Below are 115,343 nucleotides of genomic sequence, written 5' to 3'. Positions count from 1 at the left end.
CGGTAAGATTACGCCAAAAGGTGAATCTGACCCAACTCCTGAAGAGAAACTTCTTAGAGCAATCTTTGGTGACAAAGCCGGTGATGTAAAAGATGCTTCATTGAAAGCAGATTCTTCATTAAGAGGTGTTGTAATCAACAAAAAATTGTTCTCCAGAAACATTAAAGATAAAAAGAAAAGAACTGAAGAAAAACTTAAACTTGAAGAGATTGAAAACACTTACAAGGCTAAGTTTGATGAGTTAAGAAACACTTTAATTGAAAAATTAAATACACTGGTAGGTGGTAAAACTTCTCAGGGTGTGACCAACGATCTTGATGAAGAAATCATCGGTAAAGGGGTGAAGTTTACTCATAAATTATTGACTTCAGTTGAAGATTACGTTAACGTAAGCGGTGCAGACTGGACTGTAGATAACGATAAGAATGAATTGGTAAAACAATTAATTCACAACTATAAAATCAAGTTCAATGATATCCAAGGAGTTAAAAACCGTGAGAAATTCGCTATTTCTATCGGAGATGAACTTCCTGCAGGAATCATGAAATTGGCTAAAGTCTATATCGCTAAAAAACGTAAGTTGAATGTAGGGGATAAAATGGCAGGACGTCACGGTAACAAAGGTATCGTTTCAAGAATCGTTCGTGAAGAAGATATGCCATTCCTTGAAGACGGAACACCGGTAGATATCGTATTGAATCCACTTGGGGTACCTTCCCGTATGAACATCGGACAGATTTATGAAACAGTTCTTGGATGGGCTGGTCAGAAACTGGGAATGACGTTCGCTACACCAATCTTTGACGGTGCAAGTCTTGATCAGATCACTGAATATACAGAAAAAGCTGGTCTTCCTAAATTCGGTAACACTCACCTTTATGATGGTGGTACTGGAGAAAGATTTACTCAGCCGGCTACAGTAGGTATTATTTATATGCTGAAACTGGGACACATGGTTGATGATAAGATGCACGCACGTTCTATTGGTCCTTACTCATTGATTACTCAGCAGCCGTTAGGAGGTAAAGCTCAGTTCGGAGGTCAGAGATTCGGAGAGATGGAGGTTTGGGCTCTTGAAGCATTCGGAGCATCAAATATTCTGAGAGAGATTCTGACAGTGAAGTCGGATGACGTGATTGGTAGAGCAAAAACTTATGAAGCCATTGCAAAAGGTGAGTCCATGCCTGAACCAGGTATCCCGGAATCATTCAATGTATTACTTCACGAGTTACAAGGACTTGGACTTGATGTAAGACTTGAGGAATAATTTTAAATTTTGAATGTTGAATTTTGAATCAGTTCAGAATTTATAATCCAAAATTTATAATCCAAAATCTAAAATCTAAAAAATGTCAAATAAAAATAAATCAAGTAGATTTAATAAAATAACCATCGGTTTAGCTTCACCGGAATCGATTCTTCAGGAATCAAGAGGGGAAGTCTTAAAGCCGGAAACTATTAACTACAGAACGCACAAGCCTGAAAGAGATGGTTTGTTCTGTGAAAAAATCTTTGGTCCGGTAAAGGATTACGAATGTGCTTGTGGTAAATACAAGAGAATTCGTTACAAAGGAATTGTTTGTGACCGTTGTGGAGTAGAAGTTACTGAGAAAAAAGTAAGAAGAGAAAGAATCGGACACATCAACCTTGTAGTGCCTATCGCGCACATCTGGTATTTCCGTTCATTACCGAACAAAATCGGTTACCTTTTAGGAATTCCTTCTAAGAAATTAGACATGATCATCTACTACGAAAGATATGTAGTGATTCAGCAGGGTATTGCTAAAAAATTAGACGGTTCTGACTTCGATAATATGGAGTTCCTTACAGAAGAAGAGTACCTGGACATCATGGAAACTCTTCCTGTGGAAAACCAGTATCTTGATGATTCCGATCCAAACAAATTCATCGCCAGAATGGGTGCTGAAGCTGTTGAAGATCTGTTAAAAAGAATCAATCTTGATGCATTGTCTTTCGATTTAAGACACAAAGCTCACAACGAAGGTTCCAAGCAAAGAAGAACTGAAGCTCTTAAAAGATTGAACGTTGTAGAGGCATTAAGAGGTGCCAATACAAGAATGATCAACAGACCAGAGTGGATGATTATGCGTGTGCTTCCTGTAATACCACCAGAACTGAGACCGTTGGTTCCGTTGGATGGAGGACGTTTCGCAACTTCTGACTTAAATGACCTTTACAGAAGAGTTATTATCAGAAACAACCGTCTGAAAAGACTTTTGGAGATCAAAGCTCCGGAAGTAATCTTGAGAAACGAGAAGCGTATGCTTCAGGAATCAGTAGATTCATTATTCGATAATACAAGAAAATCTTCTGCTGTAAAATCTGAATCAAACAGACCACTGAAATCACTTTCTGATTCATTGAAAGGTAAGCAGGGTCGTTTCCGTCAGAACTTACTAGGGAAAAGGGTAGACTACTCTGCGCGTTCCGTAATTGTTGTAGGTCCAAACTTACAGCTTCACGAATGTGGTATTCCTAAAGATATGGCAGCAGAACTTTACAAACCGTTTATCATCAGAAAACTGATCGAAAGAGGAATTGTAAAAACTGTGAAATCTGCAAAGAGAATCATCGACAGAAAAGAGCCTGTAGTATATGATATCCTTGAAAACGTGATGAAAGGCCACCCTGTTCTACTGAACAGAGCACCTACGCTTCACAGACTGGGTATTCAGGCATTCCAGCCGAAGATGATCGAAGGTAAAGCTATTCAGCTTCACCCGTTGGTAACAACAGCATTCAACGCCGATTTCGATGGTGACCAGATGGCGGTACACTTACCGTTAGGCCCTGAGGCAATCCTTGAAGCTCAGTTATTGATGCTAGGTTCTCAGAACATCCTGAACCCTGCAAACGGTTCTCCTATTACCGTACCTTCTCAGGACATGGTTCTTGGTCTTTATTTCATGACCAAAGAATTAAGCTCTACAGAAGAGAAAAAAGTTTTAGGAGAAGGTTTGGCATTCTATTCTCCGGAAGAAGCGGAAATTGCTTATGCTGAAGGTAGAGTTTCATTAAACGCTAAGGTAAGATGTAGACTACCAGTTAAAGAAGATGGTCAAATTACAACAAAATTGATCGAAACTTCTGTAGGTAGAATCTTATTCAACCAGATCGTGCCTAAGCAGTCAGGATATATTAATGAACTTCTTACTAAGAAATCATTAAGAAATGTTATTGGTAAAGTACTTGCTGATACAGATTTCCCTACAACTGTGAAGTTCCTGGATGCAATGAAAGACTTAGGGTATTCAAATGCATTTAAAGGTGGTCTTTCATTCTCATTAGGTGACATCGTTGTTCCTGTTGAGAAGAAGAAAATGATTGCTACATCTATTGAAACTGTTGACGAAATTAGAGCCAACTATAACATGGGTCTGATTACCGATACAGAACGTTATAACCAGGTAATCGACGTTTGGACCAACACCAACGCCGGATTAACTGAAATGATCATGGGTAGAATGAAAACCGATCAAGGTGGATTCAACTCTGTATATATGATGCTTGATTCTGGTGCGAGGGGTTCCAAAGAACAGATCCGTCAGTTATCAGGGATGAGAGGTTTGATGGCAAAACCGCAGAAAGCTGGTTCTACCGGTGCGGAAATTATTGAAAACCCGATCCTGGCAAACTTTAAAGAAGGTCTTTCCATCCTTGAGTACTTTATCTCTACTCACGGTGCCCGTAAAGGTCTTGCAGATACCGCTCTTAAAACAGCCGATGCCGGTTACTTAACAAGAAGATTGGTAGACGTTGCTCAGGACGTTATCGTTACTGAGGACGACTGTGGTACTTTAAGAGGTACTGAAGTGACTGCACTTAAGAAAAATGACGAGATCGTTGAAAAGATCTCCGAAAGAATCTTAGGTAGAGTTTCTCTTCATAATATCTACGATCCTGAAACAGATGAGCTGATCACTGAGGCAGATCAGGTAATTAATGAAGCATTAGCGAAGAGAATTGAAGCTGCAGGTTTAGAATTTGTAGAGGTTCGTTCACCGCTTACTTGTGAAACTAAAAAAGGGATCTGTGCAAAATGTTACGGTAGAAACTTAGCAACAGGTAAGATGATCCATATGGGTGAAGCAGTAGGTGTTATTGCTGCTCAGTCAATTGGGGAGCCTGGTACTCAGCTTACGTTGAGAACCTTCCACCAAGGGGGTGTATCCACGAACGTTTCAGAAAACCCATCTATTGTTGCAAGAAGAGACGGTGTTGTAGAATTGGATGAAGTAAGAACAATTACTTCTGAAGATGAAAACGGTAATACTGCGGAAGTAGTAGTTTCCCGTACAACAGAATTCAGATTGGTTACCGATAACGAGCAGAGAACACCAATGATGATTGCTAACGTACCTTACGGTTCTCAGTTAGTAGTTAAATCCGGTGATAAAGTGAAGAAAGGTGATCTTATTGCTAAATGGGATCCGTATAACGCGGTAATTATTGCTGAAACAGCTGGTAAAGTAGAATACGAGGATATCATCCAGGGTATTTCATTCCAGCTTGAAATTGACGAACAGACAGGATTTGAAGAGAAAGTAATCTCTGAATCCAGAAATAAGAAAGCTGTACCTACCTTAAAAGTAGTAGATTCTAAAGGAGTTGAGCAGAAAGGTTACAACTTACCGGTAGGAGCCCACTTAATGGTAAACGATGGTGAAAAAATTAAGGCTGGTAAAGTCTTGATCAAGATCCCAAGAAAATCTGCAAAAGCAGGGGATATCACCGGAGGTCTTCCGAGAGTTACCGAATTATTCGAAGCAAGAAACCCTTCAAACCCGGCGGTTGTTACTGAAATCGATGGGGTAGTTTCTTACGGAAAAATCAAGAGAGGTAACCGTGAACTTATTGTTGAGGCTAAAACTGGCGAAAGAAAGATTTACCTTGTGAAACTTTCCAACCAGATCCTTGTTCAGGAGAATGACTTCGTAAGAGCTGGTTCGCCACTTTCTGACGGTTCAATTACTCCGGATGACATCTTAAGAATTAAAGGTCCAACTGCGGTTCAGGAATATTTAGTAAACGAAATTCAGGAAGTTTACCGTCTTCAGGGGGTAAAAATCGACGATAAGCACTTCGAAATCATCGTAAGACAGATGATGACAAAAGTATCTATCGTAGACGGAGGTGATACTCAGTTCCTAGAAGGTGCATTAGAACATAAGTTTGATTTCTTGGAAGAAAACAACAGAGTATTCGGTCTTAAAGTAGTAGTGGAAGCTGGTGATTCTAAAGAATTCAAGCCAGGACAGATGATTACTGCTAGAGAATTAAGAGATGAGAACTCCAAGTTGAAGCGTGAAGATCAGGCCTTGGTTGAAGTAAGAGAAGCGCTTCCTGCTACAGCAACACCTGTATTGCAAGGTATTACAAGAGCAGCTCTTCAGACCAAGTCATTCATGTCTGCAGCATCATTCCAGGAAACTACTAAAGTTCTGAACGAAGCAGCTGTTGCTGGTAAAGTAGACTTCTTAAGTGGTCTTAAAGAAAATGTAATTGTAGGACACAGAATCCCTGCAGGTACAGGTCTTAAAGAATACCAGAATGTAATTGTAGGTTCTAAAAAAGAATTTGAAGACCTTAACTAAAATTAATGATTTGAAATTTGAGGTTTGAATTTATTTTTATATTTTCACAATCTCAAATTTCAATTTCAAAAAAAATAATTTATAAAAATGGACAACAATCAAAATCCTCAAGATGGAAACATCAACATCGAATTAAACGAAATGGTAGCTGCTGGAGTATATGCTAACTTAGCATTGGTAAACCACTCTCCATCTGAATTCGTTGTAGATTTCATCCAATTAATGCCAGGTGTACAACAGGCTAAAGTAAGATCAAGAATTATTCTTGCTCCACTTCATGCTAAGAGAGTACTTTCTGCTCTTCAACAAAACATCACTAACTACGAGCAGCAATTTGGAGAAATCAAAGAAGTTGAGCCTTTCGTATTAGGAGGTAACAACGTACAAGCTTAAGATTTTTCTTACAATACATAAGAATGCCTCAAATTTATTTGAGGCATTTTTTATTCCCGTTATCTCTGGTTGGCAACGGAAGAAACATCGCCACGTTTTGAGCCCATTATCTCAATTGAATCATTGTTTTGTTTATCAATTAATGATTAAGTTTTTATCAGATAGCCAAATATTCTTTTTTTCTGATCATATCAATAAGCCAATTTTATATATTTGCTTTGAAAACAATATAAAAGATATGGTAAATAACCAATTTATCCTTAGCAAATTTGGATTTTTGGGCGATGATTTTTTAAATGAGCTGCATGCGAATGCGATTATTACTGAAATAAAATCAAAAACAGAAATTATCAGGGAAGGACAAAAAAATAAATATGTTCCATTCCTTATTAAGGGTTCTATAAAAGTCTTTACCCTCAATGATGGCAGAGAACTGATTTATTACTACATAAAACCCAATGACAGCTGTCTGATGACCTTTTCATCCATTTTTACAGATTATACCAGCAGGGTATATGCTGTTGCAGAAGAAGAATCTGAAGTTATCCTGATTCCTGTTTCTGTTATCCATGGTTGGCTGATCCGTTTTCCGGAGCTCAACAGGGTGTTTTATCATGAATATGACAGACGTTTTTCAGATGTTATGAATATGGTGAATGATGCCGTATTTCACAGACTGGATAAAAGAGTTTTGAATTATATCCGTCAGCAGATTTCAGCCACAGGGAACAGTCCTTTAAAGATTACACATCGTGAAATAGCCAGCAATTTGGGAACTTCCAGGGAAGTTGTGAGCAGGGTTTTAAAAAAGATTGAAAACGAAGGCGAGATTATTCAGACCAAAGAAGGGATTAAAATCCTTGTCAATGAAGATGTTAGACCTGTCTAATATATGAAGTTTTAATTATTTTATTTTTATCATTGATAAAAACAATTCTTATGGTGACTTTTATCACACACTTTTGAATCGATAACTCAATAAGTTTGTCATATCATAATTTAATTCAAATTGTATATGACAAAAACTCTCTTATTTTTGTCGGTTTTTGCATCAGGTCTTGTCTCAGCACAGGAAGACCTGCTAAAAGATATCGACACTCTCAAAACAACTACATCAACTTCACAGCCGGCTTTTAAAGCCCTGCAGATCGTCACAGGACAATCTACAAAACTCTCCGCTAAAAATGAGTGGTATATTATTGTGGCTCACCGTTTCGGAGACATCAGTACAGGATTTAAAAACTTTTTCGGTCTGGACGATGCTTCTACTAAACTAGGAGTTATTTACGGTATTACAGACGGTATTTCAGCCAGCCTTTCAAGGGAGACCAACATGAAAACATTCGAAGGCGCTGTAAAGTATAAGCTCGTAAAGCAGTCAGAAAATTTTCCGGCAGACATAGTAGGCTATAATGTAATGGCTTTAAACACGGATCTGGATAAAGACAATTATCCTCATCTCAGATTCAGTGACAGGCTTTCCTATCTTACACAGGCTTTGATCTCAAGAAGATTCAATGATCAGTTTTCTTTACAGCTGACGCCCTCATATATTCATAAAAATCTTTATGATCCTGCTATTGAAGATAAAAATCAGTTTCTGGCCGGATTAGGAGGCCGTTATAAAATTTCCAAAAGAATTTCTATTAACGCAGAATATTTTGTGAATTTCGATGATCACAGCTTCTATAAAAATCCTCTGTCACTGGGGATGGATATAGAGACCGGGGGACATGTTTTCCAGCTTTTATTTTCGAATTCCCAGATCAATTCAGATATAGGATATCTTTCCAACGCGGTAGGAAAGTGGGGAAAAGGACAGATTTTCTTTGGGTTTAACCTTTACAGAGTTTTTTAAGATGAAAAAGATACTATACCTATTATCATCAGCAGCACTGTTTATTGCCTGTGACAGCAGGACTTATGAGGAGATTTCGGATAATACCCCAATTACAGTGACTGTAAAATATAATTCCGACGTAAAATCAATCGTTGACAATAACTGTATCGGATGCCATGCTGCCGGAAGTTTTAAACCTCTTACAACCTATACAGACGTAAAAAACAATATTGATGGGATTCTCGACAGGATACAGAGACCCAACGGAGATCCGGGAAAAATGCCACAAGGCGGATCCTTATCTCAGGCACAGATTAACACCTTTATAAAATGGAAAGCCGACGGGCTTGCTGAAAATTAAATATTTGATATGAAAAAAGTAGCATTAATAAGCAGTATACTGTTTTTCGCAGGCTTTGCTTCAGCCCAGAAATACAGTTCGAAAACAGGCAGTGTAATCTTTGAAGCATCTGTTCCGCTGTTCGAAGATGTGTATGCTAAGGATGATAATAATGTGGTTATCCTGAATACGGACAATGGGGAAATGGCTTCCGTTTCGGTAGTGAAAAACTTTCACTTTAAAACCAAACTGATGGAAGAACATTTCAATGAAAGCTATGCAGAAACAGCAAAATATCCTAAGGCAACGTTCAAAGGAAAGATTATAAATTTTGATAAAACAAAACTTACCGCCTCGCCACAGAAATATACCGTTCAGGGAACCCTGAATTTTCATGGAGTAGACAAAGCGGTTTCCTCCACAGCTACCATTTACAGCAAAGACGGGAAGATCTATATGCGGGGAAGCTTTGTGGCAAAACCTGCTGATCACAAGGTGACTATCCCAAAAGTAGTAACCAAAAAGATTGCTGAAAGTGTCAATGTAGAATACAATTATGTAATGACAAAACAATGAAAAATATCATCTTCATTATAAGTGTTTTCCTGAGTTTTTCCACAATGTCTGCCCAGGAAAAAGTAAAATCAATATTTGATATTGCCAGAAGCGGAACGGTAGCTGAAGTGAAAGATCTTATGAAACAGGATCCGGATATTATCAACAAAACCAATGAAAGCGGCTTCTCACCTCTTATCCTTGCCTGCTACAGAGGCAATACCGAAGTGGCTAAATTTTTGATCGATAATGTAAAAGATATCAATTATAAAAGTCAGGAAGGAACTGCTTTGGCAGGCCTTTCTGTAAAATATAATAAAGATTTGGCAGCTTATCTTTTAAGTAAGCATGCCAATCCCGATATTGCAGATTCCACAGGATCTACTCCTCTCTTTTGGGCGGTAAAGTTCGGAAATAAAGAACTGATCGAGATGCTGCTTCAGCACAAAGCAGATAAATCTAAAAAAGATTCAATGGGAATGACGCCTTTTGAATATGCTCTGCAGACCAATAATAAAGAAATCATCAACCTCTTAAAAAATTAAAATGAAAAAAGTTTTACTAACATTCAGTTTAGCCTTTGCCAATCTGGCTTGGGCACAGTTTTCGACAGGAACGGTCAGTTTATCGACCGGTATGACCATTAAGCTTGATACTAATGCTACCACAGCTACAATGACGCTTACAGGCCCTGATACATCCTATTTGGGCGTAGGTTTTGGCGGCACCGGAATAAGCGGAGGAATGGGAACAGGAGTAGACGGATTTATTTATAATTCAAATTCTACAGCCAGTGCCAATCTGGATTATACCTTTGCAGGAGTAGGAGCAACACCTAATGCTGATCCTTCACAGGACTGGACAGTCACTTCCAATACAACTTCAGGCGGCACAAGAACCATTGTGGCAACGAGATCACTGGCCGGCGGAACAGGAGATACCGTATTTACCAATAGCACAGGCTCGATCAATATTTTCTTTGCCAAAGGGTCTAGCACAACGCTGGCGGGGAACTACCATGGTGGAGGAACTTCCAACAGAGGGTATGCTGTTTTAACAAGAGGAGTGTTGGGAACAAGTGAAACTGTTGCAGAAAGTAAAAAAACAGGTCTTTATCCAAACCCAGCAAAAGAAACCGTAACATTTAAAAATGCAGATAAAATAAAGTCTGTTGATATTTATGAATCTACAGGAAGAAAAGTAAGGTCTGTAAAGCCTGACGGAGAAACTCTAAATGTAAGAGATCTGAAGCCCGGTATTTATTATCTTGAAATCACTCTGAAGGATGGAAACCTGTCTTATGAGAAGCTGATTAAAGAATAATCATTTAAAATATAACTTATCCAAATGCCTCTGATATCCGGAGGCATTTTTTATTTATTAGCCTTAAAATTTGAATGCTATATTTTCAGAGTACTGAACGTTTTTATACCTTTGATGGGTTTGAAGATAAAATAAGCTATGGAGATCAGAAATTTAAATACTATTACGACAGATGAGCTTTTATCTGTTTTTAACAAGTCCTTTTCAGATTATATTGTTCCCTTTCACCTGTCACAGGAACAGCTTGAAATGAAAATTACAGCAGATAAAATAGATTTGAACCTGTCTGTAGGGGCATTTGAATCCGGAAAACTGACAGGATTTATCCTTAATGCGGAAAAAGAGGAGGACGGGAATCGCATAGCATATAATGGAGGCACTGGTGTCGTCCCGGAATTCAGAGGACAGGGGCTGGTAAGAAAAATGTATGATTATATTCTTCCGGTATTCAGCGAAAGGAAAACGGATATGTTAACCCTTGAAGTAATCGAAGGTAATAATCCCGCCATCAGAGCGTATGAAAATTTGGGTTTCAGAACGGTGCGGAAGCTGTTATGTTTTAACGGAATTATAAATCTTGAAGAAAAGGATACTAATATTTCAATAAAAGAGATTGAAAGCTTTCAATGGGAAAAGTTCCAGTCTTTCTGGGATATAGAGCCTTCATGGCAGAGCTCAATAACAGTACTTGAGAATATTCGTCAAAACTGTACGATTTTGGGAGCGTATAAAGATGGGCAGCTTAAAGGATATATCATTTACAATCCTGCGGTTAAAAAAATCTATCAGATTGCTGTTGATCAAAATTCCAGAAGGCAGGGCATTGGTACAAAACTTTTGAACGCTATCGGGAAAATGAACGGAGGGCAGGCTGCCTCTGTAAACAATATAGATGATACTTCGGAAAATACTTCTGCCTTTCTAAATGCAGCCGGACTTACAAATTGGGTATCTCAGTTTGAAATGAAGAAGAATATTTAAAATTTAATCTGTTTTAATATACTTTTAATCTTATAAACTTTTCCGGAAGCAGTAGAGACCGTAACTTTGCCGAAAATTTTGATAATGAAGCGAGGAGTACAAATTTTACTGCTGTTTTTTTCTTTGATCATCTCTGCCCAACAGGCCAATATAGATACAGCTCAGGTAATTGTTTCCGACCGGACGAACAGTACTGAAGCCCGGACAAAACCTTATGTGATCATGATCTCTGCCGATGGTTTCCGGTATGACTACGCTAAAAAATATAATGCTGAAAATCTTCTGAAGCTATCCGCTAACGGGGTTCAGTCTGAAGCAATGATCCCAAGCTATCCAAGCATTACGTTTCCCAATCACTGGAGCCTGATCACAGGACTTTACCCTTCCCATCACGGGCTGATCGATAATTTCTTCTATGATTACAAAAGAAAAGAGCCGTATGCGATGAACAATAGGAAGAATGCTGAAGACGGCAGCTGGTATGGAGGAACTCCGCTGTGGTCATTGGCTGAAAAACAGGGAATGGTTTCTGCATCTCTCATGTGGGTAGGCTCTGCAAGCAATGCAGGAGGAATGAGACCTTCCTATTATTATCCGTATCATGAAAAATTTAAGCCTTCCGAAAAAGTAGATAAGGTCGTGAACTGGCTGAAGCTTCCGGAAGAAAAAAGGCCACATTTCATATCCCTGTATTTTCCGGAAGTTGACGGAAGCGGCCATCATTACGGACCGGACAGACAGGAAACAGAAAATGCAGTTCATCTGATCGATAACGCAATTGGAGAGCTTGTTCAAAAAGTCAATAACCTTGGGCTGAAAAATGTCAACTTTATTTTTGTTTCCGATCATGGGATGATAAAAGTGGATGGTGGAGCTCCACTGGAAATTCCGGCTATGCTTCTTGATAAAAACAGATTCGATTTTTACAATTCCCAGACCCTGCTTAGAGTATACGTCAAAAATCCTGCTGAGGTTAAAGTCGTTTATAAAGAGCTGAAAGCCAACAGAACAGATGATTATGAAGTATATCTTGATAAAAAGCTGCCTAAATATCTGCACTTTTCAACCAAAGATGATAAATATGACAGAATCGGACAGATCCTTCTGATTCCCAATGTGCCAAAAATATTCTTAGAAAAGGGAAAGAAAACATCTGTAGGTAAGCATGGCTATAATCCAAAGACGGTTCCTGAAATGAAAGCTACATTCTATGCATGGGGTCCTGAATTTAAAAGTAATATGGTGATCCATGAGTTTGCCAATGTTAACGTTTATCCTTTGGTCACTGAAATCTTAGGATTAAAAAATGACCAGCCTGTTGATGGAAAACTTAAGGTTTTAAAACGAATCCTGAAGGAGAAAAAATAAGCTGAGCTTTAACTTGAAATTAATATTGAATAATGATTCAAGTCTGAAAGATTTGATTTAAATAACAATTTCGGCGCACCTCAGGTGCGCCGAAATTGTTTACATATTTTTTTAGTCTCAGAAAAAAATCAAGCTTAAAATTTATGAGCAAATTCACGGGCAAAGTCCTCAAGGCTTACTGAGCCATTAACCGGCGATCCCTGTTCAATAAAATCCTTCTGAACAACACCGGTTCTCATTCCTTTTCCCATTTCAACATAAAGTTCAGCCATTTCATGTGGTAGACCGGCCTGAACCATTCCTTCAAAAGATTGCTCATCTGTAAATTCAACCCATGGTAATTCCGGATTCCCAACAGCAGTTCCTAAAACTTTTGCAAAATCTGCAGGCGGACGCGAATCGCTTACAACATAACGGATATTTTTGCCCGCTGTATTTTTTACCAGTTCTTCAGCTGCCGCTTTAGCAATATCAGTGGGATGGACCAATGGAATATCTATATTTTCAGGATAATTTCCACCGATAATGCCTGCGTTTTTAATCAATGGAATATCATTGAAAAAGTTAATGTAAAAATAACCTGCCCTTAACAAAGTAACAGAAGTGCTTTCCAGCTCATTATACAGTTTTTCAATATGGTGAAGTCCTTTAATCGGGCCGTTTTCAACCGGAGAATCAGCTCCCACGCTGCTTAGCATGACCAGTCTTTTTACTCCTGTTTTGGCAATGGCTTCAGCATAATTTTTTCCTGCATTTCTTGTGTTTTCGACGATATTGGTTTCACCTATGATCGGTGGAGTCATTGCAAATACGGCATCAGCACCTTCAAATGCTTTAATTAAAAAATTCACATCAGTAATAGAACCGATGGCAGCTTTCGCCCCTAAAGATTCAATCTCATTTTTTTTGGTTTCACTGCTGCTGATTACAGTAATATCATGACCTTCAGCAATTAATTGCTGCGCTAACGGTTTCGCGGTGTTCCCTAAAGAACCTGTTACAATAATTTTCATATTAAATGTTGTTTATTTCTTTATACAAAGTTATATTTGTACTTACTTTTATACAAGTACTTACCCTAAAGTATGTATCATGACAGCAATTAAAGAAAGCTCTACCATTCAGCAGAACAGAAAAAATATCTTGGAACAGTGCCCTGTAATGTATGTTATGGAAAAAATAGGTGGCTTTTGGAAGCCTATTATTCTGTTCAACCTTTCAACAGGAGAGAAGAGATACAGCGAATTAAAAAGAGCCATTCCTGAGGTGACAGAAAAAATGCTGATCCAGCACCTTAAACAACTAGAAGCTGATGGGCTGGTTATCAGAACAGCAAAACCGGTAGTTCCTCCGCATGTTACCTACGAGCTCAGCAAAGCAGGCCTCAAACTGGCTCCTGTCATTGATGCAATGGCAGACTGGGCCTTTCAGGATATGAAAAAGACTTACTAAATGTCAATAAAAAAGACTCTTCAACGCGAAGAGTCTTTTTATTTTAATAGCCGGAAATTATGATAAAGATTTCATATCAATAACGAAACGGTATCTCACATCACTTTTCAGCATCCTTTCATAGGCTTCATTGATCTCCTGCATCTTGATGATCTCAATTTCAGAAACAATATTGTGCTCACCGCAGAAATCTAGCATTTCCTGAGTTTCAGCAATACCTCCGATTAAAGAAGCTGCTACAGATCTTCTTCCCATGATCATAGGAACCGTATTCAGGATAGGTTCCAAACCACCTAAGTATCCTACTAAAACAAGCGTTCCGCTTATATTCAGGGTAGCAACATAAGGATTCACATCATGTACATAAGGAACAGTATCAATAATCACATCGAATTTTCCTTTTACAGAATTCATATGATCATCATCTGTGGAAATAACCACATCATCTGCGCCCAGCTGCTTGGCATCATCTGTTTTTCCGGGAGTTCTTGAGAATAAAGTCACTTCTGCACCTAATCCTTTTGCCAGTTTAATTGCCATATGACCTAGTCCACCTAAACCAACAACTGCCACTTTAGAACCGGGACCCACGTTCCAGTGTCTCAATGGAGACCATGTGGTAATACCTGCACACAGCAACGGTGCTACAGCAGCCAGATCTAAGTTTTCAGGCACCCTTAAAACAAAACTTTCATCTACAACTACTTTTTCAGAATATCCTCCGAAAGTATGTCCTCCCAAATGTTTGTCTTTTCCGTTATAGGTTCCTGTAAATCCATTTAAGCAGTACTGCTCCAGATCCTTTTTACAGCTGTCGCAGGTTCCGCATGAATCTACCATACATCCTACCGCTGCAAGGTCTCCCACTTTAAATTTGGAAACTTCACTTCCCACATTGGTTATTCTTCCGACAATTTCATGTCCGGGAACTACAGGATACATAGATCCGCCCCAGTCGTTTCTCGCCGTATGGAGGTCAGAGTGACAGACTCCGCAGTATAGAATTTCAATTTCTATATCCTTAGGTGTCGTTTCTCTTCTTTCAATATTCATTTCTATCAGGTCTGCCGTAGTAGACTCAGCCCCATAGGCTTTTACTGTGATTGTGCTCATTGGTTTATTTAATTTAAGTTATTTTAAGTTCAGTTATAAATTATTGTATTCCTCATCACTTACAGGTTCCATCCATTCCACAATACCGTTCTGAGTATTGGGATTGATGGCCATATGTGTGAATTCACTGTCTGCAGACGCTCCATGCCAGTGGATAATACCGGGAAGGATATTCACGACATCTCCGGGATGTAAAACCTGTGCGGGTTTGCCTTTTTCCTGATAAAAACCTGTTCCTGAAGTTACAATTAAAATCTGGCCTCCACCGTGAGAATGCCAGTTATTTCTGCAGCCGGGTTCAAAAATAACATTTCCGATCTGGCAGTTCAGATCATCTTCGTTAGGCTTTAAAATATGAACCCAGGCAGTTCCTCCCGAAAAATAAGCTTCGGGGGCCTTTTCTCCTTTGGGAAAAATATGGGTATTGAATGTTTCCATAACGGTACAAAAGTCGATACTTTTAAGTAAACATAACTTATACAGATTACCGAAATACTTACCAATTTTACAGACACCCTAAAAAGGTCCGCAGGAAAGTGGTAATTTTGAATAAGCTTAAAAAAGATAGTTAATGGAAGATCAGGAAGTTGAAAATGTAAACAGTATTTCAGATTACAATAAAATGGTGAACAATGAAACACTGCATCCGCTGGTCAGCGTGGTAGATTTTGCAAAATCTGATCCTATATGCCAGTACAAAAGAACCTATACTTTTTACACCGTTTTTCTGAAAGATGTGATCTGTGGCGATATGCATTACGGAAAGCACAGCTATGACTATCAGGAAGGCACTCTGGTTTTTATTGCTCCGGGACAGGTAAGCGGGGTTACGAATGATGGAAAATCCATACAGCCGGGCGGATATGCACTGCTGTTTCATCCGGACCTTATCAAAGGGACCAATCTTGGCAAGAATATCAAAGAGTACAGCTTTTTTTCCTATGACGTGCATGAGGCATTACATCTTTCAGAAAAAGAAAGAGAAATTGTTCTGGAATGTTTTAAAAATATAAAACTTGAGCTCGAACAGTCCATCGACAAGCACAGCAAATCATTAATAGTTAACAATATCGAACTGTTCCTAAACTACTGTATGCGGTTCTACGACCGTCAGTTCATTACAAGAGACCATGTTAACCAGGGTGTTATCGGAAAGTTTGAAAATCTGGTGGATGATTATTTTAAATCAGATAATCCAAAAAATATTGGCTTCCCGATGGTCAATTATTTTGCAGAAAAGCTGAATCTGTCTGCGAATTATTTCGGTGACCTGATCAAAAAAGAATTGGGAGTTTCCGCTCAGGAATTTATTCATAATAAGCTGATTGATGTTGCCAAAGAACAGATCCTGAATCCGTCAAAATCAATCAGTGAGATTTCCTATGATCTTGGGTTTAAGTATCCACAGCATTTTACAAGATTATTCAAGACTAAAGTCGGTGTTTCCCCGAGCGAGTACAAAACATTAAACTGATGGCTTTGAAACACAAATAGCACCCATATCTTCACAAACTTCACATTTTTCCACTTCGGATTATTTGTGGAAATTCGTGTTAAACTTACTTATAGATTAGCAACATAAAAACCTTAGCATTTTAGCGTTAAAACCGGGTGAAAATTTTCTCATTTCAAAAAACTGAATTAATTTTAATAGGATAAAATTTTTCAAAGTTTTTAAAATGACAGTTGAGCAGACCACAACCCACATTTTTCAGACTTCTTTCGGGAAAGTTATTGCATTAAAAAACAACGGCGTCATCAGAGCCAGAAGCATCCGGTATGCCCGTTCTGAAAGATTTCAAAAACCTGTTGCGGAGCAGCCTTCACCCTCAGAAATTATTTTTCCGGATAAAACTCCCGTTTGCCCGCAGACCATTAGTCCGCTGGTAGAAAAAATGATTGGGCCTACTCATCTTGAAAGCTTTGATCCTGATGAATCCACACAGTATCTTTCGGTTTTCCGTCCTGACACTTTCACTGACCATGAGAAACTTCCTGTCATAGTGTGGATTCATGGTGGTTCCCATGAAATAGGATGCGGAGACCTTCCTACATCTGATCCTGGTGAATGGGTGCGGGAACAGCAGATTATTGTTGTTACCGTTTCCTACAGGCTCGGACTTTTCGGATTTCTGGGAGGTGATGAAAGACCACCCAATCTAGGGCTGCTCGATATCATAGAAGCATTAAAATGGATCAAAGCCTATATCGCAGAATTTGGAGGTGATTCTGAAAATATTACCCTTTTAGGTCAGTCTTCAGGCGGCGATGCTATTGCCCACCTGATGATTTCCGAAGGGGTTGAAGGCCTGTTTCAAAGAGTGATTATCCAGAGTGCCCCGTTGGGATTACGTCACAAAAGACAGAAAATGTCTGCCGAATTTCTCAAAAAAACTGAAGGGCTGAAAGACGAAACGGATGTTTTTAAAATGATGGATGAATATAAAAAATACATACCGTCCGTCATTAAATACGGCTTGAAAGCGGCTATGCCTTTCGGGATTCAGTATGGGTTTCCACCTGTATGCAAAGAAGAGGAATCTGTAGAGAAATGGAAAGTAAATGCACAGAAGTACGATGTTCTGATTGGCTTGAATAACGATGAGACAGCATTTTACCTTAAAACTTCTGATGCTTTGAATAAATATTTAGGGAAAGGGCTGGGGTTGAAGATCATGGATAAAACGGTTCAAAAAACCACCGAACTTATTTATGGAACTCCGGCAAAAATATTTGCTGAAAATTATGCAAAAGCGGGAGGGAACGTTTACTTGTTTAGAATTCATTCCAGATCAGAAGACAGCCCTATCGGCGCACCGCACTGTATTGATCTTCCTTTGATTTTTGGAAATGAGGCGGCCTGGAAATCCTCTGAAATGTTAAAAAATATTCCGTGGAAATACATTAATGAGGATGGCAGGAAACTCAGGGCGCTCTGGGCAGAATTTGCAGGAAGCGGGGATATTGCTGAGGATTCTGAACGTCCGGAGATCCTGAAAATTCAAAAAATAAGTTTTAAATAAATTCAGACAAAATTTTTGTAAAAAAGCAGAATGTAAGTATTTAGTTTACGGAATAGACAGCTTTAAGTATCTGTTTGGTGATATATGAGTGATAATAATGATATTTTGCGTATATTAGGATAACCAAACCAAAAAATCTATTAATTATGAAAACAACACTTTTTACTAACGTACGAAAACTTGACAGAAAAGAACTTAAGAATCTAAAAGGAGGAGATATCATCGGGAACAATGTCTGCTGTACCTCCAACGAGGATGGTTACTGCTGTGAATGGGCCATTAATATACAGAATTGCAGGTACATCCACTGCTAATTATTCTGTCAGAAAAAAAAATTAAGGCATACATAACTGTTGGTGATGTGTGCCTTTTTATAATATCTTCAGGATTACTCAGAGACCCATACGCTTACATTTCCTGCAGGGACCGGAAAGTTTCCCCATCCGTTTTCATCAATGGTTACTTTCTCCTTAAACCGTTTAAGCAGGTCATGAAACTTTTTCCCTGCATACTGTTTTCCCATTTCCATAGGTTTGCTGTAGGCATCTTTATTGCTGAGAACTACGGCACATCCCGAATGTTCATCATCACCTTCACGTGTCCAGCCCAGACAGTTGATGTCTTCAAAATAATCCCTTTGCGTTCCGTACGCATGTTCCTTTCTTGCCTTGAGAAGCTCTTCTATTCCATCCACTTTCGGCAGAAAAATCTCATGACTGTTACCGTCTCTGCCTTTGTCCACATAATGGGCACCATAGAGGTCAGGATAAAAAACGCATGGATATCCATTCTCGCGAAGCAGGATCAAGGCATAAGCTATCGGCTTGAACCATGATTGTACCGGTGCTTCAAGATCCTGAAGGGGCTGCGTGTCATGATTATCCACAAGACTTACGGAGCGCATAGGATCTGCCTCGGTAAGAGTTTGGTCAAAAATCCTCCGGAGATCATAGGAGCTGCCTTCATTAGATGCCGTATGGAAATTATTCTGCAGTGAGCTGTCAAAAAGGCTCATGCATCCTTCCGTGACCTCAATATATTTCTGTAGAAGATTGAGCTGTCCCGGGGCCCAGTATTCTCCGACTGCAAAAATATTTTTCCCGGAATTGGAGCGGAGCATGGTTAGCCATTCTTTATAAAAATCAAATGAAATATGTTTTAAGGCATCCAGTCTTACTCCGTCAAAATCGGTCATATTGAAATACCATTCGGCCCAGTTGTTGAGCTCTTCGCGTACAAAAGGATTCCGGTGCTCAATATCGTTGTACATCAGGTAGTCGTAATTCCCTTTCTCATCGTCAATCATCTCTTCCCAGTCGTTTCCGTACTCAGACTGTATTTTAAAGATATGCGAGTCCATACCTTCGGCATAATCTACACCGCTGAAGCAGGTAAAGTTCCATTCAAAATCAGAATACTTTTTCTTTCTTCCGGGAAACGTGAATTTGGTATATGATTCTATCTCAATGACTTCAGAAATAATCTTTTCCCTGTTGTTTTCGTCTACTTTTACTGCTTTAAACTTTTCCAGTTCATCTCCACCGGCTTTATGCCCCAGAACGATATCTACGATTACTTCAATATTTTGCTTTTTTAAGGCTTTAATAGCTTTGACGTAATCATTTCTGGTGCCATATTTGGTGGGAATGCTTCCTTTCTGGTCAAACTCTCCGAGGTCATACAGGTCATAAGCATCATATCCTACAGAGTGGCCTCCGTTTGTTCCTTTATAGGCAGGGGGGAACCATACTGAAGTAATTCCTAATTTTGCCAGATATGCGGCCTGCTTTTCTGCTTCTTTCCATAATTTTCCGTTCCCTTCCGAGTACCAGTGGAAAAATTGAATCATTGTCGGGTTCATAGGCTGTAATTTGGTCACTACAAGATAGTGAAAATTTTTTACCCGTTAATTCTCAAATTCTTCAAACGGAATTTTTAGTTGAATAGAAACCTGCTTTTTTTCTTCGGTGTTGAGGTGGGAGAGGGATAGCCCCAACAATCTTACAGGCTTATCAAAAGGCCTTAATTCCCAAAGCTTTTTCCCAGTGGTGAAATACTGTTCAGGCGACGTGAAATATTCTTCTTTTGTAAAGCTTCTTGTAAAAAGTGAGAAATCTTTATACTTGATTTTTAAAGTTAAAGCTCTTCCCAGGATATTATTCTTTTGCAGCCTCTGGTGAAGTTCCTGGCTCAGATGTTCCAGCTTTTCATTAATCGCCTGGTCGTCAAAAAGATCTTCAAAAAAAGTTCTCTCCACAGCAACACTTTTCTGGATTCTGTGTGGCTTTACCTCAGAATTATGAATACCGCGGACTACATTATAATAGTAACCGCCGGATTTTCCAAAAAGTCTGACCAGCTCTTCAAGCGTTTTTTTCTTTAAGTCTTTTCCTTTATAAATCCCTAAACTAAACATTTTGTTAGCCGTAACCTTTCCAACACCGTAAAATTTTTCGACCGGAAGCTCTTCAAGAAAACCTTCAATTCTATCCGGATGAATGGTCTTCTGTCCGTTCGGTTTATTGATGTCGGATGCTACTTTTGCGAGAAATTTGTTAACGGAAATGCCTGCAGAAGCGGTAAGTCCTGTCTGTTCAAATATTTTCTGACGGATCTCTCTGGCAATCTGATTGGCAGATTCTATTTCTTTTTTATTTTCAGTGACATCGAGGTAGGCTTCGTCCAGCGACAGAGGTTCTACAAGATCAGTATATTCATGGAAAATTTCGCGGATCTGTTTTGATATTTCTTTGTACCGGGTAAAGCGGGGCGTCACAAAAATAATATGAGGGCACTTTTCTTTGGCTGTTTTGCTGGGCATTGCAGAGCGTACACCATATTTTCTGGCTTCATAGCTCGCTGCTGCAACGACTCCGCGGTGTTCTCCTCCTACAGCAATAGGTTTCCCCTTAAGCGAAGGGTTGTCATGCTGTTCCACAGAAGCATAAAATGCATCCATATCAACATGAATAATCTTGCGGGTGGAAAAAGAAGAATCCATACCGCAAAGATATGGATTCCTTTATTTTGAATTAAATTGTTATTACGTTTTCATTCTCATCGTGACGAGTAATGGTTCAAAACCTCCTTTTTCATAAGCTTTTACAGCGGACTCGTTTTGAGAATAGACATCCAGTCTGATTTCGGACATTCCTTTGGATTTTGCCCAGCTGATCAGTTCGTTAAGAATCAGCTTATTCACTCCTTTTCCTCTGTGTTCGGGCTTTACATACATAAATCCCAGGTAAGCATATCGATCGAAATTGGAATAATTATTCCCAGGTTTTTTGACCAGCGCATAACCGGAAGCTATGATTTCGTTTTCCTCTTCAGTAACAAGTACCAAAGCTTCTTCAGATCTTATCAGGTGGAGCAGATCATAATAATGAATTTCTCCATCAATAAGAGTACTGTTAAATGGTCTTTCCGCGGAAACAATTCCCTGTTCAAATTCTAAAAGGACCGGCAGATCCTGTTCTGTAGCTTCTCTTGTGATCATTATTTTAAAAGACGGTTGATGGTTTCCTGTATTTCCGGATCTTCAGGGGAAATTGCATAATATTTCGCGATGGAAGACTTCTGGTCTACGATCATATATCTTGGAATCCAGTTCAGATCAATGTAATTGTTAAAATCATTTTTCCATCCTGAAGAAAACCAATAATTATCCTTGTCCTTCATGTGGAATCTGTCCAGGCTTTTATCAAAGCCCTCTTTTGATCTTTCCAGTGAAAGGAATACAAAATCTACGTTCGGATTATTTTTTTCAAGTTCTTCAGCTTTTGAAAGTGCCTTTAAGCAGTCTCTGCACCATCCGGCCCAGAAATCAATGACTAAAACTTTTCCTTTATGCTGATCAAGAATCTGCTGAATGGTCATGCTTTTTCCTTCTTCATCTTCCAGCTTCTGTACCAGAGCTTCTTTGGAGAAACTGGTTTTGAGTACTTTCGGCTGCTGCTGTGCATAACTCAGTCCGAAAACACTGATCATAATAATTAATGCGAACTTTTTCATTCTCTCAATTTCATTTATACAAATCTAAACAATGAAACGCAATTTGAGATTGATTTCTTATGAATTAGGAAAAGTTTAAGAAAATTAAGTAATCCTATAAATGCTCATTCAATTGTAGGTTTATTAGAACTGCTTTTCAAATTTTCATTAATTATTTTATATACATCGGTAGCGACTAAATCATGAAGTCTTTTTCTGTCGTCTTCATTTAATAATCGTTCGAGACTATTTTTATTGGGTGAAATTCGAAAAATCTTCGATTTAGTATATCTTTGAGGAAAATCAAATTCTAATTTTGAATTTGTTTTTTCATCAGAAACTCTAATTTCTTTTATTTCTTCTAATGTTTTATCGGTTATTTCAGGAAGTAGATTTTTTTCTTTAGCAAAATGCAAAAAACTATCTGCATTATAAATTAAAATTCTAATACCTGTAGAATTATAAAATTCCTTGATTAATTCTTCTCTAGGCCTTATGGTTTTACCTTTTTCTATTGTCCACCAATCTTCTTTTCTATCATCAGTAACAAAAATGATTGGTTTTTTTTCTCTTTTTGTATATTCTATTAACTCTTTCCAAATTATTAAGTCGCCATAAATATTTCTTTCACCCTTACTTTTCTTATCTTCCATATCCATATAACCCGGCGGAATTTTTTCAGCATATCTTTCCTTACCCTCGTCATAGATTTTCTTTAATTCTGGTTTTTGAAAATCTTTTCCAATACAGTTTTGAAATAAGTCAGTAATCGCATATAATAATGAATCATCGGATTCAAAGTCTGGATGTGTTTTCTGTTGTTTTTCTAATTCTTTGGATATTTTAGATAAGAATTCATTATTTAATTTTTCTAGTGAATTTAATTTTAATGCGGGATGTTTTTTGAATCTATCTAATTGCTTTTCTATGTTTTCTTGAAAGCATTTTTTATATGATTCTTCTAATTCTTTGTAAGCTGATTTTGTACCATTAATAACACCCAATCTATTTCTATGAAATTCAAAGGCTGCTTGATAAGGTATAAATAATCTATTCTTGATAGATCTTAAAGCATTAACAAAATCATTTCTAGTACTTTCAGAATAACGATATAAGTTTAAAATTGAATTTGCATCAAAACAAAAAACTCCTTCATTCCATGAGGAGTCAGTCTCTTCTTGAGTTGGATTATAAAAACCAATAAATTCTTTTTTCATATTAATAGTTTTTGATCATGCCTTTCACCACAGCGATCACATTCGGCATCGCTTTATTGGCCGCATTAAGGACTTCTTCGTGAGAAACGGCAAAGGCAATATCCGGTCCGCCAAGGTCTGTAATTACGGAGATACAGAAAACATTTATGCCCATATGTCTGGCAACAATTACCTCGGGAACAGTGCTCATTCCTACCATATCACCACCAATGGCCTTGATCATGCCATATTCGGCGGGTGTTTCAAAAGTTGGTCCCTGCAATGCTACGTACACTCCCTGATGGATTTTAATATTGTTTTCGGCAGCGGCCTTTTCAGCGGCTTCGATCATTTTTTTGTTATAGGGTTCGCTCATATCCACAAAACGCGGCCCGAACGATTCAATATTTCTACCACGAAGCGGATGTTCAGGCATCATATTGATATGGTCTTTTAAAATAACGATATCGGCAACACTGTAAGCCGGGTTTACACCGCCACAGGCATTGGAAAGAATGAGGTTTTTAATACCCAACAGGTGGAAAACACGTATTGGAAAAGTTACGGTTTCCATAGAATGACCTTCGTAATAATGAAAGCGGCCACTCATCATAAGAACTTTCTTGCCGTTCAGGATTCCGTAAATTAATTTTCCTCCGTGCCCGGCAACGGTAGTCTGTGGGAAATTAGGAATTTCAGTATATTCCAGAATATGGATCGCTTCCACTTCATCCTGCAGTTTTCCCAGTCCTGATCCCAGAACAATAGCAAAGTCTGGAATTTCTTTGATTGTACTTTTGATAAAATCGGCGGTCTGCTTAATTTTTTCTAACATAATCTAAGATGATTTGATTGAATTCTTCCTTTTTATCAATGATAACATTAATAGGCCAGTAGTAAACAATGTCTCTAAGATAGTCAAAAGTTTTCAGACGTACATAATCTTTCTCCGTAGTCAGGATCAGTTTATATTCCCCTAATTTTTTATATTCTGCGGTGATATTTTTGATGTCGTCATCCGTAAAATTATGATGGTCTCTGAATTTTAAATGCTTAACCCGCTGCGAAAATTTAGCCAGATGCTCCAGAAGCGGCTTGGGATTGGCAATTCCTGTGATCAGAAGGATATCGTAATAGTTCAGGTTGTTGTCCGGAAGCATTTTGTCTTTTCCGTACACATTTTCGTCATAACCGATGGATGAAAAGAATACTTTTTGGTTATAAGAAGGTCTTATCCTTGAAATATAATAACGTTTGGTTTCTTCGGTAAGTTCATCAGGACATTTGCTGACCATGATGACGTCTGCTCTTTTAGCTCCGTTTCTGGATTCTCTAAGGTCTCCGGCCGGAAGCAGATGATCTTTAAAATAAGGATCATTAAAATCAGTCATCAGAATATTGAATCCTGCTTTAATGGCTCTGTGCTGCATGGCATCGTCCAGAACAAGAACGTCAAGATCCATATCTTCAATTACTTTTTTGGCTCCGGGAACTCTTTCTTCTGAAACGGCAATGACGAAGCGGTTTTTGAAGCGCTCGAAAAGCTGCATGGCTTCATCGCCTACAATCTTATAGTTGCTTTCATAGTTCGTTACTTCATACCCTTTCGTCAGTCTTCCATAGCCGCGTGAAAGTACTCCTGTCCTGTAATGTTTGGACAGATACTGGGCAAGATACATCACCATAGGCGATTTTCCGCTTCCGCCCACAGAAAGGTTTCCGACATTAATTATCGGGGTCTTGAACTTAGTTGTCTTAAAAACTCCCAGATCATACATTGTGTTTCGGATACCCGTTACCAAATGATAACCGAGGGAAAAAGGATAAAGGTACCATCTTTTCATACGTCTGCAAAAATAGGAATTTTCATAAGGATTTTATATAATATTCTCAAAGACTTTCAACAAATATTTCGTTAAATTAAAGTATTTTTGTTGAGTTATTATACTACATTGAGATACTTTATTGAATTTTCTTACAACGGGAAAAACTATTTCGGTTATCAGATACAGCCGGATGCTATTACTGTACAGGAAGAACTGGAAAAAGCACTTTCCACGATATTAAGGGAAGAGGTCAAAACAACAGGTGCAGGAAGAACGGATACCGGCGTTCATGCTAAAAAAATATTTGCCCATTTTGATACGGAACAGTCTGTGGATGAAATGAACCTTCCTTACAAATTAAACAGTTTCTTACCTCCTGATATTTCGGTAAAGCGGATATTTAAGGTGAAGGACGACTTTCATGCCCGTTTTGATGCTACGTACAGAACCTATGAGTATTATATTTCTCTGGCGAAAAATCCTTTTACTCAGGAATCGGCATGGCAGCACTGGAAAAGACCACTGGATATTCACAAGATGAACGAAGCCTGTAAGATTTTATTTGAATATGAAGATTTTACAAGCTTTGCTAAATTAAAAACAGATAATAAAACCAATATCTGTAAGATGTATAAAGCAGAGTGGGAGCAGGATGGTACAGAACTTAAGTTTACGGTTTCAGCCAACCGTTTCCTGAGAAACATGGTTCGCGCTATCGTAGGGACGATGGTGGAGATCGGAAGCGGAAAAATAAAGCCGGAAGATCTGCGTACAGTGATTGAGGACAAAAACCGTAATGCTGCCGGAACTTCAGCTCCCGGTCACGGATTGTTTCTTGTGGATGTAGGATATGAATTTTAACCGGAAAATTGTAATTTAACTTTTCTGAAATCAGGATAACCCTGAAATTTTATATATAAAAACACAAATTATGTTATCAATTTTTATTCTTATCGGAGCTTACAGATATTATGCACAGCTTGCCGAAAAGTTCGGAAAAACAAAATGGCACTTTGGGCTTTTAGCGATCGGGGTGTATTTAGGAACGCAGCTGGTCTTTGGTTTTTCTTATGGAATTTATAAAGGACTTACAGATCCTGCTTCGGTAGGTGTGGATTATACAGGGTTTTCCCTTGTCAATATCATCAGCTGGATCATTTCAATTGCGGCCGTATATGGAGTTTACTATTTTCTTGAAAAGAAATTTGTGAAAGAGCATATGGCTAAGCCTTCTCTTGAAATTGAAAAGATTGGGGATAAAGATTTTTAATGAGCTCTTTGGTAACTGAGATTTTCGAAGACACGGGCTTACTATATTCATAATGTAAATAACCTTTATCTGGAATTTTCTATGACGATTTGATCAACTTCTAAAGGCTGTCAAATTTTAAAGTCTTATTTTTGCATAGAATTTTAAATTCTTTCTTCAACTCGTACAATGAAAAAACAAGATACCTGGGGGATTGTTAAGAGGCTGTTCTTTATAGGAATGAAATTCCGGTCCTGGTTCATCCTTACTTTAATTATTTCTGTCTTACTGTCCGTAGTTTCTACCTACAGGCCTTATCTTACCATGGAGGTGGTTGATAATGACATCACTAAACTGAAAGATAATGCTTTGATGATGAAGCATATCTATATCCTGGTAGCTTTGGTTTTTGCAGAGACTATTTTAAACTTTTTCTTAGTTTACTTTTCAAATTTTATTTCGCAGAATGTAATCCGTGATATCCGGGAAAGACTGTATGCGAAGCTGATCTATTTCAGAACATCATTTTTTGATAAAACTCCTATCGGGCAGCTTGTAACCCGTGCTGTAGGCGATGTAGAAACTATTGCTACAGTGTACACAGACGGTTTTCTTATGGTTTTCGGAGATATTCTCAGAATTGCATTTGTCCTGATCATGATGTTTAATACCAATGTGCATCTGAGCTATATCACATTGGCGATCCTGCCTTTAATGGTCATGATTACCAGATTTTTCCAGAAAAGACTGAAAAAAGCGTTCGGGGATGAAAGAACATGGACTGCCAATCAGAACTCTTTTGTTCAGGAGAGATTGGCAGGAATGTCTATTATTCAGGTTTTCAACAGACAGGAATCTGAGTTTAAAAAGTTTGATGATATTAATATTACGCTGAAAACAGCCCTTCTGAGAACCGTATTTATTTTTTCACTGTTCTTCCCTGTGGTAGAGCTTATTTCTTCTTTATTTATAGGATTTATCCTGTTTTATGGAGGTTATATCACAATCAGTGCCGGAGTTGTTATTGCATTTATACAGTATATTTCGATGCTGATCCGTCCGTTGAGACAGATTGCAGACCGTTTCAATAATATCCAGAGAGGTATTGTAGGAGCGGAAAGAGTATTGGGAGTTATGGATGAAGATTACGCCATGCCGAATACAGGAACTGTAAAAAAAGATCATTTTGCCGGTAAAATTGAATTCGAGAAGGTACATTTTGCTTACGATGACAAGCAGGAAGTGCTTAAAGGAATTGATTTTAAAGTAAATCCGGGAGAAACAGTAGCGATTGTAGGGGCAACCGGTGCAGGAAAATCGACCATTATCAGTCTTATCACAAGACTTTATGATATTAATTCCGGAAAGATTATAATTGATGATGTGGATGTAAAAGATTACGAGCTTTATAATCTGAGAAGTCACATTGGAGTCGTTCTTCAGGATGTATTTCTTTTCCACGGAAGTATTTTTGAAAATCTTGCCTTTGGAGACGAAAGCATTACTCTAGAACAAATAAAGGCCGGCGCAAAAGAAATTGAAGTTGATCAGTTTATCGAGCAGCTTCCGGGAGGATATGATTTTGTGGTTAGCGAAAGAGGTTCTTCTATTTCTTTAGGTCAGAGACAGCTACTGTCTTTCCTGAGAGCTTATTTATCAGATCCTAAAATCCTTATTCTGGATGAGGCCACTTCTTCTATAGACCACGAAAGCGAAAAACTGATCCAGAGAGCAACAGAAAAAATTACCAGAAACAGAACTTCTATTATCATTGCCCATAGGCTTTCTACTATCGAAAAGGCAGATAAAATTATTGTTATGGAGCACGGTAAAATTGTAGAAGAAGGAAAACATCTGGAACTTCTTGATAAGAACGGATATTACTCAACACTTTACAAAGCCCAGTTAAGACATGAAGTGGAACTGGAAGAAGAAAAACAGAAATCATAGATCAATATGATTTGATAAATTAGAAAAAAGAGAGCCTGGGCTCTCTTTTGTATTTTGAAATGTATTCCTTAAAATTTTAATTTCTTATTGATCACTTTTCCGTTTTCCCAAACTGCTGTTACAGTGATGATGGTATTCTTTTCATTAACAGGAAATCTGAATTCAGAGGATTTTATATCTGTTCTGCTGGTCAGAAGTCTTCCCGAGGCATCGTAGATATGGACACTGGAAATTTTAAGATCACTTTTTACCTGCACGAAACTCTCATCCCTGATAATTTGTGTAATGCTTGGTTTGTTTACACTTTCAGCAGCCAACAAATTCTGAGGTGCAATGATCACGGAATAATCTTCTACCTGTCCGTATTTCGGAGTGTAGCAGGCGGTAACGGCTGTTCCGTTGAATTCACCGATCACTCTCATTCTTAATGGCGTATTGGTAACAGCACTTGCAGGAGGAGTGACTGATGCGGTGGCAACAGAGCCGCTGCTGACTGAACTCTGATTAAGCACAAGTTCTGTGGTCTCATTAAACTGTCCGTCATTATTATAATCTATATAAGCCTTGATAATATGTGGGTTGCTGGTTCCCGGTGCAGCCGTAAGTACCGTTGCGGTATTGGATGGAATTGTAGTTTTTGAAATGCCGGAACAGTAATTTCCTGTAAAGTTTTCATAGAAATTATTGGACGCCTGTTTGTAATTAGCTGAGTAATTATTAATGTTCGCGAATTTCACAGAAGTAATTCCGATATTAAAGTTTCCGGGATTCGTCATAGAAGTCGGAGTACATGCTGTCGTTAAAACAGAACTGTTGTTAGGCGTAGTTGAAGAAGCTACCGAAGAATTGATCAGCGACTGTCTGTACTGCAGAAGCTGTGCCGTTGCCCTGGCAGACTGTCCCTGGGTAAATAAGTTCCTGAAGCAGAATGTGTAAGCCATTACATTTCTTTCACCGCCAGCATAGACCTGACTGGTACACGGATTAATCTGTCCTGTCTGACATGTATAAGGAACAGACGAATGATAAAGGCTTTTCATAGGTTCAGTATCACATACCAGGTCTCCCTGAAGAGTACAGTCTGTATTTGCAGGACATGCCCCGGTAGACTCACTGTAGCCTTCGTGCGTGTGACGAAGACCAAGCGCGTGTCCAAATTCATGAGCTAGAGTCTGGACATTCACTGCGGAAGCACTTGTAGACATGAAAGAATAATCATTGCTGCCTCCGGGATAATAGGCAAATCCGTTCAGAGTCCCTGCATTGGATGCAAGTTTTTTAACAACATAGATATTGTAATACTTGCTGGTGTCCCACATGCCCAGAGCGGTAATCTCGGAAGCGGTTACAGCATTCGTGGTATTATCATTGTTTACTCCTCCGCTCACATACTTTGGAAGATGAGAAGCATTGATCCTGTTGATCCCGTTGGTCAGATTACAGCTTGGATTCACCTTGGCAAAAACAAATTTCACAGGCAATACAGCACTGGTTCCCGACATTCCGCTGGTTGTACTCCCGGAAAATACTCCGTTCGTATAATTTACCCATGCTGTAATATCAGCATCAGATTTGTTATTGACTGTCCCAATGGCACTTCCGTCTCCTACCACATGAACAACAATAGGAATTTCGTAGACCTGATTCTTGTTTAATGTGCTGGATAATTTTCCGCTTTTGATCAGTTTGGATAATTCCAGGTTAAAAGCATCATCCTGAGCTTTCTGTTCCGGATGCCTTTCATAATGTTTTCGCATCAATTCATCAGTCCCGCACTCCTGGAATTCTAACTTCTGTGAATAAAAATTTGAACAGGCCAAGCCTGAAACAACGATTAATAGTAGTTTTTTCATAAATTATATTATTAGATTATGGTGTATTAAAAATAATAAAATAAATAACAAAAAAAGGAATTTTCTATTATATTGTTCTAAGAACTAATAAATTGTTTGTAAAAAATTATAAAAATGAAAGAATGTGTATGAATAAGTGATAAGTGAAAATCTTTCGTGCCTGTTTATAAGGTGTAAAAAAGAAAAATCAGTTTACTTAAGGATTCTTGAAAATTTACCTCTTAAATTTCTTAAAACTGCAGAAGACAAAATTCTGTACCGTACCAAAAGGAGTTGTATGATCTTCTGTCAGGCATTTTATTTTTTCAAAATCTGATTCAAACTTTGCCGGTAATGATTCATCATCGTATTGTTGAATATCCAGTCCGCTGCATTTTGCAGGGCCTTTTTTAGAAAAAGTTCCCAAAATCATAAATCCGGTTACACTTTTGCCTGCTATTTTAATATATTGGGAAACCTGTTCAGGAGTTGTTAAAAAATGGAAAGCAGCCCTGTCGTGCCAGATGTCATAAGTTTCCCGGGGCTCAAATGCTGTAATGTCTGAATTGATCCAGGTTACTTTATCAGCTTTACTCCCTAATCTGGTCCTTGCCCTTTCTAAAGCTTTTGATGAAATATCAAGAACACTAATGTTTCTGTATCCTTCATCCAAAAGAAAATCTACAAGATTACTGTCTCCACCTCCTATATCAATGATCCTGGCATCTTTCCCCAGGCCGAAAGAATGAATAAAATCAAGGGAGGTCTGTGGTTTTTCCTGCGTCCAGCTTACCTGGTCCGGGTTTTTGGTTTCATACACATTTTCCCAGTGTTTTTTGTTGGTGTCTTCCATTCTACAGATTGTTAACAGTGATAAAAATAGGTTTTTGATTAATCTTTCAACTGATCATTTATTTCTTCAAATTTATTAATTAATCCATTAAGTTTTGCCTGCTGTTTCTTTATGATTCTTGGTCTTAAATAAAACCAGTTGAAGGCAATCCACAAAAAAGTAAACAGGTAAGCAGAGATTCCATAGATCATTTTCATTTTCGATGCATATTCGTACATATACAGACTGATTCCTGCGAACAGCATGATGAAATATAGGTTCAGCATGGTGGTCTGTATAAATTTATGCTTGTTCTTCAGTGAATACAGGCTGTGCAGATATTCAGTATTCGTTTGAGTGTTATCAAGTTTATAAATAGGGCTGAGCAGTTTATTATAAGCAGACAGGAAAATAACCATAGCGAGAATTACCAGAACAATTCCGATTTTGGTAGTGATGAGCCGGGGCTCATAATAGTACCAGATGAACCCTATAAACAGACAGGTAATGATTAGTAAAATATTAGTAATCAATAACTTTCTTAGGTTTTCGTTTTTGAATTTCTTAAGCCTGCCAAGCAGCTCTTCTATACTGGGTTTCTCGGAAGTCTGCTGTTTCCAGAGGTCTTTAAAATCTATATTAGTAGCCATTTTCTTTGAATTTTTTCGTTAATTTTTCTTTTATCCTGTGAATCCTTACCCTGATGTTGGATTCTGAAAGTCCTACAATACCGGCAATTTCTGCTTGTCTTACTTCTTCCAGCTCCAGCGAAATAATGATCCTGTCCGTTTCAGGAAGCTCCGAAATAAACTGATAGAGCAGCTGGATCTGTGGCTCCATAGATTCCTGCTTTTTTTCTTCGAGATGAATGGGAAGTTCAGCTTTGGTAAATCTTTTCTCCCTTTCAATCTGTTTTAAGCAGTTATTGGATGCAATTCTAAAGATCCATGTCCCGATACTGGATTCATTCCTGAATTTTGGAAGCTGCTGCCAGACAATAATGAATGTTTCCTGGGCGAGATCCTGTGCCTGTTCAGCATTGTTTACATATCCCATGCATAAACGGAATATCTTCGGCCAGTACAGTTCGTATATATCTTCAAACACCATTATTGGGATGATAAAAAGTTATTCAACTGTTCAAAATACCATTCTTTATCATCATACATGATACAATGAAGCCTTTCGAAGCATATCTCATATCTGCTTTTTTCAAATTTTTATACTGATTTTCAATAGCCGGTTTAAAATTAACAAAACAGAACTCCGGAAGAATAAGGGAAGGACATTGAACCGTCTGTATTTTTTCCATGATTATAAAATTTTAAAGTGATATGCCTTTTAGAGACAGACTTCTTTAGAATGTTACAAGATGTTTTAAATTATTTGTGAACGTGAGGTCTTTTGCTATTCTAAATCTTTTGTTTTTTCAACACGTTAATTTTCAAATATAAGCATTCAATCAATCATCCACCTTCTTACTCAAAACCTTCAATTTAAACCATAACGTATTAAAAATCGGCCTCTCTGCATGAGTCTGACAGATTTCACAGCAGTTTTTCAGATGATGTAGCTGTAAAATATCATGTTACGGTTGCTTTATATCATTGCTCAAAAATTTTTGCTTATCAGCTGCTTTTCCCTGAATTAATAAGCCTTTCAAATAAATTGTCTGTGAAATCTTTGCCGTTTAAAATTATTTGACCAACCTGAAAAAATGTAAAATCTGTATAAAATCATTAATTTAAGTAAAAAAGTGACGGTTACCTGATGATTATATTGAAAAATTCACTATTTTTATTACAAATTTATAGCCTGCCCCGGATAATTGAAGGGTGTCAAGGAGAAAACTGATTTTTTAATTAAATCCCAAAAATATAAATGAGCAATATACAAGATGAATTTAAAGTCTTTAAAGACGAGCTGAAGAAACTGAATATCGACGTACAGAAAGTCGTGAAAGTGGGCAATGGGAGTATGGATTTCCATGAGGTTTTTTACAAATCACCGAGGTACCAGGAAGTGAAGAGTGTATATGTCCAGCGTCATAATCTGGATAGCATGGTGGAGAAATTTAAAAAGGCTTACCATTAACATATAGCCGGGCGCCGCAGAGAATCTGCGGCGCCCGTTTTTTTATGAATAATATTAATCCCTATCCAGTGTTGAGGTCTCCTTGGTGTCCTTCATTCCGGCATAAACGATCAGCGAGAATAATATACATCCGGTAATATACCAGTAGAAATATTCTTCCGTTCCAGCCTTTTTGAACCAAAGGGCAAGATATTCCGCCGTTCCTCCAAAAATAGCTACCGTAAGGGCATAAGGAAGTCCCACGCCCAGCGCTCTGATCTCAGAAGGGAAAAGTTCTGCTTTTACAACGGCATTAATTGAAGTGTAACCGCTCACAATGATCAGGGCGGCCATGATCAGGAAGAATGCAGTCCACATCGAAGTAGTCGTGCTTAAGGCTGTAAGTAGGGGAACTGTAAACAGTGTACCCAGAATTCCAAACCCTAAAAGAAGAGGTCTTCTTCCGATCCTGTCTGATAATGCTCCGAAAACAGGCTGGAGGCAGGCAAATATAAATAATGAAATAAAAGAAATCAGGGTAGACTGCTCTTTGGTAAGATGTACGGTATTTACCAAAAACTTCTGCATATAAGTGGTATATGTATAAAAAGCCAGGGTTCCGCCTAAGGTAAGCCCGATGACGGTAAGCAAAGCTTTGGGATGTTTGAGAAGCTCGGTAACTGTTCCTTTTTTCTTTTCACTCACTTCTTTTTTATTTTCAAATGCTTCAGTTTCATGAAGATTGGCTCTTAAATATAAAGCAATAACAGAAAGGAATGCTCCGATCACGAATGGAATTCTCCAGCCCCATTCTTCAAGCTGAGTCTCTGTTAAAAGAAGTTTCTGCAGAATCAACTGGATTCCTAATGCAATCAGCTGCCCGCCTATCAGCGTCACATACTGAAAACTTGAATAAAAACCCCTCCGGTTTTCTGAAGCCATTTCGCTGAGGTAAGTTGCAGAAACACCATATTCTCCGCCAACACTCAGCCCCTGCAGTAATCTTGCAAGCAGCAGCAGTGCAGGTGCCAGGATTCCGATCGTTTTATAGGTTGGGGTAAGCGCAATAAGAAGCGAGCCAAAAGACATCAGAAGGACAGAAAAGGTCATCGCTTTTTTTCTTCCGATTTTATCGGCAATACTTCCGAATATCCAGCCTCCGATCGGCCTCATTAAAAATCCTACGGCAAAGATTCCTGCCGTATTCATAAGCTGGGCATTAAGGTCTGAATCCGGAAAAAACGAATTGGAAAAATAAATGGCAAAAGCAGCATAGGCATACCAGTCATACCATTCAACAAGGTTTCCGATAGATCCGCCCACAATGGCTTTGATTCTCTGGGCAGTAGTTATAGGTGATGAATTCATAGATTTATTTGTAGATAATCGAGAAGTAAAGAAGGGCAAGATACAAATTTTGCGAAAAAATAAGCCGCTCTTTTAAGAGCGGCCTAATAACATTAAATATTATTTTTTAAAACCTGTATCCAATCGACAATCCGCTTCTGAAGCCTGCCCATGGTCCGTCCACTTTTACTTTTGCTCCATTGGCATTGGTTTCTACGGTATAATCTACAAAAGGGATATCAAGATTTTCAATTTCCTGCTTAAGCTGTGCCTGCATTTCCGGAGTCAGCACATAATTGCTGGTCATGTTGAAGTCACCTTTTCCGCTTCCATAATGAGCACCTGCGATCCAGAAATCAAGGACCAGGTTCTGGCTTCTGGTAAGGAAGAACTGTACGCCGACCATCAGACCGCCGCTGTTTCCGCTGGTGCTTCCCTGGCCTTTGAGCGGAATCTGGTAGGTATTTCCATCGACAGCATCGTAATCGTAATAGAAGTCAAAGCTATTGGACGAAACATCTGAATACCGGTAATAAGGTGCCAAGTAAAACCCTCTGCCATAGCCTTTCCCGATATAGAACCTGGGCTCGATGGTGAAGTTGGTTGCCTTTACTTCCAGATTTTGGAACCTTTTTTCGTCCTCTTCTTTCAAAAATGAATTGATGAAAGGTACTTTTCCCTGCGTCATTGTTCCGAAACCTATATTTAGAGAAAACCATTGGTTGATGGCTCTTTCATAAGACAGGTTGATATTTCTGAATGCATAGGCTGTAACATTGGTCTTAATAATGTTCATTTTCTCTGTGGGAACAGCCTGAATTTCCTGTGCATCTGCCTCTGAAAGCAGGAAACAGGGGATTAAGATGAGGAGCTTTTTCATGACTTTATATTTTGTGGTGTAAAAATATATCAGCAAAAAACGGGCAAAAAATCAATAATAATTGAATATGATTTTGTTTTTAATTTTGAATTAGTGATTTAATTGTTATTTGTTATGTTTTATTTCCGTGGATGATGAAGGCGTTATCAGTCTTGCAGCTTCATTGGTTATCTTTATTTCGGGTAAAAACCGGATTAGAATGTTTAAATAAAACCTCCGCCCGATGAAATCGGGCGGAGGTTCCGTGCGTTAAATATTTTTTTTAGTTGCTCATTATTTTGCGGTAGGCGTAAATATCCTCAATAGTTACTACGCTCATTCCTTTTTGAGATGCAAAATTCACGATTTCCGGAAGCCTCGCCATAGAGCCGTCCTCATTGGTCAGTTCGCAGAGTACGGCATCGTCACCAAGATTGGCCATTTTTACCAGATCTACGCTGCCTTCGGTATGTCCCCGTCTTTCGAAAACACCGCCTTTTTTAGCAATCAGGGGAAAAACATGTCCCGGACTTGCAATATGGCGGGCTTCCGCATTTTCTGCCACGGCAGTTCTGATCGTTGTTACACGGTCTCTTGCTGAAACTCCGGATTCAACACCTTCTTTGGCCTCAATAGAAATAGTGAATGCCGTCTGATTTTTAGAATTGTTGTTTTCCACCATCGGACGGAGGTTAAGATGCTTGCTTTTTTCTTCTGAAATGCACAGACAGACGATTCCGCTGCATTCGCGGATCAGAAGTGCCATGTCCTTTTCTGTAATGGTGGATGCGGGAAAGATGATATCGCCTTCGTTTTCACGGTTTTCATCATCTACTAAAAGAATTCCTTTTCCCTGTTGTAGTTTTAGAAGTGCATTTTCTACACGTTCTGTGGAGGTTGCTCCAAATTGTTCTAATAATTTTTCCATGTTATTTTACTTTTAAAAGTTAAAATAGTCTTCGGTACATGGAAATGAAATACGGCACAATAAGCCCGTAAGGAATCTTACTGACTGTTTCATTTTCTTCTCCCATCCAGACTTTAACTGTCGGTTTTGGAATTTCACCAAATCAGTCCCTTCAAAAGAAAGGAGTCGCGGACTGTAACCGCCGGTAGGGAATTTCACCCTGCCCCGAAGAAAACTTATACTAAGTTTTACTGTATGTTCTGATTTAAAATTTTATTTCATTGATTATATTTAACGCACAGATTGCAAATTTCGGGAAGTTTTTTGAATTGGAGAAGGGATTTTTGATTGTTTTTATCAAGGAGCATCTGTGGGGATACTGCCATATGCATTTCGAAGACCCCTTTTTAAGTTTTCATATTTTTTTAGAGAAGAAACCAATTTTTTTTCAACGAGATCATATCAAGAATTTGCTATTTCCATAAGTTTCTGTTGTGTCATCTGTTGAATAGATTACGTATCACATGAAACATCGTCCCAATCCTGATCCATATAAGTGATCAGCCAGTTTAAAGCATAATGTCTCTCATAGACGATACCGGGATCTACCGTGGTCATTTCAATATTGTTGATGCGGGCGTCAACACAGGCCCAGTCATAGCGGTAATATAAGTCTGCAGCATCAAGTATTTCGGATTTTGAACGGAGCTCATGAGGACCATTAATGAAATCATTAGGATCAATGTCTCCGCCAACCGGGTAATTTTCGGCCGGAATATCGTTCAGGTCACACAATTCATCCGGAAAGGGTAGGACATCTACTTTTTTTAATGCCCATGATAAAACCCAGATGCATTCGCATTTCCAGCTTTCCTGTGCTTTTTTCTGTTCCGTGGGATCAGTTAAAAAATCTTTTTCCGCCGGGGTGGCATAGTCCCAAAGATCACCGTCTTTCAGGTAACCGATTGCTTCTTCCGGATCAATAGCATCAAAAGCAGTAAGATTCGTAACAGCGAGAACAGTGAGTCTTCTGGCTATTTCTTCAGACGTTCTAAGTGTCGTTTCTTCATCTGTTTCTATATGTGGAAGGTTAAAATTAATTTTTATCCCCTGTTTTTTAAGGATTTCCTCGTTTTTTTCTTTTCTTGTCAACTCTTTTTCTTTAAATTAATATCACAAATCACTGCTCCCTCAATATCTTCTCCATCTTCTTCCCCTTCGCCAGCTCATCAATAAGTTTATCCAGATAACGGATATTTCTCATCAGTTCATCTTCAATATCTTCTACGCGGTATCCGCAGATGACTCCCTTGATCAGTGAAACATTGGGATTAATCTGTGGGGCCTGTTCAAAGAATGTTTTAAAATCTGTCCTGTTATCTAAAATATCCTGTAAACCTTTTTCGTCATATCCTGTGAGCCAGAATATAATTTCATGAACTTCGGATTTTGTACGTCCTTTCTTTTCTGCTTTTTGAATATAATGAGGATAAACACTGGCAAAAGCGGTAGTATAAATTCTGGTGTTCTGCATGGCTTTTTAATTAATTATTTCAACTTAGGAGTATTAACGCTCTCCATTGATTTCTTTAAGAATGTCATCAAGAATACGGTTAAATTCTTTTGGGTTTTCCAGCATCGGATAGTGGCCTACCCCGGATATTTCAGTGTAATTATAATCTTTCAGATACTTCCGGTTATTCTCTATATTGGTAGGGAAATTATCGGAATTGATAGCTCTTACCGGAACCTGAACCTGTGACGCCGCTTCCCTGAAATCTTTCTTATACAAAGGTCTGAGCAGATCGATGGCTTTTTCTGAAGTATTTTGAAGAAACTCATCCTGAAGACTGCGTTTCACACCGGATGGCGTTTTTTCCGCAAAAAGATATTGAGGAAGAATATTTTCAACGGCATTTTTAAAATCACTGCGGTAATGCACGAACAAAAACTCTTCAGCCTTTTCTTCTGTGATTACTTCGTCAAGATCTTTTACGGTGTCGATCAGGATAAGTGCTTTTACCTGAGGGATTTTTAAAGAAGCTTCAAGAACGTAGGCGCCCGACATAGAATGCCCTACAAGGATAATTTCAGAAGAATTTATCTGGTCTGCTACCGCTTTGATATCATCTGCATACAATGCGCTTGTCCATTCAGTTCTGGAAGTACCAGATTTTCCGTGTCCGGCAAGATCCATCTGTACGATATGATAACTGTCTTTGAAGTGCTCCTGCTGGCTGTTCCACCATTCTGCATTGCCGAGCCATCCGTGCACAAATAGGATGGAAGGACTTCCCTGTCCGCTTTCTTTATAATGAATATTCTGTCCGTCCGAAGACTGTGCATATTTTTCCATAATTAATATATTTTTCTGTGGTTTAATTTATTGGTTTTTGGGTTCATAGATAAGCTGTACGACTCCTGATCTGAAAACGTTTGTCGTGATCAGCTTCAGCTCCAGCCTTTCTTTCAGGTTTTCAAACAATGGTTTTCCGCTTCCCAAAGCAACGGGGTGAACAGAAATTCTGTATACATCAATAAGATCTAGGTTAATAAAGGTTTTAATAAGACTTGCTCCACCATACAGCCAGATATCTTTTCCATCCTGTTTCTTAATTTCAGCTGCTTTTTCAGCAATATCGGAACTGATAAAAACGGCCCCTGGATCTTTTCTGTCCTGTCCTGAAAAAACATATTTATTTTTAGAATGTATGGATCTCCAAAATTCCTTTTCTTCAGAATCAGCAGTTTCTTCGGGCTGATAGGTTCCCCAGGAATCATAACTTACCCTGCCGTAAAAGATAGTATCAATACTGTTTAGAAACCCATCAAAATTCATATCGTCATCCATGATGCACCAGTCTGTTTCGCCATTGGGACCTTCAATGAATCCATCTAAAGTGACAGCCAGGTCCAGGATTATTTTTCTCATATGATAGTAGAGATTGTCGTTGAATACTGTAAAAATACAGAAAAACGTTCTGAAGACCGAACGTTTTGCTTTATAAAATTTACTATTTCCATCCCGGAATCGTTCTTTCCTACCGGCAGTTCTGAATTCTTATGATTTTTTGTAAAATGTCACATTATCATTGAAGTACTATTTAAAACTTATCCTTTCCTCATGGTAACCTCTGATTTTACTGCTGCTTCCTGTTAACAGCTGCGGATGTACCGTTCCGTTTTTCTCTGCAGTGAACTCAAAGCTCATGATACTCAGTGTTTCACCGGGCTTTGAAAATGTTTCTTTTTTTACGGTATAATTTCCGGAAGGGCCAATCTTTATGGTGTCCGCGGGCTGTTCTGCAAACGTTTCTATATTGCTTTTTTCTTTGGTCTGAATTTTAACGCTTTTGGACAGATAGAGCACATTGACATCGTGAAGCCCGGACCATTGTATGGAATAGTCCTGATTCAGTGGTGCATTCTCTTTATAAATAATGTTTCTTGAGCTGCTTAATTTCAGGGAAGGAATACTGGACAGAAAAAACTTTTTTCCATTGGCCAGCTGGATCCTGAGTTCATAGCTGCCATTTTTCGGAGGTACATCTCCAGCACGGTAATCGTAGTTTTTACCGTAATACAGCTGCTGCATAATTTTGTATTCTGCTTTTTCCCCGTTGACAGTTATTTTTACAGAATCATTGCCAAATTCTTTTCCTTTTTTATCATACAGGATAACGGAAATGCTGTTGTCATTTTCATCTGTTAAACTCTGGTAGATTTCAATTTCAGCTTTTAAATCTGAAATATCTTCAATTTTAGATGCAGGAACTGGTTCTGAACAGGAATTGAACAGGAAACAGATACAGCACAGAAACATAGAAAGCTTTGTCTTTACATTGCTGTTGATTTTCATAATGTTTGTTTATCATTGCATCATTAATCCTTATCGGGGTTCATATACATTTTTATCTGATGAGTTCCTTGGAATAATTATACACCGATTTATTATACCTCGGCAAATGTGCGGATAGGGATTCCAGGACTAAAGACAATGCTTCTTTATCGTTATTGATGGAGGAAAGCGACAGAGCCAAAAATGCATTTACGGCATCATCCAGCTCATCGGAATAGTTTTCCTTTTCCTCTCTCAGTATTTCTATGCTTTCGTGGAATTTTCCATTATTCCGTAAAGTACTTGCCAGCTGAATTCTGGCTCTTCTTCTCCGTAACCCTGTAAGGCCCAGCTCTAGAGCAGATCTGTAGAGCGGTTCTGCGTTTTTTTCAAAGCCGGTAGAATCGCAGGCGCAGGCTCTTTCAAAATCTGCAATGGCACGGTGATCACCGGAGATCTCATCCGCATGCCGTTTTATTCTTTCAATAAAATCATCATTGGAAATTTTTCCCAGCTGGTTCCATACTGTTTTTAATTCTTCTTCCCAGAGTTCAAGATCTGTCATGTTTTATTGGGTATTTTATAATTTAACAATACGGATATCATGCTATTCCGCTATGCTTCAGATGTTGCTTCTGAGTTTTTGTAGACATTCCAGAAGTTGTAATCTGTCATTGGGGCATCTGTTATCCCGACATTCCGTCCCATGGTTACGATCTGTCCCCTGTGGTAAGTTCCATGAACAATCACATGCTGAATATATTCGTACTTGGAAAAGTCACACTGGAACCATTGAGATTCAATTTTTACGTTTTTTACCAGGTCTTCTTCCGATAAGGTTTCCACGTACTCCATTAATTTCTGAGAATTGTTTTTTATGCCGGAAAAAATCTCTTCTTTAGTCACGGCAGCAGAAATTGCAGCAAAATCGAAATCGTCATTTTCCGCAATATAAGCCCACCAGTACTGCTGGGTCTGCCAGATGTGATGTAAGGTTGATAAGATTGTCGGAAAGCTTGAAACAACCTCCTGGTTAAGCTGTTCATCAGACTTTGTAGAAAGCCAGTCGATGTATTTATTGACTACCCAATTGTTGTACTGAACACTGTGTGTGATTAATGTTTTTAAATTCATGATAATTAATATTTTAATGACTTTTGGTGGATATAAAAATAAGTAAAATATTAACTGGATTCTAAAATAGAAATCATTATTAAATTGATTTTTCAACAATTCAATATTTATTTTAATGTGAATTTGGAATAAAAATTAAATTAAACGCAAGGATAGACAAAGCCTTAAAAAATATTTAAGATAAACAAAGCCGTTTCACTTATTGGTAAGCAATACAAGGAAATGTATTGGTCTTACTTTGCTGTATAAAATGCCCTTGTTTTCCTTATTAACAGGTCAAAAAATCTACTTTGTTTGCCTTTTTGATAAAAATACAATTTATTTCATGTATTTTCTTATCCGAACTCAGTCTATTTTAATATAAAGGCTCTCCGTTTAAGTCTGTGGTAAGCACTTCACTCATATAATCAAAGAAAGGGCGCATGGCTAATAAGGTGAGAACTGCTTCTTTCTGAAAGCAGTCGGATAGAACTTCTTTATCCGTAAATTTCCGCATCACGACAAATTGTTTTTTCCTGATCAAATCAATGGCAGGATGGTTTTTATTAAACCCTCTCGGAGCTGTTTTTACAGCATCTCCTTTGATTTCTCCAAAGTATTGTATGAAAGTTTCATCAGAAGTGATCTTTTCAATTTCTGTGGTATTGAGTTCGAATTCTTTACGGATGCGGAGCAGATCTTTAGCCTCAGGTCCCCAGAAACCGCCACCCACGAAACTGTTATTGGGTTCCAGATGAATATAATATCCTCCTCTCAACAACGGTTTTGAACGGGAATATCCAACTCCAAAATTGGTTTTGTACGGAGTAGGATCCTTGGAAAAGCGGACGTCTCTGTAAATTCTGAAAATATGGATTCCTTTTAAACTGTCGTATTCCTGAAGCTCGGTATAGATCTGATTGAAAAAAACTTTGTTTTCTTTTACCACTGAATCATATTCAGATTTATGCTGAGCAAACCATTCACGGTTGTTGTTTTTTTCTAAGTGTTTTAGGAATTCAAAGGTTTTTTTCATGGTGTCTTTCATACAGTTTTGTTTTTTCCAGTCCGTGATTATTGATTCTAATAGTTGGAGAATTTAATTGCCAATCTGAGAGATGATTATACATTTCATTGGTTAACTTTTCGATTCCAGATGTAGACGTATTGAATTCGTAACTACTTTTGTCCGTAATTATTTCAATACCTGTTTCTCTTTTATGTTTTGAAATTGGAATATTAAATGAATATACTGAAATAATTTCATCCCATTTTATAAGTTCTATCGGTTTCTTCTGTTTATGGTAAAATCCTTTATTTGTATATTGGAAATCACCATCATATTTCTCTAGTTGATCGGCTTCTTTTTCAACGGCGTCATAATTTTCAGCCCTGGGAAAATATATTTTTGCCCCGAAAAACAAATAGCAACAAAACAGGTGAAAATAATAAGATAAGATATTCCTTCGCTGTCAAAAACAGGATAATTAAGAAAAATAAATACTAAAATGATACAGCTTATTACAATTATTTTTTTCAAATGCAGTTCAAGTATTATAATTGTTAATTCTCCTTCTCGACAATAAAGCCATGAGACCGCAGATAGTCATCAAGCTCAACATCAAACGGAATTACAAAATTATTGTCCAGATCAAACATGCCACTTTCGCCGTCTGAAGATTCTAAAAACCCCAGCATCTTAGACTGTGTCTGTTCTTTGGCATTCCTCCAGCAGTTCATTAAGAAATCAGTTTCCAGACCGAACTGGTTTTCCCAGTAATGAGCGTAATCCAAATGGTTATTTTCATCAAGGTAGGTAGAATAATCGATATTATTTTCATTCAGTATTTTTTTGCATAATTCCTGAACATCAATAGGAGAGTAGTCCTGAAATGAATGTTCTTTCAAATGGAGCTCTGCGACCTGGATGGTTTTGTCGGGAGAATAATATTCGTAATTAGGCAACACAAATAAGGAACTTAAAGGACTTGAAGCATTATAATACAGGCTGATCACCTCAATTTTTTTATCATCTTCCCTGAATGTATATTCAGAGCTTAGAACATCAACTAAGAAATTAGTAACTGCTTTTTCCCTGGGAAGCAGAAAAGTGTTTTTAAAGGCTTCGTCTATTTTTTGTTCTATTTTCTTCATGTCTTGTTCACTTTTTTTGTAGTTGTAAAAATAGAAAAAACCGTTCTGGAAAAATAGAAGGGTTTAATTGATATAAAGAAGGTCCAGTTTTTAATTACAAATTAGGATACATTCTGACATGAACATGCTTTTTTATTTGATTCTATTCAATTCTATTGCATTTTGCGTTCCCATAATTGCTTTCAAAACTTCATCTTGGTTCCTTTTGTTAAACCAACCTTTTTTAGCAAGTTCGCTTCTAATCTCTTTCTCTGATTTTTCTTTTACCACATGATAAAATGCGAAGTCAAGGACTTCAACCGGAACTCGTTCAATAATATAATTGGTGAGTACAGCAACTATTTTTAAATAAAGAAAAATACCGGTGAGCCCTAATTGTATGATCCAACTGATGATCCAGCCAATCCAACCTAAATTAATTTTATTTACTGTAAAACCTTGCGTAAATCTTATCTGTAAAAAATTCAAAAATCCAATTCTTTCCAAATTGTTTCCATTCAAAATGAGTTCATACTGAAAATATTGGTTTAATACATAAATCAATATAATCATTGCTCCCAGCAGATATTTCAATTTGCTAAAATCTGTATAGTTTGAAAGTTTAATTAAGTATTTCATCACAAAAGCAATAGCAGTTGCCACCAAAAACTCAAACAGCACAATAATGTACAATCCTTTTACAGAAAGGTATGCTAAGACAAAACCAAGAATTAATGAGAGACATAAGCTTCCAATAATGGGCAATGCGATATTGGGGGCTTTTGTTTGCATTGGCTTTGGCAAAGTTTCAGGAATGATATAATCATCCCAATTATTTTTCTTTTCCACTTCATTTTCAAGCTCTTTAAGTGCTTGGCCGTCAAAAGTTTTTAAAGTTTCCTGATAAGCATAAATGAAGAGCTTTACTCTTTTAGAATTTTTTCCTGCATCCCAGATTTCGTTACCCAAGGATTCACTTTTTACTAAAACAGTACCATTTTTATAACTGGCTGTAATAATTTCTGTCCAGCGTTCATTTATCCAGCCTGCTTCTTTACGCTTTGCTTCTATATTATGATCATCTTTGTAAATTATATCCCAGTCCAATTTTTCAAATGTTTTCTCTGCAATGGCAATGAATAATGTTTCATTGACAGATGTTTTGAAGTCTTCTTTATATTTGGGGGTAAAATTGATGCTGTGTTTTTTCTTGATTGTTGTTTCGAAATTTTTAAAACTGTTTTCCATTGCTAATTTTGAGGCCGGTTATTTGTGGATTTTTTGTTTGTAAATTTAAATAAAATAGTTGTTTTAATTTATTCATTAGCAAACTTAAGAAAGGTGTCGTTTTTGGTCCCTTTACCTCACGAATCCTTTCGTGTGTTTATACTATTTCCTTATGGAGACATATTTTAAACAAACAATCACCCTGCAAAATAGAGAGGTTTATATATTAAGTTACCTCATTCACTGATCATTATATGATTCCCTGCATTCAGCCCGTCTAGCGTAAAGTACTTGTTAGTGCCAGTTTTATTTAGCTTTTGGTGGGTATTCTATTCTAGCCTCTCCATTGTCAAACTCTTTTTCCAATAAGAATATCCATCCATTTCAAGTGAATCGTGCATGTATTAACATGAGAGAACAAATCAGAGAATTGATATTCATGTTTAAAAGCTTATAATTATCTTATAATTCTAACCTGTTGTAAGAGTCCTTTTTCATTTTTATAACTGAAAATATAAGTCCCCGTTCGTACTTTCGATAAATCTATATTTTTATTATAATAGGCAAAACCTGTGGTGATCTTTTTTCCATCTATTGAGAAAATGGTGTATTCGAATTGATTACTGTTATTTTTATTACTGATTACAAAACCGTCTCTGGCTGCGTTGGTATAGACCTTTGTTTTAGATACCTGATCTTCATCGGCAGTATTTGCAGAGACTCCGCTTTCGTTAATATCTGCCACTTGTATGCTTTTAATAGCTGAGCTGGTGAGAGATGTTGTACTTCCACCGATGATGTATAATTTATTGTTGTATACTTCCGCTGCAGCGTGTCTTCTGGGGATCATATTGGAGGATAACTGATGTACCTTATTGGTTGTGGTATCAAAATAAGCCAGAAAAGTTTGATTATTATAACCGCCTACAATAAAAATCTTATTACCGGATACCGCTAATGAATGCCCGGATATACCAGCAGGCATAGTATATTGTTTGATCCAAAGATTAGTATTGAGGTCGTAAACATTGATCAGGCGGGATGAAGTACCGTTAAAACCACCAATTACATAAAGTTTATCATTAACAATTTTACCCTTTGCTTCTCTGGCTGTGGGCATATCCGGTAACGGATTCCATGTATTTGAAGCAATATCATAATACTGGAATCTATTAGAAAATACGGTGGTTGCAGCTCCGTTTAATCCGCTGCCACCAAACACATATATTTTGCCATTATAGATGGCAGAACCTGCATTTCCGGTATAGGAATGATTAACAGCTCCCTTCGTTACCTTATGGGTGGCTAGGTCTACAATTTCAAGATGGCTGTTTCCCCAACCGTTAAAAATGTAAATTTTATTATTGTAAGTTTCGGAATTAGCAAATCTTTTGGGAAGTAGAGTAGAATTGAGAACACTCCAACTGTTATTGGTAATATTATATTTTTCAACATACTTCGCATCGCTTGCTTTTTCATGATACCCATTGCTCACATAGATATTATCATTCACGATTACGCTGGTTATGGCACCTCTGCCTGCAGACATGTTGGCAAGACTTTTAAAATGGAGTGTTTGTGCATGAGCTGATAATGAGCTCAACAATGAAAGGAATAATAATTTTGTTTTCAAGGGTGTAAAGATTTAGTGTTTGTTTTATTTCTGTTAAAAATTCGATATTTTTTTAATACCGAGTATCAATATAAAATTAAGCTTCAAGGATTAGGGTGAAGTCAATTCCGAGAACTTAAAAAGCACCCTTGATTGTTATTAAGTAATAAAGTCATATCCAATTTCTTTTACTCCTTTAAAATCCTGTTTTGCTTCCCTTTGGATTAGAATACCTTCTTCATTGAGTTCTTCCAGAATATATTTTAGTTTTAAAATCAGTGCTTTATTTTCAAGTAGGAAGTGATGCTCAGAAACAGGAAAACCACATTTTTTTAAAATAGAAGTAGGAGTTACTACAAATTTCTTTTTTGACATTTGTAATTTTAGAAATTCAAGTATTTTGATTTTGTCTAATTCTTCTAACTGTATCATTTTATTTGCAATTAAATTTGTTGCTCAATCGAAGGGATATTAGCAAGAAAGTACTTTTTAAAATTTCGTTTCAAAACCTTTTCGCAATGCTTTTAATTCAGGTTCTGTTAATTTCCTTTCATTAATCTCCTGCCAAAGTGATTGTGCTTTGTTGAGTTCTGTTATCCCTGTTTTTTTTACTGCAGCTCCCCACATTAATATGGCAAAGTCTTTTTGTTATACAGGATTCCATCAAAATTTATAAAGGCACCTTCATATTTTTCAACCGTATTTTTGAAGTCTAACTTTCCTCCTTTAGACTCTGTTTTAATATAGTTTTCAAGAGTGGAATTTTCATCATCATGAATGTCGATGAATTTTTCCTTTACAATATTTTTCACTTCTTCAATGACATCACTGTACTTTAAAAACTGAAAATCTTTGTTGTTGAATTTTAGAACGCCATCATTGATTATTGCCTTGTTTTTTTTGATGTCTGCTAATTCTTTTGCTCTGTTCTCTGTTATTTTCCCTTTTAATTTTGAAGGAATCTGAAAACTTTCATTTTTGTTGGGAATGACTACATTATAGAAAAAAGAATCATCTTCACTTTTAGGAATTAGCATCAACATTCCCTTGACATTTCCTTTATCAGCAATCATGAAGTAGTAAGAAGGTAATTTGCTCGAAAAATTCCAATAGTCATCTGAAGTTGGATTTTCATTGATAAAAACTGAGGATTGCTTATTATCAATATTATCTTTAATGGTGTAATAGCTTGAAATTATTTCAACATTCTCAAGAGTGAAATTTTCTATTTTTTTACTGTTAAATATTGGATTTCCATTTTTATCAAGCTGGGCGTACAGGTTTGAACCCGTTAGAAAGATAGAGAATATAAATATGAATAATTGTTTTTTCATCGGTAGTTGTATTATTTCATTTTAGCATACAAATTTAAGCATTGCGCAAAGATTAAATATATACAAATTGTATTAATCCTACATACTTTTATTGAAGTTACATAGCCTTTTGTAATCCTATTTTTCATTAATCACAACCGGCGGAAGTTGCGAACACCTATGTTTGTCATAAAACAACTTTTACTTTTGTTTAAAGCATCTGTGTTTCTCATAACATAAACTGTACGGAAGCCTTCTGCAGATTGAAGGAAACCACCGGAGGACTCCGGTAGGGACAACAATATTGGTTGTAATGTAATATGATCATAAGCTAAGGTTGATGATGCAATTCTTATTTCACGACTTATCAATAGTTATTGTCAGCTTGTTTTTCTTTTGTTCTATATTCACCATTTGTCCTTCTTTAAAACCCAGCTTATCAAGCCATTTTCCTTTGAGCCGAATTTCAGGGACAGTTATTATTCTGTAAGTATTTGTCTGATATCTCGTGTGAATTTTAAGTCTTCTTGAATTGATTATTGTCATATAATTATACGACAAATGTATAATGAAATTTTAAATTGTCAATCTTTTATATGACAATTTTGTCAACAAATTAGCTGACATTTGATTTATGACCAGAGAGAAGTTAAAGATAGAATTAGGTAAGCAAATTGTTATGCTTCGTCAGCAGAAAGGCTGGAGCCAATCTGATCTTGCCCGTGCCTGCAACAAAGACCGCCAGGCTATTGAAAAACTGGAAAATGGTAAAGTAAATCCCACCCTTTATACTTTGCTTGAAATAGCCGATGCTTTGGAAGTTTCTTTGCCGGAGCTGGTGGATTTGGTGTGATAGCTTTTGGTAAAAGAGTTGAAAAATTTAGAAAGAAGTTGGATTTAAGCTATCGGGAGCTAGCTCAGAAATGTGATGTGGACCATAGTAATATCAGCAAAATTGAAAAAGGAGAAGTTGATTTAAGAATTTCAACAATACAGGAGCTAGCTAAAGGCTTGGAAGTTCATCCGCAGGAATTGTTTGATTTTGAAATAGCAAAGAAATCGTAATTAGGGTCTAGATTTTTAGTTTATTAATATTTTCGAATTCAAAATAAAAGATAAGTTTTTATCTAAATTTTCCCTTGACCTTGAATAAGTAAGAAAATTGATTTCCCTCACTTTTTAATTCGGATTCCATTACTGAAATTTTATTTTCTTTGAATTTAAAAAATAAATCAGATAATTTTCCAAATTTTAATTTTGCTATATTTTCAAGTAATTCGGCTCCTGTTTGTATAGTTGTTTGAAAAATACTATTGCTGATTTTTAACTTATGGATTTTTATAGTTTGCTCATATTTATATTTTAAATATCTGTACTCTTCCTCAATCTCGCTTACACTTTTATTAGACTTTGAAATATTGCTAATCCAGTTCCTCAAACCCCAAATTGAATTATATGTTTCAGGATCATTTTTAAAGTCAAAAATTTGTTCTAATTCAATAAAATTGACATCTACAATAGGAAAGTCTTCTAAAATCAAATTATAAGTTTCAGTTTTTAAATTTGTTATATGCTCAATTTCATAAATTGAGGAATTACAAGGAATAGCTGTGAATTTTTTTTCATCATACGATGTTGAAAGAATTCTTGTTTTTAAATCATGACATAAATTGCAAAGTTCAAAATACTCAAGAAAATTTTGTTTTTTAACGGTATTGATTTTTGATTCGATTATAGGTGCAATTTTTTTATGGATAGTATTGTAAGAGTTTCCGTTTGTCAATACAGTATAATCATATATTATTTTACCTTCATTTACTAAATATTCTAGATTTTGATTTCTATTTTCAAGTTTTTCATTTTTTGTTTCATTATAATATTTTTCCCAGTTTCCGAAGTTCTCAATAACATAATTGCTCATTGTTAATAAACCATCATATATTATGAAATCATTTAATGGTATCAATCCTTTCTGATCAACTAATTCCCTGTGGTTCTTAATTGATTTGCTTTCTATAATCTCTTTCCATTCGCTTAAACCTACCAAAAATAATTTGTCAAAAAATAACAAATCTCGTTTTATATCATTAATGGTATTAACAGAGTTTATATTTCTAAGTCCTATGAGTTCGTTCATATTAATGTTGGTATTGTTGCTAATATCAAAATGTATAAATAGTTCAAATAAAAGTATCCCCCGTCGCTACCGCACGAAAGGATTCGTGCGGTAGCGACGGTGTAGTATTTTTAAGGACTTTCGTCTGTATCTTTTAACTCTACATCTAGATTTAAAGTATTATTTTCAATATTGTCGGTGGAATTATTTATATAAAACCATTCTAGTTCTTGTTCTTTGATTTCTGTTTTTTCTGTTATTAAGTTATTCAAATAAAAAATCATACAAGATGATAAAAAAAGAAACATTCCACGATATCCATTTAATATTTCTAAATGTTTGGCTTCTTCAATTCTTTTTGAAATTTCGAAGGAGTTTTCAAGTTCCTTAATTCTAGAAATAACAGATCCATTTTCAAAACTACATCCATAAATATCATGTGCAAATGAATTTCTGATTTTTCTAACAATATGGATGTCTCTAGAAAATTTTCCACTAATAAGACCTATTCTATAACAGATATCAATTTTTGCACTGAAGGTAGAAAGTGGGCTCGTTGCATTATCAAAAAGAGAATCATCAGAATTAGGTATCGGAACAAGGTGTGATTTAAGTAAGGTTTGTAAGGTTTCATCTAAAATAGAAGCTACCAATATTACGGCAGCTCTATCACTTTCATTTTTAAATTGATTTAACAAAAACTTAAAACTCCATTGTGTGTCTCGATCTGTTTGTTTCGATGAAATTTTTGTTTGGTCAGTATTTGATGAATTTTCTTTTTTTGTCATAGTTTTTAAATATTTTTTATATGATTCGTGAGGAAAATGCTCTTTTAATGTAAAATAATCCTTTATCTGTTATTTGAATATATTCTTTTCTAGTATTGTCATCTTTATTAACTTGTAATAATCCAAGAGCTATAAATCGATCAATAAAAAATGTATTATTTTCATTTTTATCAGCTTTATTTATCAAATGTAGATTGTTTACAAAATCTAGAATTGTTTTTTGAGGAGTATTTTCATATTCATCATAATAGTTTCTTGTTGTTATTTCACTATCTTCTAATTGGACATATAAGTTATTTATTTTTTTATCTTTCTCTTGTATTGTGCTTTCTAAATCATTTGTTAATTGTGCAAAATCATGGATTTTGTCTTCTAGGGTTTTTATATCTAAATCTTTAGTGAAAATCTGATCTTTATATAATTGTAGTTGCTTATTTAAATCTGCCATTTCCTTATAATTTGCTTTAAGATTTTCTAATTCGATCTCACTTTCAGCAACGCTTTTTTTTCCACTGATATCAATTAGCTTATTTTTATAGAGATTTTGATTACGTTCTTTATATGATTTAAAAATTAGGCTTTCAAATAGCCACATTAAATAGGGAAGCAAGACAATATAAATAACAGAAGTTACAAGAGGATAAATTAATAAATTGAAAATATCTGTGTAATTATTAGAAATGAACGCTATTCTTTGTTCAATTTTCTGACTTGATAAAAAGAAAACTGATAACGGTTTCCAATTATATGCAATAAATGAAATGATAAATGTTCCAATAAATGGATTTTTTAGTCTCTCTTCAGTTGTTTTAAATATCGATAAAAATATATCTTTCATTGAAATAAATCTAGTTTTGGAATGATGTGTCACTTACATCCAAATTTACACATTGCACAAGTATACAATTACGCTAATGTTCTTTTGGTTTTAATCATCAAATATCAAATATAAATATACTATTTCCTTACGGAAAACCATAATCCAAACAAAAAAACCGCCCTACAAAAAGTAGAACGGTTAGTATATTAAATTGCCTCGGTCGCTGACCGTTACATCATTCCCGGCATTCCGCCACCCATTGGCATAGCAGGTTCGTCTTTTTTCACTTCAGTGATCACACATTCAGTAGTAAGAAGCATTCCGGAAACAGAAGCTGCATTTTCAAGGGCAACTCTTGTTACTTTCGTAGGGTCAATGATTCCTGCTTCAAGCATGTTTACATACTCGTCAGTTTTAGCATTGTATCCGAAGTCTCCTGTACCTTCCGCTACTTTAGCAACGATTACAGAACCTTCAGCCTCGCTTTTGGTAATACTATGTTAGTAGATGTTTTTTTATTTATTAAGTTTGATTACTCCAGCATAAGTCGCAATCCAAATTGAACCATCTTTGTCTTTCGTTATTCTCTCGCAGTAAATACTTGGAACGTTTGAATTTTTATTTGTGTAAGTTTCCCATTTTTTTGAGTTTGTATCATAACTTAAAACACCAACTCCGCTTAATGTTATCCATAACAAATTGCTTTCTTCATCTAAATAAAAATCATTGATTGCATTTTCACTGAACATTTTTGGATTTGAATGATTTATTCTTGTCCATTTTTGTTGTAAATCTAATACATAAATTCCAGCTTCATTTGATTTATCGTTGTATAAGTCAAACCATAAATTTCCTTTTTTATCTTCATAGATTTTTGAAATGTACGCTTTTGATAAAGGCGAATTTTTCTCGTTTAACAATTTCGTTACACCGTTTTCGATAATTACGTTTCCTTCAAATGTTCCAATCCAAATTCTATCCTTCTTGTCTACATAAACACCAAGGGTTTTGTCAGTTGGTAGATTTGAATTTTGCTTGTTAATTACTGACCAATTCTTTCCGTCAAACTTTGCTACTCCATCCCAAGACGTAAACCATACATTATTTGAGTGGTCAACAAATATTTTTCTTGCCCAATTTATTGGAGAATTTATTGAGTCGTATTTTATCCAGTTTTTATTGTCATATTTATAAACATCCCAACCAGCAACAAACCATTTATTGTTATTTTTGTCAACCTCTAAATTTCGTATTGATTGTGTTTCATTTTTATTATAAGCAGGAGGAGAGATTAATGTGTTTTTTGAGCTGAAATGTTCCCATTTTTTATTATTTATTTTTACAATTCCATTATCTGTTCCAATCCAAATATTATTGTCCAAATCATTTGCGACAGCTCTTGTCATATCCCAAGGTAGCTCTGAGTTTTGTTGGGTGAATACAGTCCAACCTTTTGAAAGTTTTTCTTTATCTGTTCCTTTTATATCAGGACTTCCAACAGATTTTGCATTTGATTGATTTTTAAAGTCAAAGACTTTACGCTTTGCAGAAAAGTTGCTATTTTCAAATTGAAAAATTAGCGAAACAGAGCTATTTATTTTTTTATTTTCTGAAATTGCAGGTTCCCAATTTGACGTTGAGTTTATTGCATTCTGTAAACCTAATTTTTTTGAGGAGATATTAGTTTGATTTAATGAACTTAGCAGGCAAGGATTTCCATATTCGTCAATTAAAATTTGTACTTCAATATTTCCTTTTATTTTACTTAAACTTTTTTTATCAAATTTGTTCAACAATTCATTTATTATTGAGTTTTGAGGTTCAGCTCTAGTTTCTCCACAATCAAGACAAAAGGAAGTTAAACTACAATCTTTGTATTTCTCAGGATAAAGATTTTGAGAATAACTTAATGTTATACTAAATAGTATCAATAATAAAAGTATAATTCTTTTCATTGTTCGGTTCGGTTTTTTCTAAAATGTCTGCTAACATCCAAATTTACGCATTACGCTAATATATAATATATACAATTGCGAATAAAGTTTCAAGTAAGAAGTCCATTGGATTTTTTATAAAATAAAAACCGCCCTATAAAAATAGAGCGGTTAGTATATTACATTGCCGCGGTCACTGACCGTTACATCATTCCTGGCATTCCACCTCCCATTGGCATAGCTGGCTCGTCTTTTTTCACTTCAGTGATTACACATTCAGTGGTTAAAAGCATTCCGGAAACAGAAGCTGCATTTTCAAGGGCCACTCTTGTTACTTTCGTAGGGTCAATGATTCCTGCTTCAAGCATGTTCACATACTCGTCAGTTTTAGCATTGTATCCGAAATCTCCTGTACCTTCTGCTACTTTAGCAACGATTACAGAACCTTCACCACCTGCGTTGGCAACGATTTGTCTTAATGGCTCCTCGATTGCTCTTTTTACGATTTTGATTCCTGTAGTTTCATCAGAATTGATTCCTGTAAGGTTTTCCAAAGCTGAGATTGCTCTTACTAAAGCAACACCACCTCCGGCAACGATACCTTCTTCAACGGCTGCTCTTGTAGCGTGAAGTGCATCATCTACTCTGTCTTTTTTCTCCTTCATTTCCACCTCAGAAGCTGCACCTACGTAAAGTACAGCAACACCACCGGCTAATTTAGCCAGTCTCTCCTGAAGTTTCTCTCTGTCATAGTCAGAAGTAGTAGTTTCCATCTGAGCTTTGATCTGAGCTACTCTTCCTTTGATTTTAGCTTCGTCACCACCACCGTTTACGATCGTCGTGTTATCTTTATCGATTGTTACTTTCTCAGCTGTTCCAAGCATATCCAGAGAGATGTTTTCCATCGTGAAACCTTGCTCTTCAGAAATAACCTGTCCGCCAGTTAAGATGGCGATATCTTCCAACATTGCTTTTCTTCTGTCTCCGAATCCTGGAGCTTTTACAGCAGCAATTTTAAGAGAACCTCTTAATTTGTTTACCACTAAAGTAGCTAAAGCTTCACCTTCCACTTCTTCAGAGATAATCAATAGAGATTTTCCACCCTGTGCAATCGGCTCAAGAACCGGAAGCAATTCTTTCATAGAAGAGATTTTCTTCTCTACCAAAAGGATGTAAGGGTTTTCTACTTCAGCTACCATTTTTTCAGGGTTAGTCACGAAGTAAGGAGACTGGTATCCTCTGTCGAACTGCATACCTTCTACAACATCTACGGTTGTGTCGATACCTTTAGCTTCTTCTACAGTGATTACCCCTTCTTTACCTACTTTTCCGAAAGCCTCAGCGATCAGAGATCCGATAGTCTCGTCGTTGTTTGCAGAAACTGAAGCTACCTGCTTCACCATTTCTGTAGAATCTCCAACGGTTTTAGACTGAGATTTAAGGTTTTCAACTACTGCAGTTACTGCCTTGTCGATTCCTCTTTTCAGATCCATTGGGTTAGCACCTGCAGCTACGTTCTTAAGACCTTCTCTTACGATAGCCTGTGCCAATACAGTAGCGGTAGTAGTACCGTCTCCTGCGATATCATTGGTTTTGGAAGCCACTTCTTTTACCATCTGTGCTCCCATATTTTCTACTCTGTCTTCAAGTTCGATTTCTTTCGCTACAGAAACACCGTCCTTAGTTACGTGAGGAGCTCCGAAAGATTTTTCAATCACTACGTTTCTTCCTTTTGGTCCTAAAGTTACTTTTACTGCATTAGCCAATGCATCAACTCCCCTTTTTAAAGCGTCTCTTGATTCAATATCGAATTTTATTTCTTTTGCCATAATCTTTTTATTGTATTAATGTATTTTGTATAAGGTTTAATGAATAGTATATTCATGAGTCATTTTACATGAATACATTTTACTTTTTACAAATTAACCGATGATTCCTAATAAATCAGCTTCTCTTACGATTAAATAATCTTTTCCTTCCAGCTTTAATTCAGCTCCTGAGTATTTTCCATAAAGAACTTTGTCACCTACCTGAACAGTTGTAGGCTCATCTTTTTTTCCTGGACCTACTGCTACTACTGTACCTTCCTGTGGTTTTTCTTTTGCGGTGTCCGGAATAATAATACCTGAAGCTGTTTTAGTTTCTGCAGCGATCGGCTCGATCAAAACTCTGTCTGCTAATGGTTTAAAGTTTACTGACATAATATATTTATTTTTTAATTAATTCTCCATTATAATTCTCTAAATGTATGCCATGAGAGACCTGTGGATGAAATGGCAGAATTTTATTTCCCAGTGTGAAAATTTGGCAGAAAAATGGAAAAAAAGAAAGCCGGACAATTCCGGCTTTTGTATTTAACTCTAATAATTAGTGGATTAAGGACAGTGCTGTCCCGGTCCGATCCATAAAGTACATCTTCCCTGTTCGTCCCATTCGCAGCAAACAGCTCTTGCTGCACCTCCGATAATGGATTTCTGGGCGTCTCTGCTTAATGATTTAGCATTTTTCATAAATAATACAGTGTTGGTTCTACATTCCTGAACATTTAATGTCAATCAGGATTTTGACGATTGATGTGTTAAGTGTATATCAAAGATAAAAAAAATTATAATCAGATTATACACTGTTTGTAGATTTATTTATGGCTTTTGTATTTTGATTCTCAGTATTTTAACGCTTATTCGTAGAAGGGCCCTGGCAAAGTTTTTCTTAGGAATACTGAACATTCTCAGTTTCAGATTTATTTTGTGAATACGTTAGGTTAAATCCTAAAAATTAAAATAAAGAGTTACAATCATACTTTTCCTGCTTAGTTTTTCCTGAATCAGATTGATTTTTTCTACGAAAACAAATACAAAAAAAATAAAGGGAATAGTGTGTTGAATTTTAGTGTTCTAAGAAGTTGATGCAAATGTTTTGCTATATTTTCAGACAAAATTGATAAGGCTAGATGTTTTGTAATCTTATTGAACTGTTTTGAATTCCCCATCAATTTTCCATAATCTGTATTCAATAGTCCAATTTTTTGGAATGAAAAAAGGGGTAGAGAAATATCCATTGTATTCCATGAAAATATTTTGAACACTTAAAATCTTTTTTACCACTTTTTTGTTTTTATTACAATTACCTGGATTATTTACGCTGAAGATTTCTATGGGTTGGTTTTCTGCAACTGAATAATATTCATATCTATAATTAGGCAACCCATATCCGTGTTTTAAATTTTGTTTGTTAAAAGTAAAATCTTTGGGATCTTCACATTCTGAAACATTAACTTCTAATCCAAAACGAACTTCTACTTTATAATTTTTTTCATTTTCGGTTTTTGGAAGTTTTAAATCTATTCTTTTTGTGTTTGCAGTCAATTCAGGATATGTTGGCTTCTCTTGGGCATTCAATAGTATTGCGGAGGTAAGTAAAAATGTACTTAAAATTTTTTTCATGACCATTAATTATTTTGACCTCAAATTTATGGATTTAATAGATATCACTTTAGGTTATTATTTTTTTGAAGACTGGTCTATCTTCGAGATCACGGCCCCGGAAATGGCAATACTGATAAAGTTGGTCACAGATCTCGCTTCATTCATAAAACGGTCTACACTGTAAAGAAGGGCAAGATCCGTAAGAGGGATTTTTCCAAACCTGTTCAATGTAAAAATAAGAGCCAGGAATCCTGATCCCGGAACGCCCGATGCCGTTTTTGAAGTAATGGAAATAATAACGAAAAGCCACAGATAATCGGTAACGGTTAAAGAAATATTATAAAACTGAATAAGAAAACAGCAGGTCACAGAAATGTAAATACAGGCTCCGGAAAGATTGAAATTATACCCCAAAGGAATCACAAACCTCAAAATTTTTCTGCTGTAGCCTTCAGACTCCATTTTCTCAAAGATCAGCGGAAAGGCTGTTTTGGAACTGGATGTTGTAATGACCAGGATGATCTCTTCCTTTAAATCAAGCAAGAACTTCCAAAGCTGAATTTTGAACAGATAAGAAACAATTCCCAAAATTCCAAAGATAAAGACAATATCAGCCAGATATACCGTTGCCACAACTTTACTGAGCGGCAGAAGAGTATTGATGCCATATACTGCAATTCCATATGCGATATTACAGAAAATAATAACGGGGAGAATAAGATAGAGATACTTGATCACGGCATAAAAGATCTTAAGGCCATGATCCAATATATTCAGGAACTTTTCTCTGGCTCCGGAAAGATTCATAAAAATCCCGGCCAGGATGGAAACAATAAGAAAAATCCCGTGTCTGTTGAGATACAGAGTGCCGGATAGGCTGGTATCGTTGATCTCAAATGTTTTGGGAAGGGATCTACTGATTTTTACCGTATCAATTCCGGTATCGGCTCCGGGCTTTACCGCAAATCCGAAGATAAATCCTAAAATAATAGCCACCGAACTGATGATGAGAAAATAGAGAATGGTCTTCCAAACGATGCTGCTTGCATTTCTGATCCCGGAAAGCTGGCAAATTCCATACATGATCGCCATGAAAATAATCGGAAGGATCAGCATTTCCAGAACCATGAAAAAATACCGGCTTACAATTCCCAGCTGAATGCTTGCTTCAGGGGCATAATATCCTGTGAGCACTCCACCGATAATTGCGGCAAATACATATAAGGTAAGATTCTTTAAATACCTTCCTGTGAATGTTTTTTTTGTTTCAAAAAAGCTCATCTGAAAAAAATATGCGGTCCGTACATAACCTGGAATTTATTTATACTTCCGAAATATAATGATAATTAACCTGAATTCGGATAAGGATTAAATTAAACGTAATGATAAACAAAGCTTTTAAAAAGCATTCGGTTGATTTTAAGATAAACAAAGCCGTTTCACTTATTGGTACGCAATACACAGGGAATATAGGTATTACCTTGTTGAATGAAATGCCTTTGCTTACCTTATTATACATGCAAGTGTTTTCAAACATCTTCTTATTCCGAATTCAGGATAACTGACGAAACAGGATTTAGATAACTCCCAAAATCAGTCCTGCCAACAGCATCACAATGGAAGATCCCAAAGCCCATTTTAAGGTATATTTCAAATGGTCTGAAAATTCTACCCCTGCCAGTGAGACTAATAAATAGGTAGACGGAACCAGCGGGCTCAGCAGATGTGATCCCTGTCCGATAAGGCTTGCCCTTCCCAGTATTTCCGGTGAAATTCCCAGCTGATGTCCCGTAGCAACAATAATTGGTAAAATTCCAAAATAATAGGCATCATTGGATAAGAAGAAGGTAAATGGAATACTGAATACGGCGGTAACGATATTCATATATCCTCCCCAGCTTTTCGGGACTATTTCTATCATGCTGTTTCCCATCGCCTGCATAATGCCTGAGCCATTAAGGATCCCGGTAAAAATTCCGGCCCCGAAGATCATTCCGGCTACTGATAAAGCATTTCCTGCATGTTTGGAAATTATTTTCTGCTGATCTTTCAGTTTCGGGTAATTGATGATGGAAGCAATACAGAAAGCAATCATAAAAGCAATGCCCAAAGGAACAATATCCAGGATCATTACCACCAGAAGAGCGACCGTAAGAGCCAGGTTGATCAGGATCAGTTTCGGGCGTCTCAGCTTAAGATCTACTTCCCCAATGATATCATTTGAGTTATAATTGGTGAATTTCCCGTGCTTGGCAATTCTTATTTTTTCTCTTCTCCCTAAAATATAGGCCACGAATATTACCCACAGAATTCCTATCGCCATAATCGGGATCATAGGAACAAAAATTTCTGTGTGTCCCAGCTTAAGAGAACTCATTACTCTTGCTGTAGGGCCGCCCCAGGGAAGGATATTCATAATTTGTCCGGCAAGCATAATAATGCAGGTAAGGATCAGCGGGTTCATGCCCTGTCTTTTATAAAGAGGAAGCATGGCAGCTACGACAATTAAATACGTGGAAGAGCCGTCGCCGTCCAGGGATACCAAAGCGGTAAGAATAGCAGTTCCTATTGTTGTTTTGATGGGGTTGTCCCCAACTGCTTTTAAAATGATATTGACCAAAGGTTCAAAAAGTCCTGTATCGATCATCAGGCTGAAATATAGAATGGCAAAGATGAGCATAACACCGGTCAGGGCTATTTCTTTAACCCCATTTTTCATCATCTCTCCCAGTTCAGGGCCGAAACCAGCAAAGAGAGCTACGGTTACGGGGACGATGACCAATGCGGTAAGCGGAGTCATTTTCTTGTTCATGATCAGAACCATGAAGATGAGAATCATGACGAATCCAAGGAAGGTAAGCATAGATGATTTTATTTATAGTTATTTATTTTTGTTTTTCTTTCTCCAGTCGAAACTGTTTCTGTACCCGATAAAGCCGTAATTGCTTGTAGATCCGGTTTCCAGCTGGTTGATAAAAGCAACTTCAATGGCTGCGTTTTTTCCGACCTTCATTCCGAACCCGGCTGTTAAACGGTTACTGTCAAAGGGATCTTCTTTCACCACGTTCATCCTTAATTCATTTTTCAGAATGCCATACAGCTTTTCTTTTTCTCCGGCTCTGTTAAACGGAATTCTCAGGGATATAAGATAGCGGAGCCTCACGATGAACTCATCCGGATTGCTTATAAAGCGTTCTTCTACACGGAAACGGTGCGAAACTGAAGTTCTTCCGATACTGCCTCCCAGGGTCATCTGCTGGAAAGGTCTTTTTTCATACCGCTCTTTTTTTGATTGGTCGGGCTTATAGGAGTCCAGCACCAGAAACATGAACCCGGCGGCGGGTTTCACTTCGTTAGCTATTTCATAATCTACATAGGCGGAAACCAGAAAAAGTCTTGTATCATATGCCAGATCAAAGGAACGGTACTGCGAAAGAGCGGTGAGTGTACTTTTATCCGTCAGTCTTGCAGACATCAGATACTGGAACCACATATTGTAGTTGTCGCGGCTTTGTGCACTGGCGAGCCGGATCATTCCCAGCATCAAAATGATGATTAATCTGAATTTAATTTTCATGTAATATTGAGTTAATATCCTGATGTCTCAAATATATTTATAAGAACCACCCGCAGATTTATTTTTCAATCAATGACAGTTTTTATCAGTGAACTGTATGATGGGGTAAAAAAGATGGTATATTTGAAAGATTGAAATTTGGACTTTTTAGATGTTTTTAATTATAAATATTATATTTATATTATTGGTTTTCAGGCTTTTGTTTAATGCGAAGGTTTTGAAAAAGCTGATGGACTATCATTGGGGATTTTTGCTGAAGTTTCAGCATATTTTTTTCCTTTTGATCTTCATTGTTATCACTTTTTTTACTGAAAACTACTTTCTGGATGTTCCGGAACTCATCTGGAGTGTTTTATCGGTCATTATTTTTAATGTCGGCATTTACAGTCTCGTCTACTTTTATCTGGTCCCGGAATTCTATCTTTCCAAAAAATATCCTGAGTTTATTCTCTATGCCTTGATCAGTTTTCTGGTCTCTAGCCTTTTCAGAATTCTGTTGCAGCCGGCAGTTTTCCATATGAATTTTAATGAGGCCCTTTCCAATACCAAATTCCTCTTCAATGTGTATACGGCACAGGGGATTGTGATCCTCGTTGCCTCATTCCTCGGGATTACAAAAGATAAATTTCTTATCGAGCAGGATTTTAAAGATCTGGGTGAAGAAAAAGATCAGTTGTATCTGGACCTTTTAAAATCTAAAATGAATCCCCACTTTCTGCTGAATACGCTTAATAATATTTATTCCAAAAGCTTCCAGCCTTCAGAAAATACTTCAGAATCTATATTGCAGCTCAGTAAACTGCTTCAGTATGTGATTTATGATACCGGTAAAGAGAAAATTTCTATGGCCCAGGAGTTTTCATCCATCAGATCTCTTGCAGGGTTGTATCAGCTGAAATATAATAATGTCCTGAATATTGGTTTCAATATCCAGAATGAAGAAACCCTGGAATTAATTGATGTTCCGCCTTCCATATGTCTCACGTTATTTGAAAATGCCCTGAAACATTCTGCGGTGGGAGTAGAGGCGGGGAGTTATATCAATGTCAGCTATAGAATACAGGATCAGGAACTTTTGTTTGAGATCCGAAATTCTGTATCAAAGAAAAAAAATCTTGTCGGAAATATGAATGACAGCGGTCTGGGAAATGAAGCGGTGATCAATATTTTGGAAAAAAACTATGCAGGAAAATATACTTTTATATCCGAACCTGTGGAGAACGACTATCAGACTATTTTAAAAATTAAACTGTAATGGCTAATCTGACGATTGTAAGTGTAGATGATGAATATCCGGCGCTCCAGCTGATCCAAAAATATTGCGGACAGATGGAAGGTGTGGATCTGCTGAAGGTTTTTCAGGATCCGGAAGAAGCTTTGGAATACCTTAAGCAGAATAGGGTAGACCTGGTGATTCTGGATATTAATATGCCTTATATCAATGGAATTGAGCTTTTGCGTCAGTTGCCTTATAAGCCGTTGTGTATATTTCTCACGCTTGAAACTCAGTATGCCGTCAAAGCTTTTGAACTGGATGTGGTCCATTATCTTGTAAAGCCGGTGGATTTTGAGACCTTTAAAAAAGCGATCAATAAAGCGAAAGATTTTCTGCAGTTCAAAAATTCTGCGGAACAGGAGAAGAAGGAAGATTTTATCATGTTTAAATCCAATTACGTGATGCACAAAGTTCTTCTGGATGATGTGCGATGGGTACAGGGATTCGGGGAATATATTATTTTGGTGACGCCTTTGAAAAAATATATGATCCTTGATCGGATGTCCAATTTTGAAGAAAAATTTCAAAACTTAGGATTTATCAGAATTCACAAATCATATATTGTTCTGTCTTCTCATATCGGTTCCTATGATGTGGCTTATGTCTATTTGAAAGACGGGGAGAAACTTCCGCTTGGGAGAACGTATAAAAATTCTTTAAAAGCTTATCTGAATTAATTTTTTTCGGTTAAAATCTCTCGCAGATTAAACAGATTACGCAGATTTTTTACATAACGTTTGAACAGTTCAATAGGGTGGGCTTTAGATCGCTGAATTATTTTTTTTGTTTGAAATTTCTCGCAGATTAAACAGATTACGCAGATTTTTTACATAACGTTTGAACAGTTCAATAGGGTGGGCTTTAGATGGCTGAATTATTTTTTTTGTTTGAATTTCTCGCAGATCAAACAGATTACGCAGATTTTTTTACATAGCGTTTGAAAAGTTCAATAGGGATAGGCTTTAGATGGCTGAATTATTTTTTTGTTTGCAATTTCTCGCAGATCAAACAGATTATGCAGATTTTTTTCACATAGCATTTGAAGAATTCAATAGGGGTGGGCTTTAACTCCGCCTAATGTTTAATGAACATCGAAAATTGGCTTTAGTCTAATTATTAAGATATTGCATTATAATAAAAAAGGTTGCTTCTTGTGAAACAACCTTTTTTAGTTTTTATGATTTCTTTCCGGCAGCCTGCATCGGATTTACTTTTCCGTTGGATCCTCCCCTTACCGGGCCATTGCCCTGCTTCTGTTTAAACAGTTGGAATTTTGAAACCTGACTGTCTGCACCGCTACTGCTCCATAAGTTGTTGGTAGTGTCAATGTCTGCAGTTTCCCTCATGGGGTCAAGCTGAATCGACTTGATTTTTTTATCAAAATAATACGTCTTGGAAACCTTCTTTTCATTCTGCCTCCAGATCTGTGCAGACGACTTGTCATACAGTTTTGTTCCGTCTTCAAAAGTAAATTCAAGTATGATAGGCATTACCAGTCCTCCTTTATTAACAAAGTCGATCTGGTAGCCTGTTAAATTTTTGAATTTCTCTTTATCCTTGACATCCAGAGGAACACCAGCATCCATTTTTACAGTATATTCTTTGTCAGCATCTATTTTCTCCTGGCCTCTGTCGTATCTGTAATAAAAGTCCTGCAGGTCCTTATCCTTATCTACATAGAATGTAATATTTTTATCCTCTTTGTTTCTGATCTTTGAAATATCTTCAAATGAGTTCTGAAGAGGTTCTTCCACTTTATATTTTATTTCTTTGGCTGCTTTTGGAGGAGTGTTGAGATCCGGAACAGCCACACTTACTTTATCAATAGCAATATCTACAGGATCTGTTCCGTAGAACCATCCTCTCCAGAACCAGTCGAGATCCTCACCGCTGGCATCTTCCATGGTACGGAAGAAGTCTGCAGGTTCAGGATGTTTGAATGCCCATCTTTTTGCATACGTTTTAAAAGCCTTGTCGAAAAGTTCTCTTCCCATGATCGTCTCACGGAGAATATTTAATCCGGTAGCCGGTTTTGAGTATGCATTCGGCCCAAATTGAATAATATTTTCAGAATTACTCATGATAGGTTCCAGCTGATCTTTGGGAAGTTTCATATAATCTGTAATCGTCCAGGCCGGACCTCTTTTGGATGGGAATTTATTGTCCCATTTTTCTTCCGTAAGATATTCTGTGAATGTATTCAGGCCCTCATCCATCCAGCTCCACTGTCTTTCATCAGAATTGATGATCATCGGGAAGAAATTGTGACCAACCTCGTGGATTATCACTCCGATCATCCCGTTTTTAGTTCCCTCAGAATAGGTTCCGTCCTTTTCCGTTCTTCCGAAATTGAAACATATCATCGGGTATTCCATTCCATTGGCTGCCTCTACAGACTGTGCGACAGGATACGGATAAGGAATTGTGAATTCAGAATAGGTTTTGATGGTGTGGGCAACCGCTTTTGTAGAATATTTCCTGTAAAGACCGTAAGCTTCTTTTGGATAAAAGCTCATAGCCATTACTTTATTGTTGTTTTCAGGAATTGTGACACGCATTCCGTCCCAGACAAATTTTCTGGATGAGGTCCAGGCAAAATCTCTTACATCACTGGCTTCAAAATTCCATGTCTTTCTTTGTTTTGAATGATTTTTTTCAGCTTTTTTTGCTTCATCCAGCGTTACAATCTCTATGGGTTCGGCAGCACTTTCAGCCTTTCGGTATCTTGCCATCTGATCTGAAGTTAAAACCTGCTCATAATTTTTACATTCGCCGGTTCCGCCTACAATATGATCTGCAGGTACATTCATTGAAACTTTAAAATTCCCGAATACCAAAGCAAACTCACCACGCCCTGTGAACTGATGGTTCTGCCATCCCTGAAAATCACTGTATACACACATTCTCGGGTACCATTGCGTCATAGTGTACAGATCATTTCCGTCTTCGGCAAAGTTCTCATAGCCGCCACGGCCGCCCATTTTGATTCTGTTCGGGATATTATAGTTCCAGTCTACTTTGAAGACCAGTTTTTCTCCTTTCTTTAGTACTTTTGGCAGATCAATGCGCATCATCGTCTTGTTCACGGTATATTTCAGTGGATTGCCCGAAGCATCCGTCACCTTTTCAAGATTCACGCCATAGCCGTTGTCTTTTTCAGGCAGCTCAGTCACTTTCAGCTGCTGATCATTAGAAGAAGACGGAAGGGTGGAAGGAAAAGCATAACCGGCATTCTTTACAGTAGATTGCTGATTTTCATCCAGCTGAAGCCAGATATAATCCAGATCATCCGGAGAATTGTTGTAATAGGTAATGGTTTCTGAACCTTTTAAATTTCTTTTATCTTCATCAAGATAAGCTGTAATATCATAGTCAGCTCTGTTCTGCCAATATCCCTGGCCGGGAGCTCCCGAAGCCGTTCTGTAAATATTGGGAGTGGGAAGAATAGTCCCAAGCTGCTCGAATCTGTTTCCGTGGTTACTTCCAGGGTTATTCTGAATGTTTTGTGCGGTGAAGCCTGTATATGCAAATACAGAAAATGAAAGTAGGGCTGCTTTTAATTTCATTACCGGATTGATTTAATAGTTATCAAAGATAATAATAAGTAGACGAATTATTAAAAATGTTTCAAACTTAGAAAGGAATTCTTTCTAAAGTCATTTTTAAAGCCAATGCAAATACACCTGAAGATACAAAAAGTACCCAGTCTTTTTTGTTGACCTTAAAAATTTTAAGAAGGATAAATAAAAGGATAAGAATACCTGATACAATAACGATCTGACCCAATTCCAATCCGATATTAAAGCCTAATAACGGAATGGCGATACTCTGGCTTTTGGCGATCATTACTCTTGCCGTATTCGCAAAACCCATTCCATGGATAAGCCCAAAGACGGCTGCCAGATAATAATTGGCCCGCATCAGCGTCTGCTTTTTATTTTTCATGAGGATATTATCCAGAGCTGTAAGGACTATCGTCAAAGGAATCAAAAACTCTACCCAGGCAGAAGGAACTCTGAAAATATCAAGAATGCTCAATGCCAGTGTAATAGAATGTCCGATTGTAAAGGCGGTTACAAGAATCAGTATTTTTTTCCAGTCACTGTAAGAATATACGGCGATCAGAGCCAGCACAAACAATTGATGGTCCAGCGCATCCAGGGAAATAATATGTTGCCACCCAAGGTTTAAATAAAAGAGGAAATCCTGCATCATAACGTAAAAATATAATGCGTACGAAAATAATGATTAATTTCGAACAAATTTTAAAGGTCAGGACATATGAAGAATTTATGGCTGTTTTTATTACCGGTATTTTTTTTATTCTCTTTTTCAACAGTGAAGCATCCTTATCATGTAGGTTCTGTAGAAATTAATTATAATTCCAAATCTAAATCTTTTGAGATCACAGGCAGATTTTTTCTGGATGATCTCGAAAACGGGTTAAGTAAAAAATATGGCAGTTCCTTCCATTTTAATGACGGCAAATACAAAGCCAGGCTTAATGAGGCTCTGGAAAAATACTGTGCAGAATATTTCAAATTAAAAGCTGACGGAAAGTTTTTAAAAATAAATTATGTAGGATATGAAGAAGACAGTGAGTCAGTGAATGTTTTTCTTGAGTCGGAAACGCTTAATACTCCTAAAAAAGTTGAGTCGGCGGTCAGTTTTCTGTATAATCTTTTTGATGATCAGATCAATATTGTTCACATGATTGTGAATGGTGAAAGAAAAAGTGAAAAGCTTACCTATCCCAACCGGTATTTATATCGACAGTTTTAGCCTGGAATTTCCGCTTTGCCTATTAAGAGTTTAAATACATATTAAATCACTTATTTTTGATTAATATTTTTAAATTGTATCATTTTTTTAATTATTATAGATAATTATTTTTCAATGAATTTCTTAATCAGTTATTAATAATTCATATGTAAGTATTATTTATTAATTAATGCATATTATATTTGTTTATTGCTTAAAAAAAATTATATTTGTGTAGAGCTATTTTGTTATGATTAATTTTTAACTAATGATCTGTTCAAGTAAGATTTTATTGAAATTATAATTTGCAGGAGAAATAAAAACATAAGCTTATTAAAAAGAGTAGAATGTCACATAGTTGAAACATTTTTACTTCTATTAAAATTTTAGTCTTAAAAATACTTATTGATTAAGTAGGGATTACAACATTGGGGATAAATAAAGACAGGCTAAATAACGGTTTTAATATAAAACCACCATTTACCAACTTTAAGGCAGCGGATTCTAATAACACAAATTGTTAAAAAAGCACTTACGTTCCCTGTAAGTGTTTTTATTTATGGTCCATTTGAATCATTGCATTGATCCCTTTGGCATGATCAAGAAGATCCGGAAAAAAATTGTTATAACACTCCTGAAGGAAAGGTTTGTTTTTTAGAAATGCTTCGAAAACGGGAATGTCAGGAGTCAGATATTTTGCTTTATTCAGAACATTGCGCATGCTGAATTGAATACCCCAGTCTTCACGGTAATTATACAGCCAGTCATCTTTTTCCATTTTAGTCAACATTACTTTGAAGTTGCCGGGAAGCCATTCCTCATGCTCGTTCAGAACTCTGTATACCCGTAAGGAATGAGCCTTCCATTCAGCTAAAGAATGGAGGGAAAGATCAGTGGCCACGAAATAATCCATGGCAACATCCACAAAAGCCCCGGCATACAGCCTGACTAAAGGAGAGAAAGCCTTTTTAGCTTCATGAATGGCCGGATGGGAATCTGTAAATGTATCTACAGCTCTGTGCAGCGTAATGCCATCCTGAATATCCTTAGGAAAAGAAAAGCGGTCTTTGTTCCGGATAAAGTCTTCAAGAAATTGTCCTACGATCTGTCCGTCAGAGAAGGTTAGAAAGGAATGAGCGAGATAATTCATAGATTAAAGATAGAGATTAAATGTGAATGATGAATGATCAATCCGTTTCGACTACCAGTTTTTCTTAATTCCTATGAACGCTGTTTTAAAAGATCCTTTCGTGGAAATCCTCAATTTTGCTTACCTCCTCAATCTTAATTCCAAACTTTCTTTTCGGTATTTTATTAAGATTCGATACAAATATTTTTTCGTAGCCTAATTTTTCAGCTTCTGTAATTCTCTGTTCAACCTGTGCTATTGGCCGGATCTCACCACTTAATCCGATCTCACCGGCAAAACAGAAATGTTCGGAAATAGCAATATCTTCGTTAGACGATAAGATGGAAGCTACCACGGCAAGATCTAATGCCGGATCATCTGTTTTTATACCTCCGGTAATATTTAAAAAGACATCCTTGGCGCCAAGTTGAAATCCTGCACGTTTTTCCAGAACAGCCAGCAGCATATTCAGTCTTTTTGCATCAAATCCGGTAGAGCTTCTCTGTGGAGTACCATAAACAGCTGTACTTACCAATGCCTGGATCTCCAGAAGCATAGGCCGGTTTCCTTCCAGAGTTACTGCCACGGAATTGCCGGAAAGCTCTTCAAATTTCTTAGTGATAAGGATTTCAGAAGGATTCCTGATTTCCTTTAAACCCTGGGAAACCATTTCATAGATACCGATCTCGGAAGTAGATCCGAAACGGTTTTTATTGGCTCTGAGCAATCTGAAGAGATGATTTCTGTCGCCGTCGAAATTCAATACTACGTCTACCATATGTTCCAGCACTTTTGGCCCGGCAATCTGACCGTCTTTCGTGATATGGCCAACAAGGAATACCGGAGTATTGTTCTCTTTCGCGAATTTTATAATTTCATTCGAACACTCCCTGATCTGGGAAACCGTTCCCGGAGAACTTTCAATTAACTGAGACTGCAACGTCTGGATAGAATCGATGATCATGAAATCCGGTTCCAGTTTTTTAGCTTCGTGAAGGATTTTTTCCAGTGAAGTTTCCGTAAAAAGAAAACAGTTCGGATTCTGAACATCTGTCAGCCGGTCTGCTCTCATTTTAATCTGCGAAGCACTTTCCTCTCCGGAAACATAGAAGACCTTTTTCTTCATCTTTAAGGCCAGCTGAAGCAGAAGGGTAGATTTTCCGATTCCGGGCTCTCCCCCGATCAGTGTGACAGAACCCAGTACAATGCCGCCGCCCAGAACACGGTTCAGTTCCTCGGAGGGTGTTTTTATTCTCGGTTCTTCACTGGTCTCCACTTCAATAATATTGATGACGTGCTGTTTGGATTTTGAGAACGGCGGAGTTTTGGATGAGGTTTTTTCTACGACTTCCTCCACAAGGGTATTCCATTCTCCACAGTTTTTGCACTGTCCCATCCATTGGGAATATTGAGTTCCGCAGTTTTGACAGAAATATGCTGTTTTCAGTTTTGCCATACTGCGAAGTTAAAAAAAATGAATGTCCTTTCAATATTTTAATTAATTTTCAAAAATGAAAAATATTCTATTGAGAAGCTTGGTTATATTGATTGTGATGAGTCTTCTTAATGCTCAATTCAGCGAATGGACATTACGTTTCTTAAAAGAAAAGTCAGACGGACTTGCCCTGGTTCCAATTGGGGTTTTAGTGGAATGCCTTATTGTAACAATGGTCAGTTTTATTACGGTATTAATCTTCAGAAAGAATTATAGTTCAGTTTTAAAAATTGCGGTTCTATTTGAAATCATTTATTTATTCACCTTAATTATTTCAGGCACGAATCCCTTTGCTTATTTCTCAAATAAAACAGATCCCGGACTTCTTGCTTTATTCCTGTATGTTAATTCATTCGTTGTATTTCTCATCAGCTTTGTCTTCGAGTTGGTATATTCTAAAATAATTTCATCTAAAATTAAAAACTAACCTACATCAATAACAGGATAATCAATATGTATTATCTTTACTCAACTAAAATTAAGTTTATTATGAAAAAAGTATTTTTATCTTTCGTTTTCACGCTGCTAAGCGTTCTGGGCTTTGCACAAACAGAATGGACAGTAGATCCTATGCACTCTTCGGTGAACTTTAATATCAAACATATGGGTATTAACTTTGTACAGGGACGTTTTGATGCATTTAAAGGAAAAGTAACAACTGAAGGTGCCAATTTAGATAATGGCGTTTTTGATTTTGGAGTAGATGTAAATTCTATTAATACAGGTGTAGAAATGAGAGATAAGCACCTTAAAAGTGCAGATTTTTTTGAAGCGGATAAATATCCGGCCATAAGCTTTCACAGTACTTCCATTACCAAGGACAAAAATAATTCATATATCCTGAAAGGAAATTTGAAAATTAAGGAGACTGTGAAAGAAATAAGTGTTCCGGTAACATTTGGAGGAGTTACCAAGAATCAGCAGGGAAAAGAAGTAATGGGATTCCAGACAAAATTCACAGTTAACCGTTTAGATTACGGAGTCAAATACGACCCAACCGGTGCAGGGGTAGCTAAAGATGCGGAAGTAAGCCTGTATTTTGAATTGATAAAACAATAAATTTTATAAATAAATTGAATTAAAAAGGTTTTCCATGTGACTGGAGAGCCTTTTTCATTATTATGAATCTTTTCTTTCACAGATTAAGCAGATGAAATGAATGTTTTGTGTTATAATTATTGATGGTTATAGCATTTTGACATTGCGGTTACCAAACATTGATAAATTTTTTAAGCAGAATTTATAAATGTTTCAAGAGGATTTTTCGGTTTCAAAATTTAAAAAATTGCTTTGTATCTCTTTTTCCCATAACTTTGCACAAACCTAATCTAATGAGTAAAAAGAATACAAAGTACATCTTTGTGACAGGAGGTGTAACTTCATCTTTGGGAAAAGGAATCGTGTCTGCTTCTCTGGGGCTTTTGTTAAAATCACGCGGTTTTAGCGTAACGATCCAAAAACTGGATCCTTATATCAACATCGACCCGGGAACACTGAATCCATATGAACACGGAGAATGCTATGTAACCGAAGATGGTGCAGAAACGGATCTGGATTTAGGTCACTACGAGCGTTATTTGGATGCTCCTACTTCCCAAAACAACAACGTTACTACAGGGAAAATCTACCAAACAGTTATTGAAAAAGAAAGAAAAGGAGACTTCTTGGGAAAAACGGTTCAGGTAATTCCTCATATCACCAACGAGATCAAAAGAAGAATCAAAATGCTTTCCAAGCAGAATTATGATATCATCATTACTGAAATCGGGGGAACTGTAGGGGATATTGAATCTCTTCCATACATTGAAACGGTACGTCAGCTGAAATGGGAACTTGGTGAGAAAAATTCTATGGTGATTCACCTTACCCTGTTGCCTTACCTGGCTTCAAGCGGGGAATTGAAAACAAAACCTTCACAGCATTCCGTTCGCCAATTAATGGAAAGCGGGATTATGGCAGATGTTTTGGTATGCAGAACAGAACATACGATTCCAAAAGATCAGAGAGCAAAATTGGCTCAATTCTGTAATGTCTCTTTAGATAATGTGATTGAATGTAAAGACCTGGAAACGATCTATGAAGTTCCAATTTATCTTCAGAAGCAAAACTTTGATGATGTAGTTTTAAAAGAATTAGATCTGAAAAATGATAAAGAAGCTGATCTTAAAGACTGGAAAACTTTCCTTAAAAAATTCAAAAGCCCGAAAAAATCTGTAGAAATAGCATTAGTAGGAAAATATATTTCTCTGCAGGATTCTTATATTTCTATTGCTGAAGCTTTCAAACATGCAGGGGCAAGCCTTGAAACTGAAGTGAAAGTCAGATGGGTATACAGTGGAGATATCACAGCAGAAAATATTAAAGAGACTTTAAATGGTGTGGACGGAATCCTTATTGCTCCAGGTTTTGGCGATAGAGGAATCGAGGGAAAAGTGCTTACAGCTCAGTATGCAAGAGAAAATAAACTTCCGATGTTGGGAATTTGTCTGGGAATGCAGATCATGACGGTTGAATTTGCTAGAAATGTTCTTGGCCATACCAAAGCGAATTCAATGGAATTTGATACATCAACGCCGGATCCTGTAATTTCTATCATGGAAGAGCAGAAAAATATCGTAGACAAAGGAGGCACAATGCGTCTTGGAGCTTGGAAATGTTCATTGAAAAACGGTTCCAGACTATACGATATTTACGGAACTAAAAATATTACAGAAAGACACCGTCACCGTTATGAATTTAACAGTGATTATCTTCAGGAATTTGAAAAGAACGGTTTCCTGGCAACAGGTACCAATCCGGAAACTGGTCTGGTAGAGGCTCTTGAGCTTCCTGATCATCCGTTCTATGTAGGAGTGCAGTACCACCCTGAATACAAGAGTACAGTAGCAACGCCGCATCCTCTGTTCAGAGCTTTTATCAAGGCTTGCGAAAAGAAATAAGGTAATTATTTATCATAAACGTCTTAAAATAAACTCAGGCTGATTATTCTCAGCTTGAGTTTATTATATAGTAACATGGTAATGCATAGAGTTTTGATAAAAAAACAGTATTTTTGTCAGCTCAAAAAGCAGCATACTGTGATGCTTGATTAAATTTAAAATTTTAATATAAAAATAAAATGCAACAAAACAAGGGAATCGATAAAAGTCAAATGATCAGTTTTGCGGTTTTATGTTTGGTTCTTTTCGGATTCATGTTCTATTTCCAGAACAAGCAGGCGAAAGAAGAGCAGTTAAAAGCTCAGGAACAGAAAGTTGAGCAGGTAAAAAATGCTGTAAAACAGACTCAGGCAAGCAATATCAATCCAAATGTAACTCCTGGTGCTATTCAGACAGCCAGTTTGAGCAACAAAGAACTGAACGTAGAATTCTCAAGCTTAGGAGGACAGGTTTCTAAAGTACAGCTTTCACAATATAAAGCATATAACCATAAAACAGATAATGCAGATCTTCCCCTTTATCTGATCGATAAAAAGAATTCGAACTACGGTTTTCAGTTTAAAGATAAAACAGGAAAAGTAATTAATACCAAAGACCTGGTTTTTACACCTGCTGTTAATGGAAATGCTGTAACGATGACAGCTAACTATAACAGTGCTGTTATTCAGTTTGTTTATACGTTGCTTCCAAAATATACACTGGATTTTAAAGTAAGAACAAAGGGATTTGCTGCCATTACTGCTGATAACAAAGCGGATTTCATCTGGGATTACAGTGTAAGAAACCTGGAAAAGGGTAGAGCGCAGGAACAGTCACACTCGGAATTCTCATATGCTTTCAATAATTATAAAGATTATGATTATGACGGAAGAACAGATATGAGTGAGGAAAAAGAAACGCTTAACTGGATTGGTGTAAAACAGCAGTTCTTCTCTTCTGTAATTGAAGCTAAAAGCGGTTTCACGCAAAGCAAAGGAAATCAGGAAGCCATAGAAGAAGGTGAATATCTGAAGAAACTTAATTTTGAAGGATTCGTACAGATGACAGGAAGCGAGCTTAACCAGGACTTTACCTGGTACTTTATGCCGCTTGATTTACCTTTGTTAAAATCATATGATAAAAACTTTGACGAAATATTACCATTAGGATGGTCTTTCATTGGGTGGATGAACCGTGGGTTCTTTATGCCAATGTATAATATCATTGCAGATTGGGGACTTACAGCAGGCTGGGTAATTTTCTTAATGACGATCATTGTAAAGCTGATCTTATCACCAATCATGTACAAACAGCATAAGTTAAGTGCAATGATGAAGGTGATCCGTCCTGAAATTGATGAGGTAAATGCCAAACTGAAAGATGCGGATCCAATGAAGAAGCAGCAGGCTACCATGGAAATCTACCGAAAGGCGGGTGTAAACCAGATGGCAGGATGTCTTCCGGCACTGGTACAGATCCCTATTTTCTATGCCTTATTCCGTTTCTTCCCGAACTTTATTGATCTAAGAGGTGAAGGGTTTTGGTTTGCAAAGGATTTAACGGCTTATGATGATCTGATCAAACTTCCATTTAAAATTCCTTTCCTGGGAGATCACCTAAGTGTTTTTGCTTTGGCTTGTACGATTGTGATTTTGATTTATACCGTAATGACTTCAGGAAATATGCAGCAGCCTCAACAGGAAGGAATGCCAAACATGAAAGTGTTAATGTATATTTTCCCGATCACATTCCTATTCTTCCTGAATACATCAGCATCAGGTCTTTCATGGTATTATTTTGTATCCAATGCGATTAATATCCTGATTATTCTTGTTATTAAATATCTGATACTGGATGAAAAGAAAATCCATGCACAGATTCAGGCCAATAAGGAGAAACCAAAAGCTGAAGGTAAGTTCCAGAAGAAAATGAGAGAGATGATGGAGAAAGCTCAGGATCAACAGAAAATACAGGAGCAGCAGAGAAAAAAGAAATAAGATTTAAAAGTCTATTATAAAAATAAAAGAGAAGCAAATTTTGCTTCTCTTTTTTGTGTTTTAAACTCAGTTAAAAAATTTAATCATATTTCAGTCTGAACGACTGTCTGTGATGTTTTGTTGGCCCATATTTTATTAAAGCCTGCTGATGAGCTTTCGTGGCATATCCGAAGTTGGTGTTCCAGTTATATTCCGGATATTCTTCGTGGAGTTCGATCATCAATTGATCCCTGTAATTTTTAGCCAGAATAGAAGCTGCTGCAATAGACAGAACTTTTGCATCTCCTTGTATGATACACTGGTGAGGGATATAATTATAAGGATGGAATTTATTTCCATCTACTAAAATTAACTCCGGAATTATTGTTAATTGGTCTAATGCACGGTGCATAGCGTGGATGCTCGCATTAAGAATATTGTGTTCATCAATAAATGAAGGAGGTAATTCTGCAATAGCATAATTTTTCACATTATCTTTTATATAACTATCCAGTTCCATCCTCGTCTTAAAGGTTAATTTTTTAGAATCATTAACCAAATTTGGCTTAAAACTATCATCCAGAATAACAGCTGCTGCCACCACAGGTCCGCTGAGGCATCCCCTTCCCACTTCATCACATCCAGCCTCGATGTAAAGATCTGTCCATTTTTGTAATAAATCCATAAGTTTAATACCCCTATCAAAGAATGGTGCAAAATTAGTAAATACATTTTAATTAAATACATGTTGTTTTATAGTAAGTAGTGCTTATAAATATTAATCTGTTATTAGAAGAATAAGTAATATTCATAACCAAAGAAAATATTGTTTAAAATCCAGTAATGTGTTTGTATAATTATAATAATTGGATATGTACTTTTCAACTAAAATATTTGAACAATTTTTTAGTATATTTCATTTTTCTTCGGCGTTTTTTTTTCTGTAATAAGCTTACAACTACCGTTTGAAAGGAGAAAAATATAATATGCTTTGCATTGTATTTTTTTATTGTTAAATCTTTATTAATCCTTATGGTATGATTAATCTATTTGATAATCAGTTTGTTATTGTGTTGTTTCCTTAATATTTTATATAGAAATTATCAATTAAAATGATTTGTGTTTTTCTGAAAAAAAATATTGCTTACCTGGTTTGTCTTTGTTAATTATTTTGTTTTTAACTTAATTTAATAATTTTTATAATATTTATTTTAGAAATAAATGAATATTTGATATTTTTTTAAGATTTTGTTTTGTGTTTTTAAGAAAGTTTTACAAATTTGTACAGGATACAAAATTAAAATTTGATATGAAGAAACTAACAGCAAGTCTACTTGTTTTAGTATTGTCGTCTTCCATTGCTGTAGCTCATGCACAGCAGAAGAATGATACTATTAAAACAAAAGAAATTGAAGGGGTAGTAGTAACTGCACTCGGAATCAAAAGAGAAAAGAAAGCACTAGGATATGCATCCCAAGAAATTAAAGGAGATGTGCTTAGAGAAGGTGCAAACACAGGAAACTTATCCAGTCAAATGGCTGGAAAGGCGGCTGGGGTACAAGTAGTGACAAGTGCAAACTTCGGAGGAGCTTCCAGTGTCGTGATAAGAGGAATGAAATCAATCGGGGGGAATAACCAGGCACTTTTCGTAATTGATGGAGTTCCTGTAAGTAATAATAACAGTTCTATTTCATCGGATTATACAATTTTTGATGGTGGGAACTCAATATCAGATATTAACCCTAACGATATTGAAAGTGTTAACGTACTGAAAGGAGCTGCCGCTTCTGCTTTATACGGTGAGAGAGCTTCAGCAGGGGTAGTTGTTATTACAACAAAAAAAGGAAAGTCCAGAAAAAATAATGAATGGGGAGTAACCCTTTCAACTGAATATCAGTACGGTGAAATTGATAAATCAACATTTGCCAAATATCAGAATAAATATGGCTCAGGATATGGAGGATCAAGTTTTTTAGATGCTGATGTTAATGGAGACGGTATTGATGATCTGGTAGTAGGAACCAACAATGATGCATCTGTTGGAACTGCATTTGATCCTAATTTAATGGTATACCAATGGAATTCATTGTATCCACAGCTTCCGGGATATCACAAAGCTACACCTTGGGTAGCAGCAAAAAATACACCGATTGATTTTTTCCAGGCAGCTCAAACAACTTCCAATTCTGTTACGATTGAAAAAGGAAATGAAACCTCTAGTATTTTAATTAATTATAATAATTTTTTAACGACTGGGGTAATGCCTAATTCTGAGCAGAAGAAAAATACTATTTCTGCCAAATTCGATTATAAAGTTACCGATAAACTTACGGCTACAGTATATTCGTCATTAACAATGCAGAATACTAAAGGTAGAAATGCAACGGGGTATAATGATAATATTCTTACAGGTTTCAGACAATGGTGGCAAACTAATACCGACATATATGAGCAGAGAGATGCATATATGAATACAGGTCAAAATATCACCTGGAATTTAAATGGATATAGTGACCCTGATAACTTTTTTACGCCAGCATATTGGAACAACCCATATTTTGATAGATATGAAAACTATCAGAGTGACAGAAGAAATAGATTCTTCGGTTATGGAATGCTAAACTATAAATTTTCGGATGCTATCAGCCTGACAGGAAGAGTATCTACAGATTTTGCCTACCAGACCAATGAGGTAAGAAAAGCTGTGGGTAGTAAAGCGGAAGCATTTGGGCTTTCCCAATTAAATGCCGCTTCAGGGTTTTATATGAGTAATTTGTATACCAACGAACTCAATTTTGATTTATTTGCAAATTACAACAAGAAATTTGATAATGAAATTAGTTTAGGAGGGGTATTGGGAACATCTATCAGACGAAATGTAATAGAAACTATAGATGCTTCTACAGAACCAGATCAATCTGGTGAAGGGTTGATCGTACCAGGCCTTTACGCAATAAGAAATTCTGCAGGTCAGGTTTTGCCAGCACAGGAATTTAGAGCTACCTCAACATTACCAAGAGGATATGCTCAGGTTTCATTAGGGTATAAAGACACTTACTTTCTAGAAGGTACAGGAAGTTTAGATTTATCATCAAATTTACCTGATGGTGAAAACCTGTATTTTTATCCATCAGTGTCTGCCTCTGTAGTATTGTCTAATCTTATAAACCAAAACTGGTTGTCTTTCTGGAAAATTAGAGGTAACTGGGCTCAGGTTGGTAAAACGACAGATAATTATAGACTGATTGATACTTATAATATCAGAAGTTTATACAACGGTATTCCTATTGTTGATCCGTTCAGTTATAAAAATAATCCTAATCTGAAACCAGAAAGATCTACAGAAGTGGAAGTAGGAATGGAAGCCAGATTCCTTAATAACAGAATAGGTTTTGATGTGAGTGCTTATAAAACGAATTCAAAAGATCAGATCTTAATGGTTCCTATCTCTGGTGCTTCAGGATATACCAGAAAATGGTACAATGCCGGAGAATTAGAAAATAAAGGAGTAGAAGTACAGTTAAATGTAACTCCAATAAAAAGTACTGATTTTAAATGGGATATGAATATTAACTGGGCTATCAACAGAAGTAAAGTATTAAGTCTGAACGAAGGAATTAATAATTTACAGTTGGGAAGCGGGGTGAATTCAGTAACATTTAATGCAGAAGTAGGAAAACCTTATGGAGAAATCCATGGAACAGATTTTGTCTATTCACCTGACGGCCAAAAAGTAATTGATCCTGAAACAGGAGCTTATATGATTACAACATCAAGAAACAACAGTATTGGTAATATTATGCCGGACTGGACTTGGAGTGTAAGAAACAGTATCAACTATAAAGCATTTACATTTACTTTCCTTATCGATGGACAACAGGGAGGAGATGTGTTTTCTGGAGATATGCTGTATGGAACAGATACAGGATTGTATCCTGAAACATTAGCTATCAGAGAACCTGGTGTTATTCTGCCTGGTGTTGTGATGCAAAATGGGCAGTATGTTCAGAATAACGTGCCTTTGTCAGCAGATAATGCACCTTCTGAGACAGGGTCAATAAACGCTTCAGCAAACTATCCATCCAGCCAATTCGTATATGATGCAACATTTGTTAAATTAAGAGAGGCTGCTATCTATTTTGATATTCCAAAAAGTTTGTATGCCAATACATTTATTAAATCCATGAAATTTGGTATTTTCGGCAGAAACTTATGGATAATCCACAAAAACCTTCCTTATGCTGATCCTGAAGCTGGATATACTGGAGGATCTTCTATAGGGGTAAATGGAGGAAATCTTTCCAGAGGTTACTCTATTGGTGCAATGCCAACAACCAGAACTTTTGGTGCTAACTTTACTATTAACTTCTAAACTGCATTACAATGAAAAAAATAATAATAAGTCTTTTTGCTGCGGGTTTACTGCTGACATCTTGTGGGAGAGATATAACGAGTCTGAATGATGATCCAAAAAACCCGTCTGAAGTAAATACTGAGGTTATGTTTACTTCTGCGAGTGTAGGATTGGTTTCACAGATGACAACTCCTAGTGTAAACTTTAATAACTATAGATTTTTTACCCAGCAATGGACAGAAACTCAATATATAGATGAAGCTGTATACAATCTGGTAAAGCGAAGCGTTCCTGATAATAACTGGAATAGAATGTATTCTCAGATGACAAAACTGGAACTGGCTAGAAATACAGTAAATTCTCTTTCAGATGCTTCACTTAAAGCGAGCAGGATAGCAGTAATTGAAGCCTTGGAAATTTATATTTTTGCTACATTGGTAGATACTTACGGAAATATTCCTTATTCCCAAGCTATTCAGGTAGATAAATATCCTACGCCAGCTTATGATGATGCTAAAACAATTTATGCTGATCTGATTAAAAGAGCAGATGCTGCTCTTACAGCTCTGGAGTCAAATTCATCTGCTGGATTTGGATCTTATGATCCTATTTTTGGAGGGAACAATGAGAAAGTAAAATTATTCTTAAATACACTTAAACTTAGAATGGGGCTTAATTTGGCAGATGTAAATAATGCTCTGGCAAAAACTACAGTTGAAAGTGCATATTCAAAAGGAGTAGTTTTAACTAATGCACAAAATATTGGCCTTAAGTTTAGTTCTTCAGGACAGTTTACAAGTCCTGTATATCAGGAGATGGTTACAAGTGGAAGAAATGACTTTATTCCGGCAAACACATTTGTCGATGTACTGAATGCATCAAATGATCCAAGAAGAGCTAAATATTTTACCCTTAAAGACGGGGCTTATGTAGGAGGCTTATATGGTAAGCAAAATGTTTATGCAAACTTCTCTCATGTAAACGAAAGCTTCTTGGTGGCGGATAGTATGGCTTATTTATTTGATGCTGCAGAAACTAGATTTATGCTTGCAGAAGCTGCAGAAAGAGGATACAGTGTTGGAGGAACAGCTGCTACTCATTTTACAGCAGGAATTCAAGCATCTTTAGATTTTTGGGGCGTAGCACCTGCTGAGCAAGCTGCTTATTTAGCTGCCAATAATTATGTAACATTACCTGGAACATGGAAGCAGAAAATTGGAAATCAAGCTTGGATCGCAGCATATAACAGAGGCTTCGAGGCTTGGGAATTCTCAAGAAGATTAGACTTCAGAACTTTTGTTAAACCAGGCTCTAGAGCTGTACCTTTAAGAATGCCTTATCCGGTAAATGAAACCAGTGTAAACAATACAAACAGAACGAATGCTGCTGTAGCACAATGGGGTGCTGTAACTGGAGATGTACAGGGTAATAAAGTATTCTGGGATGTAAACTAACAAATCAAATTAATATATTTAACATTCATATCAAAAACCGCCTTCGGGCGGTTTTTTTATTTCCGTATATTTGTATTTCAAAATTTGAGATGAAATAAGGCTATTCCATGTGGCCCTTAAAAAATTATTAATATATACACATGAATATTAAAGATAGTATAGAAAAGAAACTTGCAGAGGTTATTTTAAATGTATATCAGTTAAAAGAAATCCATCTGGAAGTTCAGGAAAATAAAACGGAATTTGAAGGTGACTTTACCATTGTTACCTTTCCATTGGTAAAACAGCTGAAGAAAAATCCGGAAAGAATCGGTGTTGAGCTGGGAGAGGCTTTAACTGAGCAGTCTGATCTGTTCGAAAGTTTTAATGTAGTAAAAGGTTTCCTTAACGTTAAGGTGCAAAACCAGCTGTTTGTAGATAATTTTAGGACTATAAGTACTGGTTTTGATACAGTCGAAAAGAAAAATTCTACAGTAATGGTAGAATATTCTTCTCCCAATACAAACAAGCCACTTCACTTGGGACACGTAAGAAACAACCTGTTAGGGTTTTCTGTGGCACAGATTTTAAAAGAGGCAGGTTATGATGTGATTAAATCACAAATCATTAACGACAGAGGAATTCATATCTGCAAATCGATGCTGGCCTGGGAGAAATTCGGACATGGAGAAACTCCCGAAACAACGAATACAAAAGGAGATAAATTTGTCGGAAACTACTACGTGGAATTCGATAAGAATTATAAAAAAGAAATTGCTGAACTTGTAGGACAGGGAATAGAAGAAGAGCAGGCTAAAAAAGAGGCTCCCCTGATCAAAGAAGCTCAGAAAATGCTTGTAGATTGGGAAAATGGGGATAAGCAGGTAAGAGATCTTTGGAGTGAAATGAATTCCTGGGTTTATAAAGGATTCAATGAGACGTATCAACGACTGGGAGTAGATTTTGACCAGGTTCAATATGAAAGTAATACCTATATTTTAGGAAAAGATCTTATCCAGGAAGGATTGGACAAAGGTATTCTTTATCAGAAAGAAGATGGCTCTGTATGGTGTGATCTTACCGATGAAGGTCTTGATCAGAAGCTTCTGCTTCGTTCAGACGGAACTTCGGTTTACATGACTCAGGATTTAGGAACAGCTGTTCAGCGTTTCAAGGAAAATAATATCCAAAAGCTGATCTATACAGTAGGGAACGAGCAGGATTATCACTTCCAGGTTTTATTTAAAATCATGAAAAAACTGGGATATTCCTGGGCAGATCAATTATTCCATCTTTCTTACGGAATGGTAGAGCTTCCAGAAGGTAAAATGAAATCCCGTGAAGGAACTGTAGTAGATGCAGATGATCTGATGCAGGAAATGTATGAAACAGCAAAATCTATTACTACAGAGCTAGGAAAACTGGAAGGACTTTCTGAAGAAGAAAAAGAAATTTCTTATGAAATAATAGGATTAGCTGCTTTGAAATATTTTATGCTAAAAGTGGATCCAAAGAAAAAGATGATGTTTAATCCTGCTGAAAGTGTAGAATTTTCAGGAAATACAGGCCCGTTTATTCTTTATACCTATGCACGTATTCAATCGTTGCTGTCAAAGGCTGATGTAGATTACAAGGAAATTTCCGATATAGCCTTAAATCAATATGAGAAAGAACTGATCATGTTATTGACAAATTATAAAACTGTAGTTGCAAAATCGGCAGAAGCATTAAGTCCAGCTTTGGTAGCGAACTATGTTTATGATTTGGTTAAATCTTATAATTCATTCTATCAGAGTAATATCATTCTGAAGCTGGAGGATGAAAAATTAAAGCAATTCCGTTTAAATTTATCTGATCTGACAGCTAAAACGATTAAAAAATCATTAGCATTGCTCGGTATCGGAACCGTAGACAGAATGTAAAAACAAAGCCTCCTGAATTTTTGGGAGGCTGTTTTTTATGATGTAAAATGTATTAATGAAACAACTATTAATACTGCAAAGTTCTATAACCACTGTGCCTGAAATTCTCAGATTTCTTTCAAATTATTTTCCTTTTTACTATCCCTGTACAGCTTTGAAGCACTCCATTTAGCATGCTTGGAAAGAACAACTTTATAGCCTTTTTTGTAGTTATACACTTTTGTAAATACAGCTCCGAAAAAGATAAGCATACAGGAATAATTAATCCACATCATAATCAAAATAACGGTTCCTGCCGCACCGAAAGTAGAAGTAGGCTTAAAATTACCAAAGTACAGACTCAGTAAAAATTTACCCAGTGTAAACAAAGTGGTGGTCAGTAAAGCCCCTTTCCATACAGGCTTCCAATTGATTTTGATGTCAGGAAGTACTTTGAACATTAATGCAAATAAGCACATGACCAATCCAAAACCAATGGCAAAATTTACAAACTCCACAAGCATATAGGTCTCAAGACCAAAATAGCTGGTGATCCAGTTGTTAAACAGACTGATCATTGATGAGAGAATCATCGTGATCATCAGTAGAAAACCTAAAATAAGGATCATTCCTAAGGAGTTGGCTCTGTCTAACAGGAACTTTACCAAAGCCTTTTTAGGAGCTGCTTCCACGTCCCAAAGTGTATTTAAAGTATGTTGCAGCTGAAAAAATAAAGTGGTGGAACCAAAAACTAAAGATCCTATTCCTACGGTTTTCATAAAAATATTCTGCTTGTCAATAAGAGCTCCGGCAATCATTCCTTCAATACTTTTAGCCACATCAGCCCCCATCAATCCTCCGATCTGGTTACTGATCTCCCCACGGATAGCTTCTTCACCGAAAAAATTTCCTGCAATCCATATAATAATAATCAATAGTCCGGGAATAGAAAATATCGCATAATAGGCAAGACTTGCCGAATCTTTTGATGCGGAAGAATTGTTCCATTCAGTAAAGGTGTCTTTTAGTACCTCCCAGAAAAACTTGATTGTATTGATCATATTAGAAAGGATATCCGATGGCTATATTTAAAATTAAATTATCTTTTCTCCAGCTTGAATCTCCGAAATTGATCCGGTCAAATGCCCATCGGTCTCCTTTTTCATAATAAGGAACACGCAATGGCATAGCAAGATCCAGTCTTAAAATTAAGATAGAAAAATCAAGTCTCAGGCCAATTCCGGCTCCCACTGCAATTTCACTTAAAAATTCTTTGGAAAATTTAGCGCCTGGTCTTTGAGCATCTTCATTAATTAACCAGACATTTCCTGCATCTGCGAATACAGCAACATTTAAAAACTTATAAAGATTAGCACGGTATTCTGCATTAAGTTCTAGCTTAATATCCCCGGACTGGTCAAAATAATAACCGGATTTAATGGTTCTTGGATCGAAACTTCCGGGACCCAATGTTCTGGCACGAAATGCTCTGATACTGTTACTCCCTCCTGAAAAAAACTGTTTGGAGAAGGGAATGTTTTCTGAATTCCCATAAGGATATGCTATTCCTCCTATAAATCTTGTAGCTAAAGATGTTTTCTCTGTGAACTTATGATAAAGCCTGAAATCATTCTCCATTTTAGCATATTGACTGAAAGGAATTCCGAAGATCTTTTTTTCTTTTCCTTTTTCAACATTGGCGCCGGTTACTAAACCTGTAATATTTCCTGCTAAATCCAATGTCCCTTTATAATAAATGGTGGTGGGTTTAGACAGCATTGTATTGGTGTATGTATAAGAATAGGTAGGTCCAAAAATAAGCTGTTTTTGAACAACCCTTTGCATGGCATCACTGTTAGCCGATATAGAGTCATATAAAGCAGTAACTTTGGCAGGAGAAACCAATGTTACATCCAATAGCTTCAGATCATGCTCTTTTCTTACATTTTCCTTCCATAAGTAACCAAATGATGCACTGAATGTATTAAGCGTATAATACTCGGTACGGTTCTGAAATTCAAACCCTAAATTAATATTCGTTCTCGGAACAAAAGCACTTGAAGAGTTGAAACGGAAAGGCGCAACAATCCTTGGAATGGAAAGCTGTACCGTTGATCCTGCGCGGAACAGATTCTTTGCATTTTCCTGCCCTCCCATCTGGAAATCAAAAGCTCCGTAAACAGCTGCCTTAAACTGTTCAGCTCCCCTGAAAAAGTTTCTGTGGGTCCAGTTCAGGTTTAATTCGCTTCCCGCATAATTGGCAGAGTTGGTTCTCCCCAAAGCTTCCAGTCTCAGCGACTGAATTTGTCTTGGTGTCAGTAAATAATAGGCATCAAACTGATGTTTTAATGAATCCGAAACAATGAATTCATTTTTCACAAATTTAAAAACGCCCAGACTGATCAGGCGGTTAAGCGTAAGATTGTGATTGGAACGGTTATAAAGATCTCCTTTCTTAAAATACAGAGCTCTGTCGAAAATCTTAGGTTTGAATTTGTGCTGAGGATCAATTACATAAATATCATTGTACGCATATTTAGAAAGCGAATCCGTGTTCATCGGAACACTGTATTTACCTCTTTTTACATCCTGAATATTATAATTCGGAAATACAATAACCTTATCAATGCTGAACTGCTCCGTTGCCAGATCAGGAGTATTTTCTTTTAATTTTACGTTAAGCTCAACCTTGTGGTTTTTACTTACCGTACTGTCTGCCTGAACAATAATATTATCAGGATTGAAATAATAGAATCCTCTTTCCTTTAAGCCGTTATCAATACGTTCTCTTTCATCTTTGATCACATCGAGATCAAAAGGTTTTCCGGGTTTAAGTAAAGTCTTATCCGTTAAACTTTGAATTTCTCTGTTGACAAGTGAAGAATCCTGCTGAAACTTAACATTACTGATGAAATATCTTGAGCCGGGCCTCAAGGTATAGGTTACCTTAGCCTTTTTATTTTTGGAAACCGTATCATAGGTAGCTCTGGCATTGAAATAGCCTTTATTCTCAGAATAGTTTTCAATGATCTCTCTGTTGAATTCACGATCTACATCTCCTAGCAGAACAGGTTTTTCACCTGCCTTATATTTCAGCCAGTAATTGAATCCTTTATCTTTTTTAGGCTCTTTGGCAATATTATAAAAATACAACCTCGGACGCAGTCCCAATAGAGTGGAATTGGGTTTAGGAACCAGATTCTCTTCCAATGCAGACTGGAGCTCATTTTTTTCTTTCTTGGAAATAGTATCATTCTCTATTTTCACTTCACCTCCTACGTAAAGCATCTGACCTTCCTTCAGGAATTTCGTATTGCTGCATGAGAAAGCAACAGCTGCAAATCCTGAAACGAATACATATTTCCAATATATATTAAATCTGATTTTCATTATTTAAATTCTACTACCTGGTTATTTTTGTTCTCTTTTCTACGTCTGTCCTTCTTGGATTTTTGGAAAATCTCACAGAATTTATCATAGTCTAAAGTAATGATAAAACCTAGTCCTGTTTCTATAATCTGTCCCTGAAGAGCTACCTGATATTCATCCTTACGATAAGCCCGAAGCATATATCTTCCGTCTTTTGAAAGACTGTAGTCTATCGTGACATTTCCTGCAATATTCGTTGTATTTTCATTTTGGCGCGCTTCACCTTCCAGGGCAAAATTGCTTCCCACAGAAACTTTCAGGCGGTCATTCAGTAATTTTTTGCTTACTCCCACATTCAGATCCGTTCTTGTATTTTTTGTCCCGCTTGAATAATCTTCAGAAGAATCAAGACCCAGGTCAATATCAACTCCTTTGATCAGGCCTGAAGCCAGATTGTTCAGCTGTTGCGATAGAATTTTACTCACACTCTGTCTGGCCATCATTTCAGCTGACATTCCTGCACCGGATTCAAAAGGATTTTCTCCAATGAAACGGTTCAGCAGCAGAAGCGCGAAAACCTGCTTGTTCATTTCCGATTCCTGTGTTCTGAGCTGAGTAAGCTTTTGGTCTACAATATCAGTTACCGTTGAAGAAACGGAGTTATTTTTCTCATCCGTAGTAATATCAAAAGTGATTTGCGGTTTCAGAAGCTCGCCTTTCATTTTTAATAAAGTATTGAAAGGTATTCTCTGTTTAAACTGATTCATTACAGAAGCGTCTTCACCGCTTACCTGCTGCTCAACGAGATCTATAGGCGGAGCTTCCGTTTTGTAGACTGCGGTAATATCCATCATCGCTGCAGTAGGCTCTCCGGTCCATGTAATCGTACTTCCTTTCTGAATATCAAACTTACGTTTCAGAAGACTTACAGAAAGCTCATAAGATCCTTTTTCCACTTCATATACCCCCACAAGAGTTGTTTTTCCTGAAGGGTCTATTCCTCCGGTCAGTTCCGCTTCTCCCTGAAGCTTTATAAAGTCTCCGTTAGCCTTATCAATAACAATCGACATTTTAGCCTCTTTGCTAACTTCAATGTTCACACTTACATCCATCCCTTTGAAACGGCTTTGTGCTTTCAGGGAATCGGCTTTGACGGTTTTGTTTAACACTACCTGATCCTGATCAATAAATTCTACAATTCCGTCTCTTTCCTGCAGGGAAGGGGTGGATTGCGGAAGGACAAAAGTGAAATCGGTATCATCAGAAACCGACAGTCTGCCGTCAACTTTTGGAAGATCCAGATTTCCCCTGATATGAAGCCCTGCATCAATGGCAAGAATTCCATACATCATTGCATCATTGGATTTTTCTGAATTCACCACTTTGAAGCCTTTTGCATTCACATCAAGATTGAATGCAAAATCTCTGTAGGTCTGGGTAAGAACCTGCCCGTTGATCACAAGAGAATTTCCGTCCTTATCATTTATCCTAAACTTATTAAGCTCAATTCCCCGGTTTGTAAAATCAATTTCGTCATTGATTTTTCTGAAATCACTGCCGGTTTTTGTAATTTCCAGTCCGGCATCATTGAATTTTACTTTACCTAAAATGTTCGGTTTCTCTGTATTTCCGGTGATCTTTAAATTTCCTGAAAGATAGCCTTCCGTATTTGTTATCGCATTCATGGAAAAGCCCTGAACACTCTTCATCTGAAGCTGGTTGATGTCCATATTCAGATCAAATGTACTTGAAGAAGTATTGTAATCTCCCAGGATTTTTACATCGTTATTATTGCCGGAAAGAGCAACATCAGCATTTAAAATATTCGGTGACGTATTGTTTACTTTTACCGCCAGATTTCCAACCGGACTTCCGTACACAATCAGGTTTGTAATATTCAGATCTGAAGTGAAGGTCATATTTTTCGTAACGTCTCTGAGTTGGGCAGTTCCGTTAATGGTTCCTTTTGCCAGAACCGTATCTTTTTTAATCAGCTCAGTAATCGTTTCAATTTTAAAATCTTTCAGCGAAACATTTAAAGGACTGCTTGGGCGATCGGTCTCAGACTGAAGCGATATTTCACTTCCACCATTGGACAATATAAAATTATCTGCCAAAATTCCCTGGCTGGTGATCTGGATTTTATTGTTTTCAGCAACATTCCAGTCCGAGTAGTTTAATTTTAAACCATTCGGGTTCAGTGAAATTTCTGTAATATCATTCAACGATTTTGCATTTCCTGCAATGAGAAACTGCGTGGCATCTTTATCATCTTTCGTGGTAATATCGTAATTGATGATATTATTGGCAACATCTCCGTTCACGGCAATTTTTTTCAGCGTAAAGCTGGAACTTTTTAAAGAGCCGGCATTGAGACTGTATTGTAAAGCCTGATTCTCATTGGTCACCTTTAAAGCAACATTTTCCAACGAATTTTCACCGTATAAAAGTTGCGGGATCTGGCCGTCTATTTCAATTTTTTGAGAGTCTGCATCATAATTACCTGCTAAATTGATGGTTTCAAAACTTTTTAAATCGGGAACAAATTTCCGGATCAGATCATCATTTTTAATCTTTGCATTAAATGTAAAGAACTGCCCCGGATCGATCTTCTGACCTTTTGCGGGCTTTTGGAACTGGTAATATTGATTGACCGTCTGCGTTAAAGCGCCAAAAATCTGCGTCAGCTTATATTTTCCTTTTAAAGAAACATCAGCAACCTGAGAATTGAAAATGATCTGGGTAGAATCCTGTGTAGAGGAAGCTTTCAGATTCATTTCCTGTACCGGATAAACCTCTTTTGTATCTGAGAATGCAAAATCTTTCAGGTTGAGATATCCATTCAGGGCATCCGGATTGAGGCTTGAAAAATCACCGTCAATTTTCCCGGCAATGATCATTGGTTTCTCATAGAATCCAAGCTTATTCACATCAAGCTTAATCACTTCGCCATTAATTTTTACCGTAGGATTTTTTTCGCTATAGACTCCGGAAGCGATTAAATTCAGATTGGCATTCGGGTCTTTTGAGTTTAAAACAATATTGTAGACACCACGGTTTATTTTACCCGTTAAATCCATATTTTGGTAACGGTATCCTTTGTAGACAGCAGATGCAACATGTCCTTTAAGATTAGCCTTGGCATTTTGGAAATCAAAACTTTCTCCTTTTGCTGAAATTTGAGCTGTAACGGGGCCAATATCTTTATTTTTAATGATCTTTCCGACCTGTACAGCCTGAAGATTGGCTTTTACATCATACAGCTCTCTGTTTTTTCTGCTCATGTCCACATCTGCTACAACAGCAGCATTTCCAAGGGTAGAGTAGAGGTTCAGGTCTGCCTTGACCACTTTTGTCGTTCCTTTTGCATTTCCTTTGATGCTGAAATGGGAAGGTAAGGAGATATTGGAAGGAATTGTATTTTTAGGTACCAGATTGTACACCGTTTTGGCTTCTGCTGAGAATTCTCCGATCCTAAGATCATAATAAAGATTTTCAGGTTTCATTGCATTTTTAATTCTTCCTGATGCAGCAACTCTCAACTGATCCAGTCCGGACACTTTAAGGTCTTTGATCAGAAGATCATTTACTATTCCCTGTACATTGGCATTGACATTCAGGATAGCGTTTGGATATTTGTTGAAAGGAACCGTATTTCGTAAAGTCGGAACAATATTTAAAATATCGGCGAAACCTATCTTGGAATTTTTAATGTTGGCTGAAATTTTTACAGCACCGGGATTTGAAGTCAGCTGGTCAAGGGAATCATAATTTAAAATTACCTCATCACGGATCAGCGTTTTGGGAGTCTGCAGATAAAGATCTTTCAGGTAAGCCTGTTTTTCTTCATATACAAAATCTGTATTCAGTTTCTGGATATTGAGGCCTCTTCCTTCCTGAATTTCTGCTGAATTCACTGTTCCTGCAAAAGTATTATTTTCCATTTTGAATCGTCTTACCTCCACATTCATTTTAGAAAAATTCATGTGGTTGAAATCCATTCCCTGTTTGGTAGGAGCAATCGCAGTATTGTTGTAAATGGCTTTTACATCATTCAGGACAAGTTTTCCAAGAAGCAGCTTCATGGCTTTATCTTGATCAGAAGCTTTTGAAACTTCAGGTTCTTTCTGATCTTTCGGATTGGCGTCCTGTGCAGGAAGATACAGGTTGGCATTAATATCTGCGCCGGAAAGAAAAACATTGGAAATATTGTAGGAATTATTCTCAAGATCAAGTTTATTGACCTTTGTACTTAATTCTTTGAACAGAACTTTGGCAAAAGTTTTGGTGTTGTCATCCCCGTAATCAATATTGAAATTGGTAAGCTTGATTCCTCTGAGTCCAATACTCATCGGCTTTTTATCATTCAGTGAATCTACCTTTTTTTCTACTTTTTTAGAGACTTCTTCAACGAGATCCTGCTTTAATTTTAACCTCAGTCCGTCCAGATTGATGTCATTAACGGCATAGGTATTTTTATTGAGGTCAAAAGTTTTAACCCTTGTATCAAATGATTTGAAATAGAGCTGAATATCATTCCTCGACTGCTGGTCGTTGAACGTTACCCCGATATCTTTTAAATTGATCTTATCCAGGGAAATAATAAACGGCTTGGAAGGGCTTTCTTCTTTATCGCTTGTTGCAAAAGCATTGATAATATAATCGAAATTGAAAGTCCCGTTTGGCTTGCGGACCACATGGGCACGGGCTCCTTCGAGATCTACCGAAGTAATATCGGCAGTGGAATTGATAAGTTTCAGCATATTTAAGCCAACATCCAGCTTTTTTACGGCAAGAAGTGTATCCACATCCTGTCCCTTAAGGTAAAGGTTTTCCATAATAAGGCTGTTCGGAAAGCCTATATTAACCCTTTCCAGACTTACTTTGGTCTTGATTTTTTTCTCAAGATATACAACCAGCTTATCTTTGATGAAGTTTTGAACGACAGGAAGCCTTAAGCTAAATATAAGAAGGGTAAGAAAAACCAATATTGAAATAAAGGTTATTGCAATACGCTTTAAGAGCTTTCTTTTATTAATTTTCAGTTTCAAATGCGATTAGGTTTCTAACAAAGATAAGAATACTATTTTATTAGTTCTTTGTTGTGGTATCCTACTAGCAATACAAAAATCCTGCCTTGGCTGTCTTATTATGGAATTTAGTTTAGTAGTTGTCAAGTGAATCAGTTGATAAAGACAACCAAGGTTTGGATTTTTTCTTTAAAAAGCCCCCTTTATATCATTTTTAACGTTGAAAAGGTTAGCAAAAATGAAAATTCAAATGTTAGATAGTTTTCAAAGGGGGCAAGGAATATATGGAGATAATAAATTTTGTTAAGTTACGTGAGCTAAGTTTTAAAGGGTTGGAAGCTGGAAGCTGGAAGTTATATTGTACATTCATTTTTAACAGTTACCTTAAAATTTGATGATACTGGCTTAAAAGAAATAATAAAACGGTTCAGTATGTCTTCTTTTAGACCTCAATAACTTCACTTCCAGCCTCCCTCTTCCAGCTTCCTGACATATTAAAATTAATTGTTTTCGTTTTCCCATTTCACGTTTTCACCCTGTGGCGCAGCACCGCCCTGGGCCGGAGTGACAGGAGAAGTTTCCTGGTTGATATGATAGATATAGGCTGCAATTTTTTCAGCATCTCTTCCTGTGATGGTTCCTTCTTTGATGAAAGGTCTCATCGTAGGATTATTGGGTGAACCGTTTTCAAGCATCCAGAAAACATTTTTGAACAGACTTTTCTCTTTTATATTGATCCAGTGTGTATCCGTAAGGTTCGGGCCGATACCTCCTTTTCCGCCGTCACCGTGGCAGGTTACGCAGTTGGTTTTGAAAAGTTCCTGACCTTCTGCGATATGGTCTGCACTGTATTTTGCGGTTTCCAGATCAATCTGAGGTGCTGTTTTTTCATATTCTGCTATGGATGCCAGCATGGTAGTGGTTTCTTTATTTAATTCAGCCTCAGGATGGGCATATTCTGTAAAGGCAAAGGCCGTCATATACACCACACAGAATATACATCCGAACCAGAACAGGCCTATCCACCATTTAGGCAGCGAGTTGTCAAGCTCTGTGATCCCGTCAAAACCATGGTCGATAAGAATGTCTTTTTCTTCAGTAACAGATTGCTTCTTAAACGCTGAATTCCAAAGCTTCTGATAATAAGGAATACTTTTCTCAGCCAAATATTCTTTCTTTTCCTCTTCTGACAGTCTGCTGAAACTTTCATTTTCCACCAGATCTCCGATAGAGTTCATAATCAGGAGGAGAATGACAGCGATCAACATCAGCGCCCAGAAAAACGGAGAGGAAAAATAGCCTGAGTCTCCGGCGAACATTTCAAATGCCATGATCGTTAAGCCTATCGTTGTTGCGATATATATTGAAATTGGGGTTCTCTTTTTCATTGCAGTCAATTTTAAAGGTTATTCAGCACTTGCGGTCTGGATCTGTGTCGTTTTAATATCGGTTCCCAATCTTTGCAGATAGGCAATCATTGCGACAATTTCTCTCTGCTCAAGTGGCACATAAGATGCACCTTTTGCTGTTTTTTCTTTTTCCATCTGGTCTTTTACATCCGCAGCCTCAGAATAAATTCTCTGTACAATGGCTTTGGACTGGTTATCTGCCCATTGGTTTGCAGAATCTATTTCAGATTTTGAATAGGGCACATCGAAAGCGTTTTTCATTAATCTCATCTTGTCAACCATTTGAGTACGGTCCAGTTTATTCGTGATCAGCCATGGGAAACGCGGCATAATGGAGCCTGCAGACGTAATTCTTGGGTTGTACATATGTTTAAAGTGCCATGAATCCGGGTTTCTGCCTCCTTCTCTGTGAAGATCAGGTCCGGTTCTTTTGGATCCCCATAAAAACGGTCTGTCGTAAATAAATTCTCCGGCTTTGGAGTACTGTCCGTTTTTACCTTCAAATCTTACAATTTCATCACGGAAAGGTCGGATCATCTGGGAGTGGCAGGAGTTACATCCTTCACGTACATACAGATCTCTTCCTTCCAGCTCAAGCGGGGTATAAGGTTTTACAGCCGTAATGGTAGGAACACTTTGTTTTAATGATAATGTTGGAACGATCTCTATTAAACCACCGATAGCTACAGTGATGAAAGCTAAAATAGAAAGCAGTTTTGGAGTTCTTTCCAGCCAAAGGTGTATGCCTTCGCCTTCTTTTCTTGCCGTGCCGATGTCTGCCAATGCAGGAGCTTCTGCAGGAACCTCTTTCTGGAATGATCCTGACCTTACAGTTTTGATCACATTGATCACCATTAAAATAGCTCCTGAAAGATAAAGGATACCTCCTAAGAATCTCATTTTAAAGTATGGAATGATTGCCGTTACCGTATCCAGCCAGTTTTTATACATTAAAGTACCGTCCGGGTTGAACTGTTTCCACATCAATCCCTGGGTGAATCCTGAAATATACATCGGCACTGCATAAAAGATAATGCCTAATGTTCCCAGCCAGAAGTGCCAGTTGGCCAATTTTTTAGACCATAACGGTGTTCTCCACATGATCGGAATCAGGTAATAAACTACTCCGAAGGCCATAAATCCGTTCCATCCCAATGCGCCCAAATGCACGTGCCCGATTACCCAGTCAGTATAATGCCCTATTTTATTTAAAGATTTTGTAGCTAATAAAGGTCCTTCGAAAGTAGCCATCCCATAACAGGTAATTGCTACCACAAAGAATTTAAGGATCGGATTTTCTCTTACTTTATCCCAGGCTCCTCTTAAAGTAAGAAGACCGTTCAGCATTCCTCCCCATGAAGGGGCAATTAGCATAATAGAGAATCCCGTTCCTACGGCCTGAGCCCATGCCGGAAGCGCCGTATACTGCAGGTGGTGAGGGCCAGCCCAAAGGTATACGAATATCAGCGACCAAAAGTGAATAATGGATAATTTATAGGAGAATACAGGACGCTGTGCCGCTTTCGGCATGAAGTAGTACATCAGACCTAGTACCGGAGTTGTCAGTACGAATGCTACGGCATTGTGGCCGTACCACCACTGTACAAGAGCATCTTTTACACCGGCATATACGGAATAGGATTTCCAGCTTGTGAATGACAGGGGAACTTCAAGATTATTAAAGATATGCAGCATGGCTACGGCAATCCAGGTGGCAATATAGAACCAGATGGCTACATAAAGGTGTCTTACCCTTCTTTTTGCAATAGTTCCGAACATATTGATTCCAAAAACAACCCATGAGAAAGTGATCAGGATATCGATAGGCCATTCGTGTTCCGCATATTCTTTTGAAGTATTGATTCCCATTAAGAAAGTCATCACTACGGCAACAATCATCAGCTGCCAGCTCCAGAAATGAATCCATGAAAGTGTATCGCTGTACATTCTTGTTTTCAGAAGCCTCTGCATGCTGTAATAGGCACCGCAGAAGAAGGAATTACATACAAAAGCAAAAATAACGGCACTGGTATGAAGCATTCTGATTCTTCCGAATCCCATAGCTCCCTGCGTGTTGATCAGTCCCTGAATGTTTCCGCTTCTCAGACTCTGGATAGTGGTATCATCCGTTCCAAATAAAAACTCTGGTAATTCAGGGTAAAAAAGCATCAGTGCGGCTGTAAGTCCCAGCAGAAAACCGACCAGCCCGAATACGATAGTAGCATACAAGAATGCTCTGACAATATTATTGTCATAATTGAATTTTTGCGTCTCCATAATTCCAATAGTGTTGTACCGAAGCGATATTTATCCTCTGAAATCAGATCGTTTTCATCTTTGATGTATCCGAAAAAATAAATATCATGTAACGTGTTAATGTTTTGCCAAAGGTATTTATTAACTTTGTGTAAGTCTAGTAGGTATCCTTCTAAACTATACCGAAAACTACTAAAACAAGAACGATGAAAATATGTGGTCAAAATATCAGGAAAATCCGTAGAAGCAAAGACTTTACGCAGGAGTATATGGCTTTTGAAATGGGTATTTCCCAAAAGGCCTATTCCGACATCGAAAATTCTAAAGTGAAGATCAATCTGGAAATCCTTACGAAGATCTCAGATATTTTAGAAATCAAACCCTCTGATATCTGTAGTATTTCACATAAATGTAATACAGATGGCTCTGAAGATAAGTACCAGGGACTTTTGGAATATATGAAAAAGAATAATATTTCAATTCCGGAGGAATATCTGTAAAGAAATAACTCCTTTTGTTTTTTAAATTCTTTACAACTGAACCGATTGAATATTCTGTAAACTTCATAGAACCGATTTTCTCTAAAGTTTTATATATTTAGGGCATAATTCATTTTATGAGCAGCGAACAGAAAGCGGAGTCCAATGATGGGACTCTTGTCAGAGGATTAACCAACAGACATATTCAATTAATTGCCCTTGGAGGTGCCATAGGAACGGGACTGTTTCTCGGGATTGGCCCGGCAGCCGTTTTAGCAGGTCCTTCCGTTATTCTGGGATACGCTTTGGCAGGGATTATTGCATTCTTTATTATGCGTCAGCTTGGTGAGATGGTGGTTCAGGAACCTGTTTCGGGAAGTTTCAGTCATTTTGCGTATAAATATTGGGGGAATTTTCCCGGTTTTGCTTCCGGCTGGAATTACTGGATTCTTTATATCCTTGTGAGCATGGCCGAACTGACAGCTATCGGCCATTATATCCATTTTTGGTGGCCCGAAATTCCACTCTGGGTATCCAGTTTATTCTTTTTCATCATGATTACAGCTTTAAATCTGGCGTCTGTAAAAGTATACGGAGAGACTGAATTTTGGTTTTCCATCATTAAAGTGGTGGCTATCATTGGGATGATTGTTTTCGGTATTTATTTGTTGTTGAGCGGTACCGGAGGTGATAAAGCAAGTGTTTCAAATCTGTGGAATGACGGTGGTTTTTTCCCAAAAGGTTTCTTTAATAAAGGGGAAAGTGGGTTTTCCGGGCTGTTTGCCGCTATGGCGATGATCATGTTCTCTTTTGGAGGGCTGGAACTTATTGGGATTACGGCTGCTGAAGCTAAAAATCCGGAAAAGACCATTCCTAAAGCAACTAATCAGGTTATTTACAGAATTTTAATTTTTTATGTGGGTGCTTTGGTTATTTTATTTGCCTTGAGTCCGTGGAGAGAGATTACGGAGGGGACGAGCCCTTTTGTTATGGTTTTCCAGAATTTAAATGGATTTGAGTTCAATATCTTCGGCAAGGTGATCCAGTTTAATGTTTTAATTGCCAATATCCTTAATCTGATTGTTTTGACCGCAGCTTTGTCTGTATATAACAGCAGTGTTTACAGCAATAGCAGAATGCTTTTTGGATTGGCGCAGCAGGGGAATGCCCCCAAATTTTTAAAGAAACTGAATAAAAACAGTGTTCCTACCAATGCGATTCTGATATCATCCTGTTTTGCAGGGATCTGTATTATCATTAATAAACTGGTTCCTGAAAAAGCATTTGAATATTTAATGGCTCTGGTGGTTTCTACATTAATTATCAATTGGCTGATGATCTGCTATACTCATCTGAAATTCAGGAAAGAGAAAGATAGATCTGGCGAGAAGACTTTATTTCCTTCTATATTTTATCCGGTTTCGAACTATATCTGTATTCTGTTTTTAGTCGCTATTCTGGTATTGATGAGTATTACCGGAATGGAAATTCAGGTGATCTTAATTCCTATATGGCTGGCTTTTCTGTTTGTAATGTTTAAACTGTATCAACCTAAAACCAAATAATTATAAGATAAAGGATGGATTTTTGATCTGTCCTTTTTTTGTATATTATTATAGCTGCAATACTTTACATAACAAAGCTTATAGGGAGTAATCTTAATAGTTTAAAAACAAAAACCATCCTTAAAAAGAATGGTTTGTAGACCCACAGGGATTCGAACCCCGACTGACGGTACCAAAAACCGGAGTGCTACCGTTACACTATAGGTCTGTTTATTTTGGTGGTGCAAATCTACAATTTTTTTCTTTATGCACAAAAACTGTTGTGAAAAAAGATGTTTTAAAATTAGAAAAAGATCTGAATATTATAAAAACAAAAACCACCCTTGAAAAGGATGGTTTGTAGACCCACAGGGATTCGAACCCCGACTGACGGTACCAAAAACCGGAGTGCTACCGTTACACTATAGGTCTGTTTTATTTTGGTGAGGCAAATTTACAGCTTTTTTGTTTAGATACAAGAATTTTTTAAAGTTTTTTTTAAATTTACACTACTTTTTATGTCCCCCAATCATGCTGATAAACTTCAATAATCTCAATATTAATAATTTATCGTTTCAGACAGATTTCGAAAGCAAAACTAAAATTTTTTTAGAAGAATGGTTTTCTGATGGATCTACTGTAAAGGTTCAGACTTCGGGCTCTACAGGAACACCGAAAATTTTTGAAATCGAAAAAAATAAAATGGTCAATTCTGCTGTGATGACCTGCAACTTTTTAGGGTTGAAGGAAGATGATAAGGCATTGCTGTGTCTCCCGGTTGAGTATATTTCGGGTAAAATGATGGTAGTCCGTTCTATTGTGAGAAAATTAAGGATGATTGTTGCTGAACCGTCCCTAAAGCCGCTTGAACATTTAAATGAAGAGATAGACTTTTGTGCAATGACTCCGCTTCAGGTAGAAAACTCGCTGGATAAACTACATTTGATTAAGAATCTGATTATTGGTGGTGCTGCTGTTTCCGAGTCATTAAAAAGAAAAATAGCCCAAAATAAAAGATTAGAAGGTATCCGTATTTTTGAAACCTATGGTATGTCTGAAACGCTTTCCCATATTGCTTTAAAGCAGCTTATGCCGGAACCGGAAGATTATTTTACGGCTTTTGAAAATGTATCTGTCAGCCTGGATGAAAGAGGATGTCTGAAAATTTTTGCACCCAATGTTAATGCTGAAGTCCTGCAGACTAATGATTTAGTTGAAATTAAAAATGAAAAACAGTTTAAATTCCTGGGGCGTATCGACAATGTCATTAATTCCGGCGGATCAAAAGTTTTCCCTGAAACACTGGAAGCATTGGTTAAAAAAGAAATTCCCAATGAAGTTGTTTTTACTGGTGTGAAAGATGAAAGCCTTGGCCAGAAGCTGATATTGGTGATAGAAGGATCAGCAACAGATGATCTGAATAAAAAGGTGGCCGGAATATCTTTTGAAAAAAGCTTTCACAAACCGAAAGAGATTATTTTTATTGAAAAGATTCCACGAACCCCAAACGGAAAAGTGAACCGGATAGAACTGAATAAAATAATAGCCGGAAGATTATAAATTTTGCCCGGTATTTGATGTACTTTAATTCCTGATTACTGGCTCTTGAATCCAGATGCTTTAATATATAAAACATGAAAGACTTCTCAAAAGAACTCAGCTTTAAAACTTCCCGAAGCAGTGGAGCCGGAGGACAGAACGTTAATAAAGTGGAAACTTCGGTGACTGTTCTATGGTTTATTGAGGGATCTGAATTTTTTACTGAGAATCAGAAGGAGCTGATCCAGACTAAGCTAAAAAACAGAATCAATGCTGATGGATATCTTTTTCTGACGGTGTCGGAAAGCAGAACCCAGCTTATGAACAAGAATAAGGCGATTGAAAAAATTATTGAACTCGTTAATAAAGCTTTAATTGTTCCCAAGAAAAGAGTAGCCACAAAGCCATCAAAAGGGCAAAAGCAAAAACGTTTGGATACCAAAAAGAAAATTTCCGAAAAAAAGGAGAACAGGAAATTCAAGTTTTAGGATTAGATAAAAGGTTTCTTTTCCCACGTCATAATTTTTGAGTATCTTCGGTATTATTAATCGTTTTAAATATGACAGCAATTATTTCTTTATCCTCAGCGGACCGTTTTTCAGGTCTTTTGCTGTCGTTGCTGTACTTACATAGAGATTCTTTTCTTAAAAGTTCCAAGGACTTTATCAATTAAGCCCTGTCAGGATCCAGGACAGGGAACACATTCCGATAAATTTTACGTTTTATTTTTTGCAGCTTTCTACGGGAGAAAGGCTGATCAGTTCTGTTATCCTGCATTGGATTACTGGAAATGGCTGCATTCACTACTTTAAAAATTAAAAAAATGTCCAATCATATTATTGTAACTACCGGAATTTATGATGCCATAAAAGATACACTCAGACGGAAAAAGGTAAGCATGCCGGAAGAAAAAAGACTTGCTGAAGAATTGAGAAAGGCTAAACAGGTATTGAGAAGAGAACTTCCTGCCGATGTAGTAACCGTTAACAGAAAAGTAACGATTAAGGATCATACCCATAATTTTGAACACGAATATATTTTCGTGGCTTCTTCAAAAGCTAAACCGGCGAAGAACAAGCATTCCATCTTATCAGATATTGCGCTTGCTACAGTTGGGTATAAAGTAGGAGATGTCATTAACTGGCCTTTTAAAGATGGTGAAAGAAAAATTGAGATCTTAAAAGTAGAATCTTGTCAAGGGTAATTCCTGTATCTATATTTTGTTAGATGAAAGTACAGCTTCAGGGCTGTACTTTTTCATGAAAGGACTTATGAATAACATTCTTTTTTATCATTTGTTAAAAAAGAATGTTCAGGTAAGAGTTTCTTTAAGTACTCATGTCGCATTCCGTTTTTAAGTTTTATCTTTGCAAAAATTAAAAAAATGAGCAAACCGATTTCTGAATTTATAGAGAAATATTACCTGCACTTCAATGCGGCTGCATTGGTAGATGCATCTAAGGGGTATGTTGCACATCTTAAAGATGGCGGAAAAATGATGATCACTTTAGCAGGTGCGATGTCTACTGCTGAATTGGGGAAAATCCTTGCAGAAATGATCCGTCAGGGAAAAGTTGATTTTATTTCTTGTACAGGAGCCAATCTTGAAGAAGATTTGATGAACCTTGTGGCACACTCTCACTACGAAAGAGTTCCGCATTACAGAGATTTAACGGCGCAGGATGAGTGGGATCTATTGGAAAGAGGACTAAACAGAGTTACAGATACATGTATTCCGGAAGAAGAAGCTTTCAGAAGACTTCAGAAGCATATCGTGGAAATCTGGAAAGATGCAGAAGCTAAAGGTGAGCGTTATTTCCCGCACGAATTTATGTATAAAATGATCCTTTCAGGGGTTCTTGAGCAGTATTATGAGATTCCAAGAGAAAACTCATGGATGATTGCTGCAGCTGAGAAAAACCTTCCGATTGTAGTTCCGGGATGGGAAGATTCTACCATGGGTAACATCTTCGCTTCTTACTGTATCAAGGGTGAGCTTACAGCAACCACTATGAAATCAGGAATCGAATATATGACCTACCTTGCTGACTGGTATACTAAAAATTCAGCTGGAAAAGGAGTTGGATTCTTTCAGATTGGAGGAGGGATTGCAGGAGATTTCCCGATTTGTGTGGTACCAATGCTGTATCAGGATATGGAAATGCATGATATCCCTTTCTGGTCTTATTTCTGCCAGATCTCAGATTCTACAACGTCTTACGGTTCATATTCAGGAGCCGTTCCGAACGAGAAAATCACTTGGGGTAAACTGGATATCACAACACCGAAGTTTATCGTTGAAAGTGATGCTACCATCTGTGCACCATTGATGTTCTCATACATCTTAGAAAACTAAGAATAAATTTCTTTTAAAATACCAACGCTTCAATTCATTTTGAAGCGTTTTTTTATTCCATATCTTCATTGCGGGCAAAGCGAAGCAATCTCTTTAATGATCTTAACTGTTGAACTTTTTCTTAATGGTTTTGTTTTCGCTCGCAATGACGTATGCTGAGGTTCAGTCAAGGGAGTTTACCAGCACAAAGTATCGGTAGGCCAGAATTCCTTTCTCAATTTTACTAAGATGGTTTGGATCTTTATTGCTCAATTTCGGAAGCAGCTTTTTATTGACTGCATTCAGCAGTCGGAAAAATGATTTTTTCATATCTTTATATTTACAATCAGACATCCTTTGAATGTTTTTGAGAATCCAAAAATGATGCAAAAAGGTGTTTAAGATTAACTAAACCTGTCTTTTAACACCATAAAAAAGGTCGCTATACTATGGACAAAATATTTAAACAACAGATTTATGAGATTACAAGGCTTATTCCAAAAGGAAGAGTTTCTTCTTATGGTGCTATAGCTAAAGCAGTAGGTTATCCTAATCATTCCCGTCATGTTGGGAAGGCCATGGGAGGGTGTCCGGAAGATGTCCCTGCACATCGTGTCATATCCAGCTCAGGCGTATTATCAGTTCCGGAATTTCAAAAAAGACTGGAAGCAGAAGGTATTACCGTTGAAAATTTAAGGATAAAAGATTTCAAGAAGCTGTTCTGGAATCCACTGGAGGAGATTTAGAATTAAAAATCAACTGGACGCAGTTAAGAATTTGCATTTTGGACGCCTATTTAATCAACTGCTAATTAAAGTACTCTGGTTCATCAATAAATTTAAACTGATAACAGATTTAGGTTCCGGCGGCGAAGCCGCCGGAACCTTACAAATTACCATTCAATATTTTAGCTAATAGAAAGTTGGATTATCATTCCCCTTCTTTGAAGGGTGGATTTTTGCCCGCAAAAAGACGGGGTAGTTAATAATTATCCAAATAAAAAGTCTTGAATACCCAAGTATTCAAGACTTTAAAATTTATAGGGGAAAAAGTCGGTTTTTAAAACTGTAACTTTATTTTCTTCCCCTAGGTGTTCTTAATTCTTCTTTTAATTTCTCATTTTCCTCTTTCAGAAGGGAAATATAGTCCTGTAGGTTCTGAATAATAGATGCTGATATATTATGAAACTGAGTAATTGTTCCTGATGATGAAGAGGATTGGTCATTGTATACAGGGTGATTATTATTAATCACAACTTTTGATTCTTCATCCTCATAAATATCTTCTACCGAAACATCCAAAAAACGGGCAATTTTGTCCCATTCATCTCTTACAATTTTTACATCACCGCTTTCCTTTCTGCTGTAGTTGGATACATCAGTCGCGATAATATCAGCTATCTGCTGCTGAGTATAGCCTTTTTGTTTTCTGATAACGCGTAATTTTTCTTTTTGCATATCCTACATTTTATACAAAAATGGAAAAAAAGCACAATGTGTACAATAAAAAAGAGAAAAAATATGCAGTGAACCGAAGGATTTAACCAAAAATGCCTGAAAGATTTATATTATTAAGCCCAGCCAACCGATAGGGTTATTTTTTTATGATTCTCTCTTGTTAAATAAATGAATTTGGGTTCGCTTTGTCTGCAATGACGACACTGTACAATTTTATCAGATACCTTACGTTTTAGCAAATCTTTAGATTCAAAGCATAAAAAAGCTGTTCCCACCTAGGAGAACAGCCTTATTCATTTCTGTACTATTGATTACTTTTCCAGCTGCTTATAGCTTCTCTGGATAAAATCTGTCAGGTCTTTTCCTTTCAGTAAATTCTGTGAAAGTTTCGCCAGATCAAGGGCATATTTAATCAGTGTTTCCTTTTCCTCAGGATTTTCTGTCTTTAAAATTTGGTTCGAAAGCTCGCTGTTCGAGTTGACTACCAGATTGTACATCTCCGGAAAGCCTCCCATTCCAAACATTCCGCCTCCTCCGGTTGCCTGCATTTCCTTCATTCTTCTCATGAATTCTGGCTGCGTGATCGTAAACGGAGCATCATTGCTGTCAAGATCTTCAAGCTGTACTGTGAATTTGGCGTCTTTTACAGCTTCTTCTACTTCTTTCTTTAAAGATTCTTTTTCAGTTTCATTTAATTTAGAAATAACCGGTTCGTCTTTTTTGATGAGGTTATTGATGTGGTCTGCATCCACTCTTGCGAATGAGATTTTCTCTTTTGTAGTTTCCAGTTTTTGGATCACGTGAGAGATTACAGGTGAGTCTAATAACAGAACGTCATAACCTTTATCGTTAGCTGCCTGAATATAGCTGTGCTGCTCATCAGCATTCGTTGCATAAAGGATTACTGTATTACCATCCTTATCCGTATGGGCAGGCTGGATTTTTTCCATTAATTCATTCCAAAGGAAATATTTTCCGTCTGTAGTAGGATATAGCGTGAATTTATCTGCTTTTTCTGCAAATTTTTCCTCAGTGATAATCCCGTATTCGATCACGATCTTGATGTCGTTCCATTTTTGCTCATAATCTTCACGGTTTTCGTTGATCAGAGAAGACATTTTATCGGCAACCTTCTTAGTGATGTAAGAAGAAATTTTCTTCACTGCACCATCAGCCTGAAGGTAAGAACGGGAAACATTCAACGGAATATCCGGAGAATCTATTACTCCTCTCAGAAGCATTAAGAAATCAGGAACAATACCTTTTACTTCATCCGTTACGAATACCTGGTTCTGATACAGTTGGATTTTATCCTTGTCAATATTTAAATTGTTGCTCAGTTTTGGGAAAAATAAAATTCCTGTAAGATTGAAAGGATAATCAACGTTCAGGTGGATATTGAATAAAGGCTCCTCAAACTGCATAGGATACAGCTCATGGTAAAATTTCATATAATCTTCATTCGTCAGCTCGCTTGGTGCAATAGTCCACGCCGGTGTTGGATTGTTGATGATATTATCCACCTCCTCAGTTTCAGCAACTGCATCTTCCGGAGCATCCTCAGGTAATGGAAGAGTATGGGTCTTTGTTCCGAATTTAATTGGAACAGGCATGAATTTATTGTATTTTGACAACAGCTCACGGATTTTAGCTTCTTCTAAAAACTCCGTAGAATCTTCTGCAATGTGGAGGATGATTTCCGTTCCTCTGTCAGTTTTGTCAGTGGTTTCCTCAAGGGTAAATTCCGGGCTTCCGTCGCAGATCCATCTTACAGCAGAACCGTCTTTATAAGATTTTGTAAGGATTTCTACTTTCTCTGCCACCATAAATGCAGAATAGAAGCCAAGGCCGAAATGTCCGATGATCCCGGAGTCTTTTGCAGTATCCTTATATTTTTCAAGAAATTCTTCAGCACCGGAAAAAGCAACCTGATTGATGTATTTTTCAACCTCTTCACCAGTCATACCAATTCCCTGGTCGATAATACGTAATGTTTTCTGTTCCTTATCGATTTTAACCTCAATCTTCGGATTTCCGTATTCAACCTTTACTTCCCCTATGCTTGTCAGATGCTTTAATTTTAAAGTGGCATCAGTTGCATTGGAGATCAGCTCTCTTAGGAATATTTCGTGGTCACTGTAAAGAAACTTTTTAATAAGTGGGAAAATGTTTTCCACAGATACATTAATATTTCCTTTAGTCATAATAATTTTTGTTTTTTAATTTCTATTTGATGTCTCAAAAAAAATACCATCAAGAAGAATGTGACAGAATGTCAGAAGGGTGGAAGGTTGAACATTAAAGCTCACAATATTCTTATTAAAATTCAATAGGAGCGGGCTTTAGCCCGCTTACAAAATAGCATAAAACCTTTGGCTTTAGCCAAAACCTAAATGGAGCCACAAAAAAAAGACAGCCCGAAAGCTGTCTTAATTTATAGATTGAAAAAAGGTTATTTCACTTTATTTTTCAATTCTTCTTTAATTTTATTTTCTAACTCCTCAGCAAGTTCAGGGTTATCTTTTAGTACATCTTTTACTGCATCACGACCTTGTCCCAATTTAGTTTCCTCATAGCTGAACCAAGATCCACTTTTCTTTACGATTCCCTGTTCTACAGCCTGATCAAGAATTTCTCCTGTTTTAGAAACTCCTTCACCGTACATAATGTCAAATTCAGCCTGTTTGAAAGGAGGTGCTACTTTATTTTTCACGATCTTCACCTTTACACGGCTTCCGATAGCTTCATCACCATTTTTAATAGGCGCACTTGCTTTTCTGATATCTACTCTTACAGAAGCGTAGAATTTCAACGCGTTACCACCGGTTGTTGTTTCAGGATTTCCGAACATTACACCGATTTTCTCTCTCAGCTGGTTGATGAAAATTACGGTACATTTCGTTCTTGAAATAGTAGCCGTCAGCTTTCTCAATGCCTGAGACATCAATCTTGCGTGAAGACCCATTTTAGAATCTCCCATTTCCCCTTCAATTTCCGCTTTTGGAGTAAGGGCTGCAACGGAGTCAATAACCACGATGTCAATTGCTCCCGAACGGATCAGGTTATCTGCAATTTCCAGGGCCTGCTCACCGTTGTCCGGCTGAGAAATAATTAAGTTTTCAAGATCGATTCCCAGTTTTCCTGCGTATCCTCTGTCAAAAGCGTGCTCTGCATCAATAAATGCTGCAATTCCACCTGCTTTTTGAGCTTCTGCAATAGCATGAAGCGTTAAAGTTGTTTTACCGGAAGATTCAGGTCCGTAGATTTCAATGATTCTTCCTCTTGGATATCCACCCACTCCAAGAGCGATGTCTAATCCTAAAGATCCGGAAGGAATAACCTCAATAGTCGTATCAATCGTACTGTCACCTAAGGTCATTACAGTTCCTTTTCCGTATGTTTTATCTAGCTTGTCAAGCACTAATGCAAGTGCTTTTTTCTTATCGTCTATGTTGCTCATCTGTTGTTAAAATAATTGCTCAAAATTACGGAATTTTAATGTCAAAAACTAATATTATTTAATGTGAGAAACTGTTTTTAGCGTTAAAAAATAATAATGTTTTGTGACTGATGTTATTCATTACTAACGGAATGCGGTATTTTATAATTCAAAACATAAAAAAATATTTTTTCCGTTTAATGTAGCTGCCCTTCAGTACTCATCTAATGAAAATTTGAATTTTTAGCAACTCTAAGATAATCTTCCAGTACTTTCATCTGGTCTTTATTTCCCTTTTTTATTCTTGTCTCGCGGCTTATCAGGTTATCGTAAATTTTGTTGATGATAATTTTGGTTTTTGGAAACAGTTTGCGGTTGGAAACCTCAGGGATCTGCAGCCTTTTACATACCTCATCATCCAGAAGAAACCACGTGCAGCAAATATGCAGGTATCTCAGGTTTTTCCTTTGAAATTCGAATTTTAAGATCGGGTTTTCCAGAGACTCATTCAATAAAGAATGAGCGAGCAGAATAGAGTCTTTATCAGAGGGTGGCTGTACAGAAGTCCACAGGTAAAAATATTCCGTTGCCTGCTTTTTACTGTCCGGAAGAAGATGCTCAGGAATTCCCAATAGATATCCGACGTATTTCCAGAGATGGAAAATTCCTTTCTCCTCTTCAACGGAAAAAGTATTTCCTAATTTTTGAAGACTGTGAAGGAAAACGAGACTAAACCCTATATAAGTAGCCATCATATCCCAAGAATTAATTGGCTCGCCCCAGTTCTCAGTATCCCATTCTTTGTAATGTTTTTTGATGGAAAGCCTGGCGTAAGAATGGATCAGACGGGTTTTTATAGCAAATTCGTAGCCTTTTGCATGCAGTTCCAATACGTCGTAGCGTGTGACGTTTACCCAAAAATCCAAGGTCTCTGACAGGCGTTTTACAGCCCCTTTTTTCAATGCCTCTGTAGCAGTTAAGGGCTTATTAAGATAAGCATAATCATAGCCGCCAATCAGACAGTAGTCTCTTAATGAGATGAGCGAATCAACGTTACCCCTCATACAAAGCTCTGCACCGCTTTTCAGTAGATTATAATCCAGCCAGTCCGGAATCAGCTGGGTTTGGGCGAAAAGCTTTTTTACGCTTTCAGGAACATCATCTGTTGCTGAAATGCCATTTCGTATATAGCCTTCAATTTCTTTTGACGCCTCATGAAATTTTTTAGTTAGATAAACATCCCGGACAACTTCATCACCTACTGTATCCACATGATAAAAATAGGATGAAAACCTGTCAAAATTCTTAAAGCTCAATTCAGCTCCGGAAAAATCAATAAGCTGCTTCCCGTTACCTTTTTCCCAGAAATGTTTGAAATGAGGCGATTCTTTAAAACGTGGCTGTAAAATCATGTTTTCCATTACCATAAAAATACAAGTTTTGCACCGGAATTTCCTGGTGAGATTTGTCAGTCTTTATTAAACATTGAAATATTAGATAAGTCCTCTTTCAAAAGCTTTTTTTACAAGTTCCTTGCTGTTTCTGGAATCTGTTTTCCGTAAAATATTTTTTCTGTGTGTACGAACTGTATGTTCAGACAAAATCAGGGCCTGGGCGATCTCCGGACCGGAATAGCCTTTGGTGATAAGGGCAAGAATTTCCATTTCTCGTTTCGTGAGATGTTCAGGGAAATTTTTAGCTTTCGAAAAGGAGTCCAGTTTCACCTGGTGAAAGTCATTTCTTGGACCTATCCCGGTTACCAGAACGGTGTAAGGGTTTTCTTTTGTGATATGATGAATATTGGTATGGATGTTTATTGCCTGCACAGGAATTCCGGTTTCATCCTCCATGGTGATCATGGACTGATGATGAAACAGCTCATAATTTCCTTCTGCTGTTTTCATTCTGAAACAATAGCTGCCCTTAATGTAAAGCTGATGTTCCAGGCCGATCTCTGTCATTTTATTAATTAGGATCTGTTCGGCTTTCATTACAAATTCTATATCATCCGGATGGGTAAGATCAATGACATCTTTTAAATTTTCCGGATATGAGGGAAGACCGTGAAGCTTCAGGATGTTTTCATGATGGTGGGAAAGTGTACTGTTGGTAAGATTCAGAGCGTAATAATAAAATTCTCCTATAGCAAACATTTCACCAATGATACGCTCTATAGGTGGCTTCTCCAGAATCTTTCGGTCTCTCCTGACGCCCGGATAGGTGTTCCATACTTCAATGAGAGGATGTTTCTTTTCTGAGTTCTCCATGAATGAATTAGTTTAAGCTAAAGTATAACTAAAATACTTACAAAATACCACAAAAGGGGGATTTTTTTACACTGATAAAATGCTAAACTTTGTACTAGCTAATAACCATGGCAGCTCAATTTTTTTGTTCCGTTTTGTTTTATGATTTAATTTTTTCTATAATTTATTTTAATTAGGAAAATAGTAAGTCTCAGACCGTTGAATTTTCACACAATTTATTCGAAGTTATTAATGAATGTTATATAAACAGTTTACTCTTTTCTTTTTTAGTTGTTTGAAAATGATAAACTATTAGCCTCTCGTTGCTGGAGAGGCTTTTTCTTTTGTAATATATTCCATCAAACATTCTCTTTTTGATATTCCAAAATCACCCGAACGGGTAATTTACCGGTATCTATGAAATTCCAAACTTTGTAGAAAACTAATAGCCATGAAAACTCATTTATTAAAAATTCTTGCCTTTGTAATTTTTATACCCTCAACTTTTTTTTCACAGATAAAAGTTGAAGTAAAGGATACTGGAGAGAACGGGAAAAAGGTTAACGGAACAATTACTATTGATCTGTCTGTTAAAGTCGACAGCATAGAAATACCTGTTGAAAAAGGAAATTATGAACTATTTATACCATCCTCGCAGCTGAAAAGCCTGGTCATAAAAAAGGAAGCTATTGAGTATAAACAACTAAAAATGGAAGGAGAGGAAAAAAGGGATACTACTAAAAGCACTTATCGTGAAAGTGATGCAATCGCAGAACTGATTTTTAGAAGCAACACTCAGTATATTCTGTATGTTGGAGTAACAGGGGAAGAGAAAGTAAGGAAGTATATTATAAAAAGTGAATCTGACTGGAAATGGACAACTTCTTTTGGGGCAAATGTTGTTTTTCTTACAAATCGTTCAAGATTTACGTCTGTAAATAATGCAGTAGCAGAAAACAGGGATGGGAAAATGATGGATCTGACGCCTAGTATTATGTTTACATTTATCAATAACCAGCGAAATTTTTCTCCCGGATTTACAGGCGGTTTAGGATTTGATTTTGAAGAATTGTCGGTTTTTGCCGGTGGTGCTTTGGGAATCGGGCAGAACATTATTCTGATGGCAGGTATTGCAGTGCATAAGCAGAACCGTCCTAATACAGATTATACAGTGGGACAGACCATTGACAGCTCAGTGACATCAGATAATCTGAATAAAATGCAGTACCGGGTAAATCCTTTCGTAGGAATATCTTTTAGATTTGATAAAAATCCGTTTGTAGCAAAGTAATAATTTGATAAATCATGTAAAATGAAAACGATGATCAGAATAGGATGTTTTATTTCCATCATGCTTTTTTATTCCTGTGCAAAAGAAGATTGCGTATCTTGTATTGCAGAATCTAAAGCCGGAAAAATAGCTGAGACCCGTATGGCCTGTGATGAAAGCTCTGAATACCTTGTAGGCTTTGTGAACGGATTCAAACAAAAGCATCAGGAAACTAGCGGTGACTCAGTTATTGTCCATTGCGCCTATAGCCAATAGATTGAGAAACTCATAAAATAAAAAACCTTCCATCGGGAAGGTTTTTATTATTTATTGCTGATTGCTCATTACTTATGATAAAGAAGCAGCGTGTACAAGCATATCTACCAATTTGTTAGAATAACCCATTTCGTTGTCATACCAAGAAACAAGTTTTACAAAGTTTGGAGAAAGCATGATACCGGCGTCTTTGTCGAAGATAGAAGTTCTCTTATCTCCTACGAAATCCTGAGAAACTACTGCATCTTCAGTGTATCCTAAAATTCCTTTCAATTCACCTTCAGAAGCAGCTTTGATTACTGAACAGATGTCTTCATAAGAAGCAGCCTTTTCAATTCTCACTGTTAAATCTACTACAGAAACGTCAACAGTTGGTACTCTGAAAGACATACCTGTTAATTTTCCGTTAAGTGAAGGGATTACTTTTCCTACCGCTTTAGCAGCACCTGTAGAAGAAGGAATAATGTTGTTTAGAGCAGCTCTACCACCTCTCCAGTCTTTCATTGAAGGACCGTCAACTGTTTTCTGAGTTGCTGTTGTAGCGTGTACAGTAGTCATAAGACCTTCAACAATTCCGAAGTTATCGTGAATTACTTTAGCTAAAGGAGCTAAACAGTTGGTTGTACAAGATGCATTAGATAAAATTTTGATATCGTCAGTAAGTTCTTTGTGGTTCACACCCATTACGAACATTGGCGTATCGTCTTTAGATGGAGCAGAAAGGATTACTTTTTTGGCACCGGCATTGATATGAGCCTGAGCAGAGTCTTTAGATAAGAAAAGACCTGTAGATTCCACGATATAGTCAGCGCCTATTTCATTCCATTTCAGGTTGTTAGGATCTTTCTCAGCAGTTACTCTGATTCTTTTTCCGTTTACCACAAGGTCATTTCCTTCTACAGAAACTTCTCCCGGGAAGATACCGTGTACAGAATCGTATTTTAACATGTAAGCCATGTATTCTGCGTTGATTAGGTCATTGATTCCTACTACTTCAATGTTATCTCTTTCAGTCATTGCTCTGAAAACAAGACGTCCAATTCTACCAAAACCGTTGATACCTACTTTGATTGTTGACATAATAGTTTGTTTTAGATTATAAAAAAATATTAGATTGCTAAAATTTCAGAAATCAGTAAAAGATCTTTATTGATTTCATTATGTTTTTTAATGGCTTCTTCAATTGGTGTATACACCATATCATTGGAACGCATTCCCGCCATTACATTTGTTTTTCCTTCCATAAGACCTACTACGGCACCGTAACCCAGCCTGCTGGCGAGAACTCTGTCTGCACAGCTTGGAGAACCACCTCTCTGGATGTGTCCTAAGATGGTTACACGGATATCATAATCGGGGAATTCTTCTTTGGTTTGATTGGCAAGATCATAGATGCTCCCAAGCTTTTCACCTTCAGCCACGACAACAATGCTTGATGCTTTTCCTGTTTTTTCAGCTTTTCTGAAATTAGCGAAAAGATCTTCCATGCTGTCTTTCTTCTCAGGAATAAGAATATCCAGAGCACCGGTAGCCAGCCCGCTGTTCAAAGCAATGAATCCTGCATCACGACCCATTACCTCTACAAAGAAAACTCTGTTGTGGGATGTTGCCGTATCACGGACCTTGTCAATAGCTTCCATAGCGGTATTTAAAGCCGTATCGTAGCCGATGGTATTATCCGTTCCGAAAATATCATTGTCGATAGTTCCTGGTACACCAATGACTCTGATCCCGAATTCTTCATTGAAGATCTTTGCTCCGGTAAAAGTTCCGTCACCTCCAATACACACCAATGCATCCACACCATGTTTGATACAGTTGTCGTAAGCTTTCTGACGTCCTTCCGGAGTTCTGAACTCTGCAGACCTGGCAGATTTTAGAATCGTTCCGCCCTGGTTGATTATATTTTTTACAGAACGGGGACCCATTTTCAGGAAATCATCATGGATGAGTCCATTATAGCCTTCCCTTACTCCGTAACATTCGATATTATAATAGTTTGCAGTTCTAACGACCGCTCTTAATGCTGCATTCATACCCGGAGAGTCACCTCCTGAAGTAAGAACTGCAATTTTTTTTACAGCACTCTCTTTCATCTAGTAAAAAATTTCGAACACAAATTTACAAAAACAAGTTCAGATAATGGCAGTAAGTTGAGAAGAGTTTTGAATATAAATAATTAAAAGTGTCTAAAATTTGTAGGTTTAAAAAAATACCTCGCTGTTTTTGTTTCTGAAGAATTTACATCAAGGCTGTACCAGGGTGAAATATTTTTATCAAAGGATTGGAAAGCACATGAATAGATTGCGCCGGAGTGAATCATTCGCTTAATAAAAATAACGTTTAATCACAAATATCTCAGATTTTTGAATATGAATAAGATGAAAGAAATAAGAATGAAAAATTACTGAACAATCTAAGCTTTTTCATTTTCAGGAATCAGAAGTTTTCCCCAGTCATTCAGCTGCCAGAGAATCTCTACCAGTTTTTTTCCAAGCTCGGTTAATGTATATTCTACCCGGGGAGGCAGCTCGTTAAAAGACTGTTTTGTCAGAATACCGTCTTCTACCATTTCATTGAGCTGTTGATTTAAAACCCGGCGGTCTACTTTGGCAATTCCCCGAAGAAATTCACTTGGACGCTTTTTACCTTCGTTGATTTGCCATACAATCGGAATCTTCCATTTTCCACTGATCGTATTAACTGCCACTTCCAGCGGACAGATTTTATTTTCGTCAGCTTTCTCCTTTGCTTTCATAAAATTGACTTTTTTATCCCTATGGGTGGAAAATATGCGTTATTGCTTATCTTGATTCACTTTCAGACTTTTGTAAAGTTAATAATTAATTATATGAAAAACGAACAACGGAAAGGCGCCCGCTCGGTAAAAGATATTCCTAAAGATATCATGAAACAGTTAAATAAAGGAGAGATAGAAAGCGCCAATCTTACAGAATGGCTTGCCGCGGATCAAAAACTGCTTCTGGAGAATTTTCTTCGGCAGTACAACAGGAAGGAATATTTCGACCCAATATTAGAAGGTATCAGTAGTTTGAAAAAACAAACAGTCAATACCATTAATGAAACCATTGGTTTAGGCCTTTTTAATGAAGCCTTAAAAAATAATGATGAAGAATTTTTATCGGTTATTCCTGGTCATACATCAGATCTGGTAAGATGTTGGGGAACCTATATGGTGGGAAGAAATAAGGCTTTAAGCATTAAAGAAAAATTGAATAAAATACAACCGTTTGCTTCCGACAAACATTTCGGGGTGCGGGAAATTTGCTGGATGGCGGTAAGAACTGAGATGATAGAAAATCTTGAAGAAGTTTTGTTCATATTATCAGGATGGACGGCTCATAAAGATGAATATATCCGCCGTTTTGCCAGTGAATCCACGAGACCCAGAGGGGTTTGGTGTACACATATTGCAAAATTAAAAGAGAATCCTGAATTGGGACTGGTGATTTTAGAACCAATGAAATCGGATATGTCCAAATATGTACGGGACAGTGTAGGAAACTGGCTTAATGATGCCAGCAAATCCAGCCCTGAATTTGTATTTAAAACTTGTGAAAGATGGCTTCAGGAAAGCCCTGCGAAGGAAACAGAATATATTGTAAAAAAAGCATTAAGAACAATTCAGAAGAAATAGAATTTTAAAAAGAATAAAGGAAATAACTATTTTAATTGATGAATCTGCACCATCAGACCAATCTGGGAAACAATGATCACTAAACATCCATCACCGTTTTTCCGTCAGATACTTCCAATATCTTTTCGGGACATGCTGAATATGCAGTTTCAGATTCTTCCTTTCCACAATATTGGTCTTGGTAAAATACCGCTGCCACAGCTTTTGATAATTATTTTCATCATCATGAAACTTCTGCTGGTACTGTTGCAGATCCAGTTTTTCATCCGGATAAAAGAAATCACAGCTTTCCAGATCGTATAGAATCCCATAATTTCTTTTTAGATCATAGATCATCCACTTTTGGTCCTGATATCGGTCTTTAAAATGTTTACGGATAAGCGGAAGAACATCAAAATCAGGATCTATCTTCGCAAAGAAAACACCATCCTGCATTTTTTCAAATCTCACAAAAGCAGTCATCCTGTGTCTTTCCCGACTTACGGATTTGCAGATTTTTGATATTTTTAAAATATCACTGTCAGCATAATTTTGCAGAATGTTTTCATCAGGGTGTTTTATGGACTGTTTTACGGCTGATAAAATAAGATATTCCGATTCCGGATGCTCTGATAGATAAACTTTTAATAACTCATGTATTCCTGACTGTCCGATATACTGTTCCACTTTGTTTAAAACCCGTTCAGCTTTATCATTTTGAGTAATGACCTCATGAATTTCTGCAAAAATATTTTCCTGATGAAATCTCTCTTTACTCACAATCTCCACCTCTTTATAACGGTATTCGAAAACTTCAAATACTGCGGTGAAAAGTCCGTCAAAACTGCCGTCATACAATAGAGTAGTCATGTTGAGTTTGAGAGTTATTGGGTTTTAGAGTTTGAGAGTTTTTAGTTGAATTGATCTGATATTCAGTTTTAGAGTGATGAGTGAAGTTTGTGTTGCATCAAAACAGACTCAGCTGCTGTGAAAATTGGTTGTGAAACTTAGAAGAGCTTCCACCCACAAGCAGTTTTCTGAAATTTTTATCCGTTAAATATTTCAGATAAGCATTTCCTGCATTAAAATCAATAAAATATTTTGCCCGGTTAACCGCAGCGCCCAGTTTTTTCAGATGATCCATGTTTAAAACCTGAAAACGCCTTGCACTCACAATTTTCTGCGCAGTTTTTACGCCAATTCCCGGAATTCTTAAAATCATCTGATAATCCGCAGTCTGCAGATTAACAGGGAATTGATGCAGATGTCTCAAGGCCCAGCTTAATTTAGGATCCACTTCAAGATCTAAAAACGGCATATTCGGATCCAGAATTTCTTCAGCTTTAAAACCATAAAAACGCATTAGCCAATCCGATTGATACAGACGGTTTTCACGGAGCATCGGAACTTCCGTGGTAAGAGAAGGGAGCCTTTTGTCTTCCAGAACAGGAACATAACCGGAATAATATACTCTTTTAAGGTTAAAATTCTTATAAAAATGATCGGCAACTTTGATGATCTGCAGATCATTTTCATTGGTTGCCCCTACTATCATTTGTGTAGATTGGCCTGCAGGAGCAAACTTAGGAACTTTTCTGAAGATTTTCTTTTCATCCTTATACTGAGCAATCCCGTTCTGAATATATTTCATAGGATTGAGCATATCCTGGCGGTTTTTTTCAGGCGCTAATAATTTCAGTCCGCTTTCCGTAGGAATTTCAAGGTTAATGGAAAGCCTGTCTGCATAAAGAGCGGCTTCCTGCATCAGTTCATCACTTGCTCCCGGAATAGATTTTAAATGAATATAACCGTTGAAATTTTCTTCTAGGCGTAATTTTTTAGCCACCCTTACCAGACGCTCCATCGTCGTATCTGCATTTTTAAAAATTCCGGAGCTTAAAAAAAGTCCCTCAATATAATTTCTGCGGTAAAAATTAATGGTCAGATCTGTTACTTCTTCCACGGTGAAGGCTGCTCTTTTAATATCATTGGAGCTTCTGGATACGCAGTAGGCACAGTCATAGATACAATGGTTGGTCAGCAGAATTTTGAGCAGGGAAACACATCGTCCGTCTTCTGTATAGGTATGGCAGATCCCGCTCACGGAACTGTCTCCTAAGGCGCCTTTTTTATTCTTCCGCGTTCCTCCGCTGGATGAGCAGGAAACGTCATATTTTGCTGCATCAGCAAGGATTTCAAGCTTTTCTTTCAGGCGTTCAAAATTCATTTTAAGAAGGAATGTTATAATTTGTATCTAAATCCTGTTCAAAAGTAGTTCCAAAATTGATAAATATCAATTTTTTTCAATAGAAGTTATCAACAACAGAGACTTTCAAAATTACTATCTTTACACTTATTAAATTTATGCTATGAATCATAAACCGGTAGAAGGTTTCTCTAAACTTACAAAGCAGGGGAAAATCGATTGGCTTGTCAGCGAATACCTTGAAGGAAACGAAGAGTATCAAAATATATTAAAACAATACTGGAACGAAAATGCTGATCTTCAGAAACTCCACGAAGAGTTTTCTGAAAATACGATCTCCAATTTCTATATGCCTTACGGAATCGCCCCGAATTTCTTAATTGACGGGAAATTATTCGCCCTTCCAATGGCCGTTGAAGAAAGTTCAGTAGTGGCAGCCGCTTCAAAAGCAGCGAAGTTCTGGATCGATAAAGGAGGTTTTAAAACCACAATTATCAACAACGAAAAATTAGGACATACCCATTTCATATTCAATGTGGAATCACACAAACTTCTTCACTTTTTTAATTTCAAATTAAAGAAAAAACTGTTTGAAGCTACTGAAGATATTACCGCCAATATGAGAAAACGAGGCGGTGGAATTCTGGATATCAAATTGATAGACAAAACTTCTGAAATGCCAGACTACTACCAGCTTAAAGCAAGCTTTGATACGGTAGATTCAATGGGTGCGAATTTTATCAATTCATGCCTTGAGCAGTTCGGAAAAACCATGAAACAGGAGATTGCAACGAGTGAAGATTTTACACAGGAAGAGAAAAACTCACTTCAGATCGTAATGAATATTCTTTCCAACTTTACTCCGGACTGTCTGGTAAGAGCTGAGGTTTCATGTAAAATAGAAGATCTAAAGGACGACAGCGGAATTTCCAATGAAGAATTTGCAAGAAAATTCAAACAGGCTGTTACCATTGCTGAAATAGAGCCTTTCCGTGCCACCACACACAATAAAGGTATCATGAATGGAGTAGATGCAGTAGTAATCGCAACAGGAAATGATTTCAGAGCAACAGAAGCCTGTGCTCATGCCTACGCTGCGAGAGACGGGCAATACAGATCACTGACACACTGTACAACGGACAACGGAATTTTCAGATTCTGGATTGATCTTCCGATTTCTGTAGGAGTAGTAGGAGGACTTACGAATCTTCATCCATTAGTAAAATTTTCACTGGCATTGCTTGGAAAACCCTCAGCACAGGAATTGATGAGTATTCTGGCTGTTTCCGGACTTGCCCAGAATTTCGGAGCTCTCCGTTCTTTGGTAACAACCGGTATCCAGAAGGGGCACATGAAGATGCATTTACTGAATATTCTAAACCAAATGGGCGCTACAGAAGAGGAAAAACAGCATTTCGTGAACTATTTTAAAGATAAAACGGTAAGCCATCATGAAGTTATTCATGAGTTTAACAGATTAAGAGGTCAATAATGCTGCAGATCATTCTACCTATAGTATTTATCATCATCGGGATATTCTTGAAGAAAACGACCTCGCCGGGATTCAGAAATTCTAAAAAACTTTCCAATGTATTTATTATATTGGGAATTTCGACGTTGGTGGCAAAACTTATTTTAATCTACC

General features: G+C 37.0%; 108 protein-coding genes, 2 tRNA genes, 1 pseudogene and 1 riboswitch (2 of these 112 running past the window's edge). Of the genes and pseudogenes, 43 read left to right on the top strand and 68 right to left on the bottom strand.

What is annotated here, in order from left to right; genetic code table 11:
• The 11 genes from rpoB to J4Q03_RS01580 form a co-directional block, all read left to right on the top strand.
• Nucleotides 1–1,267 carry the 3' portion of a DNA-directed RNA polymerase subunit beta gene (gene rpoB, locus J4Q03_RS01630; RefSeq protein WP_426046501.1) on the top strand. The gene continues 2,555 nt to the left of window position 1, outside the view, so 1,267 of the gene's 3,822 nt are visible here — the last part of the coding sequence; the start codon falls outside the window, past its left edge; its stop codon occupies nt 1,265–1,267.
• A gap of 82 nt (nt 1,268–1,349) precedes the next feature.
• Nucleotides 1,350–5,615, top strand: coding sequence for a DNA-directed RNA polymerase subunit beta' (gene rpoC, locus J4Q03_RS01625; RefSeq protein ID WP_426046500.1), 4,266 nt, complete (start codon nt 1,350–1,352; stop codon nt 5,613–5,615).
• An 87-nt stretch (nt 5,616–5,702) separates the two neighbouring features.
• On the top strand, nt 5,703–6,008 hold the full coding sequence (locus tag J4Q03_RS01620; protein ID WP_034702050.1) for a DUF3467 domain-containing protein: 306 nt from the start codon (nt 5,703–5,705) through the stop codon (nt 6,006–6,008).
• A gap of 238 nt (nt 6,009–6,246) precedes the next feature.
• Nucleotides 6,247–6,897 (top strand): Crp/Fnr family transcriptional regulator, encoded by a 651-nt coding sequence (locus J4Q03_RS01615; RefSeq protein ID WP_426046499.1) that lies wholly within the window; start codon nt 6,247–6,249, stop codon nt 6,895–6,897.
• A 126-nt stretch (nt 6,898–7,023) separates the two neighbouring features.
• Entirely contained in the window at nt 7,024–7,866 is an 843-nt protein-coding gene (locus tag J4Q03_RS01610) for a DUF5777 family beta-barrel protein (RefSeq protein WP_426046498.1), read from the top strand.
• Nucleotide 7,867: 1 nt separating this feature from the next.
• Nucleotides 7,868–8,209 carry a c-type cytochrome gene (locus J4Q03_RS01605; protein ID WP_426046497.1) on the top strand — a complete coding sequence of 114 codons (342 nt, stop codon included), beginning with the start codon at nt 7,868–7,870 and terminating at the stop codon, nt 8,207–8,209.
• Between the two features lie 9 nt (nt 8,210–8,218).
• Nucleotides 8,219–8,764 carry a YceI family protein gene (locus J4Q03_RS01600; RefSeq protein WP_426046496.1) on the top strand — a complete coding sequence of 182 codons (546 nt, stop codon included), beginning with the start codon at nt 8,219–8,221 and terminating at the stop codon, nt 8,762–8,764.
• Nucleotides 8,761–9,288: an ankyrin repeat domain-containing protein gene (locus J4Q03_RS01595; protein ID WP_426046495.1), complete on the top strand. Its 528-nt coding sequence runs from the start codon at nt 8,761–8,763 to the stop codon at nt 9,286–9,288. The genes J4Q03_RS01600 and J4Q03_RS01595 overlap by 4 nt, the downstream gene beginning before the upstream one ends.
• 1 nt (nt 9,289) lies before the next feature.
• Nucleotides 9,290–10,066 carry a T9SS type A sorting domain-containing protein gene (locus tag J4Q03_RS01590; RefSeq protein ID WP_426046494.1) on the top strand — a complete coding sequence of 259 codons (777 nt, stop codon included), beginning with the start codon at nt 9,290–9,292 and terminating at the stop codon, nt 10,064–10,066.
• Between the two features lie 138 nt (nt 10,067–10,204).
• Nucleotides 10,205–11,047, top strand: a complete 843-nt coding sequence (locus J4Q03_RS01585) for a GNAT family N-acetyltransferase (RefSeq protein ID WP_426046493.1) — start codon at nt 10,205–10,207, stop codon at nt 11,045–11,047.
• Nucleotides 11,048–11,131: 84 nt separating this feature from the next.
• On the top strand, nt 11,132–12,415 hold the full coding sequence (locus tag J4Q03_RS01580; protein WP_426046492.1) for an ectonucleotide pyrophosphatase/phosphodiesterase: 1,284 nt from the start codon (nt 11,132–11,134) through the stop codon (nt 12,413–12,415).
• A gap of 134 nt (nt 12,416–12,549) precedes the next feature.
• On the opposite strand, the gene J4Q03_RS01575 is transcribed toward J4Q03_RS01580, so the two are convergent.
• Nucleotides 12,550–13,428, bottom strand: coding sequence for an NAD(P)H-binding protein (locus J4Q03_RS01575; RefSeq protein ID WP_426046491.1), 879 nt, complete (start codon nt 13,426–13,428; stop codon nt 12,550–12,552).
• 79 nt (nt 13,429–13,507) lie between these two features.
• On the opposite strand from J4Q03_RS01575, the gene J4Q03_RS01570 reads away from it, so the two are divergent.
• Nucleotides 13,508–13,867: a winged helix-turn-helix transcriptional regulator gene (locus J4Q03_RS01570; RefSeq protein ID WP_426046490.1), complete on the top strand. Its 360-nt coding sequence runs from the start codon at nt 13,508–13,510 to the stop codon at nt 13,865–13,867.
• Nucleotides 13,868–13,924: 57 nt separating this feature from the next.
• Here J4Q03_RS01570 and J4Q03_RS01565 read toward each other — a convergent pair whose 3' ends face one another.
• Complete coding sequence (locus J4Q03_RS01565; RefSeq protein WP_426046489.1) at nt 13,925–14,980, bottom strand: NAD(P)-dependent alcohol dehydrogenase; 1,056 nt, start codon at nt 14,978–14,980, stop codon at nt 13,925–13,927.
• Between the two features lie 33 nt (nt 14,981–15,013).
• On the bottom strand, nt 15,014–15,418 hold the full coding sequence (locus tag J4Q03_RS01560) for a cupin domain-containing protein (RefSeq protein ID WP_426046488.1): 405 nt from the start codon (nt 15,416–15,418) through the stop codon (nt 15,014–15,016).
• Between the two features lie 133 nt (nt 15,419–15,551).
• On the opposite strand from J4Q03_RS01560, the gene J4Q03_RS01555 reads away from it, so the two are divergent.
• From J4Q03_RS01555 to J4Q03_RS01545, 3 genes are all read left to right on the top strand, one after another.
• Nucleotides 15,552–16,454 (top strand): helix-turn-helix domain-containing protein, encoded by a 903-nt coding sequence (locus J4Q03_RS01555; protein ID WP_426046487.1) that lies wholly within the window; start codon nt 15,552–15,554, stop codon nt 16,452–16,454.
• Nucleotides 16,455–16,659: 205 nt separating this feature from the next.
• Nucleotides 16,660–18,003 (top strand): carboxylesterase family protein, encoded by a 1,344-nt coding sequence (locus tag J4Q03_RS01550; RefSeq protein ID WP_426046486.1) that lies wholly within the window; start codon nt 16,660–16,662, stop codon nt 18,001–18,003.
• 146 nt (nt 18,004–18,149) lie between these two features.
• The gene (locus tag J4Q03_RS01545; RefSeq protein WP_426046485.1) at nt 18,150–18,317 is read left to right on the top strand and encodes a hypothetical protein; all 168 of its coding nucleotides are present in this window, start codon (nt 18,150–18,152) and stop codon (nt 18,315–18,317) included.
• 74 nt (nt 18,318–18,391) lie between these two features.
• On the opposite strand, the gene J4Q03_RS01540 is transcribed toward J4Q03_RS01545, so the two are convergent.
• The 7 genes from J4Q03_RS01540 to lpxK form a co-directional block, all read right to left on the bottom strand.
• Nucleotides 18,392–19,864 (bottom strand): alpha-amylase, encoded by a 1,473-nt coding sequence (locus J4Q03_RS01540; RefSeq protein ID WP_426046484.1) that lies wholly within the window; start codon nt 19,862–19,864, stop codon nt 18,392–18,394.
• Between the two features lie 45 nt (nt 19,865–19,909).
• The gene (gene dinB, locus J4Q03_RS01535) at nt 19,910–21,004 is read right to left on the bottom strand and encodes a DNA polymerase IV (RefSeq protein WP_426046483.1); all 1,095 of its coding nucleotides are present in this window, start codon (nt 21,002–21,004) and stop codon (nt 19,910–19,912) included.
• Between the two features lie 42 nt (nt 21,005–21,046).
• The gene (locus J4Q03_RS01530) at nt 21,047–21,502 is read right to left on the bottom strand and encodes a GNAT family N-acetyltransferase (RefSeq protein WP_426046482.1); all 456 of its coding nucleotides are present in this window, start codon (nt 21,500–21,502) and stop codon (nt 21,047–21,049) included.
• Nucleotides 21,502–22,017, bottom strand: a complete 516-nt coding sequence (locus J4Q03_RS01525; RefSeq protein ID WP_426046481.1) for a TlpA family protein disulfide reductase — start codon at nt 22,015–22,017, stop codon at nt 21,502–21,504. Before J4Q03_RS01525 ends, J4Q03_RS01530 begins: the two co-directional genes overlap by 1 nt.
• Nucleotides 22,018–22,121: 104 nt before the next feature.
• Nucleotides 22,122–23,213 carry a PIN domain-containing protein gene (locus J4Q03_RS01520; protein WP_426046480.1) on the bottom strand — a complete coding sequence of 364 codons (1,092 nt, stop codon included), beginning with the start codon at nt 23,211–23,213 and terminating at the stop codon, nt 22,122–22,124.
• Nucleotide 23,214: 1 nt separating this feature from the next.
• A complete protein-coding gene (locus J4Q03_RS01515) occupies nt 23,215–24,027 on the bottom strand; it encodes a purine-nucleoside phosphorylase (RefSeq protein WP_426046479.1) in 813 nt (270 codons plus the stop codon).
• Nucleotides 24,011–25,036 (bottom strand): tetraacyldisaccharide 4'-kinase, encoded by a 1,026-nt coding sequence (gene lpxK / locus J4Q03_RS01510; RefSeq protein WP_426046478.1) that lies wholly within the window; start codon nt 25,034–25,036, stop codon nt 24,011–24,013. The genes J4Q03_RS01515 and lpxK overlap by 17 nt, the downstream gene beginning before the upstream one ends.
• Before the next feature lie 87 nt (nt 25,037–25,123).
• On the opposite strand from lpxK, the gene truA reads away from it, so the two are divergent.
• The 3 genes from truA (at nt 25,124) to J4Q03_RS01495 (ending at nt 28,217) form a co-directional block, all read left to right on the top strand.
• Nucleotides 25,124–25,879 carry a tRNA pseudouridine(38-40) synthase TruA gene (gene truA / locus J4Q03_RS01505; protein WP_426046477.1) on the top strand — a complete coding sequence of 252 codons (756 nt, stop codon included), beginning with the start codon at nt 25,124–25,126 and terminating at the stop codon, nt 25,877–25,879.
• A gap of 70 nt (nt 25,880–25,949) precedes the next feature.
• Nucleotides 25,950–26,288: a hypothetical protein gene (locus J4Q03_RS01500; protein ID WP_426046476.1), complete on the top strand. Its 339-nt coding sequence runs from the start codon at nt 25,950–25,952 to the stop codon at nt 26,286–26,288.
• A 168-nt stretch (nt 26,289–26,456) separates the two neighbouring features.
• Nucleotides 26,457–28,217, top strand: a complete 1,761-nt coding sequence (locus J4Q03_RS01495) for an ABC transporter ATP-binding protein (RefSeq protein ID WP_426046475.1) — start codon at nt 26,457–26,459, stop codon at nt 28,215–28,217.
• Nucleotides 28,218–28,285: 68 nt separating this feature from the next.
• On the opposite strand, the gene J4Q03_RS01490 is transcribed toward J4Q03_RS01495, so the two are convergent.
• The 5 genes from J4Q03_RS01490 to J4Q03_RS01470 form a co-directional block, all read right to left on the bottom strand.
• Nucleotides 28,286–30,070: a GEVED domain-containing protein gene (locus tag J4Q03_RS01490; protein ID WP_426046474.1), complete on the bottom strand. Its 1,785-nt coding sequence runs from the start codon at nt 30,068–30,070 to the stop codon at nt 28,286–28,288.
• Between the two features lie 214 nt (nt 30,071–30,284).
• The gene (locus J4Q03_RS01485) at nt 30,285–30,902 is read right to left on the bottom strand and encodes a class I SAM-dependent methyltransferase (protein WP_426046473.1); all 618 of its coding nucleotides are present in this window, start codon (nt 30,900–30,902) and stop codon (nt 30,285–30,287) included.
• A 38-nt stretch (nt 30,903–30,940) separates the two neighbouring features.
• Nucleotides 30,941–31,531 (bottom strand): hypothetical protein, encoded by a 591-nt coding sequence (locus J4Q03_RS01480; protein WP_426046472.1) that lies wholly within the window; start codon nt 31,529–31,531, stop codon nt 30,941–30,943.
• Nucleotides 31,521–31,991, bottom strand: a complete 471-nt coding sequence (locus tag J4Q03_RS01475; RefSeq protein ID WP_426046471.1) for an RNA polymerase sigma factor — start codon at nt 31,989–31,991, stop codon at nt 31,521–31,523. The genes J4Q03_RS01480 and J4Q03_RS01475 overlap by 11 nt, the downstream gene beginning before the upstream one ends.
• A 22-nt stretch (nt 31,992–32,013) precedes the next feature.
• On the bottom strand, nt 32,014–32,193 hold the full coding sequence (locus tag J4Q03_RS01470) for a hypothetical protein (RefSeq protein WP_426046470.1): 180 nt from the start codon (nt 32,191–32,193) through the stop codon (nt 32,014–32,016).
• 569 nt (nt 32,194–32,762) lie between these two features.
• On the opposite strand from J4Q03_RS01470, the gene J4Q03_RS01465 reads away from it, so the two are divergent.
• On the top strand, nt 32,763–32,975 hold the full coding sequence (locus J4Q03_RS01465; RefSeq protein ID WP_034702111.1) for a hypothetical protein: 213 nt from the start codon (nt 32,763–32,765) through the stop codon (nt 32,973–32,975).
• A gap of 54 nt (nt 32,976–33,029) precedes the next feature.
• Here J4Q03_RS01465 and J4Q03_RS01460 read toward each other — a convergent pair whose 3' ends face one another.
• The 18 genes from J4Q03_RS01460 to J4Q03_RS01375 form a co-directional block, all read right to left on the bottom strand.
• The gene (locus J4Q03_RS01460) at nt 33,030–34,322 is read right to left on the bottom strand and encodes an MFS transporter (RefSeq protein WP_426046469.1); all 1,293 of its coding nucleotides are present in this window, start codon (nt 34,320–34,322) and stop codon (nt 33,030–33,032) included.
• 106 nt (nt 34,323–34,428) lie between these two features.
• Complete coding sequence (locus J4Q03_RS01455) at nt 34,429–35,181, bottom strand: DUF3575 domain-containing protein (protein ID WP_426046468.1); 753 nt, start codon at nt 35,179–35,181, stop codon at nt 34,429–34,431.
• Between the two features lie 262 nt (nt 35,182–35,443).
• A complete protein-coding gene (ribB, locus tag J4Q03_RS01450; protein WP_426046467.1) occupies nt 35,444–36,088 on the bottom strand; it encodes a 3,4-dihydroxy-2-butanone-4-phosphate synthase in 645 nt (214 codons plus the stop codon).
• A 90-nt stretch (nt 36,089–36,178) separates the two neighbouring features.
• Nucleotides 36,179–36,304: riboswitch (FMN riboswitch) on the bottom strand.
• Nucleotides 36,305–36,580: 276 nt separating this feature from the next.
• Entirely contained in the window at nt 36,581–37,219 is a 639-nt protein-coding gene (locus J4Q03_RS01445) for a DUF4272 domain-containing protein (RefSeq protein WP_426046466.1), read from the bottom strand.
• A 28-nt stretch (nt 37,220–37,247) separates the two neighbouring features.
• Complete coding sequence (locus tag J4Q03_RS01440) at nt 37,248–37,601, bottom strand: DUF2200 domain-containing protein (RefSeq protein ID WP_426046465.1); 354 nt, start codon at nt 37,599–37,601, stop codon at nt 37,248–37,250.
• A gap of 33 nt (nt 37,602–37,634) precedes the next feature.
• On the bottom strand, nt 37,635–38,423 hold the full coding sequence (locus tag J4Q03_RS01435; RefSeq protein ID WP_426046464.1) for an alpha/beta fold hydrolase: 789 nt from the start codon (nt 38,421–38,423) through the stop codon (nt 37,635–37,637).
• Nucleotides 38,424–38,450: 27 nt separating this feature from the next.
• Nucleotides 38,451–38,999, bottom strand: coding sequence for a dihydrofolate reductase family protein (locus J4Q03_RS01430; RefSeq protein ID WP_426046463.1), 549 nt, complete (start codon nt 38,997–38,999; stop codon nt 38,451–38,453).
• Between the two features lie 168 nt (nt 39,000–39,167).
• A complete protein-coding gene (locus J4Q03_RS01425) occupies nt 39,168–39,926 on the bottom strand; it encodes a hypothetical protein (protein WP_426046462.1) in 759 nt (252 codons plus the stop codon).
• A gap of 52 nt (nt 39,927–39,978) precedes the next feature.
• Nucleotides 39,979–40,470, bottom strand: coding sequence for a tetratricopeptide repeat protein (locus J4Q03_RS01420; protein ID WP_426046461.1), 492 nt, complete (start codon nt 40,468–40,470; stop codon nt 39,979–39,981).
• Nucleotides 40,471–40,520: 50 nt separating this feature from the next.
• Entirely contained in the window at nt 40,521–41,039 is a 519-nt protein-coding gene (locus tag J4Q03_RS01415) for a DinB family protein (protein WP_426046460.1), read from the bottom strand.
• Nucleotides 41,040–41,394: 355 nt separating this feature from the next.
• Nucleotides 41,395–42,066 carry a DUF2461 domain-containing protein gene (locus J4Q03_RS01410; protein ID WP_426046459.1) on the bottom strand — a complete coding sequence of 224 codons (672 nt, stop codon included), beginning with the start codon at nt 42,064–42,066 and terminating at the stop codon, nt 41,395–41,397.
• The gene (locus J4Q03_RS01405; protein ID WP_426046458.1) at nt 42,038–42,442 is read right to left on the bottom strand and encodes a hypothetical protein; all 405 of its coding nucleotides are present in this window, start codon (nt 42,440–42,442) and stop codon (nt 42,038–42,040) included. The genes J4Q03_RS01410 and J4Q03_RS01405 overlap by 29 nt, the downstream gene beginning before the upstream one ends.
• Nucleotides 42,443–42,581: 139 nt before the next feature.
• A complete protein-coding gene (locus J4Q03_RS01400) occupies nt 42,582–43,172 on the bottom strand; it encodes a hypothetical protein (RefSeq protein ID WP_426046457.1) in 591 nt (196 codons plus the stop codon).
• Nucleotides 43,173–43,304: 132 nt separating this feature from the next.
• Nucleotides 43,305–44,399 carry a hypothetical protein gene (locus J4Q03_RS01395; protein WP_426046456.1) on the bottom strand — a complete coding sequence of 365 codons (1,095 nt, stop codon included), beginning with the start codon at nt 44,397–44,399 and terminating at the stop codon, nt 43,305–43,307.
• Between the two features lie 436 nt (nt 44,400–44,835).
• Nucleotides 44,836–46,011: a Kelch repeat-containing protein gene (locus J4Q03_RS01390; RefSeq protein ID WP_426046455.1), complete on the bottom strand. Its 1,176-nt coding sequence runs from the start codon at nt 46,009–46,011 to the stop codon at nt 44,836–44,838.
• A 138-nt stretch (nt 46,012–46,149) separates the two neighbouring features.
• Nucleotides 46,150–46,422, bottom strand: coding sequence for a hypothetical protein (locus J4Q03_RS01385; RefSeq protein WP_426046454.1), 273 nt, complete (start codon nt 46,420–46,422; stop codon nt 46,150–46,152).
• A 194-nt stretch (nt 46,423–46,616) separates the two neighbouring features.
• Nucleotides 46,617–47,324: a hypothetical protein gene (locus J4Q03_RS01380; RefSeq protein ID WP_426046453.1), complete on the bottom strand. Its 708-nt coding sequence runs from the start codon at nt 47,322–47,324 to the stop codon at nt 46,617–46,619.
• 336 nt (nt 47,325–47,660) lie between these two features.
• Entirely contained in the window at nt 47,661–47,849 is a 189-nt protein-coding gene (locus J4Q03_RS01375) for a SymE family type I addiction module toxin (protein ID WP_426046452.1), read from the bottom strand.
• Nucleotides 47,850–47,937: 88 nt separating this feature from the next.
• Here J4Q03_RS01375 and J4Q03_RS01370 point away from each other — a divergent pair, with 88 nt between their 5' ends.
• Nucleotides 47,938–48,156 carry a helix-turn-helix domain-containing protein gene (locus J4Q03_RS01370; RefSeq protein WP_426046451.1) on the top strand — a complete coding sequence of 73 codons (219 nt, stop codon included), beginning with the start codon at nt 47,938–47,940 and terminating at the stop codon, nt 48,154–48,156.
• Nucleotides 48,153–48,368, top strand: coding sequence for a helix-turn-helix domain-containing protein (locus J4Q03_RS01365; protein ID WP_426046450.1), 216 nt, complete (start codon nt 48,153–48,155; stop codon nt 48,366–48,368). Before J4Q03_RS01370 ends, J4Q03_RS01365 begins: the two co-directional genes overlap by 4 nt.
• 58 nt (nt 48,369–48,426) lie before the next feature.
• Here J4Q03_RS01365 and J4Q03_RS01360 read toward each other — a convergent pair whose 3' ends face one another.
• The 12 genes and pseudogenes from J4Q03_RS01360 to J4Q03_RS01305 form a co-directional block, all read right to left on the bottom strand.
• The gene (locus tag J4Q03_RS01360; protein WP_426046449.1) at nt 48,427–49,440 is read right to left on the bottom strand and encodes a hypothetical protein; all 1,014 of its coding nucleotides are present in this window, start codon (nt 49,438–49,440) and stop codon (nt 48,427–48,429) included.
• Nucleotides 49,441–49,550: 110 nt separating this feature from the next.
• The gene (locus tag J4Q03_RS01355; RefSeq protein ID WP_426046448.1) at nt 49,551–50,207 is read right to left on the bottom strand and encodes a hypothetical protein; all 657 of its coding nucleotides are present in this window, start codon (nt 50,205–50,207) and stop codon (nt 49,551–49,553) included.
• A 16-nt stretch (nt 50,208–50,223) separates the two neighbouring features.
• Nucleotides 50,224–51,045, bottom strand: coding sequence for a hypothetical protein (locus J4Q03_RS01350; protein WP_426046447.1), 822 nt, complete (start codon nt 51,043–51,045; stop codon nt 50,224–50,226).
• A gap of 212 nt (nt 51,046–51,257) precedes the next feature.
• A pseudogene (locus tag J4Q03_RS01345) lies at nt 51,258–51,521 on the bottom strand (TCP-1/cpn60 chaperonin family protein); the annotation flags it as partial.
• Nucleotides 51,522–51,542: 21 nt separating this feature from the next.
• Nucleotides 51,543–52,982: a ligand-binding sensor domain-containing protein gene (locus J4Q03_RS01340; RefSeq protein WP_426046446.1), complete on the bottom strand. Its 1,440-nt coding sequence runs from the start codon at nt 52,980–52,982 to the stop codon at nt 51,543–51,545.
• Nucleotides 52,983–53,164: 182 nt separating this feature from the next.
• Nucleotides 53,165–54,790, bottom strand: coding sequence for a chaperonin GroEL (gene groL / locus J4Q03_RS01335; protein ID WP_116012366.1), 1,626 nt, complete (start codon nt 54,788–54,790; stop codon nt 53,165–53,167).
• A 93-nt stretch (nt 54,791–54,883) separates the two neighbouring features.
• Nucleotides 54,884–55,162, bottom strand: a complete 279-nt coding sequence (locus tag J4Q03_RS01330) for a co-chaperone GroES (RefSeq protein WP_426046445.1) — start codon at nt 55,160–55,162, stop codon at nt 54,884–54,886.
• A gap of 174 nt (nt 55,163–55,336) precedes the next feature.
• Complete coding sequence (locus tag J4Q03_RS01325) at nt 55,337–55,471, bottom strand: hypothetical protein (protein ID WP_262510879.1); 135 nt, start codon at nt 55,469–55,471, stop codon at nt 55,337–55,339.
• A gap of 453 nt (nt 55,472–55,924) precedes the next feature.
• Nucleotides 55,925–56,404: an ecotin family protein gene (locus tag J4Q03_RS01320; protein WP_426046444.1), complete on the bottom strand. Its 480-nt coding sequence runs from the start codon at nt 56,402–56,404 to the stop codon at nt 55,925–55,927.
• A gap of 57 nt (nt 56,405–56,461) precedes the next feature.
• Nucleotides 56,462–57,667, bottom strand: a complete 1,206-nt coding sequence (locus J4Q03_RS01315; RefSeq protein ID WP_426046443.1) for a cation:dicarboxylate symporter family transporter — start codon at nt 57,665–57,667, stop codon at nt 56,462–56,464.
• Between the two features lie 295 nt (nt 57,668–57,962).
• Nucleotides 57,963–59,249 carry a CitMHS family transporter gene (locus tag J4Q03_RS01310; RefSeq protein WP_426046442.1) on the bottom strand — a complete coding sequence of 429 codons (1,287 nt, stop codon included), beginning with the start codon at nt 59,247–59,249 and terminating at the stop codon, nt 57,963–57,965.
• 18 nt (nt 59,250–59,267) lie between these two features.
• Entirely contained in the window at nt 59,268–59,963 is a 696-nt protein-coding gene (locus tag J4Q03_RS01305) for a DUF2490 domain-containing protein (protein WP_426046441.1), read from the bottom strand.
• A 229-nt stretch (nt 59,964–60,192) separates the two neighbouring features.
• Between J4Q03_RS01305 and J4Q03_RS01300 the strand changes: the two genes are divergently transcribed.
• Nucleotides 60,193–61,218 carry a sensor histidine kinase gene (locus tag J4Q03_RS01300; protein ID WP_426046440.1) on the top strand — a complete coding sequence of 342 codons (1,026 nt, stop codon included), beginning with the start codon at nt 60,193–60,195 and terminating at the stop codon, nt 61,216–61,218.
• On the top strand, nt 61,218–61,916 hold the full coding sequence (locus tag J4Q03_RS01295) for a LytR/AlgR family response regulator transcription factor (RefSeq protein WP_426046439.1): 699 nt from the start codon (nt 61,218–61,220) through the stop codon (nt 61,914–61,916). Before J4Q03_RS01300 ends, J4Q03_RS01295 begins: the two co-directional genes overlap by 1 nt.
• 498 nt (nt 61,917–62,414) lie before the next feature.
• Here J4Q03_RS01295 and J4Q03_RS01290 read toward each other — a convergent pair whose 3' ends face one another.
• Nucleotides 62,415–64,805: a M1 family metallopeptidase gene (locus tag J4Q03_RS01290; protein ID WP_426046438.1), complete on the bottom strand. Its 2,391-nt coding sequence runs from the start codon at nt 64,803–64,805 to the stop codon at nt 62,415–62,417.
• A gap of 67 nt (nt 64,806–64,872) precedes the next feature.
• Nucleotides 64,873–65,451, bottom strand: a complete 579-nt coding sequence (locus J4Q03_RS01285; RefSeq protein ID WP_426046648.1) for a HupE/UreJ family protein — start codon at nt 65,449–65,451, stop codon at nt 64,873–64,875.
• Nucleotides 65,452–65,520: 69 nt separating this feature from the next.
• Between J4Q03_RS01285 and J4Q03_RS01280 the strand changes: the two genes are divergently transcribed.
• Complete coding sequence (locus J4Q03_RS01280; protein ID WP_426046437.1) at nt 65,521–66,021, top strand: DUF6702 family protein; 501 nt, start codon at nt 65,521–65,523, stop codon at nt 66,019–66,021.
• Between the two features lie 532 nt (nt 66,022–66,553).
• On the opposite strand, the gene J4Q03_RS01275 is transcribed toward J4Q03_RS01280, so the two are convergent.
• Together J4Q03_RS01275 and radA are read right to left on the bottom strand one after the other, a co-directional pair.
• Complete coding sequence (locus tag J4Q03_RS01275; protein ID WP_426046436.1) at nt 66,554–67,150, bottom strand: ACP phosphodiesterase; 597 nt, start codon at nt 67,148–67,150, stop codon at nt 66,554–66,556.
• 85 nt (nt 67,151–67,235) lie between these two features.
• The gene (radA, locus tag J4Q03_RS01270) at nt 67,236–68,585 is read right to left on the bottom strand and encodes a DNA repair protein RadA (protein ID WP_426046435.1); all 1,350 of its coding nucleotides are present in this window, start codon (nt 68,583–68,585) and stop codon (nt 67,236–67,238) included.
• Between the two features lie 55 nt (nt 68,586–68,640).
• Here radA and J4Q03_RS01265 point away from each other — a divergent pair, with 55 nt between their 5' ends.
• The 4 genes from J4Q03_RS01265 to yidC all read left to right on the top strand — a co-directional run bounded on the left by J4Q03_RS01265 (nt 68,641) and on the right by yidC (nt 73,539).
• Nucleotides 68,641–69,051, top strand: coding sequence for a hypothetical protein (locus J4Q03_RS01265; protein WP_426046434.1), 411 nt, complete (start codon nt 68,641–68,643; stop codon nt 69,049–69,051).
• A 62-nt stretch (nt 69,052–69,113) separates the two neighbouring features.
• Nucleotides 69,114–69,683: a YceI family protein gene (locus J4Q03_RS01260; RefSeq protein ID WP_426046433.1), complete on the top strand. Its 570-nt coding sequence runs from the start codon at nt 69,114–69,116 to the stop codon at nt 69,681–69,683.
• Nucleotides 69,684–69,955: 272 nt separating this feature from the next.
• Entirely contained in the window at nt 69,956–71,563 is a 1,608-nt protein-coding gene (locus J4Q03_RS01255; RefSeq protein ID WP_426046432.1) for a CTP synthase, read from the top strand.
• A 179-nt stretch (nt 71,564–71,742) separates the two neighbouring features.
• Entirely contained in the window at nt 71,743–73,539 is a 1,797-nt protein-coding gene (yidC, locus tag J4Q03_RS01250) for a membrane protein insertase YidC (protein WP_426046431.1), read from the top strand.
• A gap of 79 nt (nt 73,540–73,618) precedes the next feature.
• Here the strand turns inward: yidC and J4Q03_RS01245 are convergent, their stop codons facing one another.
• The gene (locus tag J4Q03_RS01245; RefSeq protein WP_426046430.1) at nt 73,619–74,203 is read right to left on the bottom strand and encodes a ribonuclease HII; all 585 of its coding nucleotides are present in this window, start codon (nt 74,201–74,203) and stop codon (nt 73,619–73,621) included.
• A gap of 624 nt (nt 74,204–74,827) precedes the next feature.
• On the opposite strand from J4Q03_RS01245, the gene J4Q03_RS01240 reads away from it, so the two are divergent.
• The 3 genes from J4Q03_RS01240 to argS all read left to right on the top strand — a co-directional run bounded on the left by J4Q03_RS01240 (nt 74,828) and on the right by argS (nt 81,227).
• Complete coding sequence (locus tag J4Q03_RS01240; protein ID WP_426046429.1) at nt 74,828–77,890, top strand: SusC/RagA family TonB-linked outer membrane protein; 3,063 nt, start codon at nt 74,828–74,830, stop codon at nt 77,888–77,890.
• Nucleotides 77,891–77,901: 11 nt separating this feature from the next.
• Nucleotides 77,902–79,326 (top strand): SusD/RagB family nutrient-binding outer membrane lipoprotein, encoded by a 1,425-nt coding sequence (locus J4Q03_RS01235; protein WP_426046428.1) that lies wholly within the window; start codon nt 77,902–77,904, stop codon nt 79,324–79,326.
• A 140-nt stretch (nt 79,327–79,466) separates the two neighbouring features.
• A complete protein-coding gene (argS, locus tag J4Q03_RS01230) occupies nt 79,467–81,227 on the top strand; it encodes an arginine--tRNA ligase (RefSeq protein ID WP_426046427.1) in 1,761 nt (586 codons plus the stop codon).
• 107 nt (nt 81,228–81,334) lie between these two features.
• Here the strand turns inward: argS and J4Q03_RS01225 are convergent, their stop codons facing one another.
• The 5 genes from J4Q03_RS01225 to ccoN form a co-directional block, all read right to left on the bottom strand.
• A complete protein-coding gene (locus tag J4Q03_RS01225; RefSeq protein ID WP_426046426.1) occupies nt 81,335–82,267 on the bottom strand; it encodes a YihY/virulence factor BrkB family protein in 933 nt (310 codons plus the stop codon).
• Between the two features lies 1 nt (nt 82,268).
• Nucleotides 82,269–84,596: a BamA/TamA family outer membrane protein gene (locus tag J4Q03_RS01220; protein WP_426046425.1), complete on the bottom strand. Its 2,328-nt coding sequence runs from the start codon at nt 84,594–84,596 to the stop codon at nt 82,269–82,271.
• Nucleotides 84,596–89,626: a translocation/assembly module TamB domain-containing protein gene (locus J4Q03_RS01215; protein WP_426046424.1), complete on the bottom strand. Its 5,031-nt coding sequence runs from the start codon at nt 89,624–89,626 to the stop codon at nt 84,596–84,598. Before J4Q03_RS01215 ends, J4Q03_RS01220 begins: the two co-directional genes overlap by 1 nt.
• A gap of 479 nt (nt 89,627–90,105) precedes the next feature.
• Nucleotides 90,106–90,993 (bottom strand): cbb3-type cytochrome c oxidase N-terminal domain-containing protein, encoded by an 888-nt coding sequence (locus J4Q03_RS01210; RefSeq protein ID WP_426046423.1) that lies wholly within the window; start codon nt 90,991–90,993, stop codon nt 90,106–90,108.
• Between the two features lie 18 nt (nt 90,994–91,011).
• Nucleotides 91,012–93,291, bottom strand: coding sequence for a cytochrome-c oxidase, cbb3-type subunit I (gene ccoN / locus J4Q03_RS01205; protein WP_426046422.1), 2,280 nt, complete (start codon nt 93,289–93,291; stop codon nt 91,012–91,014).
• 185 nt (nt 93,292–93,476) lie between these two features.
• On the opposite strand from ccoN, the gene J4Q03_RS01200 reads away from it, so the two are divergent.
• Both J4Q03_RS01200 and J4Q03_RS01195 read left to right on the top strand, forming a co-directional pair.
• Complete coding sequence (locus J4Q03_RS01200) at nt 93,477–93,770, top strand: helix-turn-helix domain-containing protein (RefSeq protein WP_426046421.1); 294 nt, start codon at nt 93,477–93,479, stop codon at nt 93,768–93,770.
• 116 nt (nt 93,771–93,886) lie between these two features.
• A complete protein-coding gene (locus J4Q03_RS01195; protein WP_426046420.1) occupies nt 93,887–95,314 on the top strand; it encodes an amino acid permease in 1,428 nt (475 codons plus the stop codon).
• Between the two features lie 137 nt (nt 95,315–95,451).
• Here the strand turns inward: J4Q03_RS01195 and J4Q03_RS01190 are convergent.
• A tRNA-Gln gene (locus J4Q03_RS01190) sits at nt 95,452–95,522 on the bottom strand.
• 132 nt (nt 95,523–95,654) lie between these two features.
• Nucleotides 95,655–95,725, bottom strand: a tRNA-Gln gene (locus tag J4Q03_RS01185).
• Between the two features lie 99 nt (nt 95,726–95,824).
• Between J4Q03_RS01185 and J4Q03_RS01180 the strand changes: the two genes are divergently transcribed.
• The 4 genes from J4Q03_RS01180 (at nt 95,825) to J4Q03_RS01165 (ending at nt 99,188) form a co-directional block, all read left to right on the top strand.
• Entirely contained in the window at nt 95,825–96,853 is a 1,029-nt protein-coding gene (locus J4Q03_RS01180) for an AMP-binding protein (protein ID WP_426046419.1), read from the top strand.
• Between the two features lie 74 nt (nt 96,854–96,927).
• Nucleotides 96,928–97,320 carry an alternative ribosome rescue aminoacyl-tRNA hydrolase ArfB gene (arfB, locus tag J4Q03_RS01175; RefSeq protein WP_426046418.1) on the top strand — a complete coding sequence of 131 codons (393 nt, stop codon included), beginning with the start codon at nt 96,928–96,930 and terminating at the stop codon, nt 97,318–97,320.
• 335 nt (nt 97,321–97,655) lie between these two features.
• A complete protein-coding gene (locus tag J4Q03_RS01170; protein ID WP_426046417.1) occupies nt 97,656–98,036 on the top strand; it encodes a GreA/GreB family elongation factor in 381 nt (126 codons plus the stop codon).
• A gap of 180 nt (nt 98,037–98,216) precedes the next feature.
• Nucleotides 98,217–99,188, top strand: coding sequence for a deoxyhypusine synthase family protein (locus tag J4Q03_RS01165; protein ID WP_111955197.1), 972 nt, complete (start codon nt 98,217–98,219; stop codon nt 99,186–99,188).
• A 162-nt stretch (nt 99,189–99,350) separates the two neighbouring features.
• On the opposite strand, the gene J4Q03_RS01160 is transcribed toward J4Q03_RS01165, so the two are convergent.
• Nucleotides 99,351–99,497, bottom strand: a complete 147-nt coding sequence (locus J4Q03_RS01160) for a hypothetical protein (RefSeq protein WP_426046416.1) — start codon at nt 99,495–99,497, stop codon at nt 99,351–99,353.
• Between the two features lie 119 nt (nt 99,498–99,616).
• On the opposite strand from J4Q03_RS01160, the gene J4Q03_RS01155 reads away from it, so the two are divergent.
• Nucleotides 99,617–99,913, top strand: a complete 297-nt coding sequence (locus tag J4Q03_RS01155) for an MGMT family protein (RefSeq protein ID WP_426046415.1) — start codon at nt 99,617–99,619, stop codon at nt 99,911–99,913.
• Nucleotides 99,914–100,240: 327 nt separating this feature from the next.
• Here the strand turns inward: J4Q03_RS01155 and J4Q03_RS01150 are convergent, their stop codons facing one another.
• From J4Q03_RS01150 to J4Q03_RS01130, 5 genes are all read right to left on the bottom strand, one after another.
• On the bottom strand, nt 100,241–100,624 hold the full coding sequence (locus J4Q03_RS01150) for a helix-turn-helix transcriptional regulator (RefSeq protein WP_426046414.1): 384 nt from the start codon (nt 100,622–100,624) through the stop codon (nt 100,241–100,243).
• Nucleotides 100,625–100,935: 311 nt separating this feature from the next.
• Nucleotides 100,936–102,828 (bottom strand): molecular chaperone HtpG, encoded by a 1,893-nt coding sequence (gene htpG / locus J4Q03_RS01145; RefSeq protein WP_426046413.1) that lies wholly within the window; start codon nt 102,826–102,828, stop codon nt 100,936–100,938.
• Between the two features lie 248 nt (nt 102,829–103,076).
• Complete coding sequence (gene recA, locus J4Q03_RS01140; protein ID WP_426046412.1) at nt 103,077–104,084, bottom strand: recombinase RecA; 1,008 nt, start codon at nt 104,082–104,084, stop codon at nt 103,077–103,079.
• 203 nt (nt 104,085–104,287) lie between these two features.
• Nucleotides 104,288–105,490 (bottom strand): oxygenase MpaB family protein, encoded by a 1,203-nt coding sequence (locus J4Q03_RS01135; RefSeq protein ID WP_426046411.1) that lies wholly within the window; start codon nt 105,488–105,490, stop codon nt 104,288–104,290.
• A 66-nt stretch (nt 105,491–105,556) separates the two neighbouring features.
• Nucleotides 105,557–106,330 carry a response regulator transcription factor gene (locus J4Q03_RS01130; protein ID WP_426046410.1) on the bottom strand — a complete coding sequence of 258 codons (774 nt, stop codon included), beginning with the start codon at nt 106,328–106,330 and terminating at the stop codon, nt 105,557–105,559.
• Between the two features lie 430 nt (nt 106,331–106,760).
• Between J4Q03_RS01130 and J4Q03_RS01125 the strand changes: the two genes are divergently transcribed.
• A complete protein-coding gene (locus J4Q03_RS01125) occupies nt 106,761–107,600 on the top strand; it encodes a hypothetical protein (RefSeq protein WP_426046409.1) in 840 nt (279 codons plus the stop codon).
• 21 nt (nt 107,601–107,621) lie between these two features.
• Entirely contained in the window at nt 107,622–107,855 is a 234-nt protein-coding gene (locus tag J4Q03_RS01120) for a hypothetical protein (protein ID WP_426046408.1), read from the top strand.
• A gap of 72 nt (nt 107,856–107,927) precedes the next feature.
• On the opposite strand, the gene gap is transcribed toward J4Q03_RS01120, so the two are convergent.
• From gap to J4Q03_RS01105, 3 genes are all read right to left on the bottom strand, one after another.
• Nucleotides 107,928–108,935 carry a type I glyceraldehyde-3-phosphate dehydrogenase gene (gene gap / locus J4Q03_RS01115; RefSeq protein ID WP_426046407.1) on the bottom strand — a complete coding sequence of 336 codons (1,008 nt, stop codon included), beginning with the start codon at nt 108,933–108,935 and terminating at the stop codon, nt 107,928–107,930.
• Nucleotides 108,936–108,964: 29 nt separating this feature from the next.
• On the bottom strand, nt 108,965–109,951 hold the full coding sequence (gene pfkA, locus J4Q03_RS01110; RefSeq protein ID WP_426046406.1) for a 6-phosphofructokinase: 987 nt from the start codon (nt 109,949–109,951) through the stop codon (nt 108,965–108,967).
• Between the two features lie 320 nt (nt 109,952–110,271).
• Complete coding sequence (locus J4Q03_RS01105) at nt 110,272–110,613, bottom strand: winged helix-turn-helix transcriptional regulator (protein ID WP_426046405.1); 342 nt, start codon at nt 110,611–110,613, stop codon at nt 110,272–110,274.
• 93 nt (nt 110,614–110,706) lie between these two features.
• On the opposite strand from J4Q03_RS01105, the gene J4Q03_RS01100 reads away from it, so the two are divergent.
• Complete coding sequence (locus J4Q03_RS01100; protein ID WP_426046404.1) at nt 110,707–111,513, top strand: DNA alkylation repair protein; 807 nt, start codon at nt 110,707–110,709, stop codon at nt 111,511–111,513.
• 90 nt (nt 111,514–111,603) lie between these two features.
• On the opposite strand, the gene J4Q03_RS01095 is transcribed toward J4Q03_RS01100, so the two are convergent.
• Together J4Q03_RS01095 and J4Q03_RS01090 are read right to left on the bottom strand one after the other, a co-directional pair.
• Nucleotides 111,604–112,362: a TIGR03915 family putative DNA repair protein gene (locus tag J4Q03_RS01095; RefSeq protein WP_426046403.1), complete on the bottom strand. Its 759-nt coding sequence runs from the start codon at nt 112,360–112,362 to the stop codon at nt 111,604–111,606.
• A 97-nt stretch (nt 112,363–112,459) separates the two neighbouring features.
• Nucleotides 112,460–113,719: a putative DNA modification/repair radical SAM protein gene (locus J4Q03_RS01090; protein ID WP_426046402.1), complete on the bottom strand. Its 1,260-nt coding sequence runs from the start codon at nt 113,717–113,719 to the stop codon at nt 112,460–112,462.
• 142 nt (nt 113,720–113,861) lie between these two features.
• On the opposite strand from J4Q03_RS01090, the gene J4Q03_RS01085 reads away from it, so the two are divergent.
• Both J4Q03_RS01085 and J4Q03_RS01080 read left to right on the top strand, forming a co-directional pair.
• Nucleotides 113,862–115,190, top strand: coding sequence for a hydroxymethylglutaryl-CoA reductase, degradative (locus J4Q03_RS01085; RefSeq protein ID WP_426046401.1), 1,329 nt, complete (start codon nt 113,862–113,864; stop codon nt 115,188–115,190).
• Nucleotides 115,190–115,343, top strand: partial view of a hypothetical protein gene (locus J4Q03_RS01080; protein WP_426046400.1) — the 5' portion only. Its footprint extends 14 nt past the window's final position; only the first 154 of its 168 coding nucleotides appear in the window; it begins with the start codon at nt 115,190–115,192; its stop codon lies beyond the right edge, outside the window. Before J4Q03_RS01085 ends, J4Q03_RS01080 begins: the two co-directional genes overlap by 1 nt.

The sequence above is a fragment of the Chryseobacterium sp. NFX27 genome (genome assembly GCF_049887855.1).
GTDB lineage: Bacteria > Bacteroidota > Bacteroidia > Flavobacteriales > Weeksellaceae > Chryseobacterium.
The sequence above is the reverse complement of the archived record's forward strand: the minus strand, read 5'-3'. Positions and strand labels throughout refer to the sequence as shown.

Coding starts and splice junctions, on each gene's coding strand:
- pfkA (WP_426046406.1), bottom strand. CDS start 109,951: ATGAAAGAGAGTGCTGTAAAAAAAATTGCAGTTCTTACTTCAGGAGGT.
- J4Q03_RS01360 (WP_426046449.1), bottom strand. CDS start 49,440: ATGAACGAACTCATAGGACTTAGAAATATAAACTCTGTTAATACCATT.
- J4Q03_RS01120 (WP_426046408.1), top strand. CDS start 107,622: ATGAAAACGATGATCAGAATAGGATGTTTTATTTCCATCATGCTTTTT.
- J4Q03_RS01620 (WP_034702050.1), top strand. CDS start 5,703: ATGGACAACAATCAAAATCCTCAAGATGGAAACATCAACATCGAATTA.
- J4Q03_RS01370 (WP_426046451.1), top strand. CDS start 47,938: ATGACCAGAGAGAAGTTAAAGATAGAATTAGGTAAGCAAATTGTTATG.
- J4Q03_RS01260 (WP_426046433.1), top strand. CDS start 69,114: ATGAAAAAAGTATTTTTATCTTTCGTTTTCACGCTGCTAAGCGTTCTG.
- J4Q03_RS01605 (WP_426046497.1), top strand. CDS start 7,868: ATGAAAAAGATACTATACCTATTATCATCAGCAGCACTGTTTATTGCC.
- J4Q03_RS01430 (WP_426046463.1), bottom strand. CDS start 38,999: ATGAGAAAAATAATCCTGGACCTGGCTGTCACTTTAGATGGATTCATT.
- J4Q03_RS01265 (WP_426046434.1), top strand. CDS start 68,641: ATGAAAAATATTCTATTGAGAAGCTTGGTTATATTGATTGTGATGAGT.
- J4Q03_RS01435 (WP_426046464.1), bottom strand. CDS start 38,423: ATGGAAAAATATGCACAGTCTTCGGACGGACAGAATATTCATTATAAA.
- J4Q03_RS01385 (WP_426046454.1), bottom strand. CDS start 46,422: ATGATACAGTTAGAAGAATTAGACAAAATCAAAATACTTGAATTTCTA.
- J4Q03_RS01545 (WP_426046485.1), top strand. CDS start 18,150: ATGAAAACAACACTTTTTACTAACGTACGAAAACTTGACAGAAAAGAA.
- J4Q03_RS01415 (WP_426046460.1), bottom strand. CDS start 41,039: ATGAATTTAAAAACATTAATCACACACAGTGTTCAGTACAACAATTGG.
- J4Q03_RS01420 (WP_426046461.1), bottom strand. CDS start 40,470: ATGACAGATCTTGAACTCTGGGAAGAAGAATTAAAAACAGTATGGAAC.
- J4Q03_RS01170 (WP_426046417.1), top strand. CDS start 97,656: ATGTCCAATCATATTATTGTAACTACCGGAATTTATGATGCCATAAAA.
- J4Q03_RS01095 (WP_426046403.1), bottom strand. CDS start 112,362: ATGACTACTCTATTGTATGACGGCAGTTTTGACGGACTTTTCACCGCA.
- J4Q03_RS01255 (WP_426046432.1), top strand. CDS start 69,956: ATGAGTAAAAAGAATACAAAGTACATCTTTGTGACAGGAGGTGTAACT.
- lpxK (WP_426046478.1), bottom strand. CDS start 25,036: ATGAAAAGATGGTACCTTTATCCTTTTTCCCTCGGTTATCATTTGGTA.
- J4Q03_RS01500 (WP_426046476.1), top strand. CDS start 25,950: ATGTTATCAATTTTTATTCTTATCGGAGCTTACAGATATTATGCACAG.
- arfB (WP_426046418.1), top strand. CDS start 96,928: ATGAAAGACTTCTCAAAAGAACTCAGCTTTAAAACTTCCCGAAGCAGT.
- J4Q03_RS01150 (WP_426046414.1), bottom strand. CDS start 100,624: ATGCAAAAAGAAAAATTACGCGTTATCAGAAAACAAAAAGGCTATACT.
- J4Q03_RS01495 (WP_426046475.1), top strand. CDS start 26,457: ATGAAAAAACAAGATACCTGGGGGATTGTTAAGAGGCTGTTCTTTATA.
- J4Q03_RS01600 (WP_426046496.1), top strand. CDS start 8,219: ATGAAAAAAGTAGCATTAATAAGCAGTATACTGTTTTTCGCAGGCTTT.
- J4Q03_RS01380 (WP_426046453.1), bottom strand. CDS start 47,324: ATGAAAAAACAATTATTCATATTTATATTCTCTATCTTTCTAACGGGT.
- J4Q03_RS01325 (WP_262510879.1), bottom strand. CDS start 55,471: ATGAAAAATGCTAAATCATTAAGCAGAGACGCCCAGAAATCCATTATC.
- J4Q03_RS01085 (WP_426046401.1), top strand. CDS start 113,862: ATGAATCATAAACCGGTAGAAGGTTTCTCTAAACTTACAAAGCAGGGG.
- J4Q03_RS01275 (WP_426046436.1), bottom strand. CDS start 67,150: ATGAATTATCTCGCTCATTCCTTTCTAACCTTCTCTGACGGACAGATC.
- J4Q03_RS01240 (WP_426046429.1), top strand. CDS start 74,828: ATGAAGAAACTAACAGCAAGTCTACTTGTTTTAGTATTGTCGTCTTCC.
- J4Q03_RS01550 (WP_426046486.1), top strand. CDS start 16,660: ATGACAGTTGAGCAGACCACAACCCACATTTTTCAGACTTCTTTCGGG.
- J4Q03_RS01590 (WP_426046494.1), top strand. CDS start 9,290: ATGAAAAAAGTTTTACTAACATTCAGTTTAGCCTTTGCCAATCTGGCT.
- J4Q03_RS01195 (WP_426046420.1), top strand. CDS start 93,887: ATGAGCAGCGAACAGAAAGCGGAGTCCAATGATGGGACTCTTGTCAGA.
- J4Q03_RS01155 (WP_426046415.1), top strand. CDS start 99,617: ATGGACAAAATATTTAAACAACAGATTTATGAGATTACAAGGCTTATT.
- J4Q03_RS01555 (WP_426046487.1), top strand. CDS start 15,552: ATGGAAGATCAGGAAGTTGAAAATGTAAACAGTATTTCAGATTACAAT.
- J4Q03_RS01130 (WP_426046410.1), bottom strand. CDS start 106,330: ATGGAGAACTCAGAAAAGAAACATCCTCTCATTGAAGTATGGAACACC.
- J4Q03_RS01210 (WP_426046423.1), bottom strand. CDS start 90,993: ATGAAAAAGAGAACCCCAATTTCAATATATATCGCAACAACGATAGGC.
- J4Q03_RS01615 (WP_426046499.1), top strand. CDS start 6,247: ATGGTAAATAACCAATTTATCCTTAGCAAATTTGGATTTTTGGGCGAT.
- J4Q03_RS01400 (WP_426046457.1), bottom strand. CDS start 43,172: ATGAAGAAAATAGAACAAAAAATAGACGAAGCCTTTAAAAACACTTTT.
- J4Q03_RS01525 (WP_426046481.1), bottom strand. CDS start 22,017: ATGAAAAAGTTCGCATTAATTATTATGATCAGTGTTTTCGGACTGAGT.
- J4Q03_RS01355 (WP_426046448.1), bottom strand. CDS start 50,207: ATGACAAAAAAAGAAAATTCATCAAATACTGACCAAACAAAAATTTCA.
- J4Q03_RS01580 (WP_426046492.1), top strand. CDS start 11,132: ATGAAGCGAGGAGTACAAATTTTACTGCTGTTTTTTTCTTTGATCATC.
- recA (WP_426046412.1), bottom strand. CDS start 104,084: ATGAGCAACATAGACGATAAGAAAAAAGCACTTGCATTAGTGCTTGAC.
- J4Q03_RS01320 (WP_426046444.1), bottom strand. CDS start 56,404: ATGAAAAAAATTTTAAGTACATTTTTACTTACCTCCGCAATACTATTG.
- J4Q03_RS01315 (WP_426046443.1), bottom strand. CDS start 57,667: ATGAGCTTTTTTGAAACAAAAAAAACATTCACAGGAAGGTATTTAAAG.
- J4Q03_RS01560 (WP_426046488.1), bottom strand. CDS start 15,418: ATGGAAACATTCAATACCCATATTTTTCCCAAAGGAGAAAAGGCCCCC.
- J4Q03_RS01100 (WP_426046404.1), top strand. CDS start 110,707: ATGAAAAACGAACAACGGAAAGGCGCCCGCTCGGTAAAAGATATTCCT.
- J4Q03_RS01460 (WP_426046469.1), bottom strand. CDS start 34,322: ATGAATTCATCACCTATAACTACTGCCCAGAGAATCAAAGCCATTGTG.
- ccoN (WP_426046422.1), bottom strand. CDS start 93,291: ATGGAGACGCAAAAATTCAATTATGACAATAATATTGTCAGAGCATTC.
- J4Q03_RS01490 (WP_426046474.1), bottom strand. CDS start 30,070: ATGAAAAAACTACTATTAATCGTTGTTTCAGGCTTGGCCTGTTCAAAT.
- J4Q03_RS01245 (WP_426046430.1), bottom strand. CDS start 74,203: ATGGATTTATTACAAAAATGGACAGATCTTTACATCGAGGCTGGATGT.
- rpoC (WP_426046500.1), top strand. CDS start 1,350: ATGTCAAATAAAAATAAATCAAGTAGATTTAATAAAATAACCATCGGT.
- J4Q03_RS01305 (WP_426046441.1), bottom strand. CDS start 59,963: ATGAAAATTAAATTCAGATTAATCATCATTTTGATGCTGGGAATGATC.
- J4Q03_RS01540 (WP_426046484.1), bottom strand. CDS start 19,864: ATGAACCCGACAATGATTCAATTTTTCCACTGGTACTCGGAAGGGAAC.
- J4Q03_RS01610 (WP_426046498.1), top strand. CDS start 7,024: ATGACAAAAACTCTCTTATTTTTGTCGGTTTTTGCATCAGGTCTTGTC.
- groL (WP_116012366.1), bottom strand. CDS start 54,790: ATGGCAAAAGAAATAAAATTCGATATTGAATCAAGAGACGCTTTAAAA.
- J4Q03_RS01090 (WP_426046402.1), bottom strand. CDS start 113,719: ATGAATTTTGAACGCCTGAAAGAAAAGCTTGAAATCCTTGCTGATGCA.
- J4Q03_RS01440 (WP_426046465.1), bottom strand. CDS start 37,601: ATGCAGAACACCAGAATTTATACTACCGCTTTTGCCAGTGTTTATCCT.
- J4Q03_RS01455 (WP_426046468.1), bottom strand. CDS start 35,181: ATGAAAAAGCTCCTCATCTTAATCCCCTGTTTCCTGCTTTCAGAGGCA.
- J4Q03_RS01470 (WP_426046470.1), bottom strand. CDS start 32,193: ATGGAAAAAATACAGACGGTTCAATGTCCTTCCCTTATTCTTCCGGAG.
- J4Q03_RS01220 (WP_426046425.1), bottom strand. CDS start 84,596: ATGAAAATCAGATTTAATATATATTGGAAATATGTATTCGTTTCAGGA.
- J4Q03_RS01480 (WP_426046472.1), bottom strand. CDS start 31,531: ATGGCTACTAATATAGATTTTAAAGACCTCTGGAAACAGCAGACTTCC.
- J4Q03_RS01290 (WP_426046438.1), bottom strand. CDS start 64,805: ATGAAATTAAAAGCAGCCCTACTTTCATTTTCTGTATTTGCATATACA.
- J4Q03_RS01425 (WP_426046462.1), bottom strand. CDS start 39,926: ATGAAAATCAACAGCAATGTAAAGACAAAGCTTTCTATGTTTCTGTGC.
- gap (WP_426046407.1), bottom strand. CDS start 108,935: ATGTCAACAATCAAAGTAGGTATCAACGGTTTTGGTAGAATTGGACGT.
- ribB (WP_426046467.1), bottom strand. CDS start 36,088: ATGGAAAAATTATTAGAACAATTTGGAGCAACCTCCACAGAACGTGTA.
- J4Q03_RS01160 (WP_426046416.1), bottom strand. CDS start 99,497: ATGAAAAAATCATTTTTCCGACTGCTGAATGCAGTCAATAAAAAGCTG.
- J4Q03_RS01135 (WP_426046411.1), bottom strand. CDS start 105,490: ATGGTAATGGAAAACATGATTTTACAGCCACGTTTTAAAGAATCGCCT.
- J4Q03_RS01520 (WP_426046480.1), bottom strand. CDS start 23,213: ATGAAAAAAGAATTTATTGGTTTTTATAATCCAACTCAAGAAGAGACT.
- J4Q03_RS01180 (WP_426046419.1), top strand. CDS start 95,825: ATGCTGATAAACTTCAATAATCTCAATATTAATAATTTATCGTTTCAG.
- yidC (WP_426046431.1), top strand. CDS start 71,743: ATGCAACAAAACAAGGGAATCGATAAAAGTCAAATGATCAGTTTTGCG.
- J4Q03_RS01200 (WP_426046421.1), top strand. CDS start 93,477: ATGAAAATATGTGGTCAAAATATCAGGAAAATCCGTAGAAGCAAAGAC.
- J4Q03_RS01285 (WP_426046648.1), bottom strand. CDS start 65,451: ATGCAGGATTTCCTCTTTTATTTAAACCTTGGGTGGCAACATATTATT.
- J4Q03_RS01515 (WP_426046479.1), bottom strand. CDS start 24,027: ATGTTAGAAAAAATTAAGCAGACCGCCGATTTTATCAAAAGTACAATC.
- J4Q03_RS01530 (WP_426046482.1), bottom strand. CDS start 21,502: ATGATCACAAGAGAAGCTACAGAACAGGATCTGCCGGTCCTTTTAGAA.
- J4Q03_RS01125 (WP_426046409.1), top strand. CDS start 106,761: ATGAAAACTCATTTATTAAAAATTCTTGCCTTTGTAATTTTTATACCC.
- radA (WP_426046435.1), bottom strand. CDS start 68,585: ATGGCAAAACTGAAAACAGCATATTTCTGTCAAAACTGCGGAACTCAA.
- J4Q03_RS01105 (WP_426046405.1), bottom strand. CDS start 110,613: ATGAAAGCAAAGGAGAAAGCTGACGAAAATAAAATCTGTCCGCTGGAA.
- J4Q03_RS01340 (WP_426046446.1), bottom strand. CDS start 52,982: ATGAAAAGAATTATACTTTTATTATTGATACTATTTAGTATAACATTA.
- J4Q03_RS01485 (WP_426046473.1), bottom strand. CDS start 30,902: ATGGAAGACACCAACAAAAAACACTGGGAAAATGTGTATGAAACCAAA.
- J4Q03_RS01395 (WP_426046456.1), bottom strand. CDS start 44,399: ATGGAAAACAGTTTTAAAAATTTCGAAACAACAATCAAGAAAAAACAC.
- J4Q03_RS01235 (WP_426046428.1), top strand. CDS start 77,902: ATGAAAAAAATAATAATAAGTCTTTTTGCTGCGGGTTTACTGCTGACA.
- J4Q03_RS01570 (WP_426046490.1), top strand. CDS start 13,508: ATGACAGCAATTAAAGAAAGCTCTACCATTCAGCAGAACAGAAAAAAT.
- J4Q03_RS01575 (WP_426046491.1), bottom strand. CDS start 13,428: ATGAAAATTATTGTAACAGGTTCTTTAGGGAACACCGCGAAACCGTTA.
- J4Q03_RS01225 (WP_426046426.1), bottom strand. CDS start 82,267: ATGATCAATACAATCAAGTTTTTCTGGGAGGTACTAAAAGACACCTTT.
- J4Q03_RS01300 (WP_426046440.1), top strand. CDS start 60,193: ATGGACTATCATTGGGGATTTTTGCTGAAGTTTCAGCATATTTTTTTC.
- J4Q03_RS01375 (WP_426046452.1), bottom strand. CDS start 47,849: ATGACAATAATCAATTCAAGAAGACTTAAAATTCACACGAGATATCAG.
- J4Q03_RS01410 (WP_426046459.1), bottom strand. CDS start 42,066: ATGAAAGACACCATGAAAAAAACCTTTGAATTCCTAAAACACTTAGAA.
- J4Q03_RS01350 (WP_426046447.1), bottom strand. CDS start 51,045: ATGAAAGATATATTTTTATCGATATTTAAAACAACTGAAGAGAGACTA.
- J4Q03_RS01475 (WP_426046471.1), bottom strand. CDS start 31,991: ATGGTGTTTGAAGATATATACGAACTGTACTGGCCGAAGATATTCCGT.
- J4Q03_RS01330 (WP_426046445.1), bottom strand. CDS start 55,162: ATGTCAGTAAACTTTAAACCATTAGCAGACAGAGTTTTGATCGAGCCG.
- J4Q03_RS01280 (WP_426046437.1), top strand. CDS start 65,521: ATGAAGAATTTATGGCTGTTTTTATTACCGGTATTTTTTTTATTCTCT.
- J4Q03_RS01465 (WP_034702111.1), top strand. CDS start 32,763: ATGAGCAATATACAAGATGAATTTAAAGTCTTTAAAGACGAGCTGAAG.
- J4Q03_RS01565 (WP_426046489.1), bottom strand. CDS start 14,980: ATGAGCACAATCACAGTAAAAGCCTATGGGGCTGAGTCTACTACGGCA.
- J4Q03_RS01165 (WP_111955197.1), top strand. CDS start 98,217: ATGAGCAAACCGATTTCTGAATTTATAGAGAAATATTACCTGCACTTC.
- htpG (WP_426046413.1), bottom strand. CDS start 102,828: ATGACTAAAGGAAATATTAATGTATCTGTGGAAAACATTTTCCCACTT.
- J4Q03_RS01585 (WP_426046493.1), top strand. CDS start 10,205: ATGGAGATCAGAAATTTAAATACTATTACGACAGATGAGCTTTTATCT.
- J4Q03_RS01595 (WP_426046495.1), top strand. CDS start 8,761: ATGAAAAATATCATCTTCATTATAAGTGTTTTCCTGAGTTTTTCCACA.
- J4Q03_RS01295 (WP_426046439.1), top strand. CDS start 61,218: ATGGCTAATCTGACGATTGTAAGTGTAGATGATGAATATCCGGCGCTC.
- dinB (WP_426046483.1), bottom strand. CDS start 21,004: ATGGATTCTTCTTTTTCCACCCGCAAGATTATTCATGTTGATATGGAT.
- J4Q03_RS01310 (WP_426046442.1), bottom strand. CDS start 59,249: ATGCTTACCTTCCTTGGATTCGTCATGATTCTCATCTTCATGGTTCTG.
- argS (WP_426046427.1), top strand. CDS start 79,467: ATGAATATTAAAGATAGTATAGAAAAGAAACTTGCAGAGGTTATTTTA.